A 115,343-nucleotide genomic window follows, 5' to 3' on the forward strand; every position below is an offset into this window, starting at 1 on the left:
TCGCTGACCGAAGTCGCACAGTTCATCCCCGGCCTGCAGATCCAGGAGCAGAGCGCGAACAACCCCGGTTTCGTCATCCGCGGCATCACGTCGGACAGCGGATCGTCGCAGCAGGGGGCGCGCGTCACGCTCTATTACAACGGCGTCGACATCAGCCGCACACGGGGTGCGTATCAGGATCTGTACGACCTCGCGCGCATCGAAGTCGTGAAGGGCCCGCAGGCGACATTGTTCGGCACGGCCTCCGCCGTCGGCGCCATCAGCATCGTCTCGGCAAAGCCCGAGCCCGGCTTTTCCGGAGCGTTGAACGGATCGTACGGCAATTACGACCGCACCCAGATCTCGGGCTTCCTGAACGCCGGCAACGACGTGATCGCCGGACGCCTGGCCTTCGCGTACAAATATCGCAAAGGCTATGTCCGCAACATCGCCGGTGACGCCAACGTCCCCAACCAGAACCAGGGCGGTGTCGACCAGGACGATCTGAACGGCCAGGACCAGCGCGGCATCCGCGGGTCGCTGCGCTTTCGCCCGAGCGACACCGTCACCGCCGACCTCGTCCTGACCTATGACGGCCAGCGTAATCCCGGCACCGCGTTCAAGAGCCGTGCGTTCGCGCCGACCGGCGGGCAGACCGGCGACTATGGGTACGCCGAACTTTCGGGATCGCCGGACAGCCTGTCTGCGCTGGGCGCGCGCAAGCTGGGTCTCGACCGCAACGTCTATGACGCCAACCTGACGATCACTGCGGACCTCTCGCCGGGGATCACCTTCACCACCGTCAACGGTTATCGCCGCTTCGACGCGCTCGAAATCTTCGACGCGGATGGCGGCCCCGCCAACTATCTGGAATTCGCCGAAGACGCCAAGGGCGACCAGTGGAGCCACGAAAGCCGCTTCGCATTCGACGGGCCGAAATACCGCGCTTCGGTCGGCTGGAACGCCTTCTTCGAAAACAATTCGCAGCGCGTGCCGTTCGCGACCGAGGAGGGGACGTACATCGCCTGCTCGGTCTCTCCGGCCTACGCGCAGGTTCGCGCCGCGCTTACCGCCGCCGGCATCCCGACCGGCGCCAATTGCGTCGCGGCCAACGGCACTATCCCTGCGACACGTGCGACCGCGGTGCTGAGCGGCGGGCGCCTGACGTCGGTGCCCTATCGCTCCGAGTTCACCAACTACGGCAACAACGACACCTATTCGATGTTCGCCGACGCGACGTGGATCCCGACACCCGCGCTCGAGCTCACCGCCGGTGCGCGGGTGCTGATCGAGGATCGTCAGTCCGGCTATTCGTCGATCCAGCCCAATTCGCAGCTGCTCGCCGCGCTCGGCGTGCGCACCAGCCTGCTCGGCACCGCCAACACCAACGGCAACAAGTTCGTCGCGGAGAAGAGCTTCTACGCGCTGCTGCCGCGGTTCAACGTGCTGCTGAAACTCAACGACCAGCTCAACCTCTATGCGACGATCAGCAAGGGCCGCCGCTCGCCGGTAGTCCAGCTCACCGCGCAGAACACCGCCTTCGGGGTGGGCCCGAACCTGGCCAACGTGCCGCAGGAAAAGGTCTGGAACTATGAAGGCGGCATAAAGGGCCAGGTCGGGCCGTTGAGCGGCGCAGCGTCGGTGTTCTACCAGACCTATGACGGCTTCCAGTTCTCGGTGACGAGCGGCGGCATGACGTTCGTACGGAGCGCGGACTCGGCCAACAGCGTCGGCGTCGAGCTCGAGGGCAATCTCCGCCTTGCGCCCTATCTCTCGCTGTTCGGCGCGTTCGCCTATATCGACGGCGGCATCGGCGACGAGGCGGCGAACGGCGCCTATGCGGGCAATCAGTTCCGTCTGCAGCCCAAGACGACGGCATCGGGCGGCGCGATCCTGCGGTTGCCGGTCGGCGGCGCCACCTTCTACGCCACGCCGAGCGTCACCTATCGCACGAAAGTGTTCTTCGAGTTGCCGAACAACCCGGCGACCAGCACGCCGGGCTATACGCTGGTCAACCTGCGCGCAGGCCTCGAACTGGCGCAGGGCCGCTACACGGTCGGCGGCTTCGTCCGCAACGCGACCAACAAGCGGTACCTGATCGACGCCGGCAACACCGGCGGCGGCTTCGGCATCCCGACCTACATCGCCGGCGAGCCGCGCTTCTACGGCGTCGAACTCGGCGCACGGTTCTGACGCGCGCCTGATCAATCAGTACATTTAACGGGGGACTTTTCATGACCAGCTATACCGACGGCGATATCGATACCAATCCGACCGCCAACCCGCATTTGAACGACCTGATCGAGGTTCGCTATTCGCGCCGCCAGACGCTGATGGGCGGCCTGTCCGCCGCCACCGCCGCGGTGTTCGGCGGCATGCTGCTGGCCGGCTGCGACGATGACGGCGACGGGTCCAGCCCAGTCACCGTGACCGCCGGCTCCAGCGCCAATGCGGCGCCCGGTCGCCCGGTGACTTTGACCGGCTCGGCGATCGGCCAGGTCGACAGCGTGGCCTGGACCCAGGTCAGCGGGCCCAGCGTCACGCTGACCAACGCCAACACCGCGACCGCCACCTTCATCGCGCCTGGCGTCGCCGCCGGTACCGCGCTCGTGTTCCGCTTCACCGCGACCTCGGCGAGCGGCACCAAGACCGCCGACGCCACGGTGACGATCGGCGCGACCGCGCTCGGCTTCACCGCCGTGCCCAAGAGCCTCGCCGACGTCGTCGCGGTACCGAGCGGCTATGCGGTCACGGTCCTGTACCGGCTTGGCGATCCGATCGCGAGCGGGGTCGGCGCCTATGCCAACAACGGCACCGACACCAATTTCGCACAGCGTGCCGGCGATCATCATGATGGCATGACCTATTTCGGACTGTCCGCTGCCGGCGCGCCCGACGCCAATGGCAACACCCGCGGACTGCTGGTGCTGAACCACGAAAACATCACCCAGGCCTATCTGCATCCGAACGGCCCGACGACGGTGAGCGGCGCCCGGCCCGAAGCCGAGGCGCTGAAGGAAATGGAATGCCACGGCGTGTCGGTGATCGAAATCAACCGCGCGACCGACTGGAGCTACGCGCCGACGTCGACGTTCAACCGCCGGATCACGCCGATGACGCCGATGAGCTTTTCGGGGCCGGTGCGCGGTAATGACAGCCTGAAGACACGCTATTCGCCCGACGGCACGGCGGGCCGCGGCACGATCAACAACTGCGCCAACGGCACCATGCCGTGGAACACGTATCTGACCAACGAAGAGAATTGGGTTGGGTATTTCCGTCGCGAGGTCGGCGACGGCGCGCGGCGCGCGGCGACCGGCGCGGTCGGCGTCAAGGCGAACACCTCACTGACGCGCTACGGCAAGAGCGAGAGCAACACGGGCGGCAACTACGGATGGGCGACGGTTGTCCCCGCCGATGCGACCAACACCGCCTATGCGCGCTGGAACATCACCGCACAGGCCGGCGCGGCTGCCGACGGCACGGGCGATTTCCGCAACGAGATCTTCCAATATGGCTGGGTGGTCGAGATCGACCCGTTCGATCCGGCCTCGACCCCGCGCAAGCGCACCGCGCTCGGCCGGATGAACCATGAAGGCTGCCAAGTCGGCCGCACCATCGCGGGGGTGAAACCCGCCTTCTACATGGGCGACGATGCGCAGAACGAGTATATCTACAAGTTCGTGTCGGCGACGCCGTGGTCGGCCGCAGATGCCACCAATGCGAACCGTCTGGCGATGGGCGACAAATATCTCGATACCGGCACGCTGTACGTCGCCAAGTTCAACGCCGACGGATCGGGTCAGTGGCTGCCGCTGGTGTTCGGCCAGGGTCCGCTGACCGCCGCCAACGCCACCTACCCCTTCGCCAGCCAGGCCGACGTACTGATCAACGCGCGGCTTGCCGCGGACGCGCTGGGCGCGACTCGGATGGATCGTCCCGAATGGACTGCGGTGAACCCGGCGACGGGCGAGATGTACTGCACGCTGACCAACAACAGCTCGCGTACGGTGGCGAACGTCGATGCGGCCAACCCGCGCGCCTATACGGACCCGAAGACGACGACCGGATCGACCTCGGGCAACGCCAACGGCCATGTCATCCGCCTGCGCGAGAGCGGCGACACGTCGGAGGCGACCGCGTTCGCGTGGGACATCTATGCGTTCGGTGCGGGCAGTGACCTGGACGCGACCAACATCAACCTGTCGGGGCTGGATGCGACCAACGACTTCTCGTCGCCCGACGGCCTGTGGTTCGGCCTGCCGACCAACGCATCGGGGCTGATCACGCCGGTGATGTGGATCGAAACCGACGACGGCGCCTATACCGACGTCACCAACTGCATGCTGCTCGCGTCGATCCCCGGCACGGTCAACGACGGCGCCACCAAGTCGGTGACCAACACGATCGCGGGTGCGACGAGCACGGTCACGACGCGGGTCGGCAAGGCGCCGGGCACGGCGCTGCGCCGTTTCCTGGTCGGGCCGAAGGAGTGCGAGATCACCGGCATCCATTCGACGCCGGACGGTCGCTCGCTGTTCGTCAACATCCAGCATCCGGGCGAGAATGGTGGCCCGACCAACATCACGAGCAGCTGGCCGGCGAACCAGGCCGGCGCGGTGGCGACGCCGTCGCGGCCGCGGTCGGCGACGATCGTCATCACCAAGACCGACGGCGGGGTGGTCGGGCTGTAAGGCTCCGTCCCCTCCCCCTACTCCGTCATCCCGGCGAAAGCCGGGACCCAGGGTTACAGGCGGCACTGCTTGCAACCCTGGGTCCTGACTTTCGTCAGGATGACGAGGCTTGGTTCGTCAGGATGTCGGTGGGGTAGCCAGCGTCTTCCATACCGCCGACCGCCATCCGGCGATCAGCGATTTGCGGGCATCCCCCGCCATCCGCGGCGTGAACACCGCGCCCTGCCGCCACGTTCGCGCGAGCGCGTCGAGGCCAGCCCACACCCCCGTCGCCAGCCCGGCATGGAACGCCGCCCCGAGCGCGGTCGTCTCCAGATGCACGGGGCGCTCGACCGGCACCTGCAGCATGTCCGCCAGGAACTGGCACAGCCAGTCGTTCGCCGCCATGCCACCATCCACCCGCATCGCCGCCGGCACCGCGGCGCCGTCCGCGACCATCGCGGCGGCCAGATCGAGCGTCTGGTAGCCGACCGCCTCCAGCGCGCCCCGCGCGAGGTGCGCCTGGGTCGCGCCGAGCGTCAGCCCGAAGATCGCGCCGCGCGCGTCCGGATCCCAATGCGGCGCGCCCAGCCCGACGAACGCGGGCACCATATAGACGCCGTGATTGTCGGGCACCCGGGTCGCCATGTCGTGCGTCTCGTGCGCGCTGGTGATCACGCCGATGCCGTCGCGCAGCCATTTGATCGCCGCACCCGCGACGAAGATCGAGCCTTCGAGCGCATAAGTCATCCGCCCGTCGAGCCGATAGGCAGGCGTGGTCAGCAACCGGTTGTCTGACGCCACCGCCTGCTCGCCGGTATTGAGCAGCATGAAACAGCCGGTGCCATAGGTCGACTTGGCCATGCCGGGCGCAAAGCACGCCTGCCCGAACAATGCCGCCTGCTGATCCCCCGCCATCCCCGCGATCGGGGTCGGCGCGCCGAACAGATCGGTGGTGCCGAACACATGCGCGTTGTCGTGCACCTCCGGCAGCATCGCCATCGGCACGCGGAACAGCCGGCACAGCTCGGCGTCCCAGCATTGCACGCGGATGTCGTACAGCAAGGTCCGCCCCGCGTTGGTGACGTCGGTCGCGTGCACCGCGCCACCGGTCAGCCGCCAGAGCAGGAAGCTATCGATCGTCCCGAAGGCGAGTTCGCCGCGCTCGGCCCGCGCCCGCGCGTGCGGCACGGAATCGAGGATCCAGGCGATCTTGGTCGAGGAGAAATAGGGATCGATGAGCAACCCGGTCCGCGCGCGGACATCGGGTTCGACGCCGTCCGCCTTCAACTCACGGCACAAATCGGCGGTACGGCGATCCTGCCAGACGATCGCGGGGTGGATCGGCGTGCCATCGGCGCGGTCCCACACCACCACGGTCTCGCGCTGGTTGGTGATGCCGATCGCGGTGATAGGCACGTTGGCTTTACCGATCGCGCGGCGGGCGGTGGCCAGCGTATCGCGCCAGATTCCCTCGGGGTCGTGCTCGACCCAGCCGGGCCGGGGATAATGCTGTGACAACTCGGTCTGGGCGGTGGCGAGCGCGCGGGCCTGATCGTCGAACACGATCGCGCGCGTCGAGGTGGTGCCTTGGTCGATCGCGAGGATGTGCGGCACGGCCTGCCGTCCGATTATGGCCACGCGCGCGCGATATCCACCGGCGCGCGGTTGTGCCGCAACGCGGTGAGCACGGTGTCGACGATGCCCGCGGCGTCGAGCCCGGCCTGGGCGTATTGCAGCTCGGGCTTGTCCTGGTCCTGGAACAGGTCGGGCAGCCGCAGCGTGCGGATCTTCAGGCCGACATCGGTCAGCCCCTCGTCCGACGCCAGCGTCAGCACGTGCGCGCCAAACCCGCCGACCGCGCCTTCCTCGATCGTGACGGCAACCTCGTGGCTGATCAGCAGTTTGCGGATCAGCGCCTCGTCGAGCGGCTTGGCGAAGCGCAGGTCGGCGACGCTGGTGCTGAGCCCCTTGGCTTCCAGGATCTCGGCGGCCTTCATCGCTTCCTCGAGCCGCGTGCCGAGGCTGAGGATCGCGACCGTCTTGCCTTCGCGGACCATCCGCCCCTTGCCGATCTCGAGCCGCTGCGGCGTCTCGGGCAGCGCGACGCCGGTGCCGTTGCCGCGCGGATAGCGCACCGCGATCGGGCTGCTGTCGTGAAGCGCGGCGGTATGCGTCATGTGCACCAGCTCGGCTTCGTCCGCCGCCGCCATCACCACCATATTGGGGAGGGTCGCCAGATAGGTCACGTCGAAGCTGCCGGCATGCGTCGCGCCATCGGCACCGACCAACCCGGCGCGGTCGATCGCGAAGCGCACCGGCAGGTTCTGGATGCAGACGTCGTGCACCACCTGGTCATAGGCGCGCTGCAGGAAGGTCGAATAGATCGCGCAGAACGGCCGCATCCCCTGCGCCGCCAACCCCGCGGCGAAGGTGACGCCGTGCTGCTCGGCGATACCGACGTCGAAGAACCGATCCGGATAGGCCGCGGCGAACGCGTCGAGCCCGGTGCCCGACGGCATCGCCGCGGTGATCGCGCAGATCCGGTCGTCGGTCGCGGCTTCCTTGACCAGCTGCGCGCCGAACACGTTCTGATATTGCGGCGGACCCGGTGGCGCCTTTGTCTGCACGCCCGAGATCACGTCGAACTTCTGGACGCCGTGATATTTGTCCGCCGACGCCTCGGCCGGGGCATAGCCCTTGCCCTTCTTGGTCACGACATGGACCAGGATCGGGCCCTCCTCGGCATCGCGGACATTCTCGAGCACCGGGATCAGATGGTCGAGATTGTGGCCGTCGATCGGCCCGACATAGTAGAAGCCGAGTTCCTCGAACAGCGTGCCGCCCATCGTCATCCCGCGCGCGAACTCGTCGGTCTTCCGCGCTGCCTCGGCGAACGGCCGCGGCAGCTTGCGCGCGAGACGCTTCAATTGCTCGCGTAGCCCCAGGAAGCCGCGGCTCGACACGATCCGGCTGAGATAGGCGGACAGACCGCCGACCGGTGGTGCGATCGACATGTCGTTGTCGTTGAGGATGACCACCAGCCGGTTGCCCGCGGCCTGCGCGTTGTTCATCGCCTCATAGGCCATGCCCGCCGACATCGATCCGTCGCCGATCACCGCGATCGCCTTGCCGGGATTGCCCGCGATCTTGTTCGCGGTGGCAAAGCCCAGCGCCGCCGAGATCGAGGTCGACGAATGCGCCGCGCCGAACGGGTCGTATTCGCTCTCGCTGCGCTTGGTGAAGCCGCTGAGCCCCCCACCCTGGCGCAGCGTGCGGATGCGGTCCCGCCTGCCGGTCAGGATCTTGTGCGGATAGCATTGATGCCCGACGTCCCACACCAGCGCGTCGCGCGGCGTGTCGAACACGTAGTGGATCGCGGTGGTCAGTTCGACCACGCCCAGCCCCGAGCCCAGATGCCCGCCGGTCGTCCCGACCGCGGAGATCGTCTCGGCGCGCAGCTCGTCCGCCAGCTGGCGGAGCTGCTCGGGCTTCAGGGCGCGGAGGTCGGTGGGCGTGGTTACCGTGTCGAGCAGCGGCGTTGCGAGCGTGGAATCCATATAGCCGTTCTAACCGAGCGAATTTGCGAACACCAACCTCTGTTTGCCATACCGTCTGTATGAGACGTCTGGCGGATTATCGTTCGGTGCGGTATAGAAATCGGACTGCGCGCGTTACTGCGCTGAACCAACCGGTCTTTCGACCACCACGGTATCTCATTCGGCTTGCCGGCAACGCGAATGCGCGGGCCAGCGCCATCATTCAAGGACGATCCTATGCACAGCCCCGGGGATACCGAGATTTCTAGACGTGGCATTCTCGCCGGCGGCGCGGCCACCGCGGCCCTGTCGTCGGTTCCGCTCGGCGAGGCCGAGGCGCAGGGACGCGCATCGCCGCAGTCGATGCCGCCGACGATGAAGGTCTCGCTGAAGGTCAACGGCACCAACCGCACACTCGATGTCGACACCCGCACGACTCTGCTCGATGCGCTCCGCGAGCATCTCCACCTGACCGGGACCAAGAAGGGCTGCGATCACGGCCAGTGCGGCGCGTGCACAGTGATCGTCGAGGGCAAGCGGATCAATTCCTGCCTTACGCTAGCGGTGATGCACCAGGGCGATTCGGTGACGACGATCGAAGGGCTCGGCACCCCCGACAAGCTGCACCCGATGCAGGCCGCGTTCGTGAAACACGACGGGTATCAGTGCGGCTATTGCACGCCGGGGCAGATCTGTTCGGCCGTCGCGGTGCTCGACGAGATTAAGGCGGGCGTCCCTAGCCATGCGAGCGTGAGCCTGACCGATCGCCCGACTGCGAGCAACGCCGAGATGCGCGAGCGGATGAGCGGCAATATCTGCCGCTGCGGCGCCTATTCGAACATCCTCGAAGCGATGATCGACGTCGCGGGAGCCAAGGCATGAAGCCCTTCACCTATCAGCGCGCCAAGACCCCGGCCGAAGCTGCCAAGGCGGTCGCGTCGCACGCGGGCGCGAAGTTCATCGCCGGCGGCACCAATCTGCTCGACCTGATGAAGCTCGAGATCGAGGCGCCCGCGCATCTCGTCGACGTGCAGGACCTGAAGCTCGACAGGATCGAGGCGACCAAGGACGGCGGCCTGCGGATCGGCGCTCTGGTCAACAACACCGCACTGGCGGCCGACGACCGCGTCCGTCGCGATTACGGCGTGCTCAGCCGCGCGATCGTCGCCGGGGCCAGCGGACAGTTGCGTAACAAGGCGACCACCGCGGGCAATCTGCTGCAGCGGACGCGGTGCCCCTATTTCTACGACACCAACCAGGCGTGCAACAAGCGCAAGCCGGGCTCAGGCTGCGCAGCGATCGGCGGCTATAGCCGGCAGCTGGGCGTGATCGGCACCAGCGACGCATGCATCGCGACCTATCCCGGCGACATGGCGGTGGCGATGCGGGTGCTCGATGCAAGCGTCGAGACGGTCGATCCCAAGGGTCAGACCCGGACGATCGCGATCGTGGATTTCCACCGGCTGTGGGGCGACACGCCGCATATCGAGACCGCGCTGGCCCCGGGCGAGCTGATCACCGCGGTGACCCTGCCCCGCCCGATCGGCGGCACGCATATCTATCACAAGGTGCGCGACCGTGCCTCCTACGCATTCGCGCTGGTATCGGTGGCGGCGGTGATCCAGCCCGACGGCAGCGGGCGTGTCGCGATCGGCGGCATCGCGCCGAAACCGTGGCGGGTCGACGCGGCGGACGCCGCGATGCCGCAGGGCGCCAAGGCGGTCGCGTCGCGGCTGCTCGCCGGTGCCAGGCCGACCCAGGACAATGCGTTCAAGATCCCGCTGATCGAGCGCACGCTCGCCGCGGTGATGGCGGAAGCCCAGACGACGAAGGTAGCGGCATGAAGTTCACGACGCCTGCGGGCACCAACCCGATCGACCAGCTGAAGGTCATCGGCAAGCCGCACGACCGGATCGACGGCAAGTTCAAGACCACCGGCACCGCGCCCTACGCCTATGAGCGCCACGACGCGGTCCCGAACCCGGCCTATGGCTATGTCGTCGGCGCCGCGATCGCCACCGGTCGGATCACGCGGATCGACCTGGCGGCGGCCAGGGCTGCGCCCGGTGTGCTGACGATCGTCACCGCGGAGAACGCGGGCACGCTGACCAAGGGCGATTTCAACACCGCCAACCTGCTCGGCGGGCCCGAGATCCAGCATTATCACCAGGCAATTGCGCTGGTCGTCGCCGAGACGTTCGAACAGGCGCGCGCGGCCGCAGCGCTGGTCCGCGTGGAGTATGCCCGCACCAAGGGGCGCTACGACCTTGCCGCCGAACTCAAGACCGCGCCGCTCAAGGGCGACAGCAGCGGCGAGGGCAGCGCCGCCCCACCGGTCGATCGCGTCGGCGATTTCGAAGGTGCGTTCGCCAAGGCAGCGGTGACGATCGACGCGCGCTACACCACGCCCGATCACAGCCATGCGATGATGGAGCCGCACGCCTCGACCGCGGCATGGGACGGGGACAAGCTGACGCTGTGGACGTCGAACCAGATGATCGCCTGGGGCAAGGGCGACGTCGCCAAGACTCTGGGCATCCCCAAGGAGAATGTTCGGCTGATTTCGCCCTATATCGGCGGCGGATTCGGCGGAAAGCTGTTCGTCCGGGCCGATGCGGTGCTTGCGGCGCTGGGCGCGCGCGCGGCGGCGCGACCGGTGAAGGTGACGTTGCAGCGGCCGTTGATCTTCAACAACACCACGCACCGCCCGGCGACGATGCAGCGGATCCGGATCGGCGCCACCAAGGCCGGCAAGATCACCGCGATCGCGCATGAGAGCGGATCGGGCGATTTGCCCGGCGGTGGCCCCGAGACCGCGGTGTCGCAGACCCGGCTGATGTATGCCGGCGCGAACCGGCTGACGTCGATGCGCCTCGCGGTGCTCGATCTGCCCGAGGGCAATGCGATGCGCGCGCCCGGGGAGGCACCCGGGCTGATGGCGCTCGAGATCGCGATGGATGAGATGGCGGAGAAGCTGGGCATGGACCCGGTCCAGTTCCGCATCGTCAACGACACCCAGGTCGACCCCGAAAAGCCCGAGCGGCGCTATTCGCACCGCCAGTTTATCCAGTGCCTGACGCAGGGTGCGGCGACGTTCGGGTGGGACAAGCGCAACGCCAAGCCCGCACAGGTCCGCGATGGCAACTGGCTGGTGGGCATGGGCATGGCCGCAGGCTTCCGCAACAACCTGCTGATGAAGTCGGCGGCGCGCGTCGGCATCGACCGCAAGGGCGTGGTCACGGTCTCGACCGACATGACCGATATCGGCACCGGCACCTACACGATCATCGCGCAGACTGCTGCCGAGACGATGGGCGTCGACATGGACAAGGTCGTCGTTCTGCTGGGCGATTCGAGCTTCCCCGCCTCGTCGGGCTCGGGTGGCCAATGGGGCGCGAACAATTCGACCGCCGGCGTCTATGCCGCGTGCATGAAGCTGCGTGAGCAGATTGCCCAAAAGGCCGGGTTCAATTCCGCTGATGCGCAGTTCGCCGACGGCAAGGTCGTCTCGGGCAACCGTTCGATGGCGCTGGGCGATGCGGCTGGCGACGCCGGGATCACGGTCGAGGACGGCATCGAATATGGCGATCTCGGCAAGAAATATCAGCAATCGACCTTTGCCGGGCATTTCGTCGAGGTCGGGGTCGACGCCTATACCGGCGTCGTTCGCATCCGGCGGATGCTCGCGGTTTGCGCCGCGGGGCGTATCCTGAACCCCAAATCGGCGCGCAGTCAGGTGATCGGCGCGATGACAATGGGCGCGGGCGCCGCGCTGATGGAAGAGCTGGCGGTCGACAAAAGGTTCGGTTTCTTCGTCAACCACGATCTCGCCGGCTACGAAGTGCCGGTCCACGCCGACATCCCGCACCAGGAGGTCGTGTTCCTCGATGAGGTCGACGAATTCTCGTCGCCGATGAAGGCCAAGGGCGTCGGCGAGCTCGGCATCTGCGGCGTGGGCGCGGCGATCGCCAACGCCATTTACAACGCCACCGGGGTCCGCGTGCGCGATTATCCGATCACGCTGGAGAAGCATCTGGAGAAGCTGCCCGCCGTAGCGTGATCGTGTGATGGCGCGTCCTATCGACACCGTGTTCTCCCGCGAAAGCGGGAGTCCAGGATCAAGCAGCGCAACCCTCGTGACTCCTGGCCCCCCGCCTCCGCGGGGGAACACTGCCCGTCAAACTCCCGCGCGGAACGGGGAGAAATCCGTATCGCGGTCGAATACGTCGATGCCTTCGCGCCGCTTCAGCCATCCCACCGCGACATAGGTGACCGGAGTCAGCAGCACCTCCCAACCCACCTTCAGCGCCCACTGCGTGAACAATACCGTCACCACCAGCGCCGGTGTCCACCCTTCCGCACCCCAGAAGGCAAGCGGGTAGAAGATCAGGCTGTCGACCCCCTCGCCCAGCACCGTCGACCCGATCGTCCGCGTCCACAGATGCTTGCCCGCCGTCCACACCTTCATCCGCGCGAGGACGTAGGAGTTGACGAACTCGCCCGCCCAGAAGGCGCAGACGCTGGCGCCGACGATCCGCGGGACCTGGCCAAAGATCGTCGCGTACGCGGCCTGGTTGGTCCATGTCGGCGCCGGCGGCAGCGCGACGACGATCCACGCCATGAACGCCATGAACACGACCGCGGCGAACCCCGCCCAGATTACGCGCCGCGCGCGGGCATAGCCATAAACCTCGGTCAGGACGTCGCCGATCACGTAGCTGACGGGGAAGAACAGGATTCCCGCGCCGAACGGCCAGTCGCCGATCCCCGGCAGGTGGACAACCGCGACCTTCCCCGCGCCGATCACGTTCGACAGCAACAAGATCGTGACGAACGCCGCCATCACGAAGTCGTAATAGCGGAACCGCTCGCCCCGCACCGCGCTGGCCGCCATCGGCGTCGCCGCTGCCGTGGGGCTCTCGATCGTTGTCTCGTCGTTCATGCCCGCGATTATGATCACGGTTCCAAGGTCGCGCAATCCACGCTAATCGATCCCGGTGCGCGCCCGTAGCTCAGATGGATAGAGCAAGGAGCTTCTACCTCCTCGGTCGGGGGTTCGAATCCCTCCGGGCGCGCCAGCTTGCCGTCCATTTCCCGCAAAACCGGACCTGTGAGCTGTTTCGACGTGGTCGGATGCGAACGAGAAGCCAAGCGTCCGCACAGCTGCTTGTTTGACGCGGTGCAGCATAGAACCTAACAGGCGCGCAATTCCAAAGATGCTAAGCCCAAATCCGGCGCAGCCTTGTTCAGCGCCGGAGGCGCCGCGTGACCATGACTATGACGTTTGCCGACCTCGATCTGGCGCCCACCCTGCTGTCGGCGCTGGCCGAAGAAGGCTATTCCCGCCCGACGCCGATCCAGGCGCAGTCGATCCCGCTTCTTCTGCAGGCGCGCGACATGCTCGGCATGGCGCAGACCGGGACCGGCAAGACCGCAGCGTTCGCGCTGCCGCTGCTTCATCGCCTCGCCGCAAATCCCCGCCCGGCACCGGCGCGTGGTGCCCGCGTCCTCGTGCTCGCCCCCACGCGCGAACTGGTCTCGCAGATTGCCGCCGGGTTCGAGAGCTTCGGCCGTCACCAGCCGCTGCGCGTGACGACGATCTTCGGCGGCGTCAGCCAGTTCCATCAGGTCAACGCACTGAAGGACGGCGTGGACGTCATCGTCGCGGCGCCCGGGCGCTTGCTGGACCTGGTCGACCAGGGCCTGTGCGATCTGTCCGCGCTCGAAGCGCTGGTGCTCGACGAGGCCGACCAGATGCTCGACATGGGCTTCGCCAAGCCGATCGAGCGGATCGTCGCGACTCTTCCTGCCGATCGCCACACCTTGCTCTTTTCGGCGACGATGCCGAAATCGATTGCCGCGCTGGCCGAGAGCCTGTTGCGCGATCCGGCGAAGGTGGAAATCGCCCCGCCGTCGACCACCGTCGATCGCATCGAGCAATCGGTGATGTTCCTCGACGCGGCGGACAAGAAGGCGGCGCTGCTGGAACTGCTGCGGACGCCGGACATGGGCCAGGCGGTCGTCTTCACGCTCCAGAAGAACATCGCCAACGAGGTCTGCGCCTTTATCAGCGAGGGCGGTATCACCGCCGAAGCGCTCCACGGCAATAAGTCGCAGGGTCAGCGCGAGCGGGCGTTGGACGCGTTTCGCGCCGGAACCGTGCAGGTCCTGGTGGCGACCGATATCGCCGCCCGCGGCATCGACGTCGACACCGTCACGCATGTCTTCAACCACGATCTGCCGAGCCTGCCCGAAAGCTATGTCCACCGCATCGGCCGCACCGGTCGCGCTGGGCGAAACGGCTTCGCGGTCACGCTGTGCGATGCCGAACAGCGCGCCTGGCTCCATGATGTCGAGCGCGAAATCGGACGCGCCCTGACCGTTCAGGCCGACCACCAATGGCATTCCGAAACCGCGCGCCACTCGACCAAGCGCGCGCCGGTGCTGGGCGGCGGCCCCGTCAAGCAGGTCAAACCGCCCAAGGAGCGCGTCCGCAAGGTCTGGACCGAGGACGAGAAGCAGGCCGCGCGCATGGCGGCGACCGCCGGCTGAACGCGGATCGCCCGGAACCGATCGCTATCGGCGGCGCTCAGAACGCCGCCGATAGCCCTGCGAACGCGGTGATGCTGTCGCGGTCGCTGCGATAGGCATAGCCTGCAACGCCCGCCCGCAACGAAACCGCGCCCGCCAGCTGGCCGTCGATCCCGAGCGCGTAGGACAAATACTCTCGATCGGCGCGGTCCACCTGGCTGGTGAAGCTGATCGGCGCGCCGGTGGGCGTGATCGTCAGCATCCGCGGATCATCCCGGAATTCGCGTTCATAGCCCGCGCGCGCGAAGAACCGCACGGGCTGTCCGGGCACGCTGCGCGCCACGGCGCCGAAGCGGCCGGTCAGGCTCTCCACCTCTTGCCGTCCGAACGCCGCTGCGGTCGAAAAGCCGCCCGATTCGGCATAGCCGGCCAGGCGAACGCGGTCATATTGCACCGCCACGTCCGGACCGATCGCGACCCCGCCCGCGGTGAACAGATCGAACGCCGCGGTGACTCGCCCGGCGACGTACGTCCCGGCGGTCTGGCCATCGTGCGACCGGATCGCCGGGCCGAGCTGAACGCTGCGGCGGATCCGGCGATAGTCGATCTCGCCATAGGTGCCGTCGGCGAGCAGCCGTACCGGACCGACTTCTCCTCGCGCATAGCCGCTCACCGACCAGGCACGCGGTTTGTACTCCCCTGCCCCCGCGGCGAAATCACCGGTGCCGTCGGAATAGCCGCCGGCGATCCCCACGCCGGACGCGTCGCCGATCGCCAGATCCGCGCCAAGCGTACCGCTGAACCCGCGATCGGTGATGCCGACGCGCTGGGCGGAACTGCCGCTGGCATAATAATGATAGGCCGCGCCGCCGAACACCGACAGGCCACGGCCGATCCGCTGCGCGCCACCACGTTCCGCGCCTTCGATCAGGTCGCGCTGACCGCGGAACATCGCCTGCGCGGCATAGCCGAGCCCGGCGATCTGTTCGGGTGCCTGGATCAGGCTGGCGACCGCCTGCCCCTGGATGCGCTGCGCGGCGCCCGACGGGTGGACGCTGTCCGCGAGCACATAGGTCTCGTTCGCATTGGGCGACACCAAGGTGGTGCGCGTGCAGTTCAGCGACGACGGCACGGTGCAGGCCACGCCGGTGATGTTGGTGAAGCCATAGGTGGACGGGCTGGCGACGAATTCGCCGAACAGCCGGTCGGTATCGAAATACAGCGCGTTGACGTTCGCCGCCGCCAGCGCCGCGGCATAGGTGCGATTGAACAGCTGGATCCCCGCCGCACCGCCCGACTGGACCGCAACCGTCACGAGCCGGGTCGCGCCCGCGAGCTGCAGCCGACTGACTTGCGCCGCGAGCTGCGTGGCAGCGGTCGTCAGGGTCGCGGGGTTGGTGCCGCCTGCCGCTACGAACGCGAAATAGTCGTTCCCGCCGCCCTGGATATAGACGAGGTCGCGCGGCCCGAAGGTGCCACCCGCGGCGAGGAACCGGGTGATCTGCGTCGTGATCGGGATCGACAGATCGTTCGGCAGCGTGACGCGCGCGCCGCCGACCGCGTAATTGGTGCCGCCCTGACCATAGACCGGCAGCAGCGTCAGCCCGAGCCGTGCCGCCAGCACCTCGGGCGAGACCGGATCCGGATTGGTCGTGAAACTGCCCGCGTCGCGCGGGATCCGCGGGTCGAGCGTCAGATAATAGCCGCCATCGGCAAGGCTGTCGCCGAACACCACCATCCGGTCGTACGGGTCTCGGGCGGAAACGGCGGTGGATGTTGCTGTCTGGGCTGCTGCCATGGTCGACAACAGCGTGCCGCATAGCAATGCGGCGGCGGAAAACGCCTTCATCGGTCCTCTCCCCTGCGCGGCACGGGATCCATGTCCCTTGCTCGTCCCCAGTGTGAGCCCCCCGCGTGGCGTGCGTCAAGCCGTTGCCATCACGCGGCAAACCGGTCTGCGCCTTCGCCGGCGCCTTGCGTTCGTGGCGCAGCATCGCGAAACGAGGAGTGTTGCGGAGGCCGAACACCCTCTAAGAGCGCTGCAACCCCGCCCGTACCTCCAGCGTTGGCACCCGTTCATGATCAAGGTCGCCAGCTACAATATCCACAAGGGCATCGGCCTGGATCGCCGTCGCAACCCCGAACGGGTGGTCGAGGTGTTGCGCGAGATCGACGCCGACGTGATCGCGTTGCAGGAGGCCGACCGGCGGTTCGGTACCAAGGCGTGCGTGCTGCCGTTCCACCTGCTCGACGAGCATAGCGACTGGAAGCCGGTGGTGTTCGGCAAGCACACCGTCAGCATGGGGTGGCACGGCAACGTCATCCTGATCCGCAAATCGGCGAAACTGGTCGATAGCGAGACGATCCATCTGCCGTCGCTCGAGCCGCGCGGCGCCGTAATGGCCGATGTGCAGACAGCCGGCGGCATGATCCGCGTGGTCGGCATGCATCTCGATCTGTCGGGACTGTGGCGCCGCAAGCAGGCCACCGCGATCCTCGCACATGTCGAGGCGTGCACGCACGCGCATCCCACCGTGCTGATGGGCGACCTCAACGAATGGAGCGCAGGCTCGGGGTGTTTGCGGGATTTTGGCCGCGATCATGCGTTCGCGCCGACCGGCCCCAGTTTCCATTCACGGCGGGCGATCGCGCGTCTTGACCGGATCATGGTGTCGAAGGCACTCAAGGTCGTGCGCTGCGGCGTCCACGACAGCGCCGCGGCGCGCAAGGCATCGGATCATCTGCCGATCTGGGCGATGTTGGAGGCGGTGTGAACGGCACGACTTCCCTGCAACCTGTCCCCGCTCGTCATCCCAGCACCGGCTGGGATGACGAATCTGGTGACGACAGGCGCCCTGCCCGATGATCCGCGAGAAGGAACTGCGCCTCGCGCTCGTCTGCTATGGCGGGATTAGCCTTGCGATCTACATGCACGGCATCACCAAGGAGATTTGGCGGCTGGCCTGTGCGAGCCGCGCGTTCCACGACGGCGATCCCCCAGCGCAGGGCATCGAAGGCGTCTACGCCGAACTCCTGTCGGAGATCGAGGCCGAGGGCGGGTTACGCGTCCGCGTGCTGGCCGATATCATCGCCGGCGCGAGCGCGGGCGGGATCAACGGCATCTTCCTGGCGCAGGCGATCACCACGGGACAGAGCCTCGACCCGCTGACCGACCTCTGGCTGACCGCTGCCGATGTCGAGGCGCTGATCGACCCGTCGAGCGCACCGCAGTCGCGGTTCTCGAAGGCCTGGGCGATGCCCTTCGCGTGGATGGCGGCGGGGCGCAGCGCGGACAAGGTCGAGGAGCTCGACGAGGCGACCCGCGAGGAGGTGCGGACCAAGCTGTCGCACTTCATCCGCTCTCGCTGGTTCGAGCCACCGTTCGGCGGGGCCAGCTTCGTCCACAAGCTGCTCGACGCATTCGACGCGATGGCGGCGAGCGAAGGCGGCCCCCGGCTGCTACCACCGGGGCAGCCGCTCGACCTGTTCGTCACGGTCACCGACTTCACCGGCCATCCCGAACGGCTGGAGCTCAACTCGCCCCCCGAAGTGGTCGAGACCGAGCATCGCCTGGTGTTCGACTTCAGCGACGGCGGCCACGGGGCCGACAGTCTGGCGGCGTTCGCCGAACTCGCCTTCGCCGCGCGTGCAACGTCGAGTTTCCCCGGCGCCTTCCCCCCTTTCACGGTCGGCGAACTCGACGGCGTGCTGGCCGAGCGCGGTATCGCATGGCCCGGACGCGCGGCGTTCCTCGCGCGCGCGCTGCCGCGCCAGACCGCGGCGGGGTCAGCCGAATCGGCGGTGCTGATCGACGGATCGGTGCTGGCCAACGCGCCGTTCCGCCCCGCGCTCGACGCGCTCAAGGAACGCCCCGCGCGCCGCCAGATCGACCGGCGGATCATCTATATCGATCCGTCGCCCGGGGTGAAGCTGACGATCAACCGCAGCCAGGGCACGCCGGGGTTCTTCCAGACCATCATCGGCGCGATCAGCGACATCCCGCGCCAGCAGCCGATCCGCGACAATCTCGACGCGATCGCCGAACGCTCGGCACGGATCGATCGGATGCGCGGGATCGTCGTTGCGCTGCGCCCGCAGGTCGAGGCCGAGGTCGAATCGCTGTTCGGCCACACGCTGTTCCTCGACCGGCCGACCCCGACGCGGCTGGTCGCGTGGCGGCGGCGGTCGCAAAAGGCGGCGATCGCCAGCGCCGGCTATGGCTATGCCGCCTATGGCCATCTGAAGCGCAGCAACGTGGTCGATCGGCTCGCCGCGCTGTCGCACCAAGCGGGGGACGATCACGCGCCGCACCGGCTCCGGCGGATCCGCGCGGAGATCGAGACGCTGGCGGCGCAGACCGGCGCGGACCAGCTCGGCCCGAACTTCTCGCGCGGGGCAAGCCCTGCCGCGATCGCGTTCCTGCGCCGCTTCGACATCGGCTTCCGCATCCGCCGGCTGCGGCTGTTGGCGCGCCGGCTCGCCGATATCGAGGTCGAGACCGACGAGCCCGAACTGGCGCCGATGCGCGAGGCGATCTACGAATCGCTCGCGCCCTATCTCGACGCCCGCCGCGCGGATACGCACGGCACGTTCGACGCGCACGCCGATATCGCGGCGTCGATCGAGACGCTGGGGACCTCGCTCGACCTCCACGCGATCGACGCCGCGGCCGACATTCGCCTGGCCGAGGGTTTCGCAGCGCTCGGCAAGCGCGCGCGGCGAACGCTGCTGCTCGCCTATCTGGGCTTTCCCTATTTCGACACCGCGACCCTGCCGCTGCTGCAAAGCGAGGGGCTCGACGAATTCGACCCGATCAAGGTCGACCGCATCGCGCCCGACGATGCCACCGGGATCCGCTCGGGCGGAGTCGAGGCGACGCTCAAGGGCATCCAGTTCAACAGTTTCGGCGCCTTCTTCAGCCGCGCCTACCGCGAGAACGACTATCTCTGGGGCCGGCTGCACGGGGCCGAACGGATGATCGACATCACCGTCTCGACGCTGCCCGCAACCGTGCGCATGAAGCCGGGCCGGGTCGCGGCGATCAAGCGCGCCGCGTTCATCGCGATCCTCGACGAGGAACAGCCGCGGCTGACCGCGATCGCGCCGCTGTTCGCCGAGCTTCGCGCGGAAATCGGCTGAAGGCTGGCCTATTCGTCCCATCGCGGTTAGCTTTCCACCGTTCCCCCGCGCAGGCGGGGGTCCAGAAGCGGCAAGCGATACGCCCGCGACTCCTGGACCCCCGCCTTCGCGGGGGAACGGAACGTCGGTGGTCGGCGGAAGAAGGTAAGACGATGCAGTTCCTGAAGATCCTGTTCTGGTGCCTGCTGGCGTTCATCGCCGCGGTCGCCACCATCGGCAACTGGACCACCGTGCCGATCAAGCTGTGGGGTGGGCTGATCGCCGACGTGAACCTGCCGCTGCTGCTGCTTGTTACCTTCCTGGTCGGCTTCGTGCCGACGATGCTCTACAACCACGCGATCCGGTGGCGTCTGCGCCAGCGTCTGGCGACCTGCGAGCGGCAGCTGGCCGAACTGCGGCTGCCGAGGCCCGAACCGGTCTTCGTCGCGACTGCGGCCGACCCGGTCGAACCAGCCGCACCGGTCGCGCCCGCACCCGTCGCGCCGGGGATCGTCTGATGAACCGCATCTATCTCGCGCTCGATACGCCCGATCTCGACCGCGCACGCGCGATCGCGACGAAGGTTCGCCAGCATGTCGGCGGGCTCAAGCTCGGGCTCGAATTCTTCGCCGCGCACGGGCAGCCGGGGGTCCACGCGATGCAGCAGCTCGGGCTGCCGATCTTCCTCGATCTCAAGCTGCACGACATCCCCAACACCGTCGCCAAGGCGATCCAGGCGCTGACCGCGCTCAAGCCCGCGATCCTCACCGTCCACGCCAGCGGCGGGCGCGCGATGCTCGAGGATGCCAAGGCGGCGGCGCCAAAGGGCACAAAAGTCATCGCGGTCACGATGCTGACCAGCCTCGACGCCGGCGATCTCGCCGCGACCGGGGTGACCGGCAGCGCGCATGACCATGTCGCACGGCTGACCGAGCTGGCGTGCGAGGCGGGGGTCGACGGCATCGTCTGCTCCGGCGCCGAGGTCTCAGCGGCCAAGGCATTGTGGCCGAAGGGCTTTTTCGTCGTGCCAGGGGTGCGGCTGCCCGACGGGGTGATCGGCGACCAGAAACGCGTGGTGACCCCGCGTGCGGCACTCGATGCGGGCGCGTCGATCTTGGTGGTGGGCCGGCCGATCACGCAGGCCGAAGATCCGGACTCAGCAGCACGCGCGGTCGCGGCGACGCTGTAAACCCCTCGCCCTCCGGGAGAGGTGCCGAGCGCAACGAGGCGGGTGAGGGCAGCGTGCCACACCCTGCCCTCACCCTCCCACCGCTTCGCGGCGGGCCCCTCCCTCTCCCGACGGGAGAGGGCTTTAGGAACTCTGATGACCACCGCGAAAATCTGCGGCCTTTCGACCCCCGCGACTCTCGACGCCGCGATCAAGCATGGCGCTAGCCATGTCGGATTCGTGTTCTTCGCCCCCTCCCCGCGCGACCTGTCGTTCGCGAAAGCGGCCGAACTCGCGGCGCGCGCGCCCGATCATGTCAAGCGCGTCGGCGTGTTCGTGAACCCCGACGATGCGCTGCTCGAACAGGCGGTCGTGGCCGGCGCCCTCGACACGCTGCAACTTCACAAGACCACGCCGCAGCGCGCCGATGCGATTCGCCAACGGTTCGGACGCAGCATATGGGCCGCGGTCGCGATCCGCACGCGCGCGGACCTGGGCGAGGCGGCGGCGTATCGCGGCGTCGCGGACCGCATTCTGTACGACGCCAAGACGCCGGACGGCGCCGCCCTACCGGGCGGCATGGGACTCCGGTTCGACTGGGATCTGCTGCGCGGCTTTCGCCATCCGCTGCCCTGGGCGCTCTCGGGGGGGCTTGATCCGACAAACGTCGCCGAGGCGATCCGGGCGACCGGGGCGGAGCTGGTCGACGTATCGTCGGGTGTGGAGACCGAACCAGGGATCAAGGACGAGACCCGGATCGCCGCGTTCCTGCGCGCCGTCGCGGCCTAACTGTTCACCCGCGACGGCGGTGCCAAGACTTGGGTCTCTGCCTTCGCGAGGACACAAGGACTTGGCGCACCGGCACGAGATGCTAAAGCGCCTCCATGAACGCCCCCAATTCCTACCGCGCCCAGCCCGACGACCGCGGGCATTTCGGCGACTTCGGCGGCCGCTATGTCGCCGAGACGCTGATGCCGCTCGTCCTCGAACTCGACGACGCGTACCGCGCCGCCAAGGCGGACCCCGCCTTCAAGGCCCAGTTCGACGACCTGCTCGAACATTATGTCGGCCGGCCGAGTCCGCTCTACTACGCCGAACGCCTGACCGAAGCACTGCGCGAGAGCGCCGAGCCGGGCATGGGCGCGCAAATCTGGTTCAAGCGCGACGAACTCAACCACACCGGCGCGCACAAGATCAACAACTGCATCGGCCAGATCCTGCTGGCGATGCGGATGGGCAAGACCCGGATCATCGCCGAGACCGGCGCGGGTCAGCACGGCGTCGCGACCGCGACGGTCTGCGCGCGGTTCGGGCTGCCCTGCGTCATCTACATGGGCGCCAAGGACGTCGAGCGGCAGGCGCCGAACGTGTTCCGCATGAAGCTGCTCGGCGCAGAAATCCGCCCGGTCACCAGCGGCGCGCATACGCTGAAGGACGCGATGAACGAGGGCATGCGCGACTGGGTCGCGAACGTCCACGACACCTTCTACATCATCGGCACCGCCGCCGGCCCGCATCCCTATCCGGAGATGGTCCGCGACTTCCAGAGCGTGATCGGGACCGAGGCGCGCGCGCAGATGCTGTCGCGAGTCGGTCGCCTGCCCGACATGCTGGTCGCCGCGATCGGCGGCGGATCGAACGCGATCGGCCTGTTCCACCCGTTCCTCGACGACGCCGATGTCCAGATGATCGGCGTCGAGGCGGCCGGCCACGGGCTCGACAAGCAGCATGCGGCGAGCCTGGCGGGCGGATCCCCCGGCGTCCTCCACGGCAACAAGACCTATCTGCTGCAGGACGAAGACGGCCAGATCACCGAGGCGCATTCGATCTCGGCGGGCCTCGACTATCCGGGCATCGGGCCGGAGCATGCCTGGCTGCGCGATATCGGCCGCGTCGAATATGACAGCGCGACCGACATCGAAGCGCTCGACGCATTCCAGCTGCTGTGCCGCACCGAGGGCATCATCCCCGCGCTGGAACCCTCACATGCCATCGCAACGGTGACGCGCAAGGCACGGGAGATGCGGCAGGATCAGATCATCCTCGCTAACCTGTGCGGACGTGGGGACAAGGACATCTTCACCGTCGCCGAAGCGCTAGGGGTGAAGATATGAGCCACCCCGCAAAGCACCGTCACCCCAGCGCAGGCTGGGGTCTTCCTGTTGGTGAGCGCAACACCCGCCCCATGGAGACCCCAGCCTTCGCTGGGGTGACGAATGGGGTAGCGGAGCGGAGCAAGTGAGCCGCCTTGCCGCCACCTTCACGCGCACGGCAGCCTCCGGCCGCGCCGCACTCGTCGCGTTCGTCACCGCGGGCGACCCCACCCCGCAGGTCACCGGCGCGATCCTCGACGCGATCGTTGCGGGCGGTGCTGACGTCATCGAGCTCGGCATGCCGTTCACCGATCCGATGGCCGACGGCCCGGCGATCCAGGCCGCGAACATCCGCAGCCTCGCCGCGGGCACCACGACCGCCGACATCCTCGTGATTGCCACCGCGTTCCGCGCGCGCCATCCGGACGTGCCGCTGGTACTGATGGGTTACGGCAACCCGATGCTGCGCCGCGGGGCCGACTGGTTCGCGGATGCCGCCGCGCAGGCTGGCGTCGACGGCGTCATCTGCGTCGACGTGCCGCCTGAGGAAGACGATGCGCTCGGTCCGCAGCTCCGCGCTGCCGGGATCGACCTGATCCGCCTCGCCACGCCCACCACCGACGCCGCCCGCCTGCCGCAGGTGCTGAACGGCGCCAGCGGCTTCCTCTATTACGTCTCGGTCGCCGGGATCACCGGGTTGCAGCAAGCGGCGCAAGCCTCGATCGCCGACGCCGTCGCACGGCTCAAGGCCGCGACCGACATCCCCGTCGCGGTCGGCTTCGGCATCCGCACCCCCGCCCAGGCCGCCGACGTCGCGCGCGTTGCCGACGGCGTCGTGGTCGGGTCGGCGATCGTCGAGCTGGTCGCGCAGCACGGCGCTGCCGCGGCCGATCCCGTCCGCCAATATATCAAGACTTTAGCCGACGCCGTTGCGTCCGCTCGAAAGGTCCCCGCATGAGCTGGCTCAACAGCGTCCGCAACGTCATCCCGTTCGTCACCAAGCGCGAAACGCCCGAGAATCTCTGGCATAAGTGCAAGGGCTGCGGGCAGATGGTCTTCACGCGCGAGCTGGAGGACAATCTCTACGTCTGCCCGAAATGCGATCACCACGACCGCATCGGGCCGAAGGAGCGCTTCCATCAGCTGTTCGACGAGGGTAGCTGTAGCGAACTCCCGGCGCCGAAGGTGCCCGAGGACCCGCTGAAGTTCCGCGACCAGAAGCGATACACCGATCGCCTCAAGGCAGCGCGGACCGACAACAGCGAACAGGATGCGCTGGTCAACGCCCGCGGCGCGATCGACGGCCACCGTGTCGTCGTCGGCGTGCAGGATTTCGGCTTCATGGGCGGATCGATGGGCCTCGCGGTCGGCGAGGCCTTCGTCCGCGGTGCCGAGGCCGCGATCGAGGATCGCTGCCCGTACGTGATCTTCACCGCCAGCGGCGGCGCGCGGATGCAGGAGGGTATCCTCAGCCTGATGCAGATGCCGCGCAGCACCGTCGCGATCCAGATGCTGCACGATGCCGGGCTGCCCTACATCGTCGTGCTGACCGACCCGACCTCGGGCGGCGTGATGGCGGCGTACGCGATGCTCGGCGACGTGCAGATCGCCGAGCCCAAGGCGACTCTCGCCTTCACCGGCCGCCGCGTGATCGAGAGCACGATCCGCGAGAAGCTGCCCGAGGATTTCCAGACGTCCGAATATTATCTGGAGCACGGCATGATCGACATGGTTGTACATCGGAAGGATCTGAAGGCGCAGCTGGGCACGGTGATCGGGTATCTGACCGCGCGCGAGGCGGCCTAACCGCCGTCCCCCTGGACGTGATCCGGGGTCCCGCTTTCCGACGGCCAAGCAAGCGGGACCCCGGCTCAAGGCCGGGGTGACGTATCGAGGACCTCATGCCCGACCACGCCACCTCCTCGTCCCCCGCCGTCCAGGCGCAACTCGACCGCCTGACCGCGCTCTCCCCCGGCGCGGACATCCTCGGGCTCGAGCGCATCACCGCACTGCTCGCGCGGCTCGGCGACCCGCACCGCAGCCTGCCGCCGGTGTTCCACGTCGCCGGCACCAACGGCAAGGGTTCGACCTGCGCCTTCCTGCGCGCCGCGATCGAGGCGGCAGGGCACAAGGTCCATGTCTATTCGAGCCCGCACCTCGTCCGCTTCAACGAGCGCATCCGCCTGGCCGGGCAGCTGATCGAGGACGACGCGCTCGCCGCCTTGCTGTCCGAAGTGCTCGATCATGCGGACGACCTGCAGGCGAGCTTCTTCGAAGTCACCACCGCCGCCGCCTTCCTCGCCTTTGCGCGCACCCCCGCCGCGGCGACGATCGTCGAGGTCGGGCTCGGCGGCCGGCTCGACGCGACCAATGTCATCGCGGCGCCCGCCGTCACCGGCATCGCCGCGCTCGGCATCGACCATCAGGCGTTCCTCGGCGACACGCTGCTGCAGATCGCGGGCGAGAAGGCGGGGATTGCCAAGCGCGGCGTGCCGCTCGTCACGATGGACTATGCACGTCCGCTGCGCGCGCGGATCGCCCGCGCCGCCGACGCCGCGGGCGCGCCGGTATTCGCGCGCGGCGCCGCCTGGACCAGCGAGACCGCGCGCACCACGACGCGCTACCGAGATCCCGGCTTCTCGATCGTCGCCAACCGGCCGCGGATGGTCGGCGCGCACCAGTCGCGCAACTTCGCGCTGGCGATCGCGATGCTGCGCCATCAGGGTGCGGTGCACGTTCCCGAGGCGGCGATGCGCGCCGCTGCCGATTGGGCGCACTGGCCCGCGCGGATGCAGCGGCTCGGCGACGGCCCGTTGAGCGCGCGTCTGCCGGCGGGCAGCGACCTGTGGCTGGATGGCGCACACAATCCCAGCGCCGCACAACCAGTCGCGCGGGCATTGCGCACGCTGGCGCGGGGTCGACCCGTGACGCTGGTGATGGGCATGCTCGCCAACAAGGATGCCGACGCGGTGTTACGCATCCTCGCGCCGTCCGCGCAGCGGCTGGTCGGCGTCCCGGTACCCGGCCATGCGCATCACGCTCCGGATACGCTCGCGACGATCGCGCGCGGCCTGGGCCTCGCAGCGGACACCGCGCCGGATATTCCCGCCGCGCTCGACCGCGTCGAGCAAGCGGGCCTCGTCCTGATCGCGGGATCGCTGTACCTGGCCGGCGAGGTGCTCGCGCAGAACGACGAGCTGCCCGATTGACGCCTTATTGATATTGACTATCAATAACGAAACCGCGACTCTCCGCGCCTCACCACGGAGTCGCGTAGATGACCGATCCCCAAACCGTCACGGCGCTGTTGCCGCATGCGTTGCCCGCCTGCCCGAATGCGCGCGTCGCGCTGTTCGCGATGCGGCGGATGGGGGCGCACGGGCTCGCCGATGCGCGCGCGGCGCATGTGCTGTTCACCGCGTTCGGGCAGGCCTTTCGACGACCATTGATCCTGATGCGCGCGTTGATGGCGGATCTGGCGGGGGCGTCGAGCGGCACGATCGCGATCGCGCCATGCTGTTGCCCGCGGATGACGCCCGCGGAATCGGCGCTGCTCACGGTCCTTGCGCGGATCGAGACCGCACCCGACACGGCGCGGTATCTGATGACCGACCTGCTTGGGGTGCGGCGGGTCGACGGCGTCCTCACCAGCGCGGCCGCGGTGGCGATGGCGTTCGCCGACGAGGGGCGCCCGGTGATCGTCTAGACCGCCGTCCCGTCGCGCGCGTCGCCCGGACCGTCCACGCCGGCCGTTCCGATCGAGCGGTCGACCGTCCCCGACCGGCTCATCCACCAGAACAGCAGCACGCCGGGCAGCGCGACCACCGTCGTCATCCAGTAGAAATCGACATAGCCGAACCGCTCGACCAGCGCGCCCGCGGTGGTCGCGGTCAACAGCCGCCCGACCACGCTCGAGGCCGCCGAGATCAGCGCATATTGCGCCGCGGTGAAGCGCAGGTCGCACAGCGCGGAGAAATAGGCGATCACGGTCACACCGCCGATCCCGCTCGCGATATTCTCGAACCCGATCGCAGCGGCGAGGCCCTCGTTCGAATGGCCCGCGCCCGCCAGCAGCGCGAAGCTGGCGTTCGACACCGCCATCAGCACCAGGCTGATCAGCACCGAGCGCTTCAGCCCGAGCCGTGCGTACAGCACGCCGCCGATGAAGATGCCGACCAGATACGCCCAGAAGCCGACGCCGACGTCGTAGATCGCGATCTCGTCGTTGCTGAAGCCCAGATCGTTGAGCATCAGCCGCAAAACGATCTGCCCCAGCGTGTCGCCGATCTTGTGGACCAGGATGAAGACGAGGATGATCGCGGCGCCCTGACGCTGGAAGAACTCGACGAAGGGGCCGACGATCGACGCCCAGATTTCGGCCATGCCGCGCTTGGCGGTTGGTTCGCGATGGCGTTCGGGTTCGCCCATCAACAGCCCGGTCAGCATCGCCGGCAGTGCGAACAGCGCGCAGGCCATATACGCCCCCGCCCAGCCGATCCGCGACGCCAGCACCAACGCCAGCGCGCCCGCCGCGACCGATCCGATCCGCCAGCCATATTGCGTCATGCCCGAGCCGACGCCGAGCTGATACGGCTTGAGCGTCTCGATCCGATAGGCATCGATGACAATGTCGAAGGTCGCACCGGCGATGCCGACGAGGATCGCGGCGAGTACCGTCCCAGACAGGTTCGTGCTTGGACTGACCAGCGCCAGATTGATCACCGCCCCCATCACCAGCAGCCCGGCGAACACCAGCCACGACACGCGCTGCCCCAGCCGCCCGAGCACGGGCAACCGCACGCCGTCGATCATCCAGGCCCAGAGCGGCTTCAGATTATAGACCAGGAACCCCAGCGTGAACGCGGTGATCGTCTTCTTGTCGAGACCGTCCTGCGCTAGCCGGCTGGTCAGCGTCGCGCCGATCATCGCATAGGGAAAGCCCGACGACACGCCGAGGAAGAACGCGGCGAGCGGCGCTTTTTCGACATAGGGGCGCAGTCCATCCACCCAGCGCGTGCCCGCGTTCCGTTCCATACGCTTGTCCCCAGTCGATCTTGGGGCAGACCCTAGGGAGGCGGCGCTGAGGGGGCAACCGTGTGCAGAGCCGCAGTTCAGCGCGGCGTTAGACGGTCGCGAACAACCGGAACCCCTGCGGCAGCCGCTTGGTCGTCTTGCCATCCAGCGCTGCCTCGATCGCCGCGATGGCGTCGAGCAGGTCGCGCGGCAGATAGGGCTTGAACAGGCACCCGCTCGCCCATTGCACGGCTTCGTCCGGGAAATTCCCGGTCACGAACAGCACCGGCACGCCGCGCGCATGCGCCGCGCGCGCCAGATCGACGCCCGACCCGTCGGCCAGGTTCACGTCGACCACGAGCATGTCGATCGCGTCGTCTTCCTCGATGATCGGCAGCGCCTCGGAGACGCGGTCGGTGGTCGCGACGACCGTGAATTTCGCCTCGCTCAGCGAATGTTCGGTGTCGAACGCGACCAGCGGTTCGTCCTCGACCAACAACAAGCGGACGATCTGGCGTTTCTTCTTCCCGAATAGCATCTGCCAAAGCCCCACACGCCCGAACGAATATCGTTACGCCCGTGCACCTTAACGCGCATCGGACCCATCGGTCGCAAATATTTTCGCGCGCGCGGCCATTCGGCTGTATCAGCGCCCGATGACGACTTCCAAAGACTCCGACACGCCGCCGGAAGGCACCCCTGTCGCGACCCCCACCGGCACCCCGACGGGTGACCGCATCGCCAAGCTGCTCGCCCGCGCCGGCATCGCCTCGCGCCGCGACGTCGAGCGCATGATCGAGGAGGGCCGCGTCGCGCTTAACGGCACGACGCTCGATACGCCTGCGACGATCCTGCGCAATTTGAACGGCGTGACCGTCGACGGCGATCCCGTGCAGCCACCCGAAGCCGCACGCCTGTACCTCTATCACAAGCCGCCCGGCCTGCTCGTCACCGAGCGCGACCCCGCGGGTCGCCCGATCATCTACGACAAGCTGCCCAAGGACCTGCCGCGGCTCGTGCCCGTCGGGCGCCTCGACATGAACACCGAGGGGCTGTTGCTGATGACCACCGACGGTGGCCTGAAGCGCACGCTGGAGCTGCCCGCCAGCGGCGTCGAGCGCGCCTATCGCGCGCGCGCTTACGGGCCGATCACGCAGCAGCAGCTGGACGAGCTGATGGAAGGCGTCGAGATCGAGGGCGTCCGCTACGGCGCGATCAACGCCAATATCGAACGCCGCACCGGCGCCAACGTCTGGATCGAGATGATCCTGACCGAGGGCAAGAACCGCGAAGTCCGCCGCGTGCTGGAGCATCTGGGGCTCCAGGTCAGCCGCCTGATCCGCACGCGCTACGGCCCGTTCGTGCTCGGCGAGCTGATGCCGGGGCAAATCGGCGAGGTGACGCAGCACGATGTCGTCGCGTTCCAGAAGGACCTGGGCAAGGGCAAGCCGGCCGGTCCCGCCGAGCGCCCCAATATCGGCATCAGCGCGAGTGCCGCGGCCGGTGCCGGGATCGGTGGCCGTCCGAAGAGCCCGCCGATCCCGGTCGCTGGCCCGATCCGCACCCCCCGCCCGGTCGCGGAGCGCCCGGCGCGCGTGAAGCCCGAGCGAATCCGCCCGACCGCGCTGCAGCAGCGCGGTGACACCGCCAGTCCTTGGGAGCGTCCCGAACCCGGCGCGCGTGCCGCGGCGCGGCCGGCGGCGATGCATTCCGCACGGCCGACCGGGCAACGCCGCGATGATGATCGCGACCGTGGAGAGGCGCTGAGCACCAGCCCGAAGGTCAAGCATTTCCGGCCTGCCAAACCGCCGCGCAACGCCCAGCCTGCGCCGACCCGCGTCGGCGGCAGCGGCCCGCGTCGCACCGATACACAACGTGCGCCGTACGACGCCAGCCGCCCGCAGCGCCCGCGCGACGATAGCGCACGGCCTCAGCGCGCGCGTGACGACACCCCGCGGCCACAGCGCGGCCGCGACGATACTGCGCCGCGCGCACCGATCGACAAGCGCGCCGCCCGCAGCGCGGGTGGCCGCCCGGGCGCCGAACCCCGGGCCTTCCGTCCCGACACCGCCGCCAAGCCGTCGCGTCCCGCGGGCAAGGGCCCATCGGGTGGCCGCGGTCATCCGCCCAGAGCGCCGCGTGGAGGCAAGAAGTAATGCGTATCATCGCCGGTAAGTGGCGCGGTCGCCCCATCGTTGCGCCCAAGGGTGAGGACACCCGCCCCACCGCCGACCGCACGCGCGAGGCGCTGTTCTCGATGCTGATCAGCCGGATCGGCAGCTTCGATGGGCTGGCGGTCGCCGACCTGTTCGCAGGGTCAGGTGCGCTCGGCATTGAGGCGCTGTCGCGCGGCGCGGCGTCGTGCCTGTTCGTCGAACAGGATCGGCTCGCGGTGGACGCGCTGAAAGCCAATCTCGCCAAGCTCGAGGTCCGTGCCGACGTCCGCGCGACCTCGGTGATGGCGCTCGGGCCGGCACCCGCCGCGCTCGACGTGATCATGATGGACCCGCCCTACGGCACCGGCGCCGGGTTGGTCGCGCTCGACAAGCTCGCGCGGCTTGGCTGGACCAATGCGGCGACGTGGATCAGCATCGAGACCGCGAAGGCTGAAGAGGTGGCGCTCGCCGGTTTCGAGGTCGACGCGACGCGGGTTCACGGGAAGGCCCGAATCACGCTGCTGCGCGCAGCCTAACTCCTCCCCTGCAAGGGGAGGGGGACCGCGACGCGTAGCGGCGGGGTGGAGGGGCTCTCCGCGAACGCGCCGTATGACGTACGCCCCCTCCACTAGCTGCGCTGGTGCCCCTCCCCGTGCCGGGGAGGATTATTTGCGCGACATCGCCAGCCCACCCAAACTCAGCACCCCCGCTGCCATCAGATACAGTCCGACCATCCACAACCCGTGCGGCGCCAGCGCCTCGGCCACGATCGGTGCCAGCGCGCCACCAAGTACGCCGCCCAGATTGAACGTCATCGACACCCCGGTGTAGCGCACGCCCGCGGGGAACAGGCTCGGCAGCCACCCGCCGAGCGGCCCGTAGGCGAATCCCATCACGAACAGCGCCCCCGACAGCCACAGCGCGACGACGACCAGCGATCCCGACCCCAGCATCGGTCCCATTAGCGCGCCGACCAGGATACAGCCCGCAAAGCCGATCGCGAGCATCCGCTCCGCCGAATGCCGGTCCGCGAGCATGCTCGCGACGATCACGCCGCCGGCGAGGAACCAGATCGCCACCAATTCGACCGAGAGGAACGCCTCGCGCGAATAGCCAAGCGTCTTGGTCCCGTAGCCGAGCGCAAAGGCGGTCGCGAGATAGAACAGCGCGAAGCACGCGATCACGCCGAACGTCCCCGCCAGCGTCGGCCGTAGGTGCTCCGTCAACAGGGTCGCGATTGGCACCTTCGGGATCGCCTCGATACGCTCGGCTTCGAGGAAGGCCGGCGTCTCGACCAGCTTCAGCCGCACCCACAGCCCCAGCGCCACCAGCACCGCGCTGAGCAGGAACGGGATCCGCCACCCCCAGGCCAGGAACTGCGCCTCGTCGAGCACAAGCCCGATGAGCAGGAACAGCCCGTTCGCGGCCAGGAAGCCGACCGGCGCACCCAACGGTGGAAACATCCCCCAGGTGTTGCGGCGATGCGGCGGCGCATTCTCGACCGCGAGCAGCGCCGCCCCGCCCCATTCGCCACCCAGCCCAAGCCCCTGCCCGAGCCGCATCAGGCACAGCAGCGCCGGCGCGATCCACCCGGCCTGCGCATAGGTCGGCAGGAACGCGATCCCGACGGTCGATCCGCCCATCAGCACCAGGCTGGCGACCAAAGTCGATTTGCGCCCCACCCGGTCGCCGAAATGCCCGAACACCACCGCGCCGACCGGCCGCGCGACGAAGGCGAGCCCGAACGTCGCGTACGACAGCAACAGCTGCGCGCCCGCCGACTGACCGGAAAAGAACAGCGGCCCGAACACCAGCGCCGCAGCGGTCGCGTAAATGTAGAAATCGTAGAACTCGACCGCAGTGCCGACCAGGCTGGCGGCAAGGATGCGGCGATGCGACCGGAGCGTGCTCATGACACTGCCATCGAGCCATCGCGCGCTCTGGTCAACCGTGCGGACGAGGGCAAAGCTCGGCGCGGATACGTCGACGGCTCATCCGCTCGGCATCACTCCGGGACGCCACGCTCCTCCAGCTCCTCTTCGGCGGCTTCGCCCCCTCGGCGCAGCGCCTCCAGTTCGTCGATCGACTTGCCCTCGATCCCTGCCACCGCGTTGCGCGCGCCCTGCATCGCATAGACCAGCTCGTCCATCTTCAGGTGCAGGGCCTGCTCGCTGCGGCGCTGCCCGTTGAGCACCATCTGCGTCAACGTGATCGACGCCACCGACAGGATCAGCGTCAACAGGTTTTCGCCAGCGGCACCTGCGCGGACGAACCACCCGGCGCAGAACACGGCGACCAGCACGATCGCGATCGGCGTCCCTGCCAGATCCGCCGTACGGCCGGCAACCCGGCTTCCGGCCTCGTTGATCTGCTTCAGCATACTGGCCTCGTCCTTCAAACGTTCGGTGCCCAACCACGGCTCGGTCTTGAGATGCCAGGCGCATCCGTCCTTCCCCGGGCGGACGGCAACGTGCGGTAAACCCAACGAAAAAGGCCCCCACCGCGAGGTGGAGGCCTTCATCGCTCAGCGGATGTAACCGCTTACTTCTTCACGCCCACGACGGGCACGTCGACGGTTTCGGTCTCGGTCTTGACCTTGGGCACTTCGACTTCAGTCTTCTTGGTGCCGACGACGACTTCCTTCGAGTCCATGTCGACCTTGGGCAGCTCGCCGCCCTTGACCGAAACCTGCGGCAGCGCACCGTCCTTCTTGACGTCTGCGCTCCAGAACCCGGTCGCGAACAGCACGCCGACGATCAGCGCGATGACAACCAGAATGATCGCGATCGTCGAGCCTGCGCCGCGGCGCTTGACGACGACGGTGTCCGTGGTGCGATAATCCGACATGATACTACTCCCTGTTATAACGGTTCAGTAACGACGTCGCGAACCGGTTGTTCCGTAAAAATCGTCGGGGCTCAATATCCTAGTGCGCCCGCGATGCCGAGCAGTGCCCAGTACAGCAAGCCCGACAACAGCATCGCGACCGGCAGCGTCATCACCCAGGCCAGCACCATGTTGCGGATCGTCCGGCGCTGCAGCCCGGCGCCGTTGGCGACGCTCGCGCCGGCGACACCCGACGACAGGATGTGCGTGGTCGATACCGGCAGGCCATAGCGATCCGCCAGCAGGATCGTCGCCGCCGCCATCAGTTCGGCCGACGCGCCCATGCCATAGGTCAGATGCGTCTTGCCGATGCGCTCGCCGACGGTGACGACGATCCGCTTCCATCCGACCATCGTGCCCAGTCCCAGCGCCAGCGCGACCGTCACCTTGACCCACAGCGGGATGTAGCGCGTGCCGCGTTCGAGCTGCGAGCCATAGCTCTTGAGCACGGTCATTTCCTGCGCGGTAAACCGGCTTTGCGCGCCCTTGTCGACGGCGACCAGCTTGGTGGTGTCGAGCACCAGATACATGTCGTTGCGCAGGTTCGGCGTCGCCGCCGCCGGCACCTTGCCCAGCGAACCATAGCCCGCGATCCGGCTCGCGACGTCGTTCGACAGCGCGGCGAGCCCGCCATAGACCGCCGGATCGTCCGCGCGCTTGGTGGTCAGCGCCTGCGTAACGACGGCGCGCGCGGCGGGCAGATCGGCCGTCGCGCCGTTGGCATGCGCGGCATAGGCGCTCGACGCCGCGCGCGCGGCCTGCACGAATGCCGGCGTCGCGCTCTCGGGCACGGTACGATTGAGCGCATAGGCGGTCGGCGCGCAGCCGATCAGGATCAACATGATCAGCCCCATGCCCTTCTGCCCGTCGTTGCTGCCATGCGCGAAGCTGACTGCGGTGCAGGTCGCGATCAGGAGCGCACGGATCCCCTTGGGCGGCGGCGCAGCGTTCTTGGGCGCCTCGTACAGCGTCTTGTCGCGCACGAACCGCTTCATCACCAGCAGCAGGAGCAACGCGCCGCCGAACCCGATCAGCGGGCTGAACGCGAGTGCCGACAGCACTTTCCATACCTGTGCCATGTCGACGCCCGAGGTGCCGCCGGTGCCGCCATGCAAGATCTGGTTGGCGAGCCCGACGCCCAGGATCGAGCCGATCAGCGCATGGCTCGACGAATTGGGCAGACCCACGAACCAGGTGGCCAGGTTCCACAGGATCGCCGCCAGCAGCAGCGCGAAGATCATCGCGAACCCGCCCGCGCTGCCGACGTGCAGGATCAGATCGACCGGCAGCAGCGTGATGATCGAATAGGCGACCGCGCCCGACGAGAGCACCACGCCGAGGAAATTGAAGAACCCCGACCACACCACCGCGACCGGCGCGGGCAACGAATGCGTGTAGATCACCGTCGCGACCGCGTTGGCGGTGTCGTGGAAGCCGTTGACGAATTCGAACCCCAGCGCGATCAGCAGCGCGAGCGCTAGGAACGCAAACGCGCCGAGCGCCAGGCTCTCGCCGACCTGCGCGGTGTCGACGAACACGCTGAACCCGGCATAGCCGAGCCCGCCGAGCAGGACGGCGAGGAATATCCAGCGGCTCGACGGGTGGAGGGCGTGGTCCAGGCGCGGACCAACGGGGACATGCGCGTGCTCGGGCGGCGGCGCGGTCGATTCACCGAGCGGTGTAAAGGTGGTTGCCATGACCCGCCCGCTTTCGTCCGCGCAGGTGACGATTTTATGACAGGGCGCCACTCAAGGACCCAGCCGTTTCGCCGCGGCACCCGAGAACGGGGACCTACGCAAGCGCTTGTCTTCCCCTCGTCATCCCAGCGAAGGCGGGGATCTCCTCGGGCAGAAGCGTCGCGCCAGCCGCAGGAGATCCCGACCTTCGCGGGGGTGACGGATACCGGGCGCTCTTGGACAGCCGCTCCCGTCACATCCCCGGATATCGCTCGAACACCGGCAGCAGGTCGATGCTCTTCATCCAGGCCAACCGCTCAGCAACCTGGATGTGCGCGTCGGGCGCGACCGCTTCCACGTCGTCGAGCGTGCACGACTGGATATCGATGATCCCCGGCAGCATTTCCGCATTGGTATAGAACAGCCCGGTCCCGCACCGCCCGCAAAACTGCCGCCGCCCGCTCGCCGACGATTCATACGTCGTCGGATTTCCGGTCACGCTCACCTGGTCCGCCTTGAAGGCGATCCACCCGACCATCGGCGCGCCCGCACTCCCGCGGCAGTCCGAGCAATGGCACAGCGCATGATGCTGGGGTTGCCCCTCCGCTTCGTACCGCACCGCACCGCAATGACACCCGCCCGTCAACCCGTCGCTCATCGAATCGCCTCCCATTGTTTCCCGTTTTGTTCCACAACTTCGGTGGGTCTGCAAGGCTTCCGTGCTTGCCCCAACCGTCGCCGTTCCCTACCTGTTCACCGGTGAACCAGCTCGCCCAGACCGCCCAAGCCGACCCGCCCTATCTCCGCGGCCTCAACCCGCCGCAGCGCGAGGCGGTGCTGACCACCGACGGCCCGGTGCTGATCATCGCCGGCGCCGGCACCGGCAAGACCGCCGCGCTCACGGCGCGGCTCGCGCACCTGATCTTCACGCGAAAGGCGTGGCCGAGCGAGATTCTCTCGGTCACCTTCACCAACAAGGCGGCGCGCGAGATGCGCGAGCGGGTCGGCCGGCTGGTCGGCGACGCGGTCGAGGGGATGCCGTGGCTCGGCACCTTCCACGCGATCGCCGCCAAGATGCTGCGCCGCCATGCCGAGCTCGTCGGGTTGCAATCGAACTTCACGATCCTCGACACCGACGACCAGCTGCGGCTGCTGAAACAGCTGATCCTGGCCGCCGATATCGACGAGAAGCGTTTCCCGGCGCGCTCGCTCGCCGGGCTGATCGACCAGTGGAAGAACAAGGGCCTCGTCCCCGCCGACATCGATGCCGGTGAGAGCGAACGCTACGCCAACGGCCGCGGCGGCGAGCTCTACCAGCAATACCAGGCCCGCCTGATCGCGCTCAACGCGTGCGATTTCGGCGACCTGCTGCTCCACATGCTCGTCATCCTGAAGCGCCACCGCGACGTGCTCGAACAGTATCAGACGCGCTTCAAATACATCATGGTCGACGAGTATCAGGACACCAACTCGTCCCAATATCTCTGGCTCCGCCTGCTCGCACAGGAGCGCAAGAACATCGCCTGCGTCGGCGACGACGACCAGTCGATCTATTCCTGGCGCGGCGCGCAGGTCGAGAACATTCTGAAGTTCGAGAAGGATTTCCCGGGCGCGAAGATCATACGCCTCGAACAGAATTACCGCAGCACGCCGCATATCCTCGGCGCCGCCTCTGGCGTGATCGCCAACAATGGCGGCCGCCTTGGCAAGCAGCTCTGGACCGAGCGCGACGTCGGCGAGAAGGTGAAAGTCATCGGCGTCTGGGACGGCCCCGAGGAAGCGCGCCGTGTCGGCGACGAGATCGACCTCGTCCGTCGCTCCGGCAAGACGCTCGACGAGGTCGCGATCTTGGTCCGCGCGCAGCATCAGACCCGCGAGTTCGAGGATCGCTTCATCGCGATCGGCATGCCGTACAAGATCGTCGGCGGCTTCCGCTTCTACGAACGTGCCGAAATCCGCGATGCGCTCGCCTATCTCCGCGTCGTCAACCAGCCGGCCGACGACCTCGCCTTCGAACGCATCGTCAACGTGCCGAAACGCGGATTGGGCGACAAGGCGGTCGCGCGCATCCACCAGCTCGCCCGCGCCACCGGCGTCCCGCTCACCACCGCCGCTGCCCGCATCCTCGACACCGACGAACTGACCGGCGCCGCGAAGAAGTCGCTGGGCCGCCTCGTCGGCGACATCGCGCGCTGGCGCGACATGGCGACCAGCCTGCCCCACGCCGAACTCGCGCGGCAGTTGCTCGACGAGAGCGGCTACACCGCGATGTACCAGGCCGAGAAATCGGTCGAGGCCACCGGCCGGCTGGAGAACCTCAGCGAACTGGTCCGCGCGATGGAGGAATATGACTCGCTCGGCGCGTTCCTCGAACACGTGTCGCTGGTCATGGACAATGAAGGCGGCGCGCAGGACCCGCAGGTCACGATCATGACCATCCACGCCGCGAAGGGCCTCGAATACGACACCGTCTTCCTGGTCGGTTGGGAAGAAGGCCTGTTCCCGTCGCAGCGCTCGCTCGACGAAGGCGGCGTCAAGAGCCTTGAGGAAGAGCGCCGCCTGGCGTACGTCGCGATCACCCGCGCGCGGCGCCTGGCGGTGATCATCCACGCCGCCAACCGCCGCATCTACGGCCAGTGGAATTCCTCGATCCCCAGCCGCTTCGTCGGCGAACTTCCGGCCGAGCATATCGAGGCGGAGACGACCATGTCGGGCGGCGCAAGCCTATGGCAGGCCAATTGGTCCGAAAAGGCCGACCCCTTCGCCGACGTCGCCCGCGGCACCGGCCGCGGCCCCGGCTGGCAGCGCGCGGCGAGCCCCGGCAGCAGCTTCTCGGCCGGCCCCTCCCGCGTCGTCGAGAGCCGCGCCAGCGCGGTCAGCCTCGGCAACAAGGGCCGCGACGATCTCAGCGTCGGCATGCGCGTGTTCCACCAGAAATTCGGCTATGGCGCGATCCTGGTGATCGAGGGCAACAAGCTCGAGATCGATTTCGAAAATGCCGGGCAAAAACGCGTGATGGACAGCTTCGTTACGTTGGGGTGAGCGGACGAGATTGCCGCCGGACCGAACCTGTACAGCAGCCGACAATGCCGTTCAGGAACGATGTCTGTTCGCCGCCGTACAAGGCCGGCATCCCCGATCGTCGGGACCGAAAGGAACGCACATGAAGTTCACCCAGCTGATCGCCGCCGGCCTTGCCGTCGCCACCCTCAGCATCGGCGTCGCCGCCCCCGCCGAGGCGCAGCGCTATGATCGCGGCTATAGTCAGGATCACCGCGGCAACGACCACCACGATCGTCGCGATGACCGCCGCTTCCGTGGCCGCGGCTATGACCGGCATCATGGCTACAGCCAGCGCTGCCGCACCGAATGGCGCCATCATCGCCGCGTGCAGATCTGCCGCTGACGAAACCTGCGGGCGGTGGCATAATGCCGCCGCCCGTATCTGATGTGAAAGGACCGAGAATGCGTCTGCCCGTCACCCTGTCGCTGATCGCCGCGACCTGCCTCGCCGCCGCCGCGCCCGCCGTCGCGCAAAGTTCCGCCGACGATGCGCGCTTCGCGCAGGCGCAGAGCCGATTCGACCGCGAATACCAGCTCTACCGCCAGGAAGCCGATCGCTACCGCTCAGCACGCAGCGGCTATCAGAACCAGAGCGGCCCCTACCGCCAGGCGCCGGACGCACGCTACGACAACCAGAATTATGCCGATGAGCGCGACGAGGGCAATTACGACCCCGCCCGCGATTACCGGGTCGGCCCGAATTACCGCGAGCGCGTGCTGAGCAACGACGACCGCGTCTATGCCGGCCAGGATGGCAAATATTACTGCAAGCGCGGTGACGGTACCACCGGTCTCATCGTCGGCGCGGCGGGTGGCGGCATCCTCGGCAACGTCATCGACGGCGGCCGCTCGCGCACCGTCGGCACGCTACTCGGCGCAGCGGTCGGCGGGCTCGCCGGCCGTGCGGTCGATCAGAACAACGCGCAGGTCCGCTGCCGCTAAGACCTATGCCGTCATCCTGACCGGTGTCAGGATGACGGCAGATCGCTATTTCGCTGGTCCCATCAGCTTCTGCGCGAAATAGGTCATCTGCAGCGCCTGCAGCCGCGCGCCCTGCGCAATATCCGCATCGCCCGAATGCCCGCCCGCCGTGTCCTCGTAGAACAGATAGGGCAGCCCATACTCCTTCAGCCGCGCCGCGAATTTGCGTGCATGCTGAGGCCCGACGCGGTCGTCCTTGGTCGTCGTCCAGATGTATGGCTCCGGATACGCCACCCCCTTCTTGATGTTCTGATAGGGCGAAATCGTCTCGAGGAACGCCTTTTCCTCAGGCACCGAGACGGATCCGTACTCGTCGACCCACGACGCGCCGGCCGCGATCCCCTCGTAGCGGATCATGTCGAGGAGCGGCACCTGGATGGTCACCGCTTTCCACAGATCGGGATGCTGATTGAACTCGACGCCCATCAGCAGCCCGCCGTTGGACCCGCCATAGATGCCGAGCTTCGCCGGACTGGTAAGTTTCCGCGCGAACAGGTCCTTCGCGACCGCGGCGAAATCGTCGTAGATCACCTGCCGCTTGGTCTTACGGCCCGCATCGTGCCACGCGGGGCCGAACTCACCGCCGCCGCGGATGTTGGCGAGCACATAGCTGCCACCGCGCTCGAGCCAAAGCTTGCCGGTCGACCCCGAATAGCTCGGGGTCATCGACACCTCGAACCCGCCATAGGCGGTCATGATCGTCGGCGTCGCGCCGTCGAGTGCGATGCCCTTCTTGTGGACGACGAAATACGGCACCTTCGTCCCGTCGGTGGACGTCGCCTCGAACTGTTCGACGACATCGCCCGATGCGTCGAACTTTGCCGGCAGCGTCTTGATCGACTTGGGCGCGCCGCCTGCGGCGTCCAGCGTCCACAGCGAGGTCGGCGTCAGGAAGCCGGTGACGGTCAGATAGGCATGGTCGCTGCGGTCGCTGCTGCTCGCCACATCGATCGAGGCATTGTCGGGCAGCGTCAGCGGCGCAGACGTCCAGCCCTTCGCACCATGCGAGAACACCATCGCGCGGCCGCGGACATTGTCGGTGACGACCGCGATCAGCTTCGATTTCGTCCCCGCGACGCCGTCGACCGATTGCCGTGCGTTCGGTGCGAAGATCACCGTCGGCGTCATCGTGCCACGCTCGACATCGGCGAGCGGCACCGACGCGATCGCGCCGGCGGGCACCTTGCCCCAGGGCTCGCTGGTCGAGAAGATCACCTGCCCGTCAACCAGGGCGACCGGGAAGGTCCGCGGCGGCAGTGCCAGCGGCTTGATCCCGGTCGGCGTCCACAACAGCTTGTCCGCGCCGAAGAAGGTCGAACGGCGCTGGATCACGACCAGCCGATTGCCCTTGTCGTCGGTCAGCACGTTGGCGCCGGTGCTGCCCTGGTCCGTCGCCGCACCGCGATACACCTCGGTCGCGGCGGTCAGCGGTTGCCCGCGCTTCACCTGCTTCATCACGAACGCATAGCTCGACGCGGTCGTCGTGCCCGGACCCCAGTCGCGCGCCACCAGCAACGTGTCCTTGTCGACCCAGGTCGCATCCTGCTTCGACGTCGGCAGCGAAAAGCCGTTGGCCACGAACTGCCCGGTCGAAAGGTCGAATTCGCGATACGTCACCGCGTCCTCGCCGCCCTCGGACAACGCGACCAGACACAGCCGCTCCTCGGGTTGCAGGCAGGTCGCACCCTTCCACACCCATTGCTTGCCCTCGGCCTTGCCGAGCGCGTCGAGGTCTAGCGCGACCGTCCAGTTCGGCGCGGCGGTCGCGTAGTCCGCCTCGCTGGTCCAGCGCCACAGGCCGTGCGGGTGCTCGGCATCGCGCCAGAAATTATAGATCCGCCCAAAGCGCTGGTCGGGCATCGGGATGCGGTCCTTGGCCGACGCGATCGCCAGCGCCTCGGCATGGAAGGTCGCGTAGCGCGGGTCGTTCTGCAGCCGCGGCAGCGTCTTGGCGTTTTCGGCCTCGACCCAGGCGAGCGGCTTCGCGCCGTCCTTGTCCTCGAGCCAGATATAGGGGTCGGTGGCATCGTTCTTGGTCATCGTCGCCGTTTGCGCGACCGCGCTGCCGCTCGCAAGCAATGCCGCTACTGCCGAAACCCAAATACGCCGCATATCAGAACTCTCCACCGGACCCGGAACAAGTCAGAGGTGACGGAGTAGGGCCTCAGATGCAAGACGGCCTTCCCAAACCTCGCCGCTATCTCGCCGTCGCGGCGATTTCCGCCGGCACCGCGCTGACGATCATCGACGGCGGCATCGCGACCGTCGCGCTTCCGACGATCGCCCGCGACCTGTCCGTCGACAGCAGCGCGGTGGTGACCGTGGTCACGGTCTATCAGCTGATCCTCGCGATGGCGCTGCTTCCCTTTTCGGGGCTCGGCGACCGCATCGGGCTGAAGCGGATGTACCAATATGGCCAGCTGCTCTTCACGGTCGCGACGCTCCTCTGCTTCTTCGCCAAGAGCCTCCCCTTCCTGCTCGTCGTGCGCGCAGCGCAGGCGCTGGGGGCGGCCGCGGCGCTCAGCGTATCGTCGGCGCTGATCCGGTCGATCTATCCCGCCAAGCAGCTCGGTCGCGGTCTCGGGATCAACTCGGTCGTGGTGTCGAGCTCGGCGGCGCTTGCGCCGACGCTGGGCGGGCTCGTGCTGGCCATCGCGCCCTGGCCCTGGGTGTTCGCCAGCGCGGTACCATTCGCGGTTCTCAGCCTTGTGCTCGGCCGCTCCCTGCCCGACCCAATCCCGCGCGAGGAGAAGTTCGACGTGCTGGGCGCCGTGATGTGCGCGGCGATGTTCGGGCTGGTCATCGGCGGCGCCGAGACCGCGGTGCACGGCAACAGCCCGGTGGTGTCCGCCGCCATCGTGGTGACGGGCATGCTGATCGGCTATTATTTTGTCCGGCGTGAGCGCGGCGAGCCGCAACCGATCCTGCCGATCGACCTGCTCGCGCGGCCCGTGCTCGCGCTGTCGGCGATCGGCGCGTTCACCGCGTTCGTCGCCTCGATGACGTTGCTGCTGTCGACGCCGTTCCGACTGACGCAAGGCTTCGGCTGGACCGCGGCCGAGGTTGGCGCGGCGATCGCGCCGTGGCCGCTGACCAACATGATCGTCGCGCCGCTCGCGGGCTGGCTGTCGGACCGCTACCCCGCCGGCATCCTCGGCGGGATCGGCATGAGCATCTCGATCGTCGCGCTGGCGCTGATCGCGTTCATGCCCGCGGACCCGAGCTATTTCGACGTCGCCTGGCGAATGGCGCTGTGCGGATCGGGCTTCGGGATGTTCATGCCGCCCAATGCCCGCCTGATTATCGGCAGTGCCCCGCGCGAACGCGCCGCCGCGGCGGGCGGGCTAGTGTCGACGGTGCGCCTCGTCGGGCAGACCACCGGCGCGACGCTGGTGGCGGCGTTGCTGGCGATCGGGGTCGGCGCGGGGAAGACCCCGCCGCTTGTCGCGGCTGGGTTGGCGCTGGTCGCCGGCCTATGCAGCGTCGCGCGCCTGCGCCCCTCGATCCGCAACCCACCCACGGAAGAGGCGGTGGACGTGCAACCAGCGCAGACGACGGTCCGCTAGCCTCTCCATCACCGTCACCCCGGGCTCGACCCGGGGTCCCGCTTCTTCTCGCGAAGTCGACAGCGGGACCCCGTCTCGAAGCCGGGGTAACGGGCGACGCCTAAAACGCCGCCGTCGCCTTCGCCTCGCCCATCATCGCCTGGCGCACCAGCGGGATCGGCGGGCCGCCAAAGCTCAAGAACTGGTCGTGGAACGCCTTCCACGACGCGCGCCCACCATGCGTGGCGGTCCAGTCGGCACGCAGCCTGCGGATCATCAGCTTGCCGAGCGTATAGTTCAGATAGGCCGGGTCGTACGTCCCCCGCGCCGCCTGCTGCTTGGCATTGCCCTCGTCCTGATAACATTGGTCGACGAACATCCGGAACGACTGGTCCTGCGTCATGCCGCGCGCATGCATGCCGATCGCCGACAGATAGCGGCAGTCGCGCAGCAGGGCGTTGGAGATCTGGCCGACATGCGTCTCGGGATCGCCGTTGTTCAGCCCCGCCTCCCACATCATTTCCTCGGCATAATGCGCCCAGCCCTCGGCATAGGCATAGCCGACGAACAACTGCCCGAAGAGCGACGGCGAGCGGTTGGCATGCAGGAACTGCAGGAAATGGCCCGGCATCACCTCGTGCACCGACGTGAACAGCAGGTCCTGCTTGCCGGGCACGAACGCGTCCTGCACCGCCTTGGTCCAGCTCGGGTCGGGCGGCGAGATGTAATAGACCGAGGGGATGCCCTTCTCGAACGGTCCCGCCGGGTCGATATAGGCCGAATTTTGGCGGTTATAGGGCGGGCTCTCCTCGACCAGCGCTTCCTCGGTGCCCGGGATCGTGACGAGGTCGTGGTCGACGACGAACTTGCGCAGCGTCGGAATTTGCCGCCGCGCCTCGGCGACCGGGCCGTCAGCCGGCTTGTTGGCGTTCATCTTCGCCATACAGTCGATGATCGACGCCCCCGGCGCGAATTTCCCGCACGCCTCCGCCAGCGCCGCCTGGTTGCGCCTGAGGTCGGCGCGGCCCGCGGCTTCCAGCGTCGCCAGCGGTGTATCGACTCCCTCGGTCGCCAGCACCATCCGCGAGAAGCGTTCCGCGCCGAGCGGGAACGCCTGCGTGGCGGTCGAGCGTTGCGCCGCGGTCCATGTCCCCAACGCTTTCATCGCCGCCGATGCGCGCGTCGCCGCGGCGGACAGCTGGGCCTGGAGCGCGGGATCCTTGACGCTGGCGAACGCCTTGACCGCGTCGCCCGCATAATAATCGGCAAAACCGTTGAACGCAGCCGTGCCGTAATCGACATAGCTCAGCGGCATCGGCGTCTTCAGGTTCGCGCGGATGTTCGCGGCCGCCGCGGGCACCTTTTGCAGGAACGCGGTCAGCGCCTTCATCCGCACCGATGCCGGCGCATAGTTGCGCGCGACATAGACATTGGGGTCCAGCCCCGCGCCGACATACCAGGCCGGATTGTTATGCGGCTGGTCGGCATCCTCGAGCCAGAACAGCTTTCCCTGGGCGACCTTGATCAGATAGTCGCGCTCGAACGCGTCCGCGCCCTTCAGCGTGGTGAACCCCCGCGCCCGGGTGATCGCCGCGCGCAGGAAATCGCCCTGAGTCTTCAGTCCGGCAGGGCTCCAGTCACCCAGGCCACCGTCGAAATCGTGACGCCCTTGATACACCGCATTGGCCGGGTCGATGCGGAACCAGCCCTCGATGAAGCCGTCGCGGAACCCCGCCCATCCGCTCTTCGCGGGAGTCGCGGCCATTGCCGGCGGTTCGCGCGACGGCGCCCCCACCAGCGCGAGCGCCGCAACCGACAGTGCAAGACCAAGCCGCATTCGAGTCTCCTGATTCGTGACGTGCGATGCTGGCAGACCGTGCTGGTCGGCGCCAGCGCGGAACGACGCTCTGGTCCGTCCGTTACCCAGGCGTAACTAGCAGCAAGGCGACAACGATGCCCTACATCAAAACCCGCGACGGTACCGATCTCTACGTCAAGGATTGGGGCAGCGGCCGCCCGGTCGTGCTGATCCATGGCTGGCCCTTGTCCTCGGACAGCTGGGACGCGCAGGCCATGGCGCTTGCCGACGCAGGCTTCCGCGCGATCGCGTACGACCGTCGCGGGTTCGGCCGATCGGCCCAGCCCTGGACCGGTTATGATTACGACACGCTGACCGATGACCTGGCCGACGTGATGGAAGCCACAGGCGCGACTGAGGACGCGACGTTGGTGGGGTTCTCGATGGGCGGCGGCGAAGTCGCGCGCTACATGAGCCGCCATGACGGCAAGGGCGTCGTCGCCGCAGGGTTGATCGCCTCGGTCGTCCCGTACATGCTCAAGACCGATGACAATCCGCACGGCGTGCCAGAGGCGCAGCTTCAGGCGATCGGTGCCGGGATCAAGGAGGATCGCCCGGCGTTCTTCCGTACCTTCCTGCAGCAGTTCTTCGGGGTCGGGTTCATCACCTCGCCGGTCAGCGACGAGATCGTCGACTGGGCCTGGCGCCTTGCGATGCAGGCGGGGCTCAAGCCGACGCTGGCCTGCGCCGAATCGTTCGGCCACACCGACTTCCGCGCCGACCTCGCAGCGTTCCGCGTACCGACGCTGATCGTCCATGGCACCAGCGACAAGACCGTCCCCATCGACGCCACCGGCCGCGCCGCCGCGAAGGGCATCGCGGGTTCACAGCTCGTCGAATACGAGGGCGCGCCGCACGGCCTGACCGTGACGGAAAGCGAGCGCTTCACCAACGACCTGCTGACGTTTTTGGGACGCTGAATAAAACCCCTCTCCCTCCGGAGAGGGAAGGAGGCGCAAAGCGCCGGAAGGGTGAGGGCGACACGCGGATCGCCCTCACCCTTCCCACGGCTGCGCCGCGGGCCTCTTCCCTCTCCCGGAGCGAGAGGGAGTTAATTCCCCAGCGGAACGATCACCTCGTCCGGGTGCGCGACGTTCAGTTCTTTGCGGACCATTTCGTCGACCATGTCGGGGTTGGCATGATCAGGGTTGAGCAACGCCACCCGGTTCTTCAGCACCTCGCGCTTGCGATCGAGCGCCGCATAATGCTTTTCGCGTACCGCAAGCTGGCGCCGGTAGTCGCCGTACGCGAACATCCCGTTGGATCCGAGCACGGCATACGCCCCGAAGAACGCCATCAGCGTGAGGCCGACCGCGGGCCACATCGCCTTGCGCATCGTCTTCCGGAAGGTCGAACTCTTCGTCACACGTGCCATGCTCGGTCTCCGGATCAGCCGCCGATGAGGATGCTGCGCCCCGCATAGCGCGCGGCGTCGCCCAGCTCTTCCTCGATGCGGATCAGCTGGTTGTACTTGGCGAGCCGATCGCTGCGCGCGAGGCTGCCGGTCTTGATCTGTCCGCAATTGGTCGCGACCGCTAGGTCGGCGATCGTCGCGTCCTCGGTCTCGCCCGAACGGTGGCTCATCACGGCAGTATAGCGCGCGCGCTGCGCCATCGACACCGCCTCCAGCGTCTCGGTCAGCGTGCCGATCTGGTTGACCTTGACCAGCAGCGAGTTGGCGATGCCGCCGTCGATGCCGCGCTTCAGCCGCACCGGGTTGGTCACGAACAGGTCGTCGCCGACCAGCTGGATCTTGTCGCCGATCAGGTCGGTGAGCGCCTTCCAGCCCTCCCAATCATCCTCGGCCATGCCGTCTTCGACCGAGAAGATCGGGTAGCGCCGCGTCAGGTCGGCAAGATATTGGGCCATTTCGTGGCTGTCGAGGATGCGGCCCTCGCCCGAAATGTCGTACTTGCCGTTCTTGTAGAATTCGGTCGCCGCGCAATCGAGCGCGAGCATCACGTCCTCGCCGGGCGTGTAGCCGGCCTTCTCGATGCTCGACATGATGAAGTCGAGCGCTTCGGTGGTGCTGCCGATGTTGGGGGCGAAGCCGCCCTCGTCGCCGACGCTGGTCGACAGGCCCTTCTCGCTCAGGCCCTTCTTCAGCGTGTGGAAGATCTCCGAGCCGCAGCGAACCGCCTCGACGATGTTGGTCGCGCCGACCGGCACGATCATGAATTCCTGGAAATCGATCGGGTTGTCAGCATGCTCGCCGCCGTTGATGATGTTCATCATCGGCACCGGCAGCAGGTGCGCCTGCACGCCGCCGATATAGCGATACAGCGGCAGTCCGCGCGCCTCGGCTGCGGCCTTGGCGACTGCCAGGCTGACGCCGAGGATCGCGTTCGCGCCCAGGCGGCCCTTGTTCTCGGTGCCGTCCAGCTCGATCATCGCGCGGTCGAGATCGGCCTGGTCCTCGGCGTCCATGCCCAGCACGGCGTCGGTGATCTCTTCGTTGACCGCCTCGACGGCCTGATCGACGCCCTTGCCGCCCCAGCGGCTCTTGTCACCGTCGCGGCGCTCGACCGCCTCATGCGCGCCGGTCGATGCGCCCGACGGCACCGCCGCGCGACCGAAGCTGCCATCCTCGAGCAGTACGTCGACTTCGACCGTCGGGTTGCCACGGCTGTCGAGGATCTGCCGTGCATGAATGTCGATGATTGCGGTCACGTAACGATGCTCCTACGATTTGGCCGCGCGGGCCGTCGGGGCGGCTCTATCGCCTCGGACGATATCGAGCAATCGCACTGGCGCGATGGAACCGCGCGTCCCCCGCCGGGGTTGAGAACGCAACGTTTTTGAAAGGGATGTCCATGGCAGACAATGATGCAACGCCGATGAGCGACAACGACGTCTCGACCGCGACCGACGCGACGCCCGCGGCGCCGCTGAAGGGTGCCACGATCGGCAACGAGTCCGGCAAGCCCGATGGCGGCCAGAACAGCGGTGAACACGCCGACGGCGGCGCCAAGCCCGACGTGAAGCAGGCGATCCGCGAGAACGTGGGTAGCTACGGCACGCAGGCGGCTGACAAAGCACGCATGTTTGCCGAGGACGGCAAGGCCAAGGCGAGCGGCGCCCTCGATCAACTCGCGCAGATGCTCACCGATGCCGCGAGCCAGGTCGATGACAAGCTTGGCGCGCAATATGGCGGCTATGCACGGACCGCGGCGAGCAGCGTCACCGGCTTTTCGGAGCAGGTGAAGGCCAAGGACGTCGACGAGTTGATCGACGACGCGCGCGAGCTCGTGCGGAAAAGCCCGGGCGTCGCGATCGGTGCCGCAGCCGCACTCGGGTTCGTCGTCGCCCGACTGATCCAGTCGGGGCTCGAGTCCACGACGAGCAGCACGCCCGACTCCGACGCGAACAAGGCCTGAGCCGTTGCCAGACCCCGCGACCTATCTGCCCGACCATGACGAGGCGCTACCCGAACTGGTGACGCGCCTCGTCGGTGAGACGCGTGCGCTCGCCGGGGCCGAAGTCGCGGTCTACAAGGCGAAGTTCGGCATCACCCTGGCGGCGTACAAGACGGCGGCGATGTTCTTCGCGGTTGCGGGGACGCTGGCATTCGCAGCGCTGATCGCGTTGTTGGTCGGGGCGATCATGGCGCTCTCGACGATCATGCATCCCGGTTGGGCGACAGCGATCGTCGTCGGCGTCGTCTTGGTAATCGCAGGGATCCTGGGATTCGTCGGAAAATCAAAACTCACACCGCGGGGACCGACGTCATGACCGCACCGATCGAACTCTCGCAAGTCGAACGCGACCGCGACGCGGCGCGCGCCCGCGTCGCCCGAACGCTGGGCGAGTTGCAGGAGCGGCTCAACCCGAAGACGCTGGCCCGCAAGGCGGCGCGCGACTTGACCGAAGCGGGAACCGTGCTCGCCGACAAAAGCGCGCATACCTTGAAGCGTAACCCCGGCACAGTCGCGGGCGTGACCGCGCTCGCCGGCCTGTTTCTCGCACGCCACCGAATCTTCGGTCTGTTCCGCCGCAAACCGCGGGACCAAATCGACCCCGACGGCATTCTTTGATCCCGCATTTTGAATTTATGCCTGCCGACGAAAAGGACAGCATCATGACCAACACGAACTCAGATCACGAGACGACCGGCAACCTGCGCGACACCGTGTCGCAGGCCTACCACACTGGCGTCGACAAGGCATCGGACGCCGTCCACGGCCTCGAATCCAGCCCGGTCGGCATCCTCGTCGGCGGCCTTGCCGTCGGCATCCTCGCTGGCGCGCTTCTGCCGCGGTCGCAGCGTGAGAAGGACCTGCTCGCGCCGGTCGGCCAGCGCATCGGCGACAGCGCGCGCGCGGCCGTACAGGCAGCACGCGAAGCCGGTCAGGCCGAGCTTGAGAGCCGTGGCCTGACCAAGGACGGCGCACGCGACCAGGCCCGCGGGCTCGTCGAGGGCGTATTTCAGGCAGTCTCGACTGCCGGTGCTGCAGCTGCGAAGGGCGCGACGAAAAAGGCGGACGTCTAAGGGTATAATCCGGCCGCCGAACGCGTTAGGAGGCCTGCGAACCCCTCATCAGGAAAGCAGGCGCATGAGCAAGCTCCACCTCGTATTCGGCGGCCGCGTCAGCGATCCGCGGACGCTCGACTTCAACGATCTGAGTGCAATCGAATTCGTCGGCGTGTTCCCCGACTATGCCAGTGCTGAGAAGGCGTGGCGTGCTGCAGCGCAGCGGACGGTCGACGATGCAGAGATGAAATTTGTCGTCGTCCATCTTCACCGTATGATGGAACCGAACCTGACCACAACGCCGGCCGCGTAACCCCTGTTCTCCCGCGAAAGCGGGAGTCCAGCGCTTCGACGCGGTAGACGTCGGCTTACGCCAATAGCTGGAAGCGCCACGGCCTTGTGGGTAGATGGCAGCGCTTCTGCGGCCTAGGCAGCGCGGTACCGCCACATCAGCAACGGCCGCGCGAGGATCAGTCCCGCAACGAACCCGCCGATGTGCGCGCCGATCGCGATCGTGGCACCGCCGAACCCGGCTAATCCGGTCAGCAGCTGGATCCCGACCCAAGCGGCTGCCAGCCACGCGACATGCACGACACCGGCGGGCACCGGCCCGATCGCCTTTGCCTGCCGCACACCATAAAGCAGCGCATAGGCCCCGACGATCGCGGAGACCGCGCCGCTCGCCCCGATCATCGGCGCCAGAGACTCCGGCCCGAACGCCCAATGGCCCGCTGCCGCGGCATAGGCACCGACCACGTAGAGAACCACGACGCCAGCCGACCCGATCGCGCGCTCGACGGCCTGGCCGCAGAACACCAACATGACCACATTGAGCGCGACATGCGCGAGGCCACCATGGATCAGCGTCGCGGTCAGCGGCGTCGCCCAGACCGGGACGGCAAAGCCATGCGCCTCCGGCGTCAGCACGCCCTCGAGCCGAAACGGAATGAACCCGGCGTTCACGGCCCACCAGGGCAACGTGTCCGTCAGCAGGATCAACCCCGAGGCGACCAGCGTCGCGATCGTCAGGATCGCCGTCGCCCGCGCCTCGAAGAAGCTCATGTCAGATGAATTCGATCTTCGAGACGACGTAGTAGCGATCGCCCGACGGCACCGTGACCTCGACCTCTTCGTCGAGCTTGCGCCCGATCAGCCCGCGGCCGAGCGGCGAATTGTATGAGATCCGGCCGGTCTTGGCGTTCGCCTCGGTCTGGCCGACGATCTGATACTTTACCGGCTTGTCGTTCTCGTCGAGCAGCGTGACGGTCGCGCCGAACACGACCTTGTCGCCCGATAGGTCCTTCGGATCGATGATCTGCGCACGCGACAGCTTGTCCTCGATGTCCGAGATCGATGCCTCGACCTGGCCCTGGCGTTCCTTGGCGGCATGATATTCCGCGTTCTCGCTCAGGTCGCCATGCGCCCGCGCTTCCTCGATCGCGTCGACGATCGTCGGACGTTCGGCCTTCAGGCGCTTGAGATCCGCATTCAGCGTCTCATAGCCTTCCTGCAGCATCGGCATCTTCTCGACTGTCGCCATGTCTTGGTCCCCAAATCATTATTCCCGCGCGAACCAGGGGTCCGCCCGCACAATTCTCAACTCTGTCGGGATCAGCTGTGCGACTGCGAATAATAGGATTGCAGGGGCCGTACTTCAAGGCTGCGTGTTTTGAGGGCCTTGATCGCCTTGGCGGCTTCCAGTGCCGCTGGGGCCGTCGTGAAGTACGGAATCCGCTGTTTCAGCCCGGAGGCGCGGATCGGCTGCGAATCCCGCAGCGACTGCCAGCCTTCGGTGGTGTTGAAGATCAACGCGATCTCGCCGTCCTTGATCCGGTCGACGATGTGCGGCCGCCCCTGCGCCACCTTGTTGACGCGTTCGACCGGAAGCCCGGCACGCTTCAGGTGATCCGCGGTCCCCGCAGTCGCGACGATCGTGAAGCCGGTCTCGACCAGCGCCTTCACGGCCTCGACGATCATGCCCTTGTCGCCGTCCTTCACGCTGACGAACACCGTGCCGCTCTTGGGCAGGATGGTCGACGCCCCGAGCTGCGCCTTGGCGAACGCGATCGTGAAATCCGGATCGATTCCCATGACTTCGCCGGTGGACTTCATCTCGGGTGACAGGACGGGATCGACGCCGGGGAACTTGTTGAAGGGGAACACCGCCTCCTTCACCGCATAATAAGGGATATGCCGGTCGATCGGCGGCAGGTCGGCGAGCTTCTCGCCGGCCATCACGCGCGACGCGATCTTGGCGATCGGCACGCCGATGGCCTTGGCGACGAACGGTACGGTCCGCGAGGCACGCGGGTTGACCTCGATAAGGTAGACCAGCCCGTCCTTCACCGCGAACTGGATGTTCATGAGGCCCACGACCGACAACGCATGCGCGAGCGCGACCGTCTGCCGCTCGATCTCGGCGATGATCTCGGCCGACAGCGAATAAGGCGGGATCGAACAGGCGCTGTCGCCCGAATGGACTCCGGCCTCCTCGATATGCTGCAGCACGCCCGCGACCACCACGTCGGTCCCGTCGCAGATCGCATCGACATCGACCTCGATCGCGTCGCGCAGATACTGGTCGATCAGCACCGGCGAATCGCCCGACACCTGCACCGCGGTCGAGATGTAGTTGTCGAGCTGTTCGAGCGAGTCGACGATCTCCATCGCGCGCCCGCCGAGCACGTAGCTCGGCCGCATCAGCACCGGATAGCCGATCCGTTCCGCCGCCGAGACCGCCTCGTCGCGGCTGCGCGCGAGGCCGTTGGCGGGCTGGCGCAGGCCGAGCTTGGTGATCAGCGCGGCGAACCGCTCGCGATCCTCGGCGAGGTCGATCGCGTCGGGCGTCGTTCCCAGGATCGGGATGCCCGCGGCTTCCAGCGCGCGCGCGAGGTTCAGCGGGGTCTGCCCGCCGAACTGCACGATCACGCCGACCAGCTCGCCATTCTGCTGCTCGGTGTGCAGGATCTCCAGCACGTCCTCGGCGGTCAGCGGCTCGAAATACAGCCGGTCCGACGTGTCGTAATCGGTCGAAACCGTCTCCGGGTTGCAGTTGACCATGATCGTCTCATAGCCCGCATCCGCCAGCGCGAAGCACGCATGGCAGCAGCAATAATCGAACTCGATCCCCTGCCCGATCCGGTTCGGCCCGCCGCCCAGGATCACGATTTTCCGCCGCCCGGTCGGCTCGGACTCGTTCTCGGGCTCGCCGAAGCTCGGTGCCTCGTAGGTCGAGTACATATACGGCGTCTTGGCGTCGAACTCGGCCGCGCAGGTGTCGATCCGCTTGAACACCGGCCGCACGCCCAGCTTGACGCGGTGCGCGCGCACTTCCTCTTCGGTGACGCCGCCGGTCATCGCCTTGACGACCTCGTGCACCAGCCCCGACCCGCGCGCGATGCCGCGGCTCATGCCGCGCAGATTGGCGGACTGCAGCGCCAGCCAGGCGAGCCGCTTGTCGCTGAACCCCATCGCCTTCAACCGCCGCATGCCGGGCGCGTCGATCGGCAGCCCGTCCTGCATCACCTCGGCCTCGGCCGCGACGATCTCGGCGATCCGCTCCAGGAACCAGGGATCGTATTTTGCGATCGCGTGGACCTCGGCGACGGTGAAGCCTTCGCGCAACGCCTGCGCCGCGACCAACAGCCGGTCCGGCGTCGCCAGCGCCAGCGCCGCCTCGATCTCGCCGCGCGGCGCGCCGACCAGCCGGTCGACCGTGTTGAAGCCCGACAGCCCGGTCTCGAGCCCGCGCAGCGCCTTCTGCATCGATTCATGGATCGACCGCCCGATCGCCATGACCTCGCCGACCGACTTCATCGCGGTGCCGAGTAGGTTGTCGGCGCCCTTGAACTTCTCGAACGCGAACCGGGGTATCTTGGTGACGACATAGTCGATCGTCGGCTCGAAGCTCGCGGGCGTCGCGCCGGTGATGTCGTTGGTGATCTCGTCGAGCGTGTAGCCGACCGCCAGCTTCGCCGCGACCTTGGCGATCGGGAAGCCTGTGGCCTTCGACGCCAGCGCCGACGAACGCGACACGCGCGGGTTCATCTCGATGACGATCAGCCGGCCGTCCTTCGGGTTGACTGCGAACTGGACGTTCGAACCGCCTGTTTCCACACCGATTTCACGCAGCACCGCGATGCTCGCGTTGCGCATGATCTGATATTCCTTGTCGGTCAGCGTCAGCGCCGGCGCGACCGTGATGGAGTCGCCGGTATGGACGCCCATCGGATCGACATTCTCGATCGAGCAGATGATGATGCAGTTGTCGTTGCGGTCCCGCACGACCTCCATCTCGTACTCCTTCCACCCGAGCAGCGATTCCTCGATCAGCACCTCGGTGGTCGGCGACGCGTCGAGCCCGCTGGCGACGATCGTCATGAACTCGTCGCGGTTGTACGCGATGCCGCCGCCGCTGCCGCCCATCGTGAAGCTCGGGCGGATGATCGCCGGCAACCCGGTGAACTCCAGCGCCTCCATCGCCTCGGCCAGCGTATGCGCGATCCGCGACCGCGCGCTCTCCAGCCCGATCTTGTCCATCGCGTCGCGGAACTTCAGGCGGTCCTCGGCCTTGTCAATTGCCTCGGCATCCGCGCCAATCATCTGCACGCCATATTCGGCCAGCGTGCCGTCGTTGAACAGCGCCAGCGCGGTGTTGAGCGCGGTCTGCCCGCCCATCGTCGGCAGGACGGCGTCGGGCCGCTCCTTGATGATGATCTTCCGCACGATCTCGGGCGTGATCGGCTCGACATAGGTCGCGTCGGCCAGCTCGGGATCGGTCATGATCGTCGCGGGGTTCGAATTGACGAGGACTATCCTGTAGCCCTCCTCCTTCAACGCCTTGATCGCCTGCGTGCCCGAATAATCGAACTCGCAAGCCTGGCCGATGACGATAGGTCCTGCGCCGATGACGAGGATCGAGGAGATGTCGGTGCGTTTTGGCATTATCAGCAGCCTTCCACGCCTAAGGCGGATACAGCGGAGCACTTCATTGCGAGCAACGGCGCATCCGGTTTAGGTCGAAAAATTCTATATCTTTCACCATTGGAGCATGTGGCCGAAACCGACTCCGTCGTGGCTTCCAGGCGATTGATGGACAAACACTGGTGTCCTGCGCCGATAATTACATCAAAAGCCTCATTCTTGGACATGTTTTGAATTTCTTTCGATGCCTGCTTCTCCGATTCGAACGAATTAAAAAGCTGGTCTAACTCGGCGTTAGATATAAAAGGCTGCTCAATCGAATTCGACTCTTCTACAATAGAACGTTTACTGGACTTATCGGATGTTTCTGAACTGAACCCGCATGATGCCAATACTAGCCCTAAGCTGATAAGGCTGACATCGGCTGTAACTAACCTTAACTTCACAATGTGTGCCTGCTGGCGGAAAAACCTACTAGGGAATTCACAAACCGCTCAAACAGATAAAGGCTATCCTGCGGCCCCGGGCTAGCCTCGGGGTGATACTGCACGCTGAACGCGTTGCGGTCGGTCAATTCCAGCCCTGCGTTCGATCCGTCGAACAGCGACACATGCGTCTCGCGGACATTGGCCGGCAGGCTGTCGCGCTCGACCGAGAAGCCGTGGTTCATGCTGGTGATCTCGACCGCGCCGTCGGAGAGCCGCTTGACCGGATGATTGGCGCCGCGGTGGCCCTGGAACATCTTGGTCGTGGTCGCGCCGACCGCGAGGCCGAGCAGCTGATGGCCGAGGCAGATGCCGAACAGCGGCTTGCCCGTCTCCAGCAGCTGGCGGATCACCGGCACCGCATATTCGCCGGTCGCTGCCGGATCGCCGGGGCCGTTCGACAGGAAGATGCCGTCGGGCTCCAGCGCCATCACCTGCTCGAACGTCGCGGTCGCCGGGACGACCGATACCTTGGACCCGGCCGCAGCAAGGTTGCGGAAGATGTTGCGTTTGCTGCCATAATCGATCGCGACGATATGGGGCTTCTCGCCTCCCCTCCCGCTTGCGGGAGGGGATTGATGGGTGGGCTCGCGCTCACCGTCCAGCGCATCGTTCGAGGAAAGCGCGAGCCCACCCCCGGCCCCTCCCGCGGGCGGGAGGGGGGAAGACGAGGTGTCATACCCCTGCCCCAGCTTCCAGATGCCGCCATCCCAGCCATAATGCGTCTCGGTCGACACCGCCTTGGCGAGGTCCATGCCCTCCAGCCCCGGCCAGCCGCGCGCCATCTCCAGCAGCGCAGGAATATCGAACACCCCGGAAGCCGAATGCGCGATCACCCCGTTGGGTGCGCCGCCCACCCGGATCCGCCGCGTCAGCGCGCGCGTGTCGACGCCCGACAGACCGATCCGCGCATGCCGCTTCATCCACCCGTCGAGATTCTCGACCGCGCGAAAATTGCTCGGCTGCGTCACGTCCTCGCGGACGATGATCCCCAGCGCATGCGGATCGTCCGCCTCGACATCGTCGGGGTTCGCCCCGACATTGCCGATATGCGGGAAGGTGAAGCAGATCATCTGCCCCGCGAACGAGGGGTCGGTCAGCACCTCCTGATAGCCGGTCATCGCGGTGTGGAAGCACACTTCGCCGACCGCGGTCCCTTCCGCGCCGAACCCGCGCCCCCAGATCACGTCGCCGGTCGCGAGGACGAGGACGCCGGTGGCGCCGTCCGGTTGCGCGATGGCAGGCATGGCTATTGGCTTGGTGTCGGCCATGAGGCTGGGCACTCCGAAAACTCGATGATGTCGCTAAGCCGCGTCCGCTAAGCCCCCGGCGCCGGAGCGTCAATCTGTTAAACCCGGCGGCCTTGCGCTATCGTCATGCGCTTTCCCGAACCCCCTGAAAGACCGACACATGATTCGCGACGACATCAAGGCCGCCCAGATCACCGCGATGAAGGCGGGCGACAAGGAGACCCGCAACGCGGTCAGCCTGATCCAGTCCGCGATCAAGAATCGCGACATCGAGGCGCGCACCGGCAAGGCGCCCGAGGACGACGACGCGCTGGTGATCGAGGTGCTGCAGAAGATGGTCAAGCAGCGCCGGGAATCGATCGACATGTTCACCAAGGGCGGCCGCCAGGAACTCGCCGACGCCGAGACCGCCGAGGTTGCGGTGATCGAACGCTTCCTGCCGCAACAGATGGACGAGGCCGCGACGTCCGCTGCCATCGAGGCGATCAAGGCGGAGCTGGGAGCGAGCGGCATGAAGGACATGGGCCGCGTGATGGCAGAGCTTAAGGCGCGACATGCGAGCGAGCTGGACATGAGCAAGGCGAGCGGACTGGTGAAGGCGGCGTTGAGCTAAATGGCCGAGCGCGCGCCTCTTCTGCCTCCCCTCCCGCCTGCGGGAGGGGACCGAGGGGTGGGCTCGCGCTTTCGGCTGGGCCGACCGACCGAGGAGGCGCGCGCGCTCAGGAACAACGCGACATTGCACGAAGCCATGCTGTGGCGTCGCCTGAAGGGTAGCCAGCTCGAAGGCCTGAAATTCATGCGGCAGCTGCCGATCGCCGGCTACAAGGCGGACTTTGCATGCCGGTCGCACCGGCTCGTCGTAGAACTCGACGGCAGTCAACATGCCGGGGCGGTCGACTATGATGCAGCCCGTACGCGTGCAATCGAGAGGACGGGCTACCGCGTCATCCGGTTCTGGAACAATGATCTGACGAGCAACATGGACGGCGTGCTGGAGACGATCTTGAGGGCAGCGCGCGACCTTGAGCGCGAGCCCACCCCCCAGCCCCCTCCCGCAAGCGGGAGGGGGGGCAAATGACGCTCACCCCGCAATTCCTCGATGAGCTCAGAGCCCGCACCTCGCTGACCTCGCTGATCGGCAAGACCGTCAAGCTCACCAAGGCCGGCCGCGAGTCGAAAGGCTGCTGCCCGTTCCACAACGAGAAGACGCCCAGCTTCTACGTCAACGACGACAAGGGCTTCTACCATTGCTTCGGCTGCAGCGCGCATGGCGACGCGATCCGGTGGATGACCGACCAGCGCGGGCTACCGTTCATCGATGCGGTCAAGGAACTCGCGCAGGCCGCGGGGCTCGACATGCCCGAGCAGGACCGCGCCTCGACCGAACGCGCCGAGCGCGCCAAGGGCCTGCACGAGGTGATGGCCGACGCCGCGACCTGGTTCACCGAACAGCTCCACGGCCTGTCGGGCACCGAGGCGCGCGCGCTGCTCGACCGGCGGGGCATCTCCGCCGACACCGCGCGCACCTTCGGCATGGGATTCGCGCCCGACAGCCGCGGCAAGCTCAAGGCCGCACTGAAGGATTACGGCGACCCGATGCTCGTCGAATCGGGCATGCTGATCAGCGTCGAGGGCAAGGATCCGTACGACCGGTTCCGCGGCCGGCTGATGATCCCGATCCGCGATCCGCGCGGCCGGGTGATCGCGTTCGGCGGCCGCGTGCTCGACGGCGGCGAGCCCAAATATCTGAACTCTCCGGATACCCCGCTCTTCGACAAGGGCCGCACGCTCTACAATCTCGACCGCGCCGCGCCGGCCGCGCGGAAAAGCGGCCGCGTGCTAGTGGTCGAGGGCTATATGGACGTGATCGCGCTCGCGCAGGCGGGGTTCGGCGAGGCGGTCGCACCACTCGGTACCGCGCTCACCGAGGCGCAGCTCGAACGGTTGTGGCGGATGGTCGACGTGCCTATCCTGTGCTTCGACGGCGATGCAGCGGGGCAGAAGGCCGCGCTCAGGGCGGCGCATCGCGCGTTGCCCCTGCTCGCCCCCGGTCGTAGCCTGTCGTTCGTCACGTTGCCGCAGGGACAGGATCCCGACGACCTCGTCCGCGCCCAGGGCCCGCAGGCATTCGAGGCTCTGCTGAAGACCCCGGAACCCCTCGTCGACCGCCTCTGGGCCTCCGAACTCGCCGCCGAGGCGCTCGACACCCCCGAACAGCGTGCCGGGCTTAAGCGCCGCCTGTTCGAACTCGCCGAAGGCATTGCCGACAACTCGGTGAAGCAGGAATACCAGTCCGACTTCAAAAACCGCTTCTACGAGCATTTCAAGCCGGTCCGCGCGCCCTTCGTGCCCCGCGGCGAACGTCCCAAGGGCGGCTGGAAGCCCGCACCCCTGCCCGTCACCGAGGACGCCAAGGCATTCCGCGCGACCGGAATCGACCGCGTGCTGGCCAAGGCGGTGCTCGCCGGCCTGATCCGCCACCCGGTCGAAATCGCGCGTCACATGGAGGTGCTGGGCTCGCTGCAACTCATCGATGGCGCGCTCGGGCGGCTGTTCGAGGCGGTGGTCGATGTCGCGCTGGAGGATCAGAAGCTTGATAGCGGGCGTCTTCTCACCATATTGGCAAAGTCCGGTTTCAATTCAGTCGCCAGCGATCTGTTGCGAGCCGATACGATGCCCTATTCGTTCACGCAGAACACGGCCGATCCGGCACGCGTCCGCGCCGATCTCGACGAAGCGATCGCCATCATGGTGGCGCGCCCCGAGGTGGATGCGGCGCTGAAGCAGGCGACCGCGGCGATGCAGACGCACTTCACCGAAGAGGCGTTCGAACGGCAAGTGGCGATGGTAAAAGAGAAACAGGCGTTGGAAGTCCGACTTGCAAATCTCGTACAGTCGAACGAAGACGCCCGAGCGTTGGGTACCGAGGGCGATTGATGGCTAAGTCGAACATGGCGGAACCCGCCGAAACTGTTGAAACCGGCGATGCGCCGTTGATCGATATGAACGATGCGTCGATCAAGAAGGTGATCGCGCGCGCCAAGAAGCGCGGCTACATCACCTATGATCAGCTGAACGAGGCGCTGCCGCAGGGCGAGATGTCCTCCGACCAGATCGAGGATATCAGCGCGGCGTTGTCCGAAATGGGCATCAACATCGTCGACAACGAGGAAGCCGGCGAGGACGGCGAGGCCGAGCCCGCCAAGGAAGACGACGACGAGCCGGAGGCCGCCGACGCGGAAGCCGATTCAGGCCCCCTTCCCGAGAAGAAGAAGGAGACCGTCGATCGCACCGACGATCCGGTCCGCATGTACCTGCGCGAAATGGGCGCGGTCGAGTTGCTCAGCCGCGAAGGCGAGATCGCGATCGCCAAGCGGATCGAGGCCGGCCGCGACACCATGATCCTGGGTCTCTGCGAATCGCCGATCACCTTCAACGCCATAATCGACTGGTCGACCGCGCTCAACGAGGGCACGATGCAGCTGCGCGAGATCATGGATCTCGACGCGATGCTGTCGAAGGATCCGTCGCCGGAAAGCCTGACCGAGGACGGCGAGGACGGCGACGGCGAGATTTCCGAGAAGAATGCCGGCCCGTCGTTCAAGGAAGAGGCCGAGCCCGAAGAGGCCTCCGCCGACGAAGAGGACGAGGAAGGCGGTGAGCGCCGCACCCCGCGTCCGTCCGACGACGAGGAAGAGGACAACACCCTCAGCCTCGCGCAGATGGAAGAGCAGCTCAAGCCGATCGCGCTCGAGCGGTTCGCCAGCATCACCGCGCTCTACAAAAAGTTCAGCAAACTGCAGCAGGCGCGCGTCGGCGCGATGGGCGCCGGCGGCGAATTCCCGGCAGCCGAGGAGCGCAAATACCAGAAGCTGCGCGAAGAGCTGACCGCCGAGGTCGAGAGCGTCCAGTTCCACAACGCCAAGATCGAATATCTGGTCGATCAGCTCTATGCCTATAACCGCCGCCTGACCGCGCTGGGCGGCCAGATGCTGCGCCTCGCCGAGCGCCATAAGGTGCCGCGCAAGGATTTCCTCGACCGCTATATCGGCCACGAGATCGACGAGAACTGGATCCCGTCGCTCGGCAAGCTCGACAAGAAATGGACCGCCTTCGTCACCAACGAGGGCGAGGCGGTCGAGCGCATCCGCGCCGAGATCGCCGACATCGCACAGCAGACCGGCATGGCGCTCACCGAGTTCCGCCGGATCGTCAACATGGTCCAGAAGGGCGAGCGCGAGGCGCGTATCGCCAAGAAGGAAATGGTCGAGGCGAACCTGCGGCTCGTGATTTCGATCGCCAAGAAATACACCAACCGCGGGCTGCAGTTCCTGGATCTGATCCAGGAGGGCAATATCGGCCTGATGAAGGCGGTGGATAAGTTCGAATATCGCCGCGGCTACAAGTTCAGCACCTATGCGACCTGGTGGATCCGCCAGGCGATCACGCGCTCGATCGCGGACCAGGCGCGCACCATCCGCATCCCGGTCCACATGATCGAGACGATCAACAAGCTGGTCCGCACCAGCCGCCAGTTCCTCCACGAGCAGGGCCGCGAGCCGACCCCGGAAGAGATGGCAGAAAGACTCTCCATGCCTTTGGAAAAGGTACGGAAAGTCATGAAGATCGCCAAGGAGCCGATCTCCCTCGAGACGCCGATCGGCGACGAGGAGGATTCGCATCTCGGCGATTTCATCGAGGACAAGAACGCGATCATCCCCGTGGATGCCGCGATCCAGGCCAACCTCAAGGAGACGGTGACGCGGGTCCTGGCGTCGCTGACGCCGCGCGAGGAGCGCGTGCTGCGGATGCGGTTCGGGATCGGTATGAACACCGATCACACGCTGGAGGAAGTCGGGCAGCAGTTCAGCGTCACCCGCGAACGCATCCGCCAGATCGAGGCGAAGGCGCTGCGGAAGCTGAAGCATCCGTCGCGCAGCCGGAAAATGCGCAGCTTCCTCGACCAGTAAGCCAAACGGCCCCCGTCATCCTGACGAAAGTCAGGATCCAGAGTCACACGCGACACCCCCCGCAACCCTGGATCCCGGGTCAAGCCCGGGATGACGGAATGGGGTGCTCGCGTCCTCATCCGTTCCGTCGGGGGGCGACGGGGAAGTGGATTGGGCACACTCTTCGTCACCCGGCCTTTAGCCGGGGTCCCGCTTCTTCTCTGCCACACCAAAGCGGGATCCCGGTTCAAGCCCGGGATGACGAACCGGGTTCGCCCCCCCTCTCCACTCGGTCACCGGACCTGTTCCGGGGTCCATCGCGCCGCGAATCAACCGGCCGAAGAGCTCGCGGAGAGATGGATGCCGGAACTGGTCCGGCATGACGGACTAGGCATACAGATCGACCACATCCCACCCGTGCCCCACCGCCCGCAACAACAACGTCCGGTGGCAGTGACAAGGCTCCCGCTCGTAACACAGCAACGCGCTCGACTTCTCCGCGGCAAGCCCCAGCATGATCGCCGCCTGCGCCTGAGCCTCGGGCAACTCAAGCTGCTCGTCATACACCGCGGTCAGCGTCGCCACGTCGCCCTTCTTCGCCGCATCGCGCCCGCGCTTGGGCGTTCCCAGCGCCTTCAAATGCACATAACCGATCCCCGCTTCGGCCAAGCTTGCCGCCAGCGACGTCATCGAAAACCCCGGCCGCCGCGACAGCGGCAGCGCGCGGACGTCGATCACCCGCTTCACCCCGGCGCGAGTCAGCGCCGCGAGAAACTCCGTCATTGTCGTCGCTTCGTAGCCGATCGTGAAAATCTTCATCTCCGCGAAGTGGGATTGCACCCCTGACAGGACAAGCGCGTGCGCCTATCTGTGCGCGCATGACCCACGACATCCACATCATCGGCGGCGGCCTCGCCGGTTCCGAAGCCGCCTGGCAGCTGGCCGAAGCCGGCGTGAAAGTCCGCCTCTCCGAAATGCGCGGCTCGGGCGAAGGCACCGCCGCACACCAGACCGACGGCCTCGCCGAACTCGTCTGCTCGAACAGTTTTCGGTCGGACGACGCCGAGAGCAACGCGGTGGGGCTGCTGCATCAGGAGATGCGCACGCTCGGGTCGCTGATCATGCGCCAGGCCGATCTCCACCGCGTCCCCGCGGGCTCCGCGCTAGCGGTCGACCGCGACAATTTCTCCGCGAGCGTGACACAGGCGATCGCCGATCATCCCAACATCACGCTGGTGCGCGAACGTATCGACGCGCTGCCCGAGGGACCGGCGATCATCGCCACCGGTCCGCTCACCGCGCCAGCGCTCGCCGAGGGTATCGGCGCGGCGACCGGCAAGGAGGCGCTCGCCTTTTTCGACGCGCTCGCGCCAATCGTGCACCGCGATTCGATCGACATGGACATCGCCTGGTTCGCCAGCCGCTGGGACAAGGGCGAGACCAAGGATTACATCAATTGCCCGATGACGAAGGACGAGTATCTCGCCTTCCACGCCGGCCTCGTCGAGGGCGAGAAGACCCCGTTCAAGGACTGGGAAAAGGACACCCCCTATTTCGATGGCTGCATGCCGATCGAGGTGATGGCCGAACGCGGGGTCGACACGCTGCGCTTCGGCCCGATGAAGCCCGTCGGCCTCGATGATCCCAAGACCGGTCGCTGGCCGCATGCCGTCGTCCAGCTCCGCCAAGACAATGCGCAAGGGTCGCTCTGGAACATCGTCGGCTTCCAGACCAAGCTCAAGCATGCCGAGCAGGTCCGCCTGTTCCGCACCATCCCCGGCCTGCAAAACGCCGAATTTGCGCGGCTGGGCGGGTTGCACCGCAACACCTTCATCCGCTCGCCCGACCTGCTTGACGAAACCCTGCGGCTGAAGTCGCGCCCCAACATCCGATTCGCCGGCCAGATCACCGGCTGCGAAGGCTATATCGAGAGCGCCTCGATCGGCCTGATGGCGGGCAAGTTCGCCGCCGCCGAGCTGAAAGGCGAGACGTTAGCGCCGCTCCCCTACGCGACCGCACTCGGCGCTCTGCTTGCGCACATCACCGGCGCCGCGGAATCCGAAACCTACCAGCCGATGAACGTCAATTTCGGCCTGTTCCCGCCGATCCCGGGCCGCACTAAGAAGACCGACCGCAAACGAATGTACACCGATCGCGGCCGCGCCGCGCTTGCCGACTGGCTCAACTATCCTCGGTCTGAACCGGAGGACACTTCGCCCGAGCCTGCGGCTTTCGCGTAACCGCGGTCGTCGCGAACTCGACCGGCGTCATCGCGCCCGATCGGTCCTTGTCCGCGCCGGCGAACTTGGTCGTCGCCCTGACCGCCCATTCGTCGAACGACAGCCGCCCATCATGGTCGGTGTCGAGCTTCGCATAGGCCTTTTGCCGCGCCGTCAGATACTCGTCGCGCGTCACCTTGCCGTCGCGGTCCTTGTCGTAGCGGCCGAACCGCTTCTGTTCGCGCGTCCGTTCGGTCGCCTCGGGCGCGGCAGCAGGGAGCGGATCGGGGGTGGCGGCAGCGCCGGCGGCCTGCTCCGCCCGGGGCTGTTGCGGCAGCACCCGATCGGGCTTGGCATTGCTTCCCGCGAGCAGCCACCCCGCCGCTACGATCGCCAACGTCGCCGCACCGCCTGCCAGGTATCGCCACATGCCCGCCTCCCGTTTTGGCGGCAGGCTATCATCGTGAGCGGCCGCCGCTAGCGTCCGGTCAGCCGATGGATCAGGATCCGGCCAATCCGCTTCGGGCTGCCGGGCGCCTCCCCGCGCAGATCGGCGCGCGCCAGCAACGCGAGCGCACCCAGCGCACGCGCGCCGCGCGGCCATACCCCGGTCATGGCGTCATTGAGCGCCGCGATGGCGGACTGGCGGATCATACCTGCCAGCTTCGGATCGCGGACGCGCTGCGACAGATCGGCCAGCGCCCATCCGCGCCCCGCCAAGGCGATCTGCGGGTCGCTGACGCCGCATATCATCGCCATGGCGTGAAAGAGCCCCTCGCCTCGGCCCGCGGCAAACAGCGCGATCGCCTCGTCATCCAGCTCGGGTTCGAGCAACGCCTCCCATCCGTCGATCATGTTAGCCAGCACGGCGCCGCCAACCGATGGCACGACTAGCGTCGCCAGTGCCTGCAGCACCGGTTCCGCGGGCGGTGGCGCCACATCGAGCTTGGTCAGCGCATCGTGCCACCACGTCAGTCGCATCTGCCCGATGATCGGCTCACGCGTCGCGCGCACGATACCGCCGAGCGTGGCGTCGAGCGCCAAAAGCGCGGTCAGTGCAGCGCGTGCGGGCGCCGGCGCATAGCCGACCGCCAGTGAAACCTCCGCCGCCCCCGCCCTGCGCGGATTGGTATCGGTCAAATTAACCATAGAGCTTGAACCGAACTTATCCTCTGGAAAGGCATGGTGGATCGACGACGTCATATCGGTAGAGACTATGCGGCTGAATGCCATCCCCGGCCCGGGTTTCCTGACCCGGCTGAAGCGTGACACCAAAGGCAACGTGCTTGCCATCGTCGCGGCCTCCGCGCTGCCCCTCGCCGCGTTCGTCGGCGCTGGGCTCGACATGAGCCGCGCCTATCTGGTTCGTACCCGCCTGCAACAAGCCTGCGACGCCGGGGTGCTGGCGGGGCGCCGGTCGATGGGCGCTGGCGGATCGCTGACGACGGCGGTTTCGGGCCAGATTTCTAAATATGTCACATTCAACTTTCCGCAGCTCGCCTATGATACGACGACATTCGCGATCGCACCGACGCTGACCCCCGCGACCGACACGATCAATCTGACACTTACAACCAGCATGAACACCGCGGTGATGCAGCTGTTCGGAACGGAGACAATTCCGGTGTCGGTCACCTGCAGTGCGCGCGACGATTATGCGAATATCGACATCGTTCTCGTGCTCGACACGACGGGGTCGATGGGCTGCAAACCGCAACGAAACGCGAGCGACTGCAGCAGTTGGGCCGGCGCACGCGGAGGCAATACGATGAGGGTGGGGGGAAAAACCGTCACCTATGTTCAAGAAGAATTCGACGGCACCACCAACATTTCGCGTATGCAGGGACTGCGCAGCGCGCTGACCTCGTTGCGGACGCAGATGGGCATCATCGAAACGCAGTTCAATCTTGCGACAGCCGCGTCGCGGAAACGCGTGCGCTGGGCGATCGTACCGTTTTCTCAGATGACCAATCCGGGGTTCAGCGTGAACGCCTCCGGGAGCACGCTCTACAGCCGAAATCCGGGTTGGTTCAATACCAGCGGGACATATCGGAACGACTACAGCACCAACCTTGTATCCCATACGCCGACTTGGATCGCGAATACCTGGGATGGTTGCGTCGAAGAGCGGCAGACGAGCAATCAGATTACGCCGACGTCCGGCCACCAAATCCCGGGCAATCTGCCCGGAACTGCGTATGACCTTAAATTCGATACGGTTCCGAGCAGCCCGGAAACGCGTTGGACGATGGCCGACCCGGGCGCCACAGGCTCCGCGCAATATGCTTGCCCAAAGGCGATGCGCGAGCTGAACACGATCACGCCGACCGATTTCGACAGCTATTTTCAATTTTCCAACGGGTTCGTCGCCAATGGCGGTACCTATCTCGACCTGGGCATGCTGTGGGCCGCACGGCTGCTCTCACGCACCGGGATGTGGCAATCTGACAACCCCGAATACTACCACGCCTTTCCGGTCAAACGGTACGTCATCCTGATGACCGATGGTGAGATGGATACCGGTAACGCTGGCTATGCCGCCTACGCACAGGAGAATTTCTGGAAGCGGACAACGAGCAACGGGGCGGTGGCAACCGCGGTGGCCAACCATACCAAACGATGGCTCATGACCTGCGATGCGATCAAGAACATGCAGGCTGAAATCTATGCCATCTCGTTTGGCGCGGGGTCGACGTTGAGTGCCGACATGCAAGCTTGCTCCTCCGGCGCAGGCTACGGCTACCGCGCCGCCGACAGCGCAGCGCTGCTCCAGGCGTTTCAGGACATCGGCGAAAATATCGGGTCGTTGAGGCTTTCGCAGTGATCTTTCGCACTTTCCGCTCCGACCAGCGTGGCGCGACCGTCTTGGAATTCGCGCTGGTGCTGATGCCGCTGCTGACGATGATCATGGGGACGATGGAGGTCGGGTATCAGGCCTATGTCCGCTCGGTCACGCTCGGCGCGCTGGAAACGCTCGCGCGCGCCGTTACGCTACAGGGCGTCAACACGACCGCGGGCGAAACCGAGTTGCGCGCACAGATCAGGCGCGTGGCAAGCGGCGCGACAATCACCGTCACGCGCGGCAGCGTCAATCGTTTCAACAGCCTCGATTCGATGGAACGGCTGACTCAGGACCTGAACGGCAACGGCGTCCTCGACGGGCCAGTCGATACCGATGGCAACGGTATACCCGACAAGTCGGATTGCTGGGAGGACGTCGACAATAACAACGCACGCAATACCGTCACGACGGGTAAGGACGGGATCGGCGGCGCGGACGATATCGTCCGTTACAATGTTGCGGTCAGCTACAGCCGGCTGTTACCAATCTGGGACTTCATCGGGATCGACCCGACGGCAGTGGTCAACGTCAGCACGGTGGTGCGGCGCCAGCCTTATGAAGCCCAGGTCAACCCGCCAATAAAGTGCAAGACATGACGGTCGGCGATATTGAACCCGGCTTTTCGGACGCTGCGCCACGACGCGCGGCGCGGCTTGCCCGACGGTTTGCAGGAGACCGTTCAGGTCTCGCAATGCTCGAATTTGCGCTGGCGATGCCCGTGTTCATCGCGGTGTCGATGGTCGGCATGGAAACGGTCAACTTCGCTCATGCATCGCAGAAGGTCGGAGACATCGCGACGCTGACCGCGGACAATATCTCGCGCATCCGCATCGGGATCAGCGAGGGCGACGTCACCGAAGCGCTGAACGGCATCAAGGGCGTCGGGTCGTCGATCGGTTTCGCGGCGAATGGCCGGGTCATCGTCTCCAGCGTCCAGCCGATCGTCAACGGTGCGCGCGTGGTGACCGACCAGAAGATCCGCTGGCAGCGCTGCACCGGCGCACTCGCGGTAACATCGACCTACGGCGCGCAATCAGCATTGTTGGGCGTCGACGGTATCGGCCCGACCGGCCGCAAGATCGCGGCGAGCGCGAACGACGAGCTCATCTTCGTGGAAGTCGCCTACACCTACCAGCCGCTGATCTCGAACTCGATCCTCGGCACGCGGACCATCGAGGCTATCGTCGGGATGACGGTACGCGAGCGGTCGATGAATGACATCCAGGGCGGCGGCACCGCGTCATCCTGCTCGACCTATAGCGCATGATGACCGGCCGGCGCGATCGCGCGCCGGCCGGATCAGATCAGCCCTTGTACGTCACCTTCTTGACCGCCGTCACCACCTTGGCGACATCGATCAGCGCAAGCTTTTCGAGGTTCGCGGCGTAGGGCAACGGCACGTCCTCGTTAGCGACGCGTAACACCGGCGCATCGAGGTCGTCGAAGCCGTGCTCCATCACCACCGAGACGATCTCCGACGCGATCGAGCAGGTCGCCCAACCCTCTTCAACGACAACCATGCGGTTGGTCTTCTTGAGGCTCTTCAGCACCGTGTCGGTGTCGAGCGGACGCAGCGTGCGCAAATCGATGATTTCCGCCTCAATGCCGTCCTTGGCCAGCTGTTCCGCAGCTTCGAGCGAGATGCCGACGCCGATCGAATAGCTGACCAGAGTCACGTCCTTGCCCTCGCGCACGATTCGCGCCTTGCCGATCGGCAGGACATGGTCGTCGAGTTTCGGCACGTCGAAGCTGCGACCGTACATCAGCTCGTTCTCGAGGAACACGACCGGATCCTGCGTGCGGATCGCGGCCTTCAGCAAGCCCTTCGCATCCGCCGCGTCGTACGGCGCGATCACGATCAGCCCGGGGACGCTGGCGTACCAGGGCGCATAGTTCTGCGAATGCTGCGCGCCGACGCGGCTGGCCGCACCGTTGGGACCGCGGAACACGATCGGGCAGCGCATCTGGCCGCCCGACATGTAGTTGGTCTTGGCCGCCGAGTTGATGATGTGGTCGATCGCCTGCATGGCGAAGTTGAACGTCATGAACTCGACGATCGGACGAAGCCCGCCCATCGCCGCGCCAGTGCCGATGCCGGCAAAGCCATATTCGGTGATCGGCGTGTCGATGACGCGCTTGTCGCCGAACTCCTCGAGCAGCCCCTGCGTGACCTTGTACGCGCCCTGATATTGCGCGACTTCCTCGCCCATCACGAAGACCCGCGGATCGGCGCGCATTTCCTCGGCCATCGCGTCGCGCAGTGCTTCGCGGACGGTGGTCTTGACCATCTCGGTGCCCGCAGGAATCGCTGGGTCCGCCTTGCCGACCTTCTCGGCGGCAGCGACGAGCTGCTGCGTGCCGCTCTCGGCCTTGGTCGGTGCGGGACCCGCTTCAGGAGCGGCCGGCGGCGCGCTCTGTGCCGCCTGATTGACCGCCGCGGGCGACTCCGAAGCAGCGGCCGGCGCAGGCGCAGCCTTCGCGTCACTGGCGCTCTCGCCCTCTTCGAGGATCGTCGCGATGACGGTGCCGACCTTCACATTGTCGGTACCTTCGGCCACGGTGATCGAACCGATCGTACCTTCGTCAATCGCCTCGAACTCCATCGTCGCCTTGTCGGTTTCGATCTCGGCGAGAATGTCGCCCGACTTGACGGCATCGCCTTCCTTGACGAGCCACTTGGCCAGCGTGCCCTCTTCCATCGTCGGGGAGAGCGCGGGCATCTTGATCTCGATCGCCATCAGTAGGTCTCCACCAGAACGTCGGTGTACAGCTCGGACGGATCCGGCTCGGGCGTCTGTTCGGCGAAATCGGCGGCTTCGTTCACGGTCTTCCTGATCTCTTGCTCGATGGTTTTAAGCTCCGCCTCGCCGACGCCGACGCCGTCGAGCAGCCGCTTGACGTGATCGATGGGGTCGGACTTGTCGCGCACCGCCTGGACTTCGTCGCGGCTGCGATATTTGGCTGGGTCGGACATCGAATGGCCGCGATAGCGGTAGGTCTTCATCTCGAGGATGATCGGCCCCTTGCCGGCGCGGACCCAGGCGAGCGCCTCCTCGGCGGCACCGCGGCACGCGAGCACGTCCATGCCGTCGACCTGGATGCCCGGGATGCGGAACGATTCGCCGCGCCGGAACAGCTGGTCCTCGGACGACGAGCGGTTGACGCTGGTGCCCATCGCATAGCCGTTGTTCTCGATCACATAGATGATCGGCAGCTTCCACAGCTCGGCCATGTTGAAGCTTTCGTACACCTGGCCCTGGTTCGCGGCGCCGTCGCCGAAATAGGCCATGGCGACGCCGCCATCCTCGTTATACTTGTGCGCGAAGGCGAGGCCGGTGCCGAGCGACACCTGCGCGCCGACGATGCCGTGCCCGCCGTAGAACTTCTTCTCGGTCGAGAACATGTGCATCGATCCGCCCTTGCCGCGGCTGATGCCTTCGCCGCGTCCGGTCAGCTCGGCCATGATCACCTTGGGATCGATGCCGTAGGCGAGCATGTGGCCGTGATCGCGGTATCCGGTGATCACCGAATCCTTCTCGCCGTCCAGACCGGACTGCAGGCCGACCGCGACCGCTTCCTGGCCGATGTACAGGTGGCAGAAGCCGCCAATCAGGCCGAGACCGTAAAGCTGGCCGGCCTTTTCTTCGAACCGGCGGATGAGCAGCATCTGTTTGTAGAAATCGAGCAGCTCCTCCTTCGTCGCTTCATAGGACGTGGGTTCCGCGGGACGTTCGCGGTTCGGGATCGGGGGCTCGGCGAGTGCGCGAGCCGGCTGGGCAGCGGGGGGGGCTTTGGCCACGATGTGGGAAACCTCGTTTTCCGTAGGGGAGTTGCAGGGCCTATAGGCGCGGTCGGGCGCAGGTTTCAATTCCCGTGGTGGGTATGGTCGATCGCGGTGGGTGGTTGTGGCGCGAAACCGGCGGCTTTGTGCGTGCCGGGCGCTTCTCCCTCCACCTCCTCCATACCGTCATCCCAGCGCAGGCTGGGATCTCGTGAGGCAAGAACGCGCGCCAACCTCAGGAGACCCCAGCCTAGGCTGGGGTGACGAGCATTTAGTTGGGCGAAGCGATAGAAACAGGCCCGACTATCCCGCCCCCAAGCAAAGCACGGTTGCCCTGCCCTGACCCGGCCCCCTAAAGGCCCCAGCGATGGACACCCCCCAGCATCCGTTCCGGATCGCGAATTTCCGCGCCTATTGGGCCGCCCGGCTGATGATGACGCTGGCGCAGAACGGCATGATCATCGTGATCGGCTGGCAGACCTACACGATCGCGCGAACGACGATGGCGCCCAGCGCCGCGGCGGCGCAGCTGGGGCTGATCGGGCTGCTGCAGTTCGTGCCGCTGTTCGTGACCACGCCGATTACCGGCTGGGTGGCCGATCGGTTCGATCGCCGCTGGATCACCCGCGTTACCGTGTCGCTGCAGCTCGCCTGCGCGCTGACGCTCGCGCTGGTCACGTACGACGGCGCGATGACGCTGCCCGTGCTGTTCACCGTGGCGGTGGCGCTCGGCGTCGCGCGGGCCTTCGCCGGCCCTGCCTTCGGCGCGCTGGCCCCCAATCTGGTGCCGCGCGAGGTGCTGCCGACCGCGATCGCGCTCAGCTCGATCTCGTGGCAGGCTGGCGCGATCGCGGGGCCCGCGATCGGCGGCTACGCCTATGCTGCCGCGCCTTGGGCTGCCTACGCATTGGCGAGCGCACTGTTCGGGCTCGCGCTCGTCTGCCTGTTCCTGATCGGTCCGGTCGCGCGTAGCGTTCCCGTCGGCAAGGCCCATCCCATACGCCAGATCGCCGAGGGCTTGAGCTACGTTTTCCAGAACAAACTCGTGCTGGGGGCGATCACGCTGGACCTGTTCGCGGTGTTCCTCGCCGGCACCAGCGCGCTGTTGCCGATCTACGCGCACGACATCCTCAAGGTCGGGCCGACCGGCCTCAGCGAACTCGCCGCGGCGCCTGCGGTCGGTGCGGCGATTGTAGCGGTGATTTTCTCGATTCGCCCGCTCAAGCACAATGTCGGCCCGCGAATGCTGGTGTCGGTGCTGATCTACGGCACCGCGACGATCGTCTTCGGCCTGTCGACGTCGATGCCGCTCAGCCTGATCGCGCTAGCGATCGCGGGAGCGGCCGACATGTTCTCGGTCTATATCCGCTCCTCGCTGATTCAGCTTTACACGCCAGACGACAAGCGCGGCCGAGTCGGTGCGGTGTCGCAGCTGACGATCTCGGCTTCGAACGAACTCGGCGAAGCCGAATCGGGCTTCCTCGCCGCAGGATTGGGGCCAGTCGGCGCCGTTCTGGTCGGTGGCGGCGGCGCGATCGTCGTGACCTTGCTATGGACGTGGCTGTTCCCCAGTATTCGCAATGCGCGGACCTTCGACCCGCCCGCAACGTTGATCGATCCAGTGAGAAACCCGGAGACCGTGTCATGAAGGCCAATTCGATCCTCGATACGATCGGCAATACACCGCACATCCGGCTGAGCCGGTTGTTCCCCGACTCGGAAGTCTGGGTGAAGTCCGAGCGTTCCAACCCGGCGGGGTCGATCAAGGACCGCATCGCGGTGGCGATGGTAGAGGCGGCGGAGCGCGATGGTCGCCTGCAACCGGGCGGCACGATCATCGAGCCGACCAGCGGCAATACCGGAGTCGGCCTGGCGATGGTTGCCGCGGTCAAGGGCTACAAGCTGATCCTCGTCATGCCCGAAAGCATGAGCGTCGAGCGCCGGCGTTTGATGCTCGCCTATGGCGCGAAATTCGACCTGACGCCGCGCGAAAAGGGCATGAAGGGTTCGATCGAGCGGGCGCGCGAGCTGGTCGAACAGACCCCCGGCGCCTGGATGCCGCAGCAGTTCGAGAACGGCGCGAACATCGATGTCCATGTCCGCACCACCGCGCAGGAAATCCTGGCCGACTTCGCCGACCGGCCGATAGACGTGCTGATCACCGGCGTGGGTACCGGCGGCCACATCACCGGTGTCGCCGAGACGTTGCGCAAGGTCTGGCCCGATCTGAAGGTCTTCGCGGTCGAGCCCTCGGCATCGCCGGTGATCGCGGGAGGCCAGCCTGGGCCCCACCCGATCCAGGGCATCGGTGCGGGCTTTATTCCGGCGAACCTGCACACCCAGGTGCTCGACGGCGTGATCGAGGTCGACGCGGCGGTTGCCAAGGACATGGCCCGCCGCTCGGCGAGCGAAGAAGGCATCCTGGTCGGCATCAGCTCGGGCGCGACGCTCGCCGCGATCCTCCAGAAGCTGCCGGACCTGCCCGATAACGTCCGCGTTCTCGGCTTCAATTACGATACCGGCGAGCGCTATTTGTCGGTCCCGGACTTCCTGCCCGAACAGTGACAGCGCCCCTCACGGCGCGCGGGGTTACGATCCTGCGCGCAGGGTTGGCGGGGATCGCTGCGATCGCGATCGCCGGCCCGCTTCTCGTCATCACCAATCCGCCGTCGATCGCGCACGCCCCCAAGGTCGCCGTGCCGCGGACCCGCGTCGTACCCAAGGCGGAGCTGCCGCCGGTCGAGCCGGTGCGCTTCGTCGCCCTGGCGCCGCAGGACGCGCGTGCGTTCAATGCGACCGTGCCCTTCTCGACCGATCCCAACCCGGCCGCGCGACCGTTTCGGTTCGCCGGCGGGCCCGACGATCTTGCCAGGGCGACCGACTGTCTCGCCGCCGCGGTTCTGTACGAGGCGGGTGACGACGCAGTCGGTGAACGCGCGGTCGCGCAGGTGATCCTCAACCGCCTCCGCCACCCCGCCTTCCCCAAGACGGTGTGCGGCGTGGTGTTCGAAGGATCGGACCGCAGCACCGGCTGTCAGTTCACCTTCACCTGCGACGGCGCGCTGGCCCGCCGCCCCGCCGAACCCGGCTGGCAACGCGCACGCGCGGTCGCCGCCGCAGCCCTCGGCGGATCGGTCTACAAGCCGGTCGGCTATGCGACGCATTACCATACCGACTGGGTGGTCCCGTATTGGCAGTCGAGCCTCGACAAGGTCGCGGCGGTGCATACGCATCTGTTCTTCCGCTGGACCGGGTGGTGGGGCACGCCGGCTGCGTTCAACCGCCGCGTCGCAGACGGCGAACCCGTGATCGCGCAACTCGCCGGCCTGTCCGACGCCCACGGCCTCGGCACCGCGCTGGCGGTTGCCGCGGATGCGGACACCGCGCTCGCAGCGCTTGCGCTCAATGTCCGTGGGCTTGCCCCGCTCCCCAACGATCCGAACAGCTTCCTGACGACGCTCGACGCCCGCCAGCCCGACACCTTCGCGGCACTCGCTGCCAAGGCCTGCGGCGACCGTCCACGCTGCAAGGTCATGGGCTGGACCGATCCGGCCGATATGGGCTTCACCCTCCCGCTCAACGACGACCAGATCGCGGCGCTGTCGTTCAGCTATCTGCGCGACCGGGCTCAGGGCTATGAAAAGACGCTGTGGAACTGCACGCAGTTCAAGCCCGTCGCTGGCCGGCAGTGCATGAAACGTCAGCTGATCCGCGCGACCCCCGTGCCACCGTCGCCGGTCGCCGACACCGGTGCGGAGACCCCAGCAGCGGAGCTCGAAGGCGTCCGCCGCAAACCGGCGCCGGTGACGACGACGGCAACCCCGCTGGCAACCGGCGCGGTCAAATAGCGCCGCGATCCGGTCAGCCGGTATAGGCTTCCGCACGCGCGTTGTGCCGCAACGCCGTGAGCACGGTGTCGACGATGCCCGCGGCGTCGAGCCCGGCCTGGGCGTATTGCAGCTCCGGCTTGTCCTGATCCTGGAACAGGTCGGGCAGCCGCAGCGTGCGGATCTTCAGGCCGACATCGGTCAGCCCCTCGTCCGATGCGAGCGTCAGCACATGCGCGCCAAAGCCGCCGACCGCGCCCTCCTCGATCGTCACCGCGACCTCGTGGCTTATCAGCAATTTGCGGATCAGCGCCTCGTCGAGCGGCTTGGCGAAGCGCAGGTCGGCGACGCTGGTGCTGAGCCCCTTGGCCTCGAGGATATCGGCGGCCTTCATCGCTTCCTCGAGCCGCGTGCCGAGGCTCAGAATCGCGACCGTCTTGCCCTCGCGGACCATTCGCCCCTTGCCGATCTGGAGCCGCTGCGGCGTTTCGGGCAGCGCGACGCCGGTGCCGTTGCCGCGCGGATAGCGCAGCGCGATCGGGCCGCTGTCGTGCAGCGCCGCGGTATGCGTCATGTGGACGAGCTCGGCCTCGTCCGCCGCCGCCATCACCACCATGTTGGGGAGCGTCGCCAGATAGGTCACGTCGAACGACCCGGCATGCGTCGCGCCGTCGGCACCGACCAACCCGGCACGGTCGATCGCGAAGCGCACCGGCAGGTTCTGGATACAGACGTCGTGCACCACCTGGTCATAGGCGCGCTGCAGGAACGTCGAATAGATCGCGCAGAACGGCCGCATCCCCTGCGCGGCAAGCCCGGCGGCAAAGGTCACGCCGTGCTGTTCGGCGATGCCAACGTCGAAGAAGCGCTCGGGATAGGCCTTCGCGAACGCATCGAGCCCGGTGCCCGACGGCATCGCTGCGGTGATCGCGCAGATCCGGGGATCGGTCGCGGCTTCCTTGACCAGCTGCGCGCCGAACACGTTCTGATATTGCGGCGGACCCGGCGGCGCCTTGGTCTGGATGCCCGAGATCACGTCGAACTTCTGGACGCCGTGATATTTGTCCGCCGACGCCTCGGCGGGCGCATAGCCCTTGCCCTTCTTGGTCACGACATGGACCAGGATCGGGCCTTCCTCGGCGTCGCGGACATTTTCCAGCACCGGGATCAGATGGTCGAGATTGTGGCCGTCGATCGGGCCGACATAATAGAAGCCCAGTTCCTCGAACAGCGTGCCGCCCATCGTCATGCCGCGCGCGAACTCGTCGGTCTTCCGCGCGGCCTCGGCGAACGGGCGCGGCAGCTTGCGCGCCAGCCGCTTCAATTGCTCGCGCAACCCCAGGAAGCCACGACTCGACACGATCCGGCTGAGATAGGCCGACAGACCGCCGACCGGCGGCGCGATCGACATGTCGTTGTCGTTGAGGATCACCACCAGCCGGTTGCCCGCGGCCTGCGCGTTGTTCATCGCCTCGTACGCCATGCCTGCCGACATCGATCCGTCGCCGATCACCGCGATCGCCTTGCCGGGATTGCCCGCGATCTTGTTGGCGGTCGCAAAGCCGAGCGCCGCCGAGATCGAGGTCGACGAATGCGCCGCGCCGAACGGGTCGTATTCGCTCTCGCTGCGCTTGGTGAAGCCCGACAGCCCGCCGCCCTGGCGCAGCGTGCGGATGCGGTCCCGCCGGCCGGTCAAGATCTTGTGCGGATAGCATTGGTGGCCGACGTCCCACACCAGGGCGTCGCGCGGGGTGTCGAAGACATAATGGATCGCGGTGGTGAGCTCGACCACGCCCAGCCCTGATCCCAGATGCCCGCCGGTCGTCCCGACCGCGGAAATCGTCTCGGCGCGCAGCTCATCCGCCAGCTGGCGGAGCTGCTCGGGCTTCAGGGCGCGGAGGTCGGCGGGCGTGGTTACCGTGTCGAGCAGCGGCGTTGCAGGCAAATCGGACATATGCGAGGCTTAAACCAGCCGAGGTATCGTGTCGATTGTTACCGAATAATTGCAGGATCGCAGCGCATGACCGGGTTCACGCATCGCCCCGCCACGGAGGCGGACATCCCCGCTATCACCGCGTTGATGGCGCGCGCGATCGACCGGTTGCAGGACGCGTTCCTGACGCCCGCGCAGGTCGCCGCGAGCCGCGCGGTCATGGGGCTGGATACGCAGCTAATCGCGGACCGGACCTATAGGCTGGTGCACGATGCGGACGGCGCACTGGTCGGCTGCGGCGGGTGGAGCCGCCGCGCGACGCTGTACGGTGGTGATCACAGCATCTCGCTGCGGGACGCCGCACTGCTCGATCCCGCGACCGAGGCGGCGCGGATCCGGGCGATGTACACCGACCCGAACCGCGCGCGGCAAGGCATCGGGCGGCTTATCCTGACGATCTGTGAGTCAGCGGCCCGCGACGCCGGATTCGCTCGCGCGGAAATGATGGCCACGTTGGCGGGCGAACCGCTGTACCGCGCGTGCGGCTATTCGCCGATCGAGCGGATCGAAACGCCGGGCGATGTGCCGGTGCCGATGGTGCGGATGGGGAAGTCGCTCACCCGGTCAGGCGATGTGTAACGTCGCAAACGTCACACGTGCGGCTGCCGTGCGCAGGGTGCGCAGACGCCGCGCACTTCGATCACCGGACGGACCGGTTCGAATCCTGCCGCGCGTGCAGCCCGACGGACGCCCTGCGTGACGGGGTCGTCGTCGATATGCGTGGTCAGGCCGCACCGGTCGCAGACCAGGAAGATACAGTCGTGCACGCAATCCGGGTGCGCGTTGGCGACATAAGCGTTCGCGCTCTCGACGCGCCGCGCGACGTTGGCGGCGACCAACAGGTCGAGGATCCGGTACACGCTGTTCGCCGCGACCCGGCGCCCCTCCACCTTCGACACCGCCTCTGCGATGTCATAGGCCGATGCCGGCTTGTCGAACCCGGCAAGCGCCGCGAACACGCTTGCGCGCATCGCGGTCCACTGTTCGCCCGATTTCTCGAGCGCGGTGCGGGCAGCCAGGGTCAGGTCGTCACCCTGCGGTTCGCGATGCTTGTGCGCTGTTGCCATGGCGCGAACTTAAGGCCCCGCACCGCTGGCAACAAGGCGGCAGTTGACCTATGTACGAGGCATGCTCCTACCCAGCGCAGCCTTCATCAAGGTTCGTCCCCGTGCCGTCGCGATCTGGCTGTTCGCGGTCGCGGCGATGATCGTCGGAATCGTCGTCGTCGGGGGTATCACCCGACTAACCAATTCGGGGCTGTCGATCACCGAATGGAAACCGATCACCGGCATCATTCCCCCGCTGACCGCAGCGGAATGGCAGGCAGAGTTCGCGAACTATCAGCGGATTCCCGAATATACCCAGCTCAACAGCGGCATGACGCTGGACGGGTTCAAGGAAATCTTCTTCTGGGAGTATCTGCACCGCGTGCTGGCGCGGACGATCGGCCTCGCGTTCGCGGTGCCGCTGGTCTGGTTCGCTGTCACCAAGCGGATCCCTGCTGGTTATGGTTGGCGGCTGACCGCGTTGCTGGCGCTCGGCGCGCTGCAGGGCGCGGTCGGGTGGTGGATGGTCTCGTCCGGGCTCGCGGTGCGCACGGATGTCAGCCACATCCGCCTCGCCGTCCACTTGATGACCGCGCTGGTGACGCTCGCCGGGATCGTCTGGACCGCGCTCGACCTGCTGGACCTGCATCGTTCGCCGCTGTCCGCCCCTGCTTGCCTCACGGCTCCGGCGATCGCCGCGCTGGTGCTGCTGTTCGTGCAGCTCGTCTACGGCGCGTTCACCGCGGGACTCGACGCGGGCTATGCGTTTGCGAGCTGGCCGCTGATGGGCGACGCGCTGTTCCCCGCCGGCGTGCCGATGCTGTCGCCCGGCTGGACCAACGCGGTCGACAACCCGATCGTCGTGCAGTTCATCCACCGCTGGTTCGCGTTTGCCGCTGCCGCCGGACTGCTCTGGCTCGCGGTTGTCGCGACCAAGGCGGGCAGCCGAGCGGGCTTCTATGTCGTCGGGCTCGTCACGTTGCAGATCATGCTCGGCATCGCCACGCTGATGACCGGCGTGAACATCCATGTCGCGGTCGCGCACCAGGCGAACGCCGCGTTGCTGCTGATTTCCGCGGTGTTCGCAGCCCATGCGATCGGCCGTCCGCGCGTCGGGTAACATAATACCCGTCAGCAAACCCGCGGAAAGCTTGACTTCCCGGCACTCTTTGGACATTAGACCGGCAACCGCGCTGGCCCTTGGGCTGGCGCGTTTGTATTCTATCTGGAAGGTCCAACGCCCATGAAGGCGCTCATGAAGACCACCAAGTCGGCCAAGCCGTTCGAGGTGGAGAAGAAATGGCATATTATCGATGCCGAAGGTCTGGTCGTCGGCCGTATGGCGTCGATCGTCGCCAACATCCTGCGCGGCAAGCACAAGGTGAGCTTCACCCCGCATGTCGATTGCGGTGACAACGTGATCATCATCAACGCCGACAAGGTCCGCTTCACGGGCAACAAGGCCGCGAAGAAGGTCTATTACCGCCACACCGGGTACGCCGGCGGCATCAAGGGCATCACCGCCGCCAAGGTTCTCGAAGGCCGCTTCCCGGAGCGCGTTCTCGAAAAGGCCGTCGAGCGTATGATCCCCCGTGGTCCGCTCGGTCGCGAGCAGATGCGCAACCTGCGCATCTTCAAGGGCACCGAGCATCCGCACGAAGCCCAGAACCCCGAAGTCCTCGACATCGGCTCGATGAACCGCAAGAACAAGGTGGGCAACTGATGTCCGACAACCGCCAGTCGCTCGCCGATCTCGCGAGCCTGACCAACACGCCCGCGCCCGCCGCGCCGACCGCGCAGACGGTTCCGGCCGCCGAAAGCGACATCCAGGCGCCCGTCTCGAACGAGCCGGTCCGCGAGCCGATGCCGCTGCGCGAGCAGATTCTCGACAAGCAGGGCCGCGCCTATGCGACCGGTCGCCGCAAGGACGCCGTCGCACGCGTCTGGATCAAGCCGGGTTCGGGCAAGATCACGATCAACGGTCGTGATCAGGAAACCTATTTCGCACGCCCGACGCTGCGTCTCGTGATCAACCAGCCCTTCTCGATCGCCGAGCGCGACGGCGCCTATGACGTCGTCTGCACGGTCAAGGGCGGCGGGCTTTCGGGCCAGGCCGGCGCGGTCAAGCATGGCATCAGCCAGGCACTGACCAAGTTCGAGCCGATCCTGCGCGCACCGGTCAAGGCGGCAGGCTTCCTGACCCGCGACAGCCGCACCGTCGAGCGCAAGAAGTACGGCAAGGCGAAGGCCCGTCGCAGCTTCCAGTTCTCGAAGCGCTAAGATGCGGACCTCCTTGGATCGCGAAAGCGATCCAAGGACTGGTCACGGCGGGCAGCGGGAACGGCATCGCCGTTCCCGTCTGACGGCGTGGCCGAGGTTTGGGGAAAATGCGAAAGGGGCGGTCCGGCAACGGGCCGCCCTTTTTCGTGTGTGATGCCACGCTTGCTCACAAGCCTTCGTCACCCCGGACTTGGTCCGGGGTCCATGCCGCTGCACATCCTCCGGCCGCTGAATGCACGTCACGATGGATGCCGGACCAAGTCCGGCATGACGGGAGTGGGTCAAGTCACGTCGCGCGCACGCCTTCCGTCGTTCTCCCGCGAAGGCGGGAGGCCGGAGTAACGGGCGCCGCCGTTCGCTACTCCTGGACTCCCGCCTTCGCGGGAGAACAGAGCCCTTTGCCCCCCGCCCCGCGCCCGGCTAAGGGTCGCGGCATGACCGGCACTCCCCTAACGCTCTACAACAGCCTCTCCCGCCAGCTCGAGACCTTCGTCCCGATCGATCCCGACAATATCGGCATCTATTCCTGCGGACCGACGGTCTACAATTACGCGCATATCGGCAATTTGCGGGCGTACGTGTTCACCGACACGCTCTCGCGCGTGCTGGCGTGGAAGGGCTATCCCCTCACCCACATCATCAACATCACCGACGTTGGCCACCTGACCTCCGACGCCGACGCCGGCGACGACAAGATGGAGGCCGCGGCACGGGCCGCGAACCAGGATATCTGGGCGATCGCAAGGCATTATACCGATGCCTTCAAACGCAACCTAAGCGATCTGAACATCCGCGCACCGTCGCATTTCCCGCTCGCGACCGATCATGTGCCCGAGATGATCGCGTTCGCGGAGCGGATCGCCGAGCGGCATTGCTACGTGCTGCCCGACGGCCTGTATTTCGACACCACCACGGTCCCCGATTACGGTCGCCTCGCCCGCTCACAGGACGATGTCGGCGAAGGCCGCATCGACCCCGTCGCCGGCAAGCGCCATCCGCAGGACTTCGCGATCTGGCGGACCTCGCAGCCGGGCGAGAACCGGCAGATGGAATGGGACTCGCCCTGGGGCCGCGGCGCGCCGGGCTGGCACCTGGAATGCTCGGTGATGAGCAAGAAATACCTCGGCGACCAGTTCGACATCCACACCGGGGGGATCGACCACCGCGAGATCCACCACCCCAATGAGATCGCCCAGAACCAGGCCGGTTGCGGCTGCGCGGACACCGGCGCCAATCTGTGGATGCACAACAACTTCCTGGTCGAACGCTCGGGAAAGATGAGCAAATCCGGCGGCGAGTTCACGACGCTGCAGACCTTGATCGATCGCGGTTTCCACCCGCTGGCCTATCGGCTGATGTGCCTGCAGGCGCACTATCGCAGCGAACTCGAATTCTCGTGGGAGAATCTGGCGGCCGCACAGACCCGGCTCAAGCGCCTGGCGATCAGCGTCGAGGCGTTGCGCGCGCGGCCACCGGGCGGCCCGTCAGGTAGCGCGCATGCCTATCGCGGTCGCCTCGACGACGCCGTCTCCGACGACCTTGCCACCCCGCGCGCGCTACCGATCCTCGACGAGCTGCTCGCCGACAAGCGGATCGCGCCCGCCGACCGGCTGGCGGCGCTCGTCGATTTCGACGACGTGCTGGGGCTCGACCTGCTGACGCTGCGCCGCGAGGACCTGCGCGTCCGGCCCGCGACCGCGACGATCGACGAAGCCACCATCGCGCAGCATCTGATCGAACGTCGTGAAGCACGCGCCGCCAAGGACTTCCCGCGCTCCGACGCTATCCGCGATACGCTGACGGCAGCGGGTGTCGAGGTGATGGACGGCGATCCGCTCGGCTGGGACTGGAAACTGTCATGAAGGCCGTATTACCCGCCCTCGCCCGCCCGCTGCTCGAACCGCACCTTCCCGCGGAACTCGATGTCGCGTGGTTCACGACGCCCGAAGACGCGCAGGCGATGATCGCCGATGCCGACATCGCCTGGGTCGATTTCCACCCGCAGGGCCTGATCGACGACGCGATCCGCGCGGCGGGTCCGCAACTCAAATGGGTGTCGACGATCTATGCCGGGCTCGACGCGTTCCCGCTCGACGAGGTCCGCAAGCGCGGCGCGATCCTGACCAATGGCTCCGGTCTCAATGCCGATACCGTCGCCGAATATGCGCTGATGGGCGTGCTGGTCGCCGCCAAGCGGTTCGATCAGGTCGTTCGCGCGCAGGATCGCCGCGAATGGCCGAAGGATGCGCCCGGCAAACTCGTGCTGAGGGGCAGTCGCGCACTGGTGGTCGGCTATGGCACGATCGGGCGGATGATCGGCGAGCGACTGACGGCGTTCGGCGTCGACGTCACCGGCGTGACGCGCAGCGGCCGCGACGGCACGCTGACGCCCGACGCTTGGGGGCCGCAACTCGGCGCGTTCGACTGGGTGATCCTCGCCGCGCCTTCCACCGGTGCGACCAAGGCGGTGATCGGCGCTGCGCAGCTCGCGGCGATGAAACCGACCGCGTGGCTGATCAACATCGCGCGCGGCGACATGATCGACGACGATGCGCTCGTCGCGGCGCTGAATGCGGGCAGCAACGCGGGCGGCATCGCCGGCGCCTTCCTCGACCCGACCAACCCCGAACCGCTGCCCGCCGATCACCCGCTCTGGTCGGCGCCCAACGCGATGATCACGATGCATCTGTCGGGCCGCAGCCAGACGACGATGTTCGCGCGCGGCGCTGCGCTGTTCCTGGAAAATCTGGCCGCATTCCTGGCGGGCACGCCGATGAAGAACGTCACCGACGCGACCGCCGGATACTGACGCGTCGAGCCGCCCCAAGCTTTCCTACGTTGCCAAGAACCGCGCAGGGGCGCATGTCCGCCGCCACCGAAAAAAGCGATGAAAGCGATATCATGGCCGCGAATTGGGCCCCAGACAGCTGGACCCGCGCCGAGGCGCGCCAGCTCCCCGACTATCCCGACGCGGCCGCGCTCGATGCCGCGACCGACACGCTCGCGACCTTCCCGCCGCTGGTGTTTGCCGGCGAAGCGCGCAACCTGACCGCCAGCCTCGCCGAAGTCGCGGCCGGCCGCGGCTTCCTGCTCCAGGGGGGCGACTGCGCCGAGAGCTTTGCCGAACACAGCGCCAACAACATCCGCGACACCTTCCGCGTGATCCTGCAGATGGCGGTCGTGCTGACCTTCGCGTCGAAGCTGCCGGTGGTGAAGCTCGGCCGCATGGCCGGCCAGTTCGCCAAGCCGCGCAGCACCAACACCGAGACCATCGACGGCGTCGAGCTGCCCAGCTACCGCGGCGACAACGTCAACGACATCGCCTTCACCGCCGAAGCGCGCGCGCCCGACCCGCAGCGGATGATCCGCGCCTATTCGCAGTCGGCGGCGACTCTCAACCTGCTGCGCGCGTTCGCCAGCGGCGGCTATGCCAATCTGCACCAGGTGCATCGCTGGACGCACGATTTCATGGGCCGCAGCCCGTGGTCGACGAAATATGCCGAGACCGCGGACCGGATCGGCGAGGCGCTCGAGTTCATGGCGGCATGCGGGATCGATCCCGAGACCGTGCCGCAGCTGGCGCAGACCAATTTCTACACCAGCCACGAGGCGCTGCTGCTGCGCTACGAACAGGCGCTGACCCGGCAGGATTCACTGACCGGCGACTGGTACGATACGTCCGCCCACTTCCTGTGGATCGGTGATCGCACGCGGTTCGAGGGCAGCGCGCATGTCGAATACCTCCGCGGCATCGGCAACCCGATCGGCGTCAAATGCGGGCCGAGCCTGGAGCCCGACGCGCTGCTGCGCATGCTCGACACGCTGAACCCGGGGCGCATCCCCGGCCGGATGACGCTGATCACGCGCTACGGCTACGATAAGATCGAGGCGCATCTGCCGAAACTCGTCCGCGCCGTCACGCGCGAAGGCCATCCGGTGGTGTGGTCGTGCGATCCGATGCACGGCAACGTCGTGAAGGCCGCCAACGGCTACAAGACGCGCCCCTTCGACCGCATCCTGGCGGAGGTGCGCGGTTTCTTCGCGGTGCACCGCGCCGAGGGCACGCATGCGGGCGGCATCCATGCCGAGATGACCGGGCAGAACGTCACCGAATGCACCGGCGGCGCGGTCGACGTCACCGAGCAGAGCCTGGCGGACCGCTACCACACGCATTGCGACCCGCGGCTCAACGCCAGCCAGAGCCTCGAGCTCGCCTTCCTGCTGGCCGAAATGCTCAACGCGGAAATGGCGGAGCGCAAGAAGGTCGCGGCCTAGGCGCACGCAGAAAAACCGCGGGCCCGGGCCCGGAGCGCTTGACGCCCCCGGCCCGGTTCCGTAGACGCGCACCTCTGCTATACGGCCCCTTCGTCTAGCGGTTAGGACGACGCCCTCTCACGGCGTAAGCACGAGTTCGATTCTCGTAGGGGTCACCAGCCTTTCAACGACATAGCACGATCAGCCGGCCAGATAGCGCTCTCGCGGCAAGTCCGCAGGAACCGCGACCGCAGGCACGCGTCGCGCTGCCGCCTTGGCGAGCCACGCGTCGCCGCCGTCCCTCGATCGCGTCGACCCGTCGCTCCGGGTGGCGACGCGACCGTAGATCGGCCGTTCGCTATCCCCCGGTGCGCCGCCGAACATCGCAGCGATATTGCCGTACGTCGACGGATCTCGGCCATCCAGACTGAGCCGATCGTTGAGGTAGCAGGTCGTCGCCCAGGCGGTTTCGGGATCGGGCGTCATCGCGATGATCCGCCTCGCCCAATACATCCGCAGATTGTTGTGCATCCAGCCGAAGCGGAGGAACTGGCGCTGGCAGGCGTTCCAGCTCTCGTCGCGGGTTTCGCCGCGCAGCATCGTCGCCAGGCTCTCAAGATGCGGTCGCGCATCGCCGGCGTGGTCCGCCAGCGTGGCGCGTGCCCAGCCGGCGACGCGGTCGTAGCGTTCGGGGATGGCAAGGCCCAGCGCCTGATAGTGGAACCACTCGCGCCACCCGAGCAACTCGTCGGCAAACTTGGTCTTGTGGCGGGCACCCGCTGCCGCGGCGGTCACCGCGCGCATCACTTCGCGGGGGCCGAGCACGCCGAAGTGCAGATAGGGCGAAAGGCCGCTCGCGCCGTCACGCCGCGTCGCGTCGTTGCGGGTTGTGGCATAGCCGGGCAGCACATCGTGCATCAGGCGGTGCAGTCGCGCCTCTGCGGCCGCGCGGCCGGCGGGGAAGACGTCGCTCGCGGGCAGGCTGTGGTCGATGTCCAGGCCAGCGACGAGCGCGTCGAGATCGCCGTCCAGCGCATCCGGCACGAACGGAAGCGCGCCGTCATAAGGCGCGATGTCGGTCTGCTCGTCGACCGCGTCGACCCAAGCCGCCCGTTCGGGCTCGTGACCGCGCAGGAAGCCCGACCGGCCGCCGATCCCGTCGCCCAGCACGGCGGGCGGCACCAGACAGGCGGCGTCGACCGCATAGACGGGGATCGCGATCCGCGACGCGGCCCGCTCCGACTGCCAGCGCGCAACGAAGGTCGGCTGATCCTCCAGCACCAGCGCCGCGGCGTCGAGGCCGAGCCGATAGACCAGCCCCTTCTCCCGGTGGCCCGCGCGATCGACATGCTGGACGCAGGCTAGGCCGCGTCCACGAACCCCGATCGCCAGGTCACGGCTGACACCGAGGATGAACTGATGCAGCCGGTCCGAGGCATAGGGATAATCCTCGCGGACGCCGTGGTAGACCAGCACGGGCAACCCCAGCGCGTTGCCGAGCCGGACCGCAGCGTCGATCACGGGGTTGTCGGTGGCGCGCAACGCCTGTTGCAACCAACAGAGAACATAGCGTGCGCCGGTGGCGACGGGCCGGTCGTTCATCGCGCGGACGCGTGGCGCCTCGCGCCAGTCGGCAAGGCCTGATGGCAGCGGCACGCTCACCATCCCATGCTCCCGGGTACGCCCTTGAACGGGCCGGCAAGGTCGGACGTGATCCAGCCACCGTAGAACCCGCCGGGCTGCGGCCGCACGCGCTCGCCATCGACCGCGCACAGGTCGAACGGCGCGGCGTAAAAGGCGACGTGATCGCGCAGGATCGCGAACGCCGGTGAGGGATTGGGGTAGCTCCACCCGACGTCCCGAAACGTCTGACCACCGATCTCGACATGCCAGTATCGCGCCTCGCCCTTCCATTCGCAGAACGAACGCCGCGTCGATGGACGCAGCAGGCCGGGGGTGATCACGTCTGGCGGGATGTACCAGCTGGGCGGATGGCTGGTTTCGATCGTGCGCACCGCGGCATCCGTATCGGCGACGACGATGCCGGCATGTGCGATATGAATCCGGCGATGGCTCGGTTCGGCGACGGCGGGACGCGGATAACCCCAGACGCTTTCCTGCCCGGGGGCCGGCGTGTCGGGTTGCGGTCTGCTGCCCGCTCCTCGCGGATCGCGCACGGGTCCGGCAGTGGTGCCGGCGACGTCGGCGCCGGTGGTCAGGGTATGGCGCACCATGAAACTAGGCTCCTCTGCACGCACAAAGAGCGATCCGATGGTATAGCCCCGGGTGCGTCTGTTCGGGTAGCCGCGCCGCGCCGAAAAGCCAAAGCGCCGCTTGCGAGTCAACTGGGGGCGGTGTGCGCTCCCAGCTTGGCCTGCAGGCTGCCGAACGCCGGCGTTTCCGGCAAGATATAGACGATGCCGTTGGCGGGGCGGAACAGCGGCCGGATGACGTCGTCGTAGAAGCGCGCCGGCACGTTGATACAGCCGAACGAGATGCGGTTGTCGAGCACGGTTGCGCTGGCAAGGCGCTGCAACCGGCGTTCCGCGGGCTTGTGCGTCACCACACGGTGCAGCGAAACGGCCGCGTCGTAATCGACCCACAGCACATCGTCCGGCCCGAGATCGCGGCCGAGCGTCGCCTCGAACCGGCCAGCCGGCGTGATCCGCATCGCCGGGGTGATCTGGGACAGCCGCATCGTACCAATGCCTGGCGGCGAGACATCGCCCGAGGCCACGCCGAGCAGCGCCGGCGCAGTGCCCTTCAGCACGCCCGCCGCATCGAAGCTCGCGACCTGCGCGTGGACCTTGTCGACGATCACGAAGGGAAGCCCCTTTCCGTCCGCGCTGGCGACCACCCACGCGGCCATCGCGCGGATATCGTCGGAGGCGGTCGGGCCGATCGCATCGACCGCGGTGGCCGTCGCCGGCGGCTCGACCGGCGACGCCCAGGCGGCGGCCGGCGCGCACGCCAATAGCGTCACCGCCAGCCAAGCAGCGGCCCTGCCTATAGGCGGCACGAGTGGACGGTGGCCGGCCAGGCTCAGTTCCTGCTCTGCTTCGGCGCGTAGACGCGCGGTGCGACGGGCTGCGGCACGACCACGGGCGCCGGGGCGATAACGGGGGCCGGGCTGGTCGAAACGAGCTGCGCGGTCGGCATCCGGACCCCGGTGCCGAGTACCGCGAACCCGACCGACGCCGGGACGAGCACGGCGCGCGGCGCCTGACCGACGAACGTCGGTCCCGCCGGGGCGAGCGGAGCAATGACGGGGGGCACGACCGGGGCAGCCACGGGCGGGACGACAACCACGGGGGGTACGACCGGCGGGACGACCACGGGCGGTGTCACCACCGGCGGCACGACCACCACAGGCGGCGCCACGGGGGGAACGACGACAGGCGGGGTGACGACCGGTGGTACGACCGGCGGAACCACGCCGGGCGGCGTCACGACGGGGGGCGTCACGACGGGGGGTGTCACGACGGGGGGCACCACCACTGGCGGCGTTACAGGAGGAACGACGGGCGGCACTTCAACCGGCGGCACGACCGGCGGAACGACTGGCGGAACGACTGGCGGAACCACGACGGGTGGAGTCTCCACCGGCGGAACGACCGGCGGAACGACCGGCGGAACGACGACGGGCGGTGTCACGACGGGCGGCGTGACCACCGGCGGCACCTCAACCGGCGGAACGACAGGCGGCACCACGACCGGTGGCACAACCACTGGCGTCGGCGTGATCGTCCCGGTGGTGCGGAACCCCGCGACGCAGCACGATCCGGCGAGCGCATATTGCGCAGCATTCGGCCCGGACAGGCTGTAGCCGCTGTAGGTGATGCCGATCCCGGTCCCGGGACCCGCGCTGTCGTAGACCGCGGTCGCATCGGGCCCGGCCACCAGCGTCACCCCCGTCGGAAGCCCGGACTCCAGGCTGGTGTTGAAGCCGGTCAGCGTCGTCGCGGTACTGCCGTCGGCGACCTTGCCGCCATTGGGGAACAACAGCATGTGCTGGGTCAGTGCGGCGCCTTCGGTCAGGACGAAGTTGACCGAATAGTCGGCAGGTTGCGCGTACGAAATCGGGTTGTAGTTGATCGTCACCGGGGCTGCGGTGACCGTCGCGGGCGGCGCGAGCGGCGAGAACGTCACCGTACCGCCGGCGATCCCCGGCCCGGTTCCGGCGGCACCGGCGATGATCAGCAAGCCCGGCGTTAGATCGAGGCTCTGCGACGGGATCGTGCTCCCGCGCGTCAGCGTGATCTTGGTCGAGATCAGCACGTCGAGCCCGGCGCACAGCGCGATGTTGCCGTCGGTGGTGGTCATGAACCCGTTGACGAACACGTTGCGCCCCGCGTTGAGCAGGACGCTGCCGTTGGTCGTGGTGATCGCCGCGTTGACGTTCACGTCACGGCCGCAGCACGCGACGACGTTGCCGTTGGTCGCGGTGACCGCGGCGTTGAAGTTGACGTCACGCACCGCGTTCAACCGCAGCGTCGTCGTGTTCGGCGCCGCAGTCCAGGCGACGGCTTCATTGACGTTGATGTCGCCGTTGCCGGTCACGTCGGTGCCGAGCGTCGTCACCGGCGGGGCGCCCGGCACCGTCGCCGAGGGGCCCGGCAATGTCGTGATCGTCACGCTGTTGGTGACGAGCAGCGCCGACAGCGTCGCCCCCGAGATATTGCCGTTCGACGCGATCGTGAAATCCTCGGGATCGATCAGCCAGGTTCCGGTTATGCCGCGCGGCGCGGCCGTGGTGACCTTCGCCGTATTGGCGACATTGACGCGTGCCGCCGAGGTTTCGATGAACCCGCCATGGCCGTTCATCGGCGCGCTGGCGTCGAGCGTACCCGCGACGTTGACCGTGCCCGCGGTCATGTCGCCGAGCAGCAGGATCGTGCCGCTGCGCTGGTAGATCGTGCGCGCCTCGATCACGCCGGTATTGTTGACGACGGTGCGGAGCAGCTGCCCGGCCGCCTGCGCGGTCAGCAGAACGGCGCCGCCATCGGCGCGGATCAGCCCGCCATTGCTGACTAGAGCGTTGATCGCACCGGTGTCGACCTTGACGTTGAGCAGCCCGTCGCCGGCGACGTCGAGCGTGACGCCCTGCCCGGCGGCCATCGCGACGGTGCCCAGCCGCGCCTTGATCACGCCGGTATTGCCGACATTGGCGCCGAGCAGCGCGACATAGCCCTGGTCCGCCGCGACGATCGTGCCTTGGTTGAGCACCGCCGCGCCGCTGCTGCCGGCAAACGCATACCGACCGGCCATGAAATCGGCGTCCGCGATGTCGAGCGTCGAGGCGACCAGGCCGCCGACGCTGACCTGCGCGCCTTTGCCGAACAGCACGCCGTTGCTGTTGACCAGGAACACCTTGCCGTTGGCCGACAGGTTGCCGAGGATCACCGACGCGTCGTTGCCGGTGACGCGGTTCAGCGCGACCGATGTCGCGCCGGGCTGATCGAACCGGACCGACTTGCCCGCGCCGATGTTGAAGCTGTTCCAGTTGAGCACCGCCGACTGGCTCGACTGCTGCACGGTGACCGAGTTGGCCCGGGTCGAGATCGTCGCGCTGCCGGCGACCACGCTACCCCCCGACGGCAGGCTCTGCGCCTGCGCGGCCACCGCAAACCCCAACGAGCCCGCCAGGCTCCACAGCGCCAGACGCGTGAAGCCGGCGAGCCCGGTCGAGGCGGTCAGTCTGCTGGTCGCGCGGCCCAGTTTGCGGGAAAGCGGGCGGGAAAGCAGGCGGGGGCTAGAGGCGGCGGAACGATCGGTCATGGCGAAAATCCTCGAATGACAATTTGGTCCGCGTGGGGGGCGCGGCGTGGCCTTCAGAACAGCTTGACGACTCCGAACCAGAACCGGCCCGCACGATCGGGGGCCGACGTCGCATCCTGCGAACCGAGTTTGCGGGCGTAGGTGGCGTTGACGAGAATACGCTCCGGGCCCGCCCAGCTCAGACCACCGCCATAGCCGCTGCGATGCGACCGGTTGGGCCCCACAAACCACGGGTCCTTGGCGTAATCGACCTGACCGACATCGACGAACGCGATCGCCTGGAAGCTGCCCGGCACGCCCGCCAGCCACTGGCTGAGACCGAGCCGAGCCTCTGCGGTGGCGATATAGCCCTGGTCGCCATAGGCCTCGCCCTCGGGATAGGCGCGGACACCATAGGCCCCGCCGAGTTCCATCTTTTCCGAACTGTCGAGGTTGTCGAACGCGAACTGGCCGCGCACCGATCCGTACACCGACAGCGGCCCAGTGACCGTCTGCAACCGCGCGCCGCTGAACGCGAGCTTGTTGAAATGCCCCTGCGTTCGTCCGCTCGCGGCGTCGATCGCGCGATCGAATGGGTTCTTGATGTCGAGCGCGCCGTAACTCCAGATCAGCGAGGCCGAGGTCGACCCGCCGCCGGCGAAATTGTCGCGCGAGTCGGCATTCACGCCGCCGGTCATCACCCGGCTGCTGCGCTTCGACTCGGTATCGAGCAGCCCGACGCGGTCGGTGAAACGCTTGGCGTCGAACCCGGCCACCGCATAGACATTGGCGGCGCGCGAACGGATCAGCGGGTAGCTGGCGTACACGCTGGCAACCTCCGCCGTGCCGCTCGCGTCGAGCACCTCGAATTCCTTGCCGAGATCGTAGCGGACGCGCGAATAGGCGACCCCGACCGTCAGATTGCCGATCGGCGCCTGGTAGGCGGCACGGCCGTAAGCAAGCCCCGCCGTCGAGGCGAGCACGCGCAGGCTGAGCATGTCGCCGATCCCGAGCGGGTCATTGAGGTTGACCGTGCCGCCGAAGCGATAGCGGCCGGTGTAGCGATTTCCCGCATTGTCCGCCTCGACGCTTCCGGTGACGCGCGGTCCTGGAACCAGCTCCACGGTCAGGTCCGAGCTGCCGGGCATTTCGCCCGGCGCCAGCGTGGACTTCACGCGGACGCCCGGGACGTCCGACAGCAGCAACAGGCGACGTTCGAGCGGCGCGCTTTCGACCACATCGCCCGGGTCCAGACCGGCAAGCACGCCCCGGGCGACGCGTGTCGACAGCGGGCTGCGGTTGTCGATGGCGACCTTGCCGTAATGCCCTTCGACCACGGCGATCGCGACTTCGCCGTTCTTGATCTCCTGCGCGGGAAGATAGGCCTGCGCGACGAAATAGCCGCGGGCGTTGTAGAAGGCGGTGATCTTGGCCGCCATTCCGCGCAGCTGCGACAGCGTCATGTCGCTTCCGGAAACGAAGCCGCTGGCCGCGATCAGCTCTGGTTCGCTGAAGAGAGTCTGTCCGGTCACGCGGAGCGTCGAAACGCGGATGCTGGCGCCGGCGGGGCCGTCGTCGGGGGTCATGGCCCGCGGTATGATCGTGAGCTCTGGCGTGGCTTGTGGCGCCACCGGCGCGCGCGGAATCTGCTGCAACTGCCCGCCCGAAAGGTTGGACTGCGCGAATGCGCCCTGGCTTGTCACCAAAAGAAGAGCACCGGCGAACTTCAATGCCACTTACCACCTCACCGTTGCTGCCGGGGCCCACCTGCTGCCGCTCGCAACGAGCAGAGCGAGCGGGTCAGCAGCGTGTTGCCGCCTGCCACCGCGCAAATCGCGTTCCGTAAAACGCAGTTTACGCCGCGTACTGATGATGAAGAGGTAGAGATAAGACGTTTATAATTGATTAAGTCACCGACTAAGTCAAATTGGATTGTAATTTGATTCTAGACTAAACGGAAATGAGGGATATCTCTATACTTGTAATGCTGTGGTATTATATAACAGTACTGTCGGTTTAATATAATATATTATCGGTTTTGCCCCTTAGCATTCAGGTACATCGACAGATATATAAATGTATTTGCTTTTTCATTCTCCATTTGTTGACGGTCCAGGCAGTTGATCCGCGAAAAGTGGAAATCCAATTTCCTCCGACGAAGGCCATGCCGATCCTCACGATTTGTGCACGGACAAAAGTGAGCACGGCGTCGGCGCCGAAATCCTGGCAACCAAGATTTCCATGATCTGCGCGAGTCCGAAATCTACCGCAAAGCGATCTCGCCCGCGATCTGCGCCCGACCGTCACACTATGCGCGGCGTCCGCCGCAACCCGCTCGCGAAACAGACGCCAAAGGCGCGACGTCGGTTATCGGAAATCTTGCCGCCGACAGGCGAGGATTGCCACCGCGCGACGCATAATTGCATCGGCGAGACGTCCGCGACGGACCCCGCGTATCGAAACGCCGCTACTAGTCCCGATTACGACCGCAGGTCGAACTGGGGTTCAATCAACGATGAAGACGGTGGCGCCCGGACCAGAGGAGGATCGGTGCGCAGCGTCGCCGCAATCCGAAACCTGATAGCTCATCCCCGGCGTCAGGCGGACCCGGCGACCGTCACGGAGTTCGGTATCCAGTTCACCGCGCACCACCAGCAAGATGTGCCCGCGCTCGCACCAATGGTCGGCGCGATAGCCTGGGCTGTAGTCCACCATGCGAACGCGGGTCTCGCCGAACTCCAGGGTACGCCACTCGGCATAACCGGTTTCGCCCTCATGCCGGGTTGTCGGGACGGCGCTCCAGTCGGTGACGGTGAAGGCGAGGGTCGCAAGCTTCATCGCCGGGCCTGCGCATCGGAAGCACGCCGGAACCGCGTGAACATTGCCCTAATGACGACCACGACACCCCCTCATCCAGATATAATGATGCAAGACCCGAAGTGCTTGTACCTATTGGTATTAACGAATGCATCCCAATACCGCACAACTGAACACTGCAATATCGGAAACATTCATTATAGAACTAACTGTATTTGACTCGTCGCGTCTTCAAGTGCTCGTATTGCCCACAACGAAAACTGATTTGGCGCCGAGTCGAACCTTATGCGCGGCCCTTATGCGCGCGTCGCATAGGGCGTGATGTTTACTGGTGTGTAGCCGGCGGTCGGACCAATTACGATCGCCTGCAGGATTTTGATAACGAAGACTTGAGGGAGAGACGATATGGCCGACGTAAAGAATCTTTCGATCAGCGCTACCGCCGCCGACAGCGCAGCGAAATGTGCGGCGACGGCAGCCAAATGCGCCGCGACCGCGGCCAAATGTGCCGCGTCGGCCGCGAAGTGCGCGGCGACCGCCGCCGCTGCGAAATGCGCCGCGACCGCCGCCAAATGCGCCGCGACCGCGGCAAAGTGCGCTGCGACCGCCGCGCGCTGCGCCGCCGCGCCGAAATGCGCAGTCGCGCCGAAATGCGCGAACTGACGGACAGGGGCTGAATGTTCAGCGACGCACGGCGTGACGAAGGGTATCGCGATGCAAGTGCCCAGCCTCGGGGTTGGACTCCAGTTCAATCCCGCGCTGGTGGGGTGGTTTCCGTTCGCGGAGCAACCTCTCGATGCGCTGGAAATCCTGTTCGACGCGGTCATGGGGCCGCTCGACGGGCCGAGCCTGACGTCGCCCCGCGCCGCCGCCGCGGTGCGCGACGCCGCAACGCGATTCCCGATCGTCGGCCATTCGAACTATGGCGGCGATTTCGGGTTCGCGCCGCTGGCAGAGACCGCCGCGGTTCGCCGCCACGTGCCGTTGGCGAAGGCCTTTGCCGTGCCCTGGGTGACCAACCATTGCTTCTACAGCGACGCGTCGTGGTCGGACGTGTGGAGCAGCCCGCTGCAGTTTTCCGACGCCGAGATGATCCGCGTGGCGACGCGTGCCGGGCGTTGCAGGAGTTGTACGGAGTCCCGTTGGGGCATGAGAATGCAGCTTATTACCGGCGCTGCCCGGGCAGCGACATGCCGGAGGAGACGTTCCTCGCCGGGCTGGTCGAACTGTCGGGGACCTATCTGCACCTCGACCTGCACAATCTCTACGCCAACGAACTGAACCACGCCGCGACCGGCTATTCGGTGGCGCGGTTCCTCGACACCGTGCCGATCGATCGCGTCATTACGGTGCACATGGCGGGCGGGCGCTGGATCGACGGCCAGTATCACGACCTGCACGACACGCCAGTGCCGGACCCGGTTTGGGACCTGCTCGACGAGGTTCTGGCACGCGGGCATCCGGGCGCCGTCATCCTCGAATATGAAACCAGCGCGTTGCAGCTCGACACCGAGACGCTCGATACCACGCGCACGACCGAGCTCATCCTGGCCGATCTCGATCGCGCGCGCGGCGCCTGGGACCGCGCTTACGGCGGGGCGAGCCGGCGTACCACGCGTCGCGAGGCAGCGTGATGGACGCGCGGCTGGTCTGGGACACCTGGCGCCGCATCCTGACCGACGACGCGGTGGTGGCGCGCGTGCTGGATCGCGACGGTGCGACAATAGACCCCGACTGGGCCGGTTGGTCTGCCGCCGAGCGTGCGATTCTCGCCGACTATGCCGCCACCCCGGTCGCGACCGAGACCAATATCGGCATGTATCGCGAAGGACTGGTGCGCAACGCGCTCGCCGCGCTGAGCCTCGTGCCGATGTCGCAGCAATTGCTCTACGCCAGCGGGCTCGACGTCGACGCGGTCGCGGCGGACTATGCGAAGGCCGACGGCTATGCCGATCACGGACCGCATTTCTGGCGCGCCGCGGCGGGGTTCGTCGCGCATTTGGCGGCACGCGCAGAGTTCGCCGCGCCTGCGCACCAGGACGTCCTGTCGCTCGACGCCGCGACGATCGCGCTGGCGAGGCGCCTGGGCAAGCGAGCAGATGCCTGGCCCGACCGACCGCCCCGTAAAACCCGACGCATCGGGGATCCGACCACGCGCTTCGTGGCCAGCCGCGCCGCGACCATCGTCCGGTCGGCGCACGACCTGACGGACTGGATCGTCAACCCGACGGACTTCGATCCGACCGATGCGCTCAAGGTGTCGGCGCATTGCTGGCTGGTCTATTTCCCCGCGGCCGAAGCCGATCGCGCCTGCGCCGAACTGTCCGAGCGCGCCGCGCGCGTGTTCGCGTTGCTGGAGCGCTCGCGCACCGTCGCAGAGCTGTCGGTCGCGCTCGGCGCCGTTCCGCTTGCCGACGTGATCGGCATCCTCGACTCGCTCGCGGCGCTCGGCGTCGTTACCCAACTCCCTGCCAGCACGCGTATCGCGCCGGCTGCGACGGTGGCCGATCATGTATTTGGGTGACGCCCCGCAGCCAGCCTCCGCCGCCACCGCGCTTCCCGATGGCGCGTTCGTGATGCTCGACCCGGCGGTGGAACGGCTCGACGCGGAGATCGCGGGGTTCCGGTTTCTCGCGCACGGCCATTTCGACACCGGCATGGCGATCCCGCCCGGCGACGGACTGCTCGACGTGATCGCAGACATGACCGGGGCGCCAGTCGAAATGCGAGCGCTGCGCCGCGGCTATTCCGACCGCCGCCTAATCGATGCGATGGTCGCGACGCTGCACGCGGCGGGGTTCGTGCATGTGACATCGCCCAAGGCGCCGTCGGACGCGGTACTCGCGGCGCTGCGGACGTCGGCGGCCCAGCGCCGCAATGCTATGCTGCGGCCGGTCGTCACGCTCGACCTCGGCGACGGGATGACGGCGGACCAGGTCTGTCGCGCGGTGACCGACGCGGGGCGCGCCCCGGACCTGATCTTGCGGGGCGCGGCATTGGCGCAGCACGCCCCGCTGATAGAGGCACTCGCGCACGCGCGCGCGGTTGGCGACATCCGGATCCACCGGATCGAGATCCGCACCGACAACGCCGTGTGCGACGCGCCGCTTTGCCGGACGCTGCGTCGGATCGGCGCCGCGGTCGTGATCGAAGGCGTTGCATGGCCGGCGCCACAGGGCCCGGTCCCGGGCGTCGCCGCGCTGACGCGTCACGGCGTCGCGGTGCAGGCGCAGATGACCGCCGACCGCTCGATCTGCGACCCGCAGGTCCGCGCCCGAGCGATAGCCTGGGTAACCTCGGCGTACGTCGCCGGGTTGCGACTGCGCATCGATGCGAACGCGATCCCGTCAGCGCCCGATGAATGCGATGCGCTGTTCGACTTCATCGACGCGCTCGAGGAGGCGATCGGCGACGTGCTGGTCGAAACGCTGCCAAGCGACGCGGTGATCCTTGGTCGGGTGGCGAGCGCACGCCCCGCCGCCGCGCCACCCGGTAACGCGGATCGGTTTCGACGCGCGTATCTGCGGCGGCGGATTCCCTTCCTGAAGGCGTGCGAAGGCGACAATTCGTGGAGCCAGACCCCGGAGGCCGAAGAGAAACTGGTTCGGCCTGACGACGATCTGCTGCCGAACAACCCCGATCTCCTGTCGATCGGGCCGGGCAGCATCCTGGTCGACGTGTGCGGCGGCCTGGGCCGCGTGGCACGACGGTTGGCGCCGGCGGTCGGGCCGGACGGCGTCGTGCTCTCGTTCGAGATGCTGCGCTGCGTCAGCGACCGCGCGCGCGCGATCGCCTGCGATCGCGGCTTCACCAATGTGCAGTTCCGCCCCGGATTGGCGCAGCGGATCCCCCTGCCTGACGGAGCCGCGGACGCCGCGGTCAACGAATGGACCGGCGCGATCTGGGAACTCGGTATCGGCCCGGCGATGATCGCCGAAATGCAGCGCGTGGTGCGTGTCGGCGGCCGCATCGCGGTGACTCACCGGCTGGTCCGCCTGCCGTTGTCCCGGCTGCGCGAACCCTGGGTGCAATATGACGAGATCTACGGCTGGGTCCGTAGCGCGTTCGACCGCCCCGACCTGACAATCGTCGCCGAACGCGTCTGGGGTCAGATTGCGCCGTCGATGATCGGCGAACCCGCCAGCCAGTGGCGCAAGCAATATCTGCCCTGCGCGGTCGACCCGCACGATTTCACCTATGCGCATGAGGCGCACGAGGGGCCGCATGCCGACGTGTATCTGACGATCATCGCCGAAATCGGGGGCCGATAGCGTGCCGCGCGCCCATCCCTCGTGCTGCCGGGCCGACGCGCGATGACCAAATGGGCCGCCGCCTTCGAACGCGCCTCCGCCGGGCTCGACCGCCTCGGTCTTCCGGCGCGGCTGCCGCAACTCCACGCGACGGGACTGCGGATCAGCCGCCAGGTGCTCGGCGGATCGCATTCGGTCGCGGTCTATCCGCCGATCGATTCGCTGGTCCCGGTCGATCCGGCAACCGTGATCGACGCGATCGATCCGGGGCGGGAGACGAGCCTCTACCTGCACATTCCGTTCTGCGAAACGCGCTGCACCTTCTGCCATTATGCGGTGCAGCATTATCCCGGAAAAGGGCTAGCGCGCGCGCACGACGACACCGCGGTGACGCTGTATCTGGCCGCGTTGCACCAGGAAATCGCGATGTGGGGTGCGTGGCTGGCGCGCGCCGGCACGCGGGTGTCGTCGATCTATATCGGCGGGGGAACGCCGCTGATCCTCGAGCAGCGCGCGCTGGGCGAACTGCTGACCGCCATCGGGGATGCGTTCGACGTCGTGCCGGGCGCCGAGCTGTGCATCGAGGGAAGCCCGCTGAGCATCACGGCACCGGATGGCGAAGATACGCTGCGGTTCCTCCGCGCGCGCGGCGTTACCCGGCTGAGCTTCGGGGTGCAGTCGTTCGACGATGCGGTGCTCAAGCACGCCGCGCGCGGCTACAAGCGCGACGTGGCCATTCGAGCGGCGGAGATCGCCGCCGCGGTGTTCGCAAACTGGAATCTCGACCTGATCCAGGGGCTGTACCGGGGCTCGCCGTTCGAGACCTGGGAGAATCTGAAGGTCATCGGTGAACTTCGCCCCCCGCACCTCACCTGGTATCATGGCCGCTTCGCCGATCGCCCGCAACGCGACTGGTATAAGAGCGATGCGAAGCACGGCGGTTTCGAGGACGAGCAGGCGACCTTGCTCGGGCGGATGCTGATCTGGCAGCAGATGGCGGCGCTCGGCTATCAGCAGACCGACGGCAACCGGTTCGTGCGCGAACGCCAGCATGTCGACCCGTTCAAGACGATCCGCACCACCGCGTCGCGCAACCTGATCGGCCTGGGAAGTTCGGCCTATTCGCGTGTCGGCGGTGCCCGATCGGGCGACGGCTTCGGCTATCTGTTCCGCAACGACTCCGCGATCCCCGCCTATGTCGACCGCGTGAGCGCAGGCGTGATGCCGATCACGACCGGACGACGGATCGACGACGCGGAGATGCTCGCGACCTCCTATGCCACCGGGTTGCGCCATGGCCGGATCGAAGACGACGCCCTCGCCGGCATCAGGACACGCGAGCCCGCCCTTACCCAGACCTATCACCGGCTGACGCGCTCGCTCGTCGAAGTCGGCGTCCTCGCCGCGCAGGACGACGACCTGGGCCAAACGGTATTGCGGCTGACCGACCTCGGCCGGTTGTTCGAGGACGAGACGCTGGCGCTGTTCTTCAGCCCCGCGGTCCGCGACGCGCTGGCGCAACGCACAGCGGCGGAAGGACAGAACGCGCGCGCCGGTCCGATCGCCGTGGCCGCGTGAATAGGTCGGAGACGACAAACCGACAAATCCAAAACCAACCTGAGGAGAAGGACGATGACCAAGGCTGACGTGATTACCGCCGCCGGAAAACATGGTGTCGATGCAAAGGCGGTCGAAGCGGTGTTCGCCGCGTTGCGCGCTTCGCCGACCAGCGTTCTGGTGTTCCGCGAAACCGAAGGCCGCTCGGTCGCGGCCGACAAGCGCAAGACCATCTTCATGTGCGGCTGATTGCGGTCGATCGGGTGCCAGGCGCGTGTCCGGCACCCCCTTCACTCCAGCGCCCCCTTCACTCCAATGGATGATGCGCCATGCTTGCGACGCGTGATGTTTCGGTGTTCGATCGGCTCCGGCTGCGGGAGAATATCTGGCAGGTCACTCAGGGCGAGCCTACCGCCTTCGTCGAGACGCCCGACGGGTGTTTCGAGATCGCGACCGAGCAGGCGCTGGCGTTCCTGCGGATCCGTCCGCATTGCACGCCGCACAACAGCGTCGCCGACATCGCCGCGCGCAGCGATGTGCCCGCGCCCCAGGTCGCGGCGATGCTCGCCTCGCTGACCACGATCGGCCTGGTCGGCGGGCACCCCTCGCGACCGACGATCGAACGGCTGAAGCGGATCGTCGACTTGTGGTCGGGCGAGCTGGCCCGCGACTTCATCGGCAATGCGCTGATCGACGAGGACTTGCCGCGCCCGGTGCTGCTCGGCTGGCTGCTCGAGACCTATCATTATGTCCGCGACTTCCCCGACGCGATCGCGGCGGCCGCGGCGCTGGCGCCCGAGGGGGCGCTCAAGGCCTTGCTCGTCCGATACGGCGAGGAGGAGCGCGGGCACGAACGCTTCGTGGTGGAGACGCTGGTGAATATGGGTCTGTCGGCCCGCGAGGTGATCGACAGCCGCCCGCTGGTATCGACCCGCGCGATCGGATGGCTGATGCGCGACCTGTTCGCCACCGCGCCCGCATCGGTGCTCCTGATGGCGGCGCTGGTCGAGGCGCAGGAACTGCCCGACGACGGCGCCGATGGCGCGCAGGCGCTGATCGAGACGCGGTACGATCTGCCCAAGGGTGCGCTCGCCCCCTATTTTGCGCACCAGAAGATCGACGCGCAGCTCGGCCACCAGCAGCTGTTCGAGGATCATCTCGACTGTTTCGATATCGATGACGCGGCGACGCTCGATCGCGTCGTCGACAAGCTGCACGATCTCAAACACGGCTTCGACCTGCAGGGACTCGAGATCCGGCGCTATTACGGGTCTGGCGACGGCGCGTATCTGCCGCGTCAGCCGATGTCGTTCGGCGCGATCTGATGGGCCCCGCATCGGTATCCGCCGCACCTGCGGTCGGCGACGACATCGTCATGGAGCCGACTCGGTGGAAATTCGGCGGCGACGTGCCGGGCAAGTTCGTCGCGCACGCGCAGCGCTCGATCCCCTATTATGACGACTGCCACGAACTGATCGCGCGGATCAGCGATCATTTCGTGTCCGACCGATCGACCTGTTACGATCTCGGCGCGTCGACCGGGCGGCTGATCCACCGGCTCGCGGTGCGGCACCCGCCGACGGTGCGGTGGATCGGCATCGACCGCGAAGCCGCGATGATCCGCGAAGCGGAAGCGGGCGGCGGGCTGAAGCGCGACGGGTCCGGCGGGATCGAGTTCGTCGAGGGCGATATCTGCGAACATCATTACGAGCCCGCCGACCTGATCATCGCCTATTACACCGTGCAGTTCGTGCCGCCGCGGCGTCGCCAGGAACTCATCGACCGCCTCTACGCCACACTCAACTGGGGCGGTGCGTTGATCCTGTTCGAGAAAGTGCGCGCGCCCGATGCGCGCTTCCAGGACATCGCGACCGCGCTGTATACCGAAATGAAGCTCGACCACGGGTATTCGGCCGAGGAGATCCTTGCGAAGACGCGCAGCCTGAAAGGCGTGCTCGAACCGTTTTCCACCGACGGCAACCTGAGCCTGCTGCAGCGCGCAGGCTTTGTTGATATCGCGACACTGTTCAAATATGTCTGTTTCGAGGGCTTCCTTGCGATCAAGTGAGGACATCGTCCTCGCCCTCCCCGCGTACCTGCACACGCTCGGGCTGCAGTCGTACGCCCCTCTTCCCCAACCTGCCACCTGCGAGCTGTGCACCGGCGAGGCCGCGGTCGAACTGCGGACGACGGCGCGCGTTGCCGATGGGCTCCGCACGCGGTTTGCCACTGTGTGCTGCGCCCGGTGCGGATTGATGGTGCAGTCGCCGCGGTTCGCGCCCGAATTCTACGACGCCTATTACAGCCGGATCTATCGCGGGATGGTCGGCGGCGCGGCGGCACCGAGCGCAGCCTATGTTGCGGATCAGGTCGACCGCGGCGCCGCGCTGTTCGACAATCTTGCCGGCTGGCTGCCGCAGACCGGGCGTTTGCTCGACGTGGGATGCGGCGCGGGGGGCATGATGCAGCCGTTCGTCGATCGCGGCTGGGCGGTGCTCGGGATCGACCCCGACGAGGCCGCAACCGCGGACGCCGCCGCGCGCGGGCTGCCGGTGGTGACGGCGAGTGCCGAGACGATGCCGATCGATCGCGACCGGTTCGACCTGATCCTGGTCATGGGATCGCTGGAACATGTCCGCGATCCGCACGCGGTGCTGCAGCGCTGCCACGCCGCGGCGGGCGAGGAGTCACTTCTCCTGCTCGAGGCGCACGGACTCGGGCAGGCGGCGCACGTCGGCGCCATCGGGCACAACCATCGCCGGCTGCTGACCGGCACGACCATGGCGTTGCTGATGTTGCAGCACGGCTGGGCGCTGGAATGGGTAACCGATCGGCCGCTGTGCGGGCCGACACGACCCGGCAGCGTGTTCGCGCTCGGCCGCCGGTGCGCCGTTCCCGACGCGGGGGCCCTGCACGACGCCATTGCCGGCGGGCTACGCGACACGCCCGAGGCGCTGGCCAAGTCGCTCGACCGGCAGGCAATTCAATAGCGCCGCCGCCCACCTGCCAAAGAGTCCTTGCTGCAACGGCTAGGTTCGGCAAGCATGGCGAAAAAGGGGGATGACACATGCTGAAGACCTGCCTGATCGCGCTCGCTTCCACTGTCGCGGCACCCGCTCTCGCGCAGACCGCCGCGACGACGACCTACATCCAGGCAGGTACGGTGCTCGACCGCCCTGGACAGTCGCCGCGCGGGAACACGACGATCATCGTTCGCGACGGCAAGGTGGCCGAGTTGCGCGATGGTTTCGTCGCACCGGAACCGGGCGCGACTCTGGTCGATCTGCGCAACGCGTTCGTGTTGCCGGGGCTGGTCGACATGCATGTCCATCTCTGGGGGATCGGCGGGGACCCGATGCGCGCGCGGCTCGAAGCGCTCAACCGCGACCGGTTCGACGACGAGATGACCGCGGTCGCCAATGCGCGCACGACGCTGCGCGCCGGGTTCACCTCGGTGCGCGATCTGGGCGGCGACCCGCGCGGGATCCGCGCGCTGCGCGATGCGATCGACGCGGGCACGGTCGACGGCCCGACGATCACCAACGCCGGCGAGATGATCTCGGTGACCGGCGGGCATGGCGACGGTGGCAACGGGCTCGCCGAAGAATTCGCCGACATGGTCCACGGCAAGGAAATCAATCTGTGCGACGGCCCCGACGACTGCCGCCGCGCGGTGCGCGCGCAGGTCGCGCTCGGCGCGCGCGTGATCAAGTTCGCCGCGACCGGTGGGGTGCTGTCGAACGTCAGCGGCGGGCTGGGCCGCGCGATGACGCCCGAGGAAATGCGCGCGATCATCGACACCGCGCACACGCTGGGCCGCAAGGTCGCCGCGCACAGCCACGCCGCGGAGGGGACCAAGGCTGCGCTTGAGGCGGGCGTCGATTCAATCGAACACGGCACGTTCCTCGACGACGAAACCATCCGGCTGTTCAAGACCAAGGGCGCGTATCTGGTGCCGACCGAGATCGCCCCGGTCGCAGCACTTGCGCAAGCGCGCGGCGGCGCTCTGCCGCCCGCGACGATCGTTAAGGCGGAAGCTGCCGCCGCGGCGATGGCCGCCAACCACCGGCGCGCCTATGCAGCGGGCGTGAAGGTCGCGTTCGGCACCGACACCGGGGTGTCGAAACACGGCGACAACGCGACCGAGTTCGCGCTCATGGTCAAGAACGGCCTGACCCCGACCCAGGCGATCGCCGCCGCGACCGTCGGCGCCGCCGACCTGCTCGGCCGCGACGACATCGGCACCCTGGCCCCCGGCAAGACCGCGGACCTGATCGCGGTGACCGGATCGCCATTGCAGGACGTCACCCGGCTCGAACACGTCGATTTCGTCATGCATCGCGGCAAGATCGCGAAAGGCCCGACGGGGATCTGACCACGCCGCCTCGGCCGACCGTCCCCCTATTCGTCTCACCTAGGAGCCCCGCTTGCGCCTGACCCTCGCTCTTCTGCTTCTTGCCGCCCCCCTTGCCGCCCGTGCGCAGCAACAGCCCAACGCGGCGCCAGCCGACGCGCCGACGCGCGTGTTCACCGGTGCCGATCTGTTCGGCCTCTCGATCGCCGCCGATCCTCAGATCAGCCCGGACGGCCGCACCATCGTCTACGTCCGCCGCACCGCCGACGTGATGACCGATCGGGTCCAATCGTCGTTGTGGCTGGTCGACGTCGCATCGGGCCGCCAGTCGCCATTCGCGACGCAGGGATCGAGCCCGCGCTGGTCGCCCGACGGGACCCGCATCGCCTATGCGGCAAGCGAAGGCGAGGCATCGCAGCTGTTCGTCCGCTGGGTCGCCACCGGCGCGAGCGCGCGCGTGACGAGCTTCCCCGGCGATCCGCAGGCGCTGGCCTGGTCGCCCGACGGCACGCGGCTGGCCTATGTCGCGACCGTCGCGGGCGAGCCGACCACGCTCGGCAAGGCGCCGCCCAAGCCCGAGGGTGCGAAATGGGCCGAGCCGCTGACCGTCATCGACCGGGTCAACTACCGCAACGACGGCCCGGGCTATGTGAAGCCGGGCCGCGATCACCTGTTCGTCGTCGGCGCGGAGGGCGGCGCGGCACGCCAGCTGACCTTCGGCGCATTCGACGACGGCGGGCCGCTGTCGTGGACGCCCGACGGGCGCGCGATCGTCTTCGCCGCGATCCGCGGGCCGGAGGCCGAACGGCAGGTGATGAACTCGGACGTCATCGCGGTCGACGTGGCGAGCGGCGCGATGCGGACGCTAACCACCCGCGACGGCCCCGATGGCCAGCCGCGGGTGTCGCCCGATGGCGCGCGGATCGCCTGGCTCGGCTTCGACGACAAACGCCGCAGCTATGAGAACACCCAGCTCTATGTCGGCGACCGCGACGCCGCTGCCCCGCGTTCGCTGACCGCCGCGCTCGACCGCGGGATCGAGGATGCGGTGTGGGCCGCCGACGCGCGCAGCCTGTATGCAAGCTATGACGACCACGGCCAGCGCCGGATCGCGCGGATCGGCCTCGACGGTCGGACGACGCCGCTGATCGACAACGTTCAGGGCGGCGGGCTCGACCGGCCCTATACGGGGGGCGAATTCTCGGTCTCGAAGGGCGGCGCGATCGCCTATACCGGCGGCGACGCGGGGGCGCCCGCCGATCTGTGGGTGTGGAGCGGCGGCAAGGCGCGCCGGCTGACCCAGCTAAACGCAGTAATGACCGGTGCGAAGGCGCTGGCCCCGGTCCGCAAGATCGCGGTCACGGCGCCCGACGGCCGGCCGATCGACGCCTGGCTCGCGACGCCGGCCAACCGCACACCCGGGCGGCGCGTACCGCTGATCCTCGAGATCCACGGCGGCCCCAACAGCGCCTACGGGCCGAGCTTCGCGACCGACATGCAGCTCTACGCGGCGGCAGGCTATGCGGTGCTGTGGACCAACCCGCGCGGGTCGACCTCCTATGGCGCCGAATTCGCCAACCTGATCGACAAGGCGTACCCCTCGGCCGACTATGACGACCTGATCGCCGCGGTCGATGCGGCGATCGCCGACGGCACCGCCGATCCCGACAATCTGTTCGTCACCGGTGGCTCCGGCGGCGGCGTGCTGACCGCGTGGATCGTCGGCAAGACCGACCGGTTCAAGGCCGCGGCGACGCAGAAGCCGGTGATCAACTGGGTCAGCGAGGCGCTGACGATGGACAACACGCTGTTCACGTCGCGCTACTGGTTCACCAAGCTGCCATGGGAGGACCCGATGAGCTATTGGAACCGCTCGCCGCTCAGCCTGGTCGGCAACGTCAAGACGCCGACCCTGGTCGTGGTCGGCAGCGACGATTACCGCACGCCGGTGTCCGAATCCGAGCAATATTACGCCGCGCTGCAGATCCGCGGGGTGCCGACCGCGCTGGTGAAGGTGCCGGGCGCCAGCCATGGCGGCTTCACGTCGCGGCCATCGCAATCAGCGGCGAAAGCGTCGGCGATCATCGCCTGGTTCGATCGTTACCGGACCCAATCCGGCGCCGCGCGTCCGTCCGCCACCCCCTGAACCGGCGCGGCGCTACAGCGCGCGGAACCGGAAGTCGCGGAACCGGGCCTCCCCCGCACCCGCCGAGTATAGGCCGGGGCGCAGCATCAGGAATCCGCCGCGGACATTGTGGTGGTATCCCGACACCTCCATGCCGCGGTCGAACCGCTGCCACGTCTTGCCGCCATCGCCTGAAGTATGGATCGCGACGATGTGGCGCTTGTTGGCGATCCGAATCGTCATGCGTCGCCCATGCGGATTGGCGGGACGGCCGCGTTCGATGCCATATTGATGCGTGACGAAGCGGGTTTCGTCGAACCCGAGCCCGCAATAAAGTTTGTCGTCATAGAACAGCACGAGCCCGGCGGTGCCGCCCGGCGCGATCTCTATGTCGCATTCGAATTCATACGCCTGGTCGCCCGCGATCAGCATCAGCGGTGCGGAATCGCTCGGCGCCTTGCCGCTCGCCTTCATCACCAGCGCGCCGGACTCGATCCTCAGCCGGTCGCGCTCGGCGGGACCGGGACGGAAGAAGTTCCATTTCGCGCCAAGCTTCAACGGCGCCGAAAAATCGTCCGACAGCGGCTGGCCGTGCGCCCCACCCTTCCCGCCCTTCGGCTTAGGCAGCGGCCGCGACAGGTCGCCCCCGGTCATCCGGAACCAGCCGTCCGCGGTCCAGCGCACCGGATCGAGCAGCACCTGGCGACCCAGCGTCCAATACCCGTTCTCAAAGCCGTGATAGACCGACCACCAGCTGCCGTCGGGCGCTTCGACCAGACTGGCATGACCGCGCGACCACCATTTCTCGTCGGTGGAGACGGTGCGGACGATCGGGTTGCCCGGATCATTGACCCACGGCCCGTGGATCGACCGCGACCGCGCGACGATCACCATATGCCCGGTCGGCGGTCCCGCCGTGCCGCCGACCGCGGTGATCATGTAGAACCAGCCGCCATGGCGGTGGATCTTGGGACCCTCGGGGCTGAACCCCTCGACGTCCCAGTCATCGGGGTAGCGCCACGGATCATAGACATGCTCGACCGTGCCGACCGTCGAGAGGCCGTCGGCCGCCAGCCGGATACGGTCGCCGCCCGACAGGAACAGCCAGCGCGATCCGTCCTCGCCGACCGCGTGGCAGGGGTCGATATGGCTGTGCAGACCCAGGCTGACCGGATCGGACCAGGGCCCGTCGATATGATCGGCATGGATGACGTATATGTCGTTCGGACTGGCCTTGACCGGAATGTAGAGGAAATAGCGGCCGGCGTGCTTTTCCAGGCTGACCGCCCAGACCGCACCGATGTTGCGCGTCAGCGCGGCGGTGCGCGGGCGCCAATTCACCAGGTCGCGACTGTGCCAGATCGTCAGCCCCGGATAGCTGTCGAAGCTGGAGAAGGTCATGTAGTAGTTCGCGCCATCCTTGAGGATCGCGGGATCGGGCCGGTCGCCGCCGATCAGCGGATTGAGGAACCGCCCGTCGCCTAGGTCGGCGATGCGCTGGCCCTCGAAACCGCGCCGCCAGGGTGACGCTTCGGCAATGGCCGGGGCTGAGGCAGCGGTCGCCGCCGTGCCGGGGAACAGCGCGGCGCCCCCCGCCAACGCCGCAAGCCCGAACGCGTCGCGCCGGTTGAAGTCGGTCATGCAGGCTCCTGGATGAGAAAGGGTTGGTCGGGGTGAACGATCACATGGCCGCGCGCGTCGAAGTCGATGCGGACCAGACCCGGTTTTTCGCGGAAATGACTGGCGTCGTCGTTGCCGAAGAAGGTCTGCCACCAACGCCCCTCGCGGTCGCGCAGGATGTTGCCGCCGCCGCAACACGGCGCCCCCTCGTGCGGCTCGCGCCACGGGCCGGTCGGCCGGTCGCTCAGCCAGATCCGGAACGAATACCGCCCCTCGTACCGATCGACGACACCGAGATAATAGACTCCGTCGCGGACGAACATCGTCGCGCCTTCATAGCCGAACTTGCGGCAGCCGTCCGGACCGCAGGGCGCCCGGTGGTGCCGCGGATCATTGTCCCATTGGGTCGCGGTCATCTTTTGCCAGTCCCCGGCGAGCCCCGACAGATCGTCTTTCAGCTGGACGATCTCGTCCGCCGATCCATAGGTCAGCCACACCGCGCTGCCGTCGTCGAACAGAGTCGCGTCGATGCTGCGGCGGATCGGGGCGTCGGGCGAGAAGGCGTGGGCGTAAGGCCCCTCGGGGTGCCCCGTGCTGCTCTTCAACACCGCGAGCCCAGCGCGGCTGATCGAGTGGCAGATATAGTAGTTGCCGCGGATGAAGTGGATTTCCGGCGCCCATAGCGCGCGGAACGGCACGCCCGCGCGCATCCGCCACTGTCTTTCCCATCGGCCGTCACGCTCGATCGACCAGACCAGCCCGCGATACTCCCAGCGATCGAGATCCTTCGACCGCCACAGCTCGACGCCGTCGTTCACCGCCCAGATGTTGTCGCCGGTCGATCCGGTCATGTAATAATAGCCGTCTCCGCCCAGGCAGACGATCGTATCGCGGATATGGACGTCGTGCAGCGGCCTGATCCGCGGCAGCAGGCCCGCCTTCACCGCGGTCCCGCCATCAGCGTCGTTCCACGGCGCGACCGGGTATCGCGGCGGGTTCGGCCCCTTGTAGCGGACGTCGGGCATGCCGCTGGTCCAGCCGCCGCTGGCGCTGGCCGCGGTGGCGCGCCGCCCGGGCCCACTCGTTCCGCTGAACGGCCAATAGCCGGCGCGCGGTGCGGGTACCATCCGGCCGCTGTCGTCCGCGTCGGGCGCGCGTTTGCTGCCCGGCAGCGGCGCCGGTCCATAGGGCTGCGCCCCCTGCGACGATGCCGATCGCGCCGCCGCGGTGCCGGCCAGCGCCAGTCCTCCGATCAGCACATCGCGACGCTTCATGGCAACCACCTCAAGACAAGAGAGCCCCGCGTCCCGACTCCGGTCGGCGGGGCTCAGGCCCCCGGGGTGTGGGGAACATGTAAGTCGCTCAGAAGCTGAAACGCGCACCGACGCGGTAGACGCGGCCCGAGCTGCCATATTGCGACACCGCTTCCTGCCCATCATAGGCGTAGCGGTTGCTGGTCTGGTTGGTCAGGTTCAGCCCCTCCGCCGAAATCGACAGGCCGGTCACCAGGTTGATGTTGATCGACGCGTCGATATTGGTCGTCGACTCGCTGAACCCGAAATCGTTGATCAGCGGGCTGTCGCATCCGACCGTCTCGATCGCGCCGGTGCCGACCGTCGTCAGCCCCGGGCTGCACGATCCCGCTGCGAGCGGATAGGTGGTGCTGTAGCCGGCACGCTGCGACACCGAGACGCGGGCACGGAACCCCTTGGTCTCGTAGAACAGCGTCGCGTTGATCGCATCGGGCGAGACGCCCAGGAACGGCCCCTTCCCCAACAGCTGCGGCCGGGTCTGGACCCCCGCCGCGCTGACCGCCCCCGGATCGAGGATATAGTTCAGCTCGGACTGGATGTGCGTGTAGTTGAACAGCACGCCCAAATTGCGGAACATCCACGGCAGGAAGGTCAGGTTCTGCTGAAAGTTGAATTCGACGCCCTTGATGTACCCCCCCGGCGCGTCGCGATACTGGCGCGCGATGAACGGATAGTTGGCGTCGATATAGGCCTGCTGGTTGGCGTTGGTGTATTGCGCGCGGATCGCGGCGCGCGTCGCCTCGTCGACGAACTGCGACAGCGGCGCTGCGAACAGTACCGTCTGCGGGAAGTTGGCGATGTCCTTGCGGAACACGGCCACCGACAACAGGCTGCTCGGCGTGAAATACCATTCCGCGCTGAGATCGATGTTGCTCGACCGGAACGGCGCCAGCTGCGGGTTGCCGATGGTGAACGACGCGCCCTGGTTGTCGCCGTTGCTGGGGACCGAGATCGACGTGATGGTCGGCGACAGATTGCCGAGCAGAGGCCGCGCCATCACCTTGGACGCGCCGACGCGCAGGATCAGGTTGCGGACGATCTCGTAGTTCAGGTTCAGCGACGGCAGCCAGTCGGTATAGTCGTTGGTCCCGATGATCGGGCGCCCCGCCTGCGACGTGCCGCTCGACCGCACGCTGGTAAAGGCGACCCGCGTGCCGGCGTTGCCGCGCAGCGACCGACCGAGCAGTTCGGTGTTGAAGTCGAACTGCAGGTACAGCCCCTTGTCATATTCATCGACGCCGAAGTTCGCGGAGCCGCCGTTGCGCTTCGTCGTCAGGCGCCAGTCGCCATATTTGTTGATGCAGTCGCACTGGAAGCCGAGCAGGTCGTTGAACTTGTCGAGATCGGGGACGAGGAAGCTCGACACGGTCCCTTCCGGCGTCTGAAGGCCCTTGCCGAACGACACCAGCTTGCTGTTCGCAGCCGTGGTCGAGCCCGCTTCGAGTAAGGTGGGATTGAGCGTGTCGGTGTTGCGTTCGCCCTGCGAGGTTTCGAACCCGAAGCGCCGCAGCGTCCCGCCGAAACCGATGTTGAACTGGTCGTTGACCTGCCAATCGAAGTCCGCGCGCATCGATTCATAGGTGTTGCTGACATAGCGTTGATAATGGCGGATCGCGGAGAAGCCCTTCACCGTCTGCCAGTTCGCGGGATCGGCGACGTCGAAGCCGAAATCCATCACCGGCATCGGGCCGCCCGCGCGATCGTCGAAGGTGAAGGTTTCGGGCGAATCCATCCGGTTGAATTCGACCAGCAACCCGGTCGACCGGTTCACCGACTTCGACCGGCCATAGATCGCCGCCATCTTGAAATTGTCGGCGAATTCGTGATCGAGGCGGAACGTACCCTGCCAGAATTTGGTGGTGTATTCGGCGTAATCGACCGCCGATCGCATGTCGACGTTGCGCAGCTTCAGATAGTCCGCGAGCCCGTTGGTTACGTTGGCGTCGAGCACGTCGACACCCGGGCGCCCGATCAACTGGCCGCGATAGCCAAGGCCGTTGCGCGACGCGACGTACCCGACCGAATTCGGGTTGTTGTAATAGTCATAGGGATCGAGGTTGTAGGGGTTGGTCGAAAAGATGTTGGCGTTGGTCGGATTGACCCCGCCGGGCACCACCGCCGCCGCGCCCAGCACCGATGGCACCAACTGCCCCTGTGCGTTCAGCGCGGTCGCGAACGCCGGCGTGGTGCCATAGGTCGATTGGCTGCAATCCTGCGACACCGCGATGGCGCTGCCCGCCGCCGGGGTGCACAACCCAGGATAGGCCGCACGGGCGTTGATCGGAGTCAGCCGGCCATTGGCGGTGTTGAACGCCGCATTCGTGTTGTTGCGGTTGAGACCCACCGGCGACAGCTGGTCGTTCTCGCTCTCGTTGTGGAATCGCGAATAGAGGCCGTCGATCGAGATCCGCGTCTTGTCGGTGACGTCCCATTGATAGGCGCCGGTCAGGCCCAGCCGCTGGTTGCGGACGACCTGGTGCGTCAGCGACGGCAGCGCTGGGATTCGCACGGTCGAATCGTCGAACCGGCCGGGCGTGTTGTAGGGCGCGCCCGGATAGAGCTTGGCATAGGCCGCCGGGTCCGACCCGGTCTGGAACGCGGTGGCGTCGGGATTGGCATAGGTCAGCGCGCCGGCCGGGGCGGAGAACCCCGCGCGCTGCGTCGCGCCTTCGCCGACGAACTGGCTGCTGCGATACAGATAATCCGACGCCCCGACGCCGCGGGCATATTGATCGATAACGTTGACGGTCTTGTTATAGGCCCCCGAAAACAAAATCCCCATCCGCTTGTCCGCGCCGAAGCGGAACGAGGCAAGCCCGGCGAGGCGCGGATTGGTCTTCTTGCTGTTCTCGTTATAACTCGCGGTCGCCGAGCCGCCGATTCGGGTGCCCTTGAAGTCGAACGGCCGGCCGGTTTCGAGATCGATCGTCGCGCCCAGCGACCCCTCGTCGGTTTCCGCCGACGGGGTCTTCTGCACCTTCAACGAACTGAACAGTTCCGACGCGAAGGTCGAATAATCGAACGAGCGGCTGCGGTTCGGGCTGGTGCCGGAATCGTTCGACCCGGCGGTCGACAGCGCCTCGATGCCGTTCAGCCGGGTCCGGTTGAAGTCGCCGCCCAGCCCGCGGACGGTGATGCCGCGCCCTTCGCCATTGTCGCGGTCGATCGACACGCCGGGCAGGCGCTGGAGCGACTCGGCAAGGTTCGCGTCGGGGAAATCGGCGATGTCCTGCGCATTGATCGCGTCGATCTGGACGTCCGAATAGCGTTTGTCGTTGAGCGAGCTCTGGATCGATGCGCGAAAGCCGGTGACGATGATGTCGGGCGTCGCGTCCTCACCCTCCGCGGCGGCCGTGGTCGACGCGGTCTGGGTCGTATTGGCACCGGTGTCGTTGGCGCGCGAAGCCGCATCGGGAACCGTCTGCTGCACCGGTGCCGTCGGCGGCACGGGACCCGCCTGCTCCTGCGCTGCTGCCGCGCCGGCGAACAGGCCGGCGAGCGCGAGCGATCCCAGCGATGCACCGATCCGGACGAGCGTGGTCGTCTTGTACGTCATACCCATCTCCCTGTGTGTGACCGGCGCCCTCATGGAGCCCAGCCTTGTAGAATTGCGTCGTGCGTGAAGCCGACGGCCTGCGCGTCGGTCAGCCGCCGGCGGGTCGGCGCGGCGGGCCCGGCGCCCGGCCCGCGCGACCGCAACTCGAACAGCCGCGCGTCCTCGGGTGCCAGTGTGCGGCGGACACCCGCGGGGTCGGTGAACCCCATCCCCGTCCAGCCCTCGGCCTTGATGTGCGCATCGAGGTGGCACCGCAGAAAGGCCGCGGCGCCGAGGATCGCCATGTTGCCGCCCGCACGCCATGGTCGCCCCAGCCAGGTCGATCCGTCCGGGACGCCGGCCTCGCGCGTCAGGTGGCAGCGATCGAACACCAGCCCGAAGCGGTCGCTGGCGAGCGTGCTCGGTGCTGCGACAAAGCCGTTGTCGATGGCTTTCGGAACGTGGCGCGTGACGATCTCGCACCCGGAGAACACCGCCGCTGCGCCACCGAAGATGAAGTCGACCCCGCCGACGATCCGGCAGCGCCGAAACAGCGCGCGCGCGTCGACGTAAAGCGTGTCCTGATAGCCCTCGATCGCGCAACGCTCGACGGCGACACGGTCGGCGGTGCGTGCGATCGACAGCGCGACGGCCTGCGCGCCGCCGCTCGCGTGGCTGACGGTATCGGCGATATAGTCGAAGTCGTTGCGGATGGTGATATCGCGCAGCGTGACGTCGGCGGTATCGACGGTCAGCGTCGCGGTGCGGCCGGTTCCATAGGGTTTGCCGTCGGGCGCCCGGTGTCCCGCCGCCGCGCCATAGACGATGACCACGCCGGGCCCGGTTCCGGCTAGCGTCACGCCAGGCCGTGCGACGTGCAGCTTCTCCCGATATGTGCCTGGTTCTACGTCGATCTGCACCGGGCCGGACAGCGCAGCGGCACGGTCGAGCGCCGCGGCGATCGTGGTGATACCGGTACCATCGCTCGCGACTCGAAGGCTCTGGTGCGCGGCACCGGCGTCAGCGGCGCGCGACGGCAACAGCCCGACGCCAGCCGCCATTCCGGCCAGCACGGCACGCCGTCTCACGACAAGCTGTTGTTTACAGGCCGGTTTATCCGACATGCCCCATCCTCCCCCCACCGGCTCTGTCGAGCTCTTGTGTTGCCGCTAGAGCTACCCGATTCGCCGCACGCTGCAAGCTTTTATTGGCACCGGTGTCAGGAAGCGTCATTATGGAGTTCGCAAACAAGAATAGTCCGGGAGGGTCCGACGATGAGGCGTTTGATTTTGGCGTGGCTGGCCGTAACCACCACGGCCCCGCTGGCCGCGGCGGTCATCGGCCATATGACGACCCCGCCCTCGCTCACCGCGGATCGCCTGAGCACTTTGCCGCCCGCGGCGCGCAAGGGCTGGCAGGTCTATCTGGCCCGCTCATCCGTGGCGATGGCACGCGACAAGACCGCGCTCGCGACCGAGCGCAGCGGGCTCGCGCAGACTCCGACGCCCCCACCGGAAGGCAGCGCCGCGACGATGCCGCTCGATCGCGACGCCACCTGGTACGCCGGTGAGTCCGCGCGCGCGGTTGCCGACAATATCGTCAGCTTTCAGACCCCGGCGGGCGGTTGGGGCAAGAACCAGGATCGGACCGCGCCCCCCCGCGTTCGCGGCCAGATGTACCTGCCCCATGACGGCAAGGCGGGCGCGTTTGCCGCCGCCGATCTGGCGGGCGGATGGAGCTTCGTCGGCACGCTCGACAATGATGCGACGACGACCGAGCTCATGTTCCTCGCCCGCGTTCAGGCGGCCAGCCCGGGCGCCGGCGGCGACCGCTATCGCGCAGCGTTTGCGCGAGGCATCGCCTATCTGCTCGCCGCCGAATTCCCAGGTGGCGGCTGGCCGCAGGTCTATCCGCTGCAGGGCGGGTATCACGACGCACTGACGCTGAACGACGACACGATGGTGAAGGCGACCGAGCTGCTCCAACGCGCCGCGGCGGGAACCGGCGACTACGCCTTCGTTCCGCCTTCCGTCCGCGCCGCGGCGGGCAGCACAGCGCAGCGAGCGATCGCGACGTTGATCGATACGCAGGTCGTGATCGGCGACCGGCGCACCATCTGGGCACAGCAATATGATCCGGTAAGCCGCCGTCCCGTCGGCGCGCGCAATTTCGAACCCGAAGCGCTGGCGACCGCCGAGAGCGCGGCAGTGCTCCGCTTCCTGATGCGCCAACCCAACCCTTCGCCCGCGATGCGGGCCGCGATCGAGGCCGGGGCGTACTGGTTCGTTACGCACGCGATCCGCGACGTCGCCTGGACGAAGGCCACCGGACCGGAAGGACGCCGCTTGATGCCCCGCCCGGGCGCCGCCCCCCTATGGGCGCGCTTCTACGATCCCTCACGCGAAACGCCGATCTTCGGCGACCGCGACCGGGCGATCCACGATGACGTGAACGCGATCAGCCTCGAACGCCGCAACGGCTATTCCTGGTTCGGTACGGCCGGCAACGGTGTCGCCGCGGCCTACGCGAAATGGCGGGCTCGCGGCTGAACGCCGAGAGGTCTTGCGGACACCGGTGTCAGCCTCGTCTAGACAGCTCGATTTCGAACGCGGCCGAAGTTGGGCGCTCAGCCGCTGCGCGTGGACGTCAGGCGCAACAGGCGCCCGCCCGCGCCGTCTTCGAGGATCCAGACCGCGCCATCGGGCCCCGTCATCACCGCGCGGATGCGTGCGCCCATGTCCCAGCGTTCCGCTTCGCGCGGGGCATCGCCGTCGAACGCGATCCGCACGAGCGCCGACGACGCAAGGCCGCCGACGAGCGCGGATCCACGCCATTGCGGGAACATGTTTCCGGCGTAGAATGCAAAGCCAGCGGGCGCGATGACCGGGTCCCAGTACAGCGCGGGTTTCTGGAAGCGGGTGTCGTCGCGATGCGATGCGATCGGCGTATCGTCGTAGTTCTTGCCGTACGACACGATCGGCCAGCCGTAATTCTTGCCCGGTTCGATGAGGTTCAGCTCGTCACCGCCCTGCGGCCCCATTTCGGTTTCCCAGAGCTGCCCCTTGGAATCGAACGCCAGGCCGTAAGGATTGCGGTGACCGGTCGACCAGGTTTCCGCGGGCGTAAGGTTCGGTGCGGGAATCGTAGCGTTGCGAACCGGCGCGGTAGCTGCCGAACCCGTATTGGCCGGTGGATCGATCACCCCGATCGTGGTCGTGCCAACCTTCCCCGCTCCCGGATTGCCAGCCGCCGGCTTGCCATCGAGCGTCAGCCGCAGGATTTTGCCGAGTGCCTGGTTGGGGTCCTGCGCCGGGGTGAAACGCTGCCGTTCGCCCGAGGTGAGGAACAGATATTGGCCGTCGGGCGAAAACGCGATGTAGCCACCGAACTGTCCACCGTTGCCGCGCGGCAATTGCCGCCAGATCACCTTGAGATCTTTCAGCGCGGGCTTGCCGTCGGCGGCGTCGAGCGTGGCCCGTGCGAGCGCCAGTCCGTCACCGCCCTCGCCGGGTTCTGAATAGGTGAGGTAGACCTGGCGCGTCTGCGCGAAATCGGGTGCCGTGGCGACGAACAGCAGCCCGCCCTGCCCGTCGAAATGGACCGGCGGCACGCCGCTTACTGGCGTCTTCGCGCCCGCGGCGGTGACGAGCCACAGTCCGCCGGACTTTTCGGTCACGAGCATCGTCTGGTCAGGCAGGAACGCCAGCGCCCATGGCGTGTCGAACGTCGCGACGGGCGTGGCCTTGAATGGCTTGGCGGACGCGGGCTTTGCGCCACCATAGTTCACCGGGGGCTTCGCCGCCGTGGCAGTGCCGGTCTGCTGAGTAGTCTGCTGAGCGGGTTCCGACGAACCGCAGCCGGATAGCATCACCATCGTGGTCAGCCCGATCAATGGGGAACGCAGCACGGAATATCCTTTCAACAAGAATGGCTTGTCTGCCTCAACCGGAGTTAACAAGCTAGACCTGGAAGCGCGTCCGCAGGCTCGGAATGGTATCCGGTCGCGAACCGAATGATCGGGGCGGCTGGGCGGGCCGGTCGGACATGAGGCACGCGGGCAAGCGCCGCCCGAGCAGTTCGGGTTATCGCAGAGCTCTGTGCAGCCGGCCGATCAGTCGAACGATGGCGACCGCCACTATCAGAATCGCACAAGCGGGGATCGCCAGATAGAAGCTACGGCACGCCCAGGCGGACCGCTCGGCGCGGGGACATAGCCGTCCGTCGCCACTGAAGTCGCAGTCCGCGGTCGCGTCGAGCAGGGTCGCGGGGAGCGGGGTCGCAGGCGACGGGATCGTCACCGCCGGCTCCGCAGCCTTGGCGGCGGGAAGCGCGATCGTGGTCATCGGTATGATCCCTCCCCCCGGCGGCGCCACCGACCGCGCACAATTGACCCATGCGTCGCGCACCGTGCCCCCGTGCGCGAATCTTCATACGCGCCATCGGCGACTCCTTGGTGACACCGATCGGATGGGTCGCCCGGTCTGAAAAGCATGCGCGCGATATCGCCGCGTTATTGTGACGGGTTGAACCGTTTCGGACGTAGCGCCGCGGAGAACAGTATTCGCGTTCTCGCCACAATGGAGACGTCGTTGATTGATTGAAGTCGCGAACCGGTGGACCTCTTGTTGCAGTCGGCTCGACGAAGCCGACGCCACGACAATGGAGGACATCATGTCTGCAGCTGCCTCACATCCGACCGTTCATGAGGTCAAGACCGCCGACCCGGCGCGCAATACTTTCGACGGAAAGAAGGCCGATCTGTACATCAACACCGGTACGCTCGGGGGCAAGCATTTCCTGTTCACGGTCGAGAAGGCCGATGGCCACCCGACCCTGATCGCCATCCACCTCTGACGCGTCCGCTGCTGGCCGGTCGCGCGATGCTCCCCGCGCTGCCGGCCATGCCGGACGTCGCCTCTGCGACGGGACGATATCGTGCAGATCGAAGACACCCAAAGCATCGGCCGCCCCCGGCTCAACGCCGAACTCCGTGTCGGCGGTACCGCGCTGACGCTCGGCGACCGCCACACGCTGGTCGCGCGCGACGTGCCGCAGGCGGTGCTCGAACGTACGCTGCGGCGGATGGACGGCGCGACCACGCTCGACCGGATCGTCGCGGACGAGCCGACGCTGCCGCGCGAAGCCGCCGAGGCGCTCGTCGCATCGCTCGAAGGGTTCGGGCTGATCGACGACCCGTCGCTTCCCGCCTTCCGCTCCGGATCCGAGGTGATTCTGGAGCTGGAGGAATTGGTCGAGGCGCGCTGCAAGACGACGATCTACCGCAACCTGTTCTGGCAGACCTGCCTCGCCGCCACCGCGCCGGGCGACCTGCCGCAACGGCTCGCCACCGGCATGGTCATCGAGAACTGGCATTTCCTGTTCCGCGAAAGCTACTTCGACGCGCCGGTGCTGTCCT

98 protein-coding genes and 2 tRNA genes (2 of these 100 running past the window's edge) are annotated in these 115,343 nt (G+C 67.0%); 61 read left to right on the forward strand and 39 right to left on the reverse strand.

Features of this window, described 5'->3' with window-relative positions:
* Nucleotides 1-2,172 carry the 3' portion of a TonB-dependent receptor gene (locus tag U1701_RS06635; RefSeq protein ID WP_332781755.1) on the forward strand. The gene continues 216 nt to the left of window position 1, outside the view, so the window shows 2,172 of its 2,388 coding nt (coding positions 217-2,388); the start codon falls outside the window, past its left edge; the stop codon is at nt 2,170-2,172.
* Between the two features lie 41 nt (nt 2,173-2,213).
* Nucleotides 2,214-4,673 carry a PhoX family protein gene (locus U1701_RS06640; RefSeq protein WP_332781756.1) on the forward strand — a complete coding sequence of 820 codons (2,460 nt, stop codon included), beginning with the start codon at nt 2,214-2,216 and terminating at the stop codon, nt 4,671-4,673.
* A gap of 117 nt (nt 4,674-4,790) precedes the next feature.
* On the opposite strand, the gene glpK is transcribed toward U1701_RS06640, so the two are convergent.
* Both glpK and dxs (U1701_RS06650) read right to left on the reverse strand, forming a co-directional pair.
* Entirely contained in the window at nt 4,791-6,293 is a 1,503-nt protein-coding gene (gene glpK / locus U1701_RS06645; protein ID WP_332781757.1) for a glycerol kinase GlpK, read from the reverse strand.
* Complete coding sequence (gene dxs / locus U1701_RS06650) at nt 6,284-8,212, reverse strand: 1-deoxy-D-xylulose-5-phosphate synthase (RefSeq protein WP_332781758.1); 1,929 nt, start codon at nt 8,210-8,212, stop codon at nt 6,284-6,286. Before dxs (U1701_RS06650) ends, glpK begins: the two co-directional genes overlap by 10 nt.
* A 216-nt stretch (nt 8,213-8,428) precedes the next feature.
* On the opposite strand from dxs (U1701_RS06650), the gene paoA reads away from it, so the two are divergent.
* The 3 genes from paoA to paoC are packed head-to-tail and all read left to right on the forward strand — an operon-like array spanning nt 8,429 to nt 12,251.
* Nucleotides 8,429-9,073, forward strand: a complete 645-nt coding sequence (gene paoA / locus U1701_RS06655) for an aldehyde dehydrogenase iron-sulfur subunit PaoA (RefSeq protein ID WP_332781759.1) — start codon at nt 8,429-8,431, stop codon at nt 9,071-9,073.
* Nucleotides 9,070-10,035: an FAD binding domain-containing protein gene (locus U1701_RS06660; protein ID WP_332781760.1), complete on the forward strand. Its 966-nt coding sequence runs from the start codon at nt 9,070-9,072 to the stop codon at nt 10,033-10,035. The genes paoA and U1701_RS06660 overlap by 4 nt, the downstream gene beginning before the upstream one ends.
* Nucleotides 10,032-12,251 (forward strand): aldehyde oxidoreductase molybdenum-binding subunit PaoC, encoded by a 2,220-nt coding sequence (gene paoC / locus U1701_RS06665; RefSeq protein ID WP_332781761.1) that lies wholly within the window; start codon nt 10,032-10,034, stop codon nt 12,249-12,251. The genes U1701_RS06660 and paoC overlap by 4 nt, the downstream gene beginning before the upstream one ends.
* Before the next feature lie 117 nt (nt 12,252-12,368).
* On the opposite strand, the gene U1701_RS06670 is transcribed toward paoC, so the two are convergent.
* The gene (locus tag U1701_RS06670) at nt 12,369-13,085 is read right to left on the reverse strand and encodes a queuosine precursor transporter (RefSeq protein WP_332781935.1); all 717 of its coding nucleotides are present in this window, start codon (nt 13,083-13,085) and stop codon (nt 12,369-12,371) included.
* 107 nt (nt 13,086-13,192) lie between these two features.
* Between U1701_RS06670 and U1701_RS06675 the strand changes: the two genes are divergently transcribed.
* Nucleotides 13,193-13,269, forward strand: a tRNA-Arg gene (locus U1701_RS06675).
* 193 nt (nt 13,270-13,462) lie between these two features.
* Complete coding sequence (locus U1701_RS06680) at nt 13,463-14,743, forward strand: DEAD/DEAH box helicase (protein WP_332781936.1); 1,281 nt, start codon at nt 13,463-13,465, stop codon at nt 14,741-14,743.
* A gap of 37 nt (nt 14,744-14,780) precedes the next feature.
* Here U1701_RS06680 and U1701_RS06685 read toward each other — a convergent pair whose 3' ends face one another.
* Complete coding sequence (locus U1701_RS06685; RefSeq protein ID WP_332781762.1) at nt 14,781-16,571, reverse strand: autotransporter domain-containing protein; 1,791 nt, start codon at nt 16,569-16,571, stop codon at nt 14,781-14,783.
* Nucleotides 16,572-16,800: 229 nt separating this feature from the next.
* Here U1701_RS06685 and U1701_RS06690 point away from each other — a divergent pair, with 229 nt between their 5' ends.
* From U1701_RS06690 to U1701_RS06735, 10 genes are all read left to right on the forward strand, one after another.
* Nucleotides 16,801-17,496: an endonuclease/exonuclease/phosphatase family protein gene (locus U1701_RS06690; protein ID WP_332781763.1), complete on the forward strand. Its 696-nt coding sequence runs from the start codon at nt 16,801-16,803 to the stop codon at nt 17,494-17,496.
* Nucleotides 17,497-17,584: 88 nt separating this feature from the next.
* Nucleotides 17,585-19,861 carry a patatin-like protein gene (locus U1701_RS06695; RefSeq protein WP_332781764.1) on the forward strand — a complete coding sequence of 759 codons (2,277 nt, stop codon included), beginning with the start codon at nt 17,585-17,587 and terminating at the stop codon, nt 19,859-19,861.
* A 152-nt stretch (nt 19,862-20,013) separates the two neighbouring features.
* Nucleotides 20,014-20,358, forward strand: coding sequence for a lipopolysaccharide assembly protein LapA domain-containing protein (locus U1701_RS06700; RefSeq protein WP_332781765.1), 345 nt, complete (start codon nt 20,014-20,016; stop codon nt 20,356-20,358).
* Nucleotides 20,358-21,029, forward strand: a complete 672-nt coding sequence (gene pyrF, locus U1701_RS06705; protein WP_443026001.1) for an orotidine-5'-phosphate decarboxylase — start codon at nt 20,358-20,360, stop codon at nt 21,027-21,029. The genes U1701_RS06700 and pyrF overlap by 1 nt, the downstream gene beginning before the upstream one ends.
* 132 nt (nt 21,030-21,161) lie before the next feature.
* Nucleotides 21,162-21,797 (forward strand): phosphoribosylanthranilate isomerase, encoded by a 636-nt coding sequence (locus tag U1701_RS06710; RefSeq protein ID WP_332781938.1) that lies wholly within the window; start codon nt 21,162-21,164, stop codon nt 21,795-21,797.
* Nucleotides 21,798-21,892: 95 nt separating this feature from the next.
* Nucleotides 21,893-23,122 carry a tryptophan synthase subunit beta gene (trpB, locus tag U1701_RS06715; protein ID WP_332781766.1) on the forward strand — a complete coding sequence of 410 codons (1,230 nt, stop codon included), beginning with the start codon at nt 21,893-21,895 and terminating at the stop codon, nt 23,120-23,122.
* A 124-nt stretch (nt 23,123-23,246) separates the two neighbouring features.
* Nucleotides 23,247-24,059 (forward strand): tryptophan synthase subunit alpha, encoded by an 813-nt coding sequence (gene trpA / locus U1701_RS06720; protein WP_332781767.1) that lies wholly within the window; start codon nt 23,247-23,249, stop codon nt 24,057-24,059.
* Complete coding sequence (gene accD / locus U1701_RS06725) at nt 24,056-24,907, forward strand: acetyl-CoA carboxylase, carboxyltransferase subunit beta (protein ID WP_332781768.1); 852 nt, start codon at nt 24,056-24,058, stop codon at nt 24,905-24,907. The genes trpA and accD overlap by 4 nt, the downstream gene beginning before the upstream one ends.
* A gap of 95 nt (nt 24,908-25,002) precedes the next feature.
* Nucleotides 25,003-26,310 (forward strand): bifunctional folylpolyglutamate synthase/dihydrofolate synthase, encoded by a 1,308-nt coding sequence (locus tag U1701_RS06730; protein ID WP_332781769.1) that lies wholly within the window; start codon nt 25,003-25,005, stop codon nt 26,308-26,310.
* Nucleotides 26,311-26,378: 68 nt separating this feature from the next.
* Nucleotides 26,379-26,807 carry a DUF6628 family protein gene (locus tag U1701_RS06735; RefSeq protein WP_332781770.1) on the forward strand — a complete coding sequence of 143 codons (429 nt, stop codon included), beginning with the start codon at nt 26,379-26,381 and terminating at the stop codon, nt 26,805-26,807.
* Here U1701_RS06735 and U1701_RS06740 read toward each other — a convergent pair.
* Both U1701_RS06740 and U1701_RS06745 read right to left on the reverse strand, forming a co-directional pair.
* The gene (locus U1701_RS06740; protein WP_332781771.1) at nt 26,804-28,135 is read right to left on the reverse strand and encodes an AmpG family muropeptide MFS transporter; all 1,332 of its coding nucleotides are present in this window, start codon (nt 28,133-28,135) and stop codon (nt 26,804-26,806) included. The genes U1701_RS06735 and U1701_RS06740 overlap by 4 nt on opposite strands.
* Before the next feature lie 88 nt (nt 28,136-28,223).
* Nucleotides 28,224-28,652, reverse strand: coding sequence for a response regulator (locus U1701_RS06745; RefSeq protein ID WP_332781772.1), 429 nt, complete (start codon nt 28,650-28,652; stop codon nt 28,224-28,226).
* Between the two features lie 118 nt (nt 28,653-28,770).
* Between U1701_RS06745 and U1701_RS06750 the strand changes: the two genes are divergently transcribed.
* Entirely contained in the window at nt 28,771-30,270 is a 1,500-nt protein-coding gene (locus tag U1701_RS06750) for a pseudouridine synthase (protein WP_332781773.1), read from the forward strand.
* Nucleotides 30,270-30,806: a 16S rRNA (guanine(966)-N(2))-methyltransferase RsmD gene (rsmD, locus tag U1701_RS06755; RefSeq protein WP_332781774.1), complete on the forward strand. Its 537-nt coding sequence runs from the start codon at nt 30,270-30,272 to the stop codon at nt 30,804-30,806. The genes U1701_RS06750 and rsmD overlap by 1 nt, the downstream gene beginning before the upstream one ends.
* Before the next feature lie 129 nt (nt 30,807-30,935).
* On the opposite strand, the gene U1701_RS06760 is transcribed toward rsmD, so the two are convergent.
* From U1701_RS06760 to U1701_RS06780, 5 genes are all read right to left on the reverse strand, one after another.
* A complete protein-coding gene (locus U1701_RS06760; protein WP_332781775.1) occupies nt 30,936-32,183 on the reverse strand; it encodes an MFS transporter in 1,248 nt (415 codons plus the stop codon).
* Nucleotides 32,184-32,275: 92 nt separating this feature from the next.
* Entirely contained in the window at nt 32,276-32,650 is a 375-nt protein-coding gene (locus U1701_RS06765) for a low affinity iron permease family protein (RefSeq protein WP_332781776.1), read from the reverse strand.
* 161 nt (nt 32,651-32,811) lie between these two features.
* Complete coding sequence (locus U1701_RS06770; protein WP_332781777.1) at nt 32,812-33,117, reverse strand: hypothetical protein; 306 nt, start codon at nt 33,115-33,117, stop codon at nt 32,812-32,814.
* A gap of 71 nt (nt 33,118-33,188) precedes the next feature.
* Nucleotides 33,189-34,853, reverse strand: a complete 1,665-nt coding sequence (locus tag U1701_RS06775) for an inorganic phosphate transporter (RefSeq protein ID WP_443026002.1) — start codon at nt 34,851-34,853, stop codon at nt 33,189-33,191.
* A 232-nt stretch (nt 34,854-35,085) separates the two neighbouring features.
* On the reverse strand, nt 35,086-35,490 hold the full coding sequence (locus tag U1701_RS06780; protein ID WP_332781778.1) for a GFA family protein: 405 nt from the start codon (nt 35,488-35,490) through the stop codon (nt 35,086-35,088).
* Nucleotides 35,491-35,591: 101 nt separating this feature from the next.
* Here U1701_RS06780 and U1701_RS06785 point away from each other — a divergent pair, with 101 nt between their 5' ends.
* The 3 genes from U1701_RS06785 to U1701_RS06795 all read left to right on the forward strand — a co-directional run bounded on the left by U1701_RS06785 (nt 35,592) and on the right by U1701_RS06795 (nt 38,837).
* Nucleotides 35,592-37,874, forward strand: coding sequence for an ATP-dependent helicase (locus U1701_RS06785; protein WP_332781779.1), 2,283 nt, complete (start codon nt 35,592-35,594; stop codon nt 37,872-37,874).
* Between the two features lie 121 nt (nt 37,875-37,995).
* Complete coding sequence (locus U1701_RS06790; protein ID WP_332781780.1) at nt 37,996-38,238, forward strand: hypothetical protein; 243 nt, start codon at nt 37,996-37,998, stop codon at nt 38,236-38,238.
* 59 nt (nt 38,239-38,297) lie between these two features.
* Nucleotides 38,298-38,837 carry a glycine zipper 2TM domain-containing protein gene (locus tag U1701_RS06795; RefSeq protein WP_332781781.1) on the forward strand — a complete coding sequence of 180 codons (540 nt, stop codon included), beginning with the start codon at nt 38,298-38,300 and terminating at the stop codon, nt 38,835-38,837.
* A 45-nt stretch (nt 38,838-38,882) separates the two neighbouring features.
* Here the strand turns inward: U1701_RS06795 and U1701_RS06800 are convergent, their stop codons facing one another.
* Nucleotides 38,883-40,988, reverse strand: coding sequence for a prolyl oligopeptidase family serine peptidase (locus tag U1701_RS06800; protein ID WP_332781782.1), 2,106 nt, complete (start codon nt 40,986-40,988; stop codon nt 38,883-38,885).
* Nucleotides 40,989-41,044: 56 nt separating this feature from the next.
* Here U1701_RS06800 and U1701_RS06805 point away from each other — a divergent pair, with 56 nt between their 5' ends.
* Complete coding sequence (locus U1701_RS06805; RefSeq protein WP_332781783.1) at nt 41,045-42,442, forward strand: MFS transporter; 1,398 nt, start codon at nt 41,045-41,047, stop codon at nt 42,440-42,442.
* Nucleotides 42,443-42,542: 100 nt separating this feature from the next.
* On the opposite strand, the gene U1701_RS06810 is transcribed toward U1701_RS06805, so the two are convergent.
* Nucleotides 42,543-44,258: a DUF885 domain-containing protein gene (locus tag U1701_RS06810; RefSeq protein WP_332781784.1), complete on the reverse strand. Its 1,716-nt coding sequence runs from the start codon at nt 44,256-44,258 to the stop codon at nt 42,543-42,545.
* A 116-nt stretch (nt 44,259-44,374) separates the two neighbouring features.
* Between U1701_RS06810 and U1701_RS06815 the strand changes: the two genes are divergently transcribed.
* Nucleotides 44,375-45,199, forward strand: coding sequence for an alpha/beta fold hydrolase (locus tag U1701_RS06815; protein WP_332781785.1), 825 nt, complete (start codon nt 44,375-44,377; stop codon nt 45,197-45,199).
* A gap of 131 nt (nt 45,200-45,330) precedes the next feature.
* On the opposite strand, the gene U1701_RS06820 is transcribed toward U1701_RS06815, so the two are convergent.
* Entirely contained in the window at nt 45,331-45,654 is a 324-nt protein-coding gene (locus U1701_RS06820) for an FtsB family cell division protein (RefSeq protein ID WP_332781786.1), read from the reverse strand.
* A gap of 14 nt (nt 45,655-45,668) precedes the next feature.
* The gene (gene eno, locus U1701_RS06825) at nt 45,669-46,949 is read right to left on the reverse strand and encodes a phosphopyruvate hydratase (RefSeq protein WP_332781787.1); all 1,281 of its coding nucleotides are present in this window, start codon (nt 46,947-46,949) and stop codon (nt 45,669-45,671) included.
* 143 nt (nt 46,950-47,092) lie between these two features.
* Here eno and U1701_RS06830 point away from each other — a divergent pair, with 143 nt between their 5' ends.
* The 5 genes from U1701_RS06830 to U1701_RS06850 all read left to right on the forward strand — a co-directional run bounded on the left by U1701_RS06830 (nt 47,093) and on the right by U1701_RS06850 (nt 49,063).
* Nucleotides 47,093-47,656 (forward strand): hypothetical protein, encoded by a 564-nt coding sequence (locus U1701_RS06830; protein WP_332781788.1) that lies wholly within the window; start codon nt 47,093-47,095, stop codon nt 47,654-47,656.
* Nucleotides 47,657-47,660: 4 nt separating this feature from the next.
* Nucleotides 47,661-48,011: a phage holin family protein gene (locus U1701_RS06835; protein WP_332781789.1), complete on the forward strand. Its 351-nt coding sequence runs from the start codon at nt 47,661-47,663 to the stop codon at nt 48,009-48,011.
* Complete coding sequence (locus tag U1701_RS06840) at nt 48,008-48,313, forward strand: DUF3618 domain-containing protein (RefSeq protein WP_332781790.1); 306 nt, start codon at nt 48,008-48,010, stop codon at nt 48,311-48,313. The genes U1701_RS06835 and U1701_RS06840 overlap by 4 nt, the downstream gene beginning before the upstream one ends.
* A 44-nt stretch (nt 48,314-48,357) precedes the next feature.
* Nucleotides 48,358-48,768: a hypothetical protein gene (locus tag U1701_RS06845; RefSeq protein WP_332781791.1), complete on the forward strand. Its 411-nt coding sequence runs from the start codon at nt 48,358-48,360 to the stop codon at nt 48,766-48,768.
* A gap of 64 nt (nt 48,769-48,832) precedes the next feature.
* A complete protein-coding gene (locus U1701_RS06850; RefSeq protein ID WP_332781792.1) occupies nt 48,833-49,063 on the forward strand; it encodes a DUF4170 domain-containing protein in 231 nt (76 codons plus the stop codon).
* A gap of 113 nt (nt 49,064-49,176) precedes the next feature.
* On the opposite strand, the gene U1701_RS06855 is transcribed toward U1701_RS06850, so the two are convergent.
* The 4 genes from U1701_RS06855 to carA form a co-directional block, all read right to left on the reverse strand.
* Nucleotides 49,177-49,812, reverse strand: a complete 636-nt coding sequence (locus U1701_RS06855; protein WP_332781793.1) for a rhomboid family intramembrane serine protease — start codon at nt 49,810-49,812, stop codon at nt 49,177-49,179.
* A 1-nt stretch (nt 49,813) separates the two neighbouring features.
* On the reverse strand, nt 49,814-50,290 hold the full coding sequence (greA, locus tag U1701_RS06860; protein ID WP_332781794.1) for a transcription elongation factor GreA: 477 nt from the start codon (nt 50,288-50,290) through the stop codon (nt 49,814-49,816).
* 71 nt (nt 50,291-50,361) lie between these two features.
* A complete protein-coding gene (gene carB, locus U1701_RS06865) occupies nt 50,362-53,694 on the reverse strand; it encodes a carbamoyl-phosphate synthase large subunit (RefSeq protein WP_332781795.1) in 3,333 nt (1,110 codons plus the stop codon).
* Nucleotides 53,695-54,115: 421 nt separating this feature from the next.
* Nucleotides 54,116-55,429, reverse strand: a complete 1,314-nt coding sequence (gene carA, locus U1701_RS06870; protein ID WP_332781796.1) for a glutamine-hydrolyzing carbamoyl-phosphate synthase small subunit — start codon at nt 55,427-55,429, stop codon at nt 54,116-54,118.
* Between the two features lie 139 nt (nt 55,430-55,568).
* Here carA and U1701_RS06875 point away from each other — a divergent pair, with 139 nt between their 5' ends.
* The 4 genes from U1701_RS06875 to rpoD are packed head-to-tail and all read left to right on the forward strand — an operon-like array spanning nt 55,569 to nt 60,378.
* Nucleotides 55,569-56,021, forward strand: coding sequence for a GatB/YqeY domain-containing protein (locus tag U1701_RS06875; RefSeq protein WP_332781797.1), 453 nt, complete (start codon nt 55,569-55,571; stop codon nt 56,019-56,021).
* Between the two features lie 57 nt (nt 56,022-56,078).
* On the forward strand, nt 56,079-56,486 hold the full coding sequence (locus U1701_RS06880; protein ID WP_332781798.1) for an endonuclease domain-containing protein: 408 nt from the start codon (nt 56,079-56,081) through the stop codon (nt 56,484-56,486).
* Nucleotides 56,483-58,345 (forward strand): DNA primase, encoded by a 1,863-nt coding sequence (gene dnaG / locus U1701_RS06885; RefSeq protein WP_332781799.1) that lies wholly within the window; start codon nt 56,483-56,485, stop codon nt 58,343-58,345. Before U1701_RS06880 ends, dnaG begins: the two co-directional genes overlap by 4 nt.
* Nucleotides 58,345-60,378, forward strand: coding sequence for an RNA polymerase sigma factor RpoD (gene rpoD / locus U1701_RS06890; protein WP_332781800.1), 2,034 nt, complete (start codon nt 58,345-58,347; stop codon nt 60,376-60,378). The genes dnaG and rpoD overlap by 1 nt, the downstream gene beginning before the upstream one ends.
* Nucleotides 60,379-60,744: 366 nt before the next feature.
* On the opposite strand, the gene U1701_RS06895 is transcribed toward rpoD, so the two are convergent.
* On the reverse strand, nt 60,745-61,176 hold the full coding sequence (locus U1701_RS06895; RefSeq protein ID WP_332781801.1) for a DUF488 domain-containing protein: 432 nt from the start codon (nt 61,174-61,176) through the stop codon (nt 60,745-60,747).
* Between the two features lie 59 nt (nt 61,177-61,235).
* Between U1701_RS06895 and trmFO the strand changes: the two genes are divergently transcribed.
* On the forward strand, nt 61,236-62,597 hold the full coding sequence (gene trmFO / locus U1701_RS06900; protein WP_332781802.1) for a methylenetetrahydrofolate--tRNA-(uracil(54)-C(5))-methyltransferase (FADH(2)-oxidizing) TrmFO: 1,362 nt from the start codon (nt 61,236-61,238) through the stop codon (nt 62,595-62,597).
* Here the strand turns inward: trmFO and U1701_RS06905 are convergent.
* A complete protein-coding gene (locus U1701_RS06905) occupies nt 62,539-63,006 on the reverse strand; it encodes an EF-hand domain-containing protein (RefSeq protein WP_332781803.1) in 468 nt (155 codons plus the stop codon). The two genes, trmFO and U1701_RS06905, sit on opposite strands and share 59 nt — an antisense overlap.
* A gap of 47 nt (nt 63,007-63,053) precedes the next feature.
* Nucleotides 63,054-63,716 carry a squalene/phytoene synthase family protein gene (locus tag U1701_RS06910; RefSeq protein WP_332781804.1) on the reverse strand — a complete coding sequence of 221 codons (663 nt, stop codon included), beginning with the start codon at nt 63,714-63,716 and terminating at the stop codon, nt 63,054-63,056.
* A 76-nt stretch (nt 63,717-63,792) separates the two neighbouring features.
* Between U1701_RS06910 and U1701_RS06915 the strand changes: the two genes are divergently transcribed.
* Genes U1701_RS06915 through U1701_RS06925 form a run of 3 tightly spaced genes read left to right on the forward strand, consistent with a single transcriptional unit; the run spans nt 63,793 to nt 66,685 of the window.
* The gene (locus U1701_RS06915) at nt 63,793-65,400 is read left to right on the forward strand and encodes a TadE/TadG family type IV pilus assembly protein (protein WP_332781805.1); all 1,608 of its coding nucleotides are present in this window, start codon (nt 63,793-63,795) and stop codon (nt 65,398-65,400) included.
* Nucleotides 65,397-66,014 (forward strand): TadE/TadG family type IV pilus assembly protein, encoded by a 618-nt coding sequence (locus U1701_RS06920; protein ID WP_332781806.1) that lies wholly within the window; start codon nt 65,397-65,399, stop codon nt 66,012-66,014. The genes U1701_RS06915 and U1701_RS06920 overlap by 4 nt, the downstream gene beginning before the upstream one ends.
* The gene (locus U1701_RS06925; RefSeq protein ID WP_332781807.1) at nt 66,011-66,685 is read left to right on the forward strand and encodes a TadE/TadG family type IV pilus assembly protein; all 675 of its coding nucleotides are present in this window, start codon (nt 66,011-66,013) and stop codon (nt 66,683-66,685) included. The genes U1701_RS06920 and U1701_RS06925 overlap by 4 nt, the downstream gene beginning before the upstream one ends.
* A gap of 37 nt (nt 66,686-66,722) precedes the next feature.
* Here the strand turns inward: U1701_RS06925 and U1701_RS06930 are convergent, their stop codons facing one another.
* Entirely contained in the window at nt 66,723-68,156 is a 1,434-nt protein-coding gene (locus U1701_RS06930) for a pyruvate dehydrogenase complex E1 component subunit beta (protein WP_332781808.1), read from the reverse strand.
* Nucleotides 68,156-69,217, reverse strand: a complete 1,062-nt coding sequence (gene pdhA / locus U1701_RS06935; RefSeq protein WP_443026003.1) for a pyruvate dehydrogenase (acetyl-transferring) E1 component subunit alpha — start codon at nt 69,215-69,217, stop codon at nt 68,156-68,158. Before pdhA ends, U1701_RS06930 begins: the two co-directional genes overlap by 1 nt.
* A gap of 349 nt (nt 69,218-69,566) precedes the next feature.
* Between pdhA and U1701_RS06940 the strand changes: the two genes are divergently transcribed.
* The 3 genes from U1701_RS06940 to U1701_RS06950 are packed head-to-tail and all read left to right on the forward strand — an operon-like array spanning nt 69,567 to nt 73,047.
* Nucleotides 69,567-70,847: an MFS transporter gene (locus U1701_RS06940; protein WP_332781809.1), complete on the forward strand. Its 1,281-nt coding sequence runs from the start codon at nt 69,567-69,569 to the stop codon at nt 70,845-70,847.
* On the forward strand, nt 70,844-71,764 hold the full coding sequence (gene cysK / locus U1701_RS06945) for a cysteine synthase A (RefSeq protein WP_332781810.1): 921 nt from the start codon (nt 70,844-70,846) through the stop codon (nt 71,762-71,764). Before U1701_RS06940 ends, cysK begins: the two co-directional genes overlap by 4 nt.
* Nucleotides 71,761-73,047: a cell wall hydrolase gene (locus tag U1701_RS06950; protein WP_332781811.1), complete on the forward strand. Its 1,287-nt coding sequence runs from the start codon at nt 71,761-71,763 to the stop codon at nt 73,045-73,047. Before cysK ends, U1701_RS06950 begins: the two co-directional genes overlap by 4 nt.
* 13 nt (nt 73,048-73,060) lie before the next feature.
* Here the strand turns inward: U1701_RS06950 and dxs (U1701_RS06955) are convergent, their stop codons facing one another.
* The gene (gene dxs / locus U1701_RS06955; RefSeq protein WP_332781812.1) at nt 73,061-74,980 is read right to left on the reverse strand and encodes a 1-deoxy-D-xylulose-5-phosphate synthase; all 1,920 of its coding nucleotides are present in this window, start codon (nt 74,978-74,980) and stop codon (nt 73,061-73,063) included.
* 66 nt (nt 74,981-75,046) lie between these two features.
* Between dxs (U1701_RS06955) and U1701_RS06960 the strand changes: the two genes are divergently transcribed.
* Complete coding sequence (locus tag U1701_RS06960; protein ID WP_332781813.1) at nt 75,047-75,598, forward strand: GNAT family N-acetyltransferase; 552 nt, start codon at nt 75,047-75,049, stop codon at nt 75,596-75,598.
* Nucleotides 75,599-75,609: 11 nt separating this feature from the next.
* On the opposite strand, the gene U1701_RS06965 is transcribed toward U1701_RS06960, so the two are convergent.
* Nucleotides 75,610-76,086, reverse strand: a complete 477-nt coding sequence (locus U1701_RS06965; RefSeq protein ID WP_332781814.1) for a Fur family transcriptional regulator — start codon at nt 76,084-76,086, stop codon at nt 75,610-75,612.
* A 61-nt stretch (nt 76,087-76,147) separates the two neighbouring features.
* On the opposite strand from U1701_RS06965, the gene U1701_RS06970 reads away from it, so the two are divergent.
* The 7 genes from U1701_RS06970 to U1701_RS07000 all read left to right on the forward strand — a co-directional run bounded on the left by U1701_RS06970 (nt 76,148) and on the right by U1701_RS07000 (nt 82,778).
* On the forward strand, nt 76,148-77,185 hold the full coding sequence (locus tag U1701_RS06970; protein WP_332781815.1) for a COX15/CtaA family protein: 1,038 nt from the start codon (nt 76,148-76,150) through the stop codon (nt 77,183-77,185).
* 123 nt (nt 77,186-77,308) lie between these two features.
* A complete protein-coding gene (gene rplM, locus U1701_RS06975; RefSeq protein WP_332781816.1) occupies nt 77,309-77,788 on the forward strand; it encodes a 50S ribosomal protein L13 in 480 nt (159 codons plus the stop codon).
* Entirely contained in the window at nt 77,788-78,345 is a 558-nt protein-coding gene (gene rpsI / locus U1701_RS06980; protein WP_332781817.1) for a 30S ribosomal protein S9, read from the forward strand. Before rplM ends, rpsI begins: the two co-directional genes overlap by 1 nt.
* Nucleotides 78,346-78,779: 434 nt before the next feature.
* Nucleotides 78,780-80,207, forward strand: coding sequence for a cysteine--tRNA ligase (gene cysS, locus U1701_RS06985; protein WP_332781818.1), 1,428 nt, complete (start codon nt 78,780-78,782; stop codon nt 80,205-80,207).
* Nucleotides 80,204-81,154 carry a D-2-hydroxyacid dehydrogenase gene (locus U1701_RS06990; protein ID WP_332781819.1) on the forward strand — a complete coding sequence of 317 codons (951 nt, stop codon included), beginning with the start codon at nt 80,204-80,206 and terminating at the stop codon, nt 81,152-81,154. Before cysS ends, U1701_RS06990 begins: the two co-directional genes overlap by 4 nt.
* 92 nt (nt 81,155-81,246) lie before the next feature.
* Entirely contained in the window at nt 81,247-82,620 is a 1,374-nt protein-coding gene (locus U1701_RS06995; protein WP_332781820.1) for a class II 3-deoxy-7-phosphoheptulonate synthase, read from the forward strand.
* An 83-nt stretch (nt 82,621-82,703) separates the two neighbouring features.
* Nucleotides 82,704-82,778, forward strand: a tRNA-Glu gene (locus U1701_RS07000).
* Nucleotides 82,779-82,800: 22 nt separating this feature from the next.
* Here the strand turns inward: U1701_RS07000 and U1701_RS07005 are convergent.
* The 7 genes from U1701_RS07005 to U1701_RS07035 all read right to left on the reverse strand — a co-directional run bounded on the left by U1701_RS07005 (nt 82,801) and on the right by U1701_RS07035 (nt 91,925).
* The gene (locus tag U1701_RS07005) at nt 82,801-84,255 is read right to left on the reverse strand and encodes a deoxyribodipyrimidine photo-lyase (protein ID WP_332781821.1); all 1,455 of its coding nucleotides are present in this window, start codon (nt 84,253-84,255) and stop codon (nt 82,801-82,803) included.
* 2 nt (nt 84,256-84,257) lie between these two features.
* On the reverse strand, nt 84,258-84,833 hold the full coding sequence (locus U1701_RS07010; protein ID WP_332781822.1) for a DUF427 domain-containing protein: 576 nt from the start codon (nt 84,831-84,833) through the stop codon (nt 84,258-84,260).
* Between the two features lie 107 nt (nt 84,834-84,940).
* Nucleotides 84,941-85,582 (reverse strand): L,D-transpeptidase, encoded by a 642-nt coding sequence (locus tag U1701_RS07015; RefSeq protein WP_332781823.1) that lies wholly within the window; start codon nt 85,580-85,582, stop codon nt 84,941-84,943.
* 59 nt (nt 85,583-85,641) lie between these two features.
* On the reverse strand, nt 85,642-88,377 hold the full coding sequence (locus U1701_RS07020) for a two-partner secretion domain-containing protein (protein ID WP_332781824.1): 2,736 nt from the start codon (nt 88,375-88,377) through the stop codon (nt 85,642-85,644).
* Between the two features lie 53 nt (nt 88,378-88,430).
* Nucleotides 88,431-89,942: a ShlB/FhaC/HecB family hemolysin secretion/activation protein gene (locus U1701_RS07025; protein ID WP_332781825.1), complete on the reverse strand. Its 1,512-nt coding sequence runs from the start codon at nt 89,940-89,942 to the stop codon at nt 88,431-88,433.
* Between the two features lie 919 nt (nt 89,943-90,861).
* On the reverse strand, nt 90,862-91,194 hold the full coding sequence (locus tag U1701_RS07030; protein ID WP_332781826.1) for a DHCW motif cupin fold protein: 333 nt from the start codon (nt 91,192-91,194) through the stop codon (nt 90,862-90,864).
* A gap of 275 nt (nt 91,195-91,469) precedes the next feature.
* Nucleotides 91,470-91,925: a hypothetical protein gene (locus U1701_RS07035; protein WP_332781946.1), complete on the reverse strand. Its 456-nt coding sequence runs from the start codon at nt 91,923-91,925 to the stop codon at nt 91,470-91,472.
* Between U1701_RS07035 and U1701_RS07040 the strand changes: the two genes are divergently transcribed.
* From U1701_RS07040 to U1701_RS07085, 10 genes are all read left to right on the forward strand, one after another.
* Entirely contained in the window at nt 91,851-92,807 is a 957-nt protein-coding gene (locus U1701_RS07040; protein ID WP_332781827.1) for a multinuclear nonheme iron-dependent oxidase, read from the forward strand. The genes U1701_RS07035 and U1701_RS07040 overlap by 75 nt on opposite strands.
* The gene (locus tag U1701_RS07045) at nt 92,807-93,697 is read left to right on the forward strand and encodes a hypothetical protein (protein WP_332781828.1); all 891 of its coding nucleotides are present in this window, start codon (nt 92,807-92,809) and stop codon (nt 93,695-93,697) included. Before U1701_RS07040 ends, U1701_RS07045 begins: the two co-directional genes overlap by 1 nt.
* Nucleotides 93,684-95,444: a methyltransferase domain-containing protein gene (locus U1701_RS07050; protein WP_332781829.1), complete on the forward strand. Its 1,761-nt coding sequence runs from the start codon at nt 93,684-93,686 to the stop codon at nt 95,442-95,444. The genes U1701_RS07045 and U1701_RS07050 overlap by 14 nt, the downstream gene beginning before the upstream one ends.
* 42 nt (nt 95,445-95,486) lie before the next feature.
* Nucleotides 95,487-97,001: a radical SAM protein gene (locus U1701_RS07055; RefSeq protein ID WP_332781830.1), complete on the forward strand. Its 1,515-nt coding sequence runs from the start codon at nt 95,487-95,489 to the stop codon at nt 96,999-97,001.
* A gap of 54 nt (nt 97,002-97,055) precedes the next feature.
* Nucleotides 97,056-97,229: a hypothetical protein gene (locus U1701_RS07060; RefSeq protein ID WP_332781831.1), complete on the forward strand. Its 174-nt coding sequence runs from the start codon at nt 97,056-97,058 to the stop codon at nt 97,227-97,229.
* Between the two features lie 80 nt (nt 97,230-97,309).
* Complete coding sequence (locus tag U1701_RS07065; protein WP_332781832.1) at nt 97,310-98,305, forward strand: iron-containing redox enzyme family protein; 996 nt, start codon at nt 97,310-97,312, stop codon at nt 98,303-98,305.
* Nucleotides 98,305-99,048 (forward strand): methyltransferase domain-containing protein, encoded by a 744-nt coding sequence (locus U1701_RS07070; protein WP_332781833.1) that lies wholly within the window; start codon nt 98,305-98,307, stop codon nt 99,046-99,048. The genes U1701_RS07065 and U1701_RS07070 overlap by 1 nt, the downstream gene beginning before the upstream one ends.
* Nucleotides 99,035-99,970: a class I SAM-dependent methyltransferase gene (locus U1701_RS07075; protein WP_332781834.1), complete on the forward strand. Its 936-nt coding sequence runs from the start codon at nt 99,035-99,037 to the stop codon at nt 99,968-99,970. Before U1701_RS07070 ends, U1701_RS07075 begins: the two co-directional genes overlap by 14 nt.
* Nucleotides 99,971-100,047: 77 nt before the next feature.
* A complete protein-coding gene (locus U1701_RS07080; protein ID WP_332781835.1) occupies nt 100,048-101,355 on the forward strand; it encodes a metal-dependent hydrolase family protein in 1,308 nt (435 codons plus the stop codon).
* 52 nt (nt 101,356-101,407) lie between these two features.
* Entirely contained in the window at nt 101,408-103,480 is a 2,073-nt protein-coding gene (locus tag U1701_RS07085) for a prolyl oligopeptidase family serine peptidase (RefSeq protein ID WP_332781836.1), read from the forward strand.
* A 12-nt stretch (nt 103,481-103,492) separates the two neighbouring features.
* On the opposite strand, the gene U1701_RS07090 is transcribed toward U1701_RS07085, so the two are convergent.
* From U1701_RS07090 to U1701_RS07105, 4 genes are all read right to left on the reverse strand, one after another.
* Nucleotides 103,493-105,100, reverse strand: a complete 1,608-nt coding sequence (locus U1701_RS07090; protein WP_332781837.1) for a family 43 glycosylhydrolase — start codon at nt 105,098-105,100, stop codon at nt 103,493-103,495.
* Nucleotides 105,097-106,353 carry a family 43 glycosylhydrolase gene (locus U1701_RS07095; protein ID WP_332781838.1) on the reverse strand — a complete coding sequence of 419 codons (1,257 nt, stop codon included), beginning with the start codon at nt 106,351-106,353 and terminating at the stop codon, nt 105,097-105,099. The genes U1701_RS07090 and U1701_RS07095 overlap by 4 nt, the downstream gene beginning before the upstream one ends.
* A gap of 88 nt (nt 106,354-106,441) precedes the next feature.
* Nucleotides 106,442-109,948, reverse strand: coding sequence for a TonB-dependent receptor domain-containing protein (locus U1701_RS07100; protein ID WP_332781839.1), 3,507 nt, complete (start codon nt 109,946-109,948; stop codon nt 106,442-106,444).
* 29 nt (nt 109,949-109,977) lie between these two features.
* A complete protein-coding gene (locus U1701_RS07105) occupies nt 109,978-111,015 on the reverse strand; it encodes a pectinesterase family protein (RefSeq protein WP_332781840.1) in 1,038 nt (345 codons plus the stop codon).
* A 186-nt stretch (nt 111,016-111,201) separates the two neighbouring features.
* On the opposite strand from U1701_RS07105, the gene pelA reads away from it, so the two are divergent.
* On the forward strand, nt 111,202-112,476 hold the full coding sequence (gene pelA, locus U1701_RS07110; protein ID WP_332781841.1) for a pectate lyase: 1,275 nt from the start codon (nt 111,202-111,204) through the stop codon (nt 112,474-112,476).
* Nucleotides 112,477-112,553: 77 nt separating this feature from the next.
* On the opposite strand, the gene U1701_RS07115 is transcribed toward pelA, so the two are convergent.
* Together U1701_RS07115 and U1701_RS07120 are read right to left on the reverse strand one after the other, a co-directional pair.
* Nucleotides 112,554-113,834: a PQQ-dependent sugar dehydrogenase gene (locus U1701_RS07115; RefSeq protein WP_332781842.1), complete on the reverse strand. Its 1,281-nt coding sequence runs from the start codon at nt 113,832-113,834 to the stop codon at nt 112,554-112,556.
* Nucleotides 113,835-114,009: 175 nt separating this feature from the next.
* Nucleotides 114,010-114,270, reverse strand: a complete 261-nt coding sequence (locus U1701_RS07120) for a hypothetical protein (RefSeq protein WP_332781843.1) — start codon at nt 114,268-114,270, stop codon at nt 114,010-114,012.
* A 328-nt stretch (nt 114,271-114,598) separates the two neighbouring features.
* Between U1701_RS07120 and U1701_RS07125 the strand changes: the two genes are divergently transcribed.
* Together U1701_RS07125 and U1701_RS07130 are read left to right on the forward strand one after the other, a co-directional pair.
* The gene (locus tag U1701_RS07125; RefSeq protein ID WP_332781844.1) at nt 114,599-114,781 is read left to right on the forward strand and encodes a hypothetical protein; all 183 of its coding nucleotides are present in this window, start codon (nt 114,599-114,601) and stop codon (nt 114,779-114,781) included.
* 81 nt (nt 114,782-114,862) lie between these two features.
* Nucleotides 114,863-115,343: the start of an iron-containing redox enzyme family protein gene (locus tag U1701_RS07130; RefSeq protein ID WP_332781845.1), read on the forward strand. The gene runs 509 nt beyond the window's last position; the window shows 481 of its 990 coding nt (coding positions 1-481); the start codon lies at nt 114,863-114,865; its stop codon lies beyond the right edge, outside the window.

It is taken from the genome of Sphingomonas rhamnosi (assembly GCF_036663615.1).
GTDB lineage: Bacteria > Pseudomonadota > Alphaproteobacteria > Sphingomonadales > Sphingomonadaceae > Sphingomonas.

Excerpts from the sequence above, each read along its gene's own strand:
- U1701_RS07080 (WP_332781835.1), top strand. The coding sequence starts at position 100,048 with ATGCTGAAGACCTGCCTGATCGCGCTCGCTTCCACTGTCGCGGCACCC.
- U1701_RS06795 (WP_332781781.1), top strand. The coding sequence starts at position 38,298 with ATGCGTCTGCCCGTCACCCTGTCGCTGATCGCCGCGACCTGCCTCGCC.
- U1701_RS07045 (WP_332781828.1), top strand. The coding sequence starts at position 92,807 with ATGGACGCGCGGCTGGTCTGGGACACCTGGCGCCGCATCCTGACCGAC.
- U1701_RS06845 (WP_332781791.1), top strand. The coding sequence starts at position 48,358 with ATGACCAACACGAACTCAGATCACGAGACGACCGGCAACCTGCGCGAC.
- trpB (WP_332781766.1), top strand. The coding sequence starts at position 21,893 with ATGAACGCCCCCAATTCCTACCGCGCCCAGCCCGACGACCGCGGGCAT.
- cysS (WP_332781818.1), top strand. The coding sequence starts at position 78,780 with ATGACCGGCACTCCCCTAACGCTCTACAACAGCCTCTCCCGCCAGCTC.
- paoA (WP_332781759.1), top strand. The coding sequence starts at position 8,429 with ATGCACAGCCCCGGGGATACCGAGATTTCTAGACGTGGCATTCTCGCC.
- U1701_RS07030 (WP_332781826.1), bottom strand. The coding sequence starts at position 91,194 with ATGAAGCTTGCGACCCTCGCCTTCACCGTCACCGACTGGAGCGCCGTC.
- U1701_RS06965 (WP_332781814.1), bottom strand. The coding sequence starts at position 76,086 with ATGGCAACAGCGCACAAGCATCGCGAACCGCAGGGTGACGACCTGACC.
- U1701_RS06930 (WP_332781808.1), bottom strand. The coding sequence starts at position 68,156 with ATGGCGATCGAGATCAAGATGCCCGCGCTCTCCCCGACGATGGAAGAG.
- U1701_RS06670 (WP_332781935.1), bottom strand. The coding sequence starts at position 13,085 with ATGGCGGCCAGCGCGGTGCGGGGCGAGCGGTTCCGCTATTACGACTTC.
- U1701_RS06925 (WP_332781807.1), top strand. The coding sequence starts at position 66,011 with ATGACGGTCGGCGATATTGAACCCGGCTTTTCGGACGCTGCGCCACGA.
- U1701_RS07010 (WP_332781822.1), bottom strand. The coding sequence starts at position 84,833 with ATGGTGCGCCATACCCTGACCACCGGCGCCGACGTCGCCGGCACCACT.
- U1701_RS06970 (WP_332781815.1), top strand. The coding sequence starts at position 76,148 with ATGCTCCTACCCAGCGCAGCCTTCATCAAGGTTCGTCCCCGTGCCGTC.
- pelA (WP_332781841.1), top strand. The coding sequence starts at position 111,202 with ATGAGGCGTTTGATTTTGGCGTGGCTGGCCGTAACCACCACGGCCCCG.
- U1701_RS06745 (WP_332781772.1), bottom strand. The coding sequence starts at position 28,652 with ATGCTATTCGGGAAGAAGAAACGCCAGATCGTCCGCTTGTTGTTGGTC.
- carA (WP_332781796.1), bottom strand. The coding sequence starts at position 55,429 with ATGGCCGACACCAAGCCAATAGCCATGCCTGCCATCGCGCAACCGGAC.
- U1701_RS06780 (WP_332781778.1), bottom strand. The coding sequence starts at position 35,490 with ATGAGCGACGGGTTGACGGGCGGGTGTCATTGCGGTGCGGTGCGGTAC.
- U1701_RS06680 (WP_332781936.1), top strand. The coding sequence starts at position 13,463 with ATGACTATGACGTTTGCCGACCTCGATCTGGCGCCCACCCTGCTGTCG.
- U1701_RS06895 (WP_332781801.1), bottom strand. The coding sequence starts at position 61,176 with ATGAAGATTTTCACGATCGGCTACGAAGCGACGACAATGACGGAGTTT.
- U1701_RS07090 (WP_332781837.1), bottom strand. The coding sequence starts at position 105,100 with ATGACCGACTTCAACCGGCGCGACGCGTTCGGGCTTGCGGCGTTGGCG.
- U1701_RS07095 (WP_332781838.1), bottom strand. The coding sequence starts at position 106,353 with ATGAAGCGTCGCGATGTGCTGATCGGAGGACTGGCGCTGGCCGGCACC.
- U1701_RS07060 (WP_332781831.1), top strand. The coding sequence starts at position 97,056 with ATGACCAAGGCTGACGTGATTACCGCCGCCGGAAAACATGGTGTCGAT.
- U1701_RS06990 (WP_332781819.1), top strand. The coding sequence starts at position 80,204 with ATGAAGGCCGTATTACCCGCCCTCGCCCGCCCGCTGCTCGAACCGCAC.
- dxs (WP_332781758.1), bottom strand. The coding sequence starts at position 8,212 with ATGGATTCCACGCTCGCAACGCCGCTGCTCGACACGGTAACCACGCCC.
- U1701_RS06960 (WP_332781813.1), top strand. The coding sequence starts at position 75,047 with ATGACCGGGTTCACGCATCGCCCCGCCACGGAGGCGGACATCCCCGCT.
- U1701_RS07065 (WP_332781832.1), top strand. The coding sequence starts at position 97,310 with ATGCTTGCGACGCGTGATGTTTCGGTGTTCGATCGGCTCCGGCTGCGG.
- U1701_RS06700 (WP_332781765.1), top strand. The coding sequence starts at position 20,014 with ATGCAGTTCCTGAAGATCCTGTTCTGGTGCCTGCTGGCGTTCATCGCC.
- U1701_RS06855 (WP_332781793.1), bottom strand. The coding sequence starts at position 49,812 with ATGAGCTTCTTCGAGGCGCGGGCGACGGCGATCCTGACGATCGCGACG.
- paoC (WP_332781761.1), top strand. The coding sequence starts at position 10,032 with ATGAAGTTCACGACGCCTGCGGGCACCAACCCGATCGACCAGCTGAAG.
- accD (WP_332781768.1), top strand. The coding sequence starts at position 24,056 with ATGAGCTGGCTCAACAGCGTCCGCAACGTCATCCCGTTCGTCACCAAG.
- U1701_RS07100 (WP_332781839.1), bottom strand. The coding sequence starts at position 109,948 with ATGACGTACAAGACGACCACGCTCGTCCGGATCGGTGCATCGCTGGGA.
- cysK (WP_332781810.1), top strand. The coding sequence starts at position 70,844 with ATGAAGGCCAATTCGATCCTCGATACGATCGGCAATACACCGCACATC.
- U1701_RS06915 (WP_332781805.1), top strand. The coding sequence starts at position 63,793 with ATGCGGCTGAATGCCATCCCCGGCCCGGGTTTCCTGACCCGGCTGAAG.
- U1701_RS06765 (WP_332781776.1), bottom strand. The coding sequence starts at position 32,650 with ATGCTGAAGCAGATCAACGAGGCCGGAAGCCGGGTTGCCGGCCGTACG.
- U1701_RS06740 (WP_332781771.1), bottom strand. The coding sequence starts at position 28,135 with ATGGAACGGAACGCGGGCACGCGCTGGGTGGATGGACTGCGCCCCTAT.
- U1701_RS07050 (WP_332781829.1), top strand. The coding sequence starts at position 93,684 with ATGTATTTGGGTGACGCCCCGCAGCCAGCCTCCGCCGCCACCGCGCTT.
- trmFO (WP_332781802.1), top strand. The coding sequence starts at position 61,236 with ATGACCCACGACATCCACATCATCGGCGGCGGCCTCGCCGGTTCCGAA.
- pyrF (WP_443026001.1), top strand. The coding sequence starts at position 20,358 with ATGAACCGCATCTATCTCGCGCTCGATACGCCCGATCTCGACCGCGCA.
- U1701_RS06805 (WP_332781783.1), top strand. The coding sequence starts at position 41,045 with ATGCAAGACGGCCTTCCCAAACCTCGCCGCTATCTCGCCGTCGCGGCG.
- carB (WP_332781795.1), bottom strand. The coding sequence starts at position 53,694 with ATGCCAAAACGCACCGACATCTCCTCGATCCTCGTCATCGGCGCAGGA.
- rplM (WP_332781816.1), top strand. The coding sequence starts at position 77,309 with ATGAAGGCGCTCATGAAGACCACCAAGTCGGCCAAGCCGTTCGAGGTG.
- U1701_RS07025 (WP_332781825.1), bottom strand. The coding sequence starts at position 89,942 with ATGACCCCCGACGACGGCCCCGCCGGCGCCAGCATCCGCGTTTCGACG.
- U1701_RS06775 (WP_443026002.1), bottom strand. The coding sequence starts at position 34,853 with ATGGCAACCACCTTTACACCGCTCGGTGAATCGACCGCGCCGCCGCCC.
- U1701_RS06685 (WP_332781762.1), bottom strand. The coding sequence starts at position 16,571 with ATGAAGGCGTTTTCCGCCGCCGCATTGCTATGCGGCACGCTGTTGTCG.
- U1701_RS07120 (WP_332781843.1), bottom strand. The coding sequence starts at position 114,270 with ATGACCACGATCGCGCTTCCCGCCGCCAAGGCTGCGGAGCCGGCGGTG.
- dxs (WP_332781812.1), bottom strand. The coding sequence starts at position 74,980 with ATGTCCGATTTGCCTGCAACGCCGCTGCTCGACACGGTAACCACGCCC.
- dnaG (WP_332781799.1), top strand. The coding sequence starts at position 56,483 with ATGACGCTCACCCCGCAATTCCTCGATGAGCTCAGAGCCCGCACCTCG.
- U1701_RS06735 (WP_332781770.1), top strand. The coding sequence starts at position 26,379 with ATGACCGATCCCCAAACCGTCACGGCGCTGTTGCCGCATGCGTTGCCC.
- U1701_RS06850 (WP_332781792.1), top strand. The coding sequence starts at position 48,833 with ATGAGCAAGCTCCACCTCGTATTCGGCGGCCGCGTCAGCGATCCGCGG.
- greA (WP_332781794.1), bottom strand. The coding sequence starts at position 50,290 with ATGGCGACAGTCGAGAAGATGCCGATGCTGCAGGAAGGCTATGAGACG.
- U1701_RS06690 (WP_332781763.1), top strand. The coding sequence starts at position 16,801 with ATGATCAAGGTCGCCAGCTACAATATCCACAAGGGCATCGGCCTGGAT.
- U1701_RS07070 (WP_332781833.1), top strand. The coding sequence starts at position 98,305 with ATGGGCCCCGCATCGGTATCCGCCGCACCTGCGGTCGGCGACGACATC.
- U1701_RS06995 (WP_332781820.1), top strand. The coding sequence starts at position 81,247 with ATGGCCGCGAATTGGGCCCCAGACAGCTGGACCCGCGCCGAGGCGCGC.
- U1701_RS07055 (WP_332781830.1), top strand. The coding sequence starts at position 95,487 with ATGACCAAATGGGCCGCCGCCTTCGAACGCGCCTCCGCCGGGCTCGAC.
- U1701_RS07020 (WP_332781824.1), bottom strand. The coding sequence starts at position 88,377 with ATGACCGATCGTTCCGCCGCCTCTAGCCCCCGCCTGCTTTCCCGCCCG.
- rsmD (WP_332781774.1), top strand. The coding sequence starts at position 30,270 with ATGCGTATCATCGCCGGTAAGTGGCGCGGTCGCCCCATCGTTGCGCCC.
- U1701_RS07125 (WP_332781844.1), top strand. The coding sequence starts at position 114,599 with ATGTCTGCAGCTGCCTCACATCCGACCGTTCATGAGGTCAAGACCGCC.
- U1701_RS06695 (WP_332781764.1), top strand. The coding sequence starts at position 17,585 with ATGATCCGCGAGAAGGAACTGCGCCTCGCGCTCGTCTGCTATGGCGGG.
- U1701_RS06800 (WP_332781782.1), bottom strand. The coding sequence starts at position 40,988 with ATGCGGCGTATTTGGGTTTCGGCAGTAGCGGCATTGCTTGCGAGCGGC.
- U1701_RS06750 (WP_332781773.1), top strand. The coding sequence starts at position 28,771 with ATGACGACTTCCAAAGACTCCGACACGCCGCCGGAAGGCACCCCTGTC.
- U1701_RS06790 (WP_332781780.1), top strand. The coding sequence starts at position 37,996 with ATGAAGTTCACCCAGCTGATCGCCGCCGGCCTTGCCGTCGCCACCCTC.
- U1701_RS06730 (WP_332781769.1), top strand. The coding sequence starts at position 25,003 with ATGCCCGACCACGCCACCTCCTCGTCCCCCGCCGTCCAGGCGCAACTC.
- U1701_RS06770 (WP_332781777.1), bottom strand. The coding sequence starts at position 33,117 with ATGTCGGATTATCGCACCACGGACACCGTCGTCGTCAAGCGCCGCGGC.
- U1701_RS06640 (WP_332781756.1), top strand. The coding sequence starts at position 2,214 with ATGACCAGCTATACCGACGGCGATATCGATACCAATCCGACCGCCAAC.
- rpsI (WP_332781817.1), top strand. The coding sequence starts at position 77,788 with ATGTCCGACAACCGCCAGTCGCTCGCCGATCTCGCGAGCCTGACCAAC.
- U1701_RS06660 (WP_332781760.1), top strand. The coding sequence starts at position 9,070 with ATGAAGCCCTTCACCTATCAGCGCGCCAAGACCCCGGCCGAAGCTGCC.
- rpoD (WP_332781800.1), top strand. The coding sequence starts at position 58,345 with ATGGCTAAGTCGAACATGGCGGAACCCGCCGAAACTGTTGAAACCGGC.
- U1701_RS06905 (WP_332781803.1), bottom strand. The coding sequence starts at position 63,006 with ATGTGGCGATACCTGGCAGGCGGTGCGGCGACGTTGGCGATCGTAGCG.
- U1701_RS06815 (WP_332781785.1), top strand. The coding sequence starts at position 44,375 with ATGCCCTACATCAAAACCCGCGACGGTACCGATCTCTACGTCAAGGAT.
- U1701_RS06940 (WP_332781809.1), top strand. The coding sequence starts at position 69,567 with ATGGACACCCCCCAGCATCCGTTCCGGATCGCGAATTTCCGCGCCTAT.
- U1701_RS06830 (WP_332781788.1), top strand. The coding sequence starts at position 47,093 with ATGGCAGACAATGATGCAACGCCGATGAGCGACAACGACGTCTCGACC.
- U1701_RS07040 (WP_332781827.1), top strand. The coding sequence starts at position 91,851 with ATGTTCAGCGACGCACGGCGTGACGAAGGGTATCGCGATGCAAGTGCC.
- U1701_RS06840 (WP_332781790.1), top strand. The coding sequence starts at position 48,008 with ATGACCGCACCGATCGAACTCTCGCAAGTCGAACGCGACCGCGACGCG.
- U1701_RS06810 (WP_332781784.1), bottom strand. The coding sequence starts at position 44,258 with ATGCGGCTTGGTCTTGCACTGTCGGTTGCGGCGCTCGCGCTGGTGGGG.
- U1701_RS06820 (WP_332781786.1), bottom strand. The coding sequence starts at position 45,654 with ATGGCACGTGTGACGAAGAGTTCGACCTTCCGGAAGACGATGCGCAAG.
- U1701_RS06875 (WP_332781797.1), top strand. The coding sequence starts at position 55,569 with ATGATTCGCGACGACATCAAGGCCGCCCAGATCACCGCGATGAAGGCG.
- U1701_RS06760 (WP_332781775.1), bottom strand. The coding sequence starts at position 32,183 with ATGAGCACGCTCCGGTCGCATCGCCGCATCCTTGCCGCCAGCCTGGTC.